At 40.6% G+C, this 115,343-nt stretch carries 107 protein-coding genes, 4 tRNA genes and 1 riboswitch (2 of these 112 running past the window's edge); of the genes, 56 read left to right on the plus strand and 55 right to left on the minus strand.

Translation table 11 applies throughout. From position 1 onward, the window contains the following. Both IAE20_RS02040 and IAE20_RS02045 read left to right on the plus strand, forming a co-directional pair. Positions 1-64, plus strand: the 3' end of a protein-coding gene (locus IAE20_RS02040; protein ID WP_200481553.1) for a cation diffusion facilitator family transporter. It extends 881 nt beyond the left edge of the window; the window shows 64 of its 945 coding nt (coding positions 882-945); the start codon falls outside the window, past its left edge; the stop codon is at positions 62-64. Between the two features lie 85 nt (positions 65-149). Further along, a complete protein-coding gene (locus tag IAE20_RS02045; RefSeq protein WP_200481552.1) occupies positions 150-1,205 on the plus strand; it encodes an MBL fold metallo-hydrolase in 1,056 nt (351 codons plus the stop codon). 361 nt (positions 1,206-1,566) lie between these two features. Here IAE20_RS02045 and IAE20_RS02050 read toward each other — a convergent pair whose 3' ends face one another. After that, positions 1,567-3,087, minus strand: a complete 1,521-nt coding sequence (locus IAE20_RS02050) for a catalase (RefSeq protein ID WP_200459258.1) — start codon at positions 3,085-3,087, stop codon at positions 1,567-1,569. A gap of 297 nt (positions 3,088-3,384) precedes the next feature. Next, positions 3,385-4,011, minus strand: coding sequence for a TetR/AcrR family transcriptional regulator (locus tag IAE20_RS02055; RefSeq protein ID WP_200481551.1), 627 nt, complete (start codon positions 4,009-4,011; stop codon positions 3,385-3,387). 69 nt (positions 4,012-4,080) lie between these two features. On the opposite strand from IAE20_RS02055, the gene IAE20_RS02060 reads away from it, so the two are divergent. After that, positions 4,081-5,745, plus strand: coding sequence for an acyl-CoA dehydrogenase family protein (locus tag IAE20_RS02060; protein WP_200481550.1), 1,665 nt, complete (start codon positions 4,081-4,083; stop codon positions 5,743-5,745). 67 nt (positions 5,746-5,812) lie between these two features. On the opposite strand, the gene ptsP is transcribed toward IAE20_RS02060, so the two are convergent. Both ptsP and IAE20_RS02070 read right to left on the minus strand, forming a co-directional pair. Then, complete coding sequence (gene ptsP, locus IAE20_RS02065) at positions 5,813-8,104, minus strand: phosphoenolpyruvate--protein phosphotransferase (RefSeq protein ID WP_200459261.1); 2,292 nt, start codon at positions 8,102-8,104, stop codon at positions 5,813-5,815. Between the two features lie 69 nt (positions 8,105-8,173). Next, complete coding sequence (locus IAE20_RS02070; protein WP_200459262.1) at positions 8,174-8,674, minus strand: RNA pyrophosphohydrolase; 501 nt, start codon at positions 8,672-8,674, stop codon at positions 8,174-8,176. A gap of 183 nt (positions 8,675-8,857) precedes the next feature. On the opposite strand from IAE20_RS02070, the gene IAE20_RS02075 reads away from it, so the two are divergent. Next, positions 8,858-9,508: an HAD family hydrolase gene (locus IAE20_RS02075; RefSeq protein ID WP_200481549.1), complete on the plus strand. Its 651-nt coding sequence runs from the start codon at positions 8,858-8,860 to the stop codon at positions 9,506-9,508. A 235-nt stretch (positions 9,509-9,743) separates the two neighbouring features. Here IAE20_RS02075 and ovoA read toward each other — a convergent pair whose 3' ends face one another. Both ovoA and IAE20_RS02085 read right to left on the minus strand, forming a co-directional pair. Next, on the minus strand, positions 9,744-11,885 hold the full coding sequence (gene ovoA / locus IAE20_RS02080) for a 5-histidylcysteine sulfoxide synthase (RefSeq protein ID WP_227610833.1): 2,142 nt from the start codon (positions 11,883-11,885) through the stop codon (positions 9,744-9,746). 235 nt (positions 11,886-12,120) lie between these two features. Then, a complete protein-coding gene (locus IAE20_RS02085; protein WP_200481547.1) occupies positions 12,121-12,996 on the minus strand; it encodes a LysR family transcriptional regulator in 876 nt (291 codons plus the stop codon). Between the two features lie 229 nt (positions 12,997-13,225). Between IAE20_RS02085 and leuC the strand changes: the two genes are divergently transcribed. The 4 genes from leuC to leuB all read left to right on the plus strand — a co-directional run bounded on the left by leuC (position 13,226) and on the right by leuB (position 17,135). Then, positions 13,226-14,659, plus strand: a complete 1,434-nt coding sequence (gene leuC, locus IAE20_RS02090; protein WP_200481546.1) for a 3-isopropylmalate dehydratase large subunit — start codon at positions 13,226-13,228, stop codon at positions 14,657-14,659. A 12-nt stretch (positions 14,660-14,671) separates the two neighbouring features. After that, positions 14,672-15,322: a 3-isopropylmalate dehydratase small subunit gene (gene leuD / locus IAE20_RS02095; protein WP_200481545.1), complete on the plus strand. Its 651-nt coding sequence runs from the start codon at positions 14,672-14,674 to the stop codon at positions 15,320-15,322. 110 nt (positions 15,323-15,432) lie between these two features. Next, positions 15,433-16,008: a hypothetical protein gene (locus IAE20_RS02100; RefSeq protein ID WP_200481544.1), complete on the plus strand. Its 576-nt coding sequence runs from the start codon at positions 15,433-15,435 to the stop codon at positions 16,006-16,008. A gap of 47 nt (positions 16,009-16,055) precedes the next feature. Continuing rightward, positions 16,056-17,135, plus strand: coding sequence for a 3-isopropylmalate dehydrogenase (gene leuB, locus IAE20_RS02105; RefSeq protein WP_200481543.1), 1,080 nt, complete (start codon positions 16,056-16,058; stop codon positions 17,133-17,135). Between the two features lie 89 nt (positions 17,136-17,224). Here leuB and IAE20_RS02110 read toward each other — a convergent pair whose 3' ends face one another. Both IAE20_RS02110 and infA read right to left on the minus strand, forming a co-directional pair. Continuing rightward, positions 17,225-17,623, minus strand: a complete 399-nt coding sequence (locus IAE20_RS02110; RefSeq protein ID WP_200481542.1) for a hypothetical protein — start codon at positions 17,621-17,623, stop codon at positions 17,225-17,227. A gap of 183 nt (positions 17,624-17,806) precedes the next feature. Further along, a complete protein-coding gene (gene infA, locus IAE20_RS02115) occupies positions 17,807-18,028 on the minus strand; it encodes a translation initiation factor IF-1 (protein ID WP_004718087.1) in 222 nt (73 codons plus the stop codon). Positions 18,029-18,255: 227 nt separating this feature from the next. On the opposite strand from infA, the gene IAE20_RS02120 reads away from it, so the two are divergent. After that, positions 18,256-19,269, plus strand: coding sequence for an AraC family transcriptional regulator (locus tag IAE20_RS02120; RefSeq protein WP_200459271.1), 1,014 nt, complete (start codon positions 18,256-18,258; stop codon positions 19,267-19,269). A 140-nt stretch (positions 19,270-19,409) separates the two neighbouring features. Here the strand turns inward: IAE20_RS02120 and truA are convergent, their stop codons facing one another. The 5 genes from truA to asd all read right to left on the minus strand — a co-directional run bounded on the left by truA (position 19,410) and on the right by asd (position 25,342). After that, on the minus strand, positions 19,410-20,216 hold the full coding sequence (gene truA / locus IAE20_RS02125) for a tRNA pseudouridine(38-40) synthase TruA (protein WP_200481541.1): 807 nt from the start codon (positions 20,214-20,216) through the stop codon (positions 19,410-19,412). A gap of 16 nt (positions 20,217-20,232) precedes the next feature. Next, positions 20,233-21,198 (minus strand): asparaginase domain-containing protein, encoded by a 966-nt coding sequence (locus IAE20_RS02130; RefSeq protein ID WP_200481540.1) that lies wholly within the window; start codon positions 21,196-21,198, stop codon positions 20,233-20,235. Between the two features lie 47 nt (positions 21,199-21,245). After that, positions 21,246-22,571: a hypothetical protein gene (locus IAE20_RS02135; RefSeq protein WP_200481539.1), complete on the minus strand. Its 1,326-nt coding sequence runs from the start codon at positions 22,569-22,571 to the stop codon at positions 21,246-21,248. 62 nt (positions 22,572-22,633) lie between these two features. Beyond that, the gene (locus tag IAE20_RS02140) at positions 22,634-24,091 is read right to left on the minus strand and encodes a FimV family protein (RefSeq protein WP_200481538.1); all 1,458 of its coding nucleotides are present in this window, start codon (positions 24,089-24,091) and stop codon (positions 22,634-22,636) included. Positions 24,092-24,223: 132 nt separating this feature from the next. Continuing rightward, positions 24,224-25,342, minus strand: coding sequence for an aspartate-semialdehyde dehydrogenase (gene asd, locus IAE20_RS02145; protein ID WP_200481537.1), 1,119 nt, complete (start codon positions 25,340-25,342; stop codon positions 24,224-24,226). A 180-nt stretch (positions 25,343-25,522) separates the two neighbouring features. Between asd and IAE20_RS02150 the strand changes: the two genes are divergently transcribed. After that, complete coding sequence (locus IAE20_RS02150) at positions 25,523-26,635, plus strand: endonuclease/exonuclease/phosphatase family protein (protein ID WP_200481667.1); 1,113 nt, start codon at positions 25,523-25,525, stop codon at positions 26,633-26,635. 844 nt (positions 26,636-27,479) lie between these two features. Beyond that, entirely contained in the window at positions 27,480-28,781 is a 1,302-nt protein-coding gene (gene gltP, locus IAE20_RS02155) for a glutamate/aspartate:proton symporter GltP (protein WP_200481536.1), read from the plus strand. A gap of 48 nt (positions 28,782-28,829) precedes the next feature. Here the strand turns inward: gltP and IAE20_RS02160 are convergent, their stop codons facing one another. From IAE20_RS02160 to IAE20_RS02175, 4 genes are all read right to left on the minus strand, one after another. Further along, positions 28,830-29,945 carry a glycosyltransferase family 4 protein gene (locus IAE20_RS02160; RefSeq protein WP_200481535.1) on the minus strand — a complete coding sequence of 372 codons (1,116 nt, stop codon included), beginning with the start codon at positions 29,943-29,945 and terminating at the stop codon, positions 28,830-28,832. Between the two features lie 32 nt (positions 29,946-29,977). Further along, a complete protein-coding gene (locus IAE20_RS02165; protein WP_200481534.1) occupies positions 29,978-30,913 on the minus strand; it encodes a lauroyl acyltransferase in 936 nt (311 codons plus the stop codon). Positions 30,914-31,019: 106 nt separating this feature from the next. Next, a complete protein-coding gene (locus tag IAE20_RS02170) occupies positions 31,020-31,652 on the minus strand; it encodes a LysE family translocator (RefSeq protein WP_200481533.1) in 633 nt (210 codons plus the stop codon). A 138-nt stretch (positions 31,653-31,790) separates the two neighbouring features. Next, entirely contained in the window at positions 31,791-33,695 is a 1,905-nt protein-coding gene (locus IAE20_RS02175; protein ID WP_200481532.1) for an ATP-binding cassette domain-containing protein, read from the minus strand. Between the two features lie 34 nt (positions 33,696-33,729). On the opposite strand from IAE20_RS02175, the gene IAE20_RS02180 reads away from it, so the two are divergent. The 11 genes from IAE20_RS02180 (at position 33,730) to IAE20_RS02230 (ending at position 44,321) form a co-directional block, all read left to right on the plus strand. Further along, positions 33,730-33,975 (plus strand): SlyX family protein, encoded by a 246-nt coding sequence (locus IAE20_RS02180; RefSeq protein WP_200481531.1) that lies wholly within the window; start codon positions 33,730-33,732, stop codon positions 33,973-33,975. 46 nt (positions 33,976-34,021) lie between these two features. Next, positions 34,022-35,041 carry a hypothetical protein gene (locus tag IAE20_RS02185; protein WP_200481530.1) on the plus strand — a complete coding sequence of 340 codons (1,020 nt, stop codon included), beginning with the start codon at positions 34,022-34,024 and terminating at the stop codon, positions 35,039-35,041. A 92-nt stretch (positions 35,042-35,133) separates the two neighbouring features. Continuing rightward, on the plus strand, positions 35,134-35,583 hold the full coding sequence (locus IAE20_RS02190; RefSeq protein WP_200459284.1) for an ammonium transporter: 450 nt from the start codon (positions 35,134-35,136) through the stop codon (positions 35,581-35,583). 33 nt (positions 35,584-35,616) lie between these two features. Beyond that, a complete protein-coding gene (topA, locus tag IAE20_RS02195; protein ID WP_200481529.1) occupies positions 35,617-38,262 on the plus strand; it encodes a type I DNA topoisomerase in 2,646 nt (881 codons plus the stop codon). A 66-nt stretch (positions 38,263-38,328) separates the two neighbouring features. Next, positions 38,329-39,084 (plus strand): hypothetical protein, encoded by a 756-nt coding sequence (locus tag IAE20_RS02200; protein WP_200481528.1) that lies wholly within the window; start codon positions 38,329-38,331, stop codon positions 39,082-39,084. 217 nt (positions 39,085-39,301) lie between these two features. Next, positions 39,302-40,228 (plus strand): sensor domain-containing diguanylate cyclase, encoded by a 927-nt coding sequence (locus IAE20_RS02205; RefSeq protein WP_200459286.1) that lies wholly within the window; start codon positions 39,302-39,304, stop codon positions 40,226-40,228. Between the two features lie 147 nt (positions 40,229-40,375). Beyond that, on the plus strand, positions 40,376-40,948 hold the full coding sequence (locus tag IAE20_RS02210; RefSeq protein WP_200459287.1) for an HdeD family acid-resistance protein: 573 nt from the start codon (positions 40,376-40,378) through the stop codon (positions 40,946-40,948). 89 nt (positions 40,949-41,037) lie between these two features. Continuing rightward, positions 41,038-43,008, plus strand: coding sequence for an ATP-dependent helicase (locus tag IAE20_RS02215; protein ID WP_200481527.1), 1,971 nt, complete (start codon positions 41,038-41,040; stop codon positions 43,006-43,008). Positions 43,009-43,066: 58 nt separating this feature from the next. Next, positions 43,067-43,306 (plus strand): RNA recognition motif domain-containing protein, encoded by a 240-nt coding sequence (locus IAE20_RS02220; RefSeq protein WP_200459289.1) that lies wholly within the window; start codon positions 43,067-43,069, stop codon positions 43,304-43,306. Positions 43,307-43,428: 122 nt separating this feature from the next. Next, positions 43,429-43,932 carry a DUF6586 family protein gene (locus IAE20_RS02225; protein ID WP_200459290.1) on the plus strand — a complete coding sequence of 168 codons (504 nt, stop codon included), beginning with the start codon at positions 43,429-43,431 and terminating at the stop codon, positions 43,930-43,932. Between the two features lie 110 nt (positions 43,933-44,042). Beyond that, positions 44,043-44,321 carry a hypothetical protein gene (locus IAE20_RS02230; protein ID WP_200459291.1) on the plus strand — a complete coding sequence of 93 codons (279 nt, stop codon included), beginning with the start codon at positions 44,043-44,045 and terminating at the stop codon, positions 44,319-44,321. 49 nt (positions 44,322-44,370) lie between these two features. Here the strand turns inward: IAE20_RS02230 and IAE20_RS02235 are convergent, their stop codons facing one another. The 4 genes from IAE20_RS02235 to IAE20_RS02250 all read right to left on the minus strand — a co-directional run bounded on the left by IAE20_RS02235 (position 44,371) and on the right by IAE20_RS02250 (position 48,254). Next, positions 44,371-46,092 (minus strand): cation:proton antiporter, encoded by a 1,722-nt coding sequence (locus tag IAE20_RS02235; RefSeq protein ID WP_200481526.1) that lies wholly within the window; start codon positions 46,090-46,092, stop codon positions 44,371-44,373. 142 nt (positions 46,093-46,234) lie between these two features. Next, positions 46,235-46,390 carry a 50S ribosomal protein L33 gene (gene rpmG, locus IAE20_RS02240; protein WP_001205031.1) on the minus strand — a complete coding sequence of 52 codons (156 nt, stop codon included), beginning with the start codon at positions 46,388-46,390 and terminating at the stop codon, positions 46,235-46,237. 12 nt (positions 46,391-46,402) lie between these two features. Then, complete coding sequence (gene rpmB / locus IAE20_RS02245) at positions 46,403-46,639, minus strand: 50S ribosomal protein L28 (RefSeq protein WP_000048256.1); 237 nt, start codon at positions 46,637-46,639, stop codon at positions 46,403-46,405. 166 nt (positions 46,640-46,805) lie between these two features. Next, positions 46,806-48,254 (minus strand): coniferyl aldehyde dehydrogenase, encoded by a 1,449-nt coding sequence (locus IAE20_RS02250; RefSeq protein WP_200481525.1) that lies wholly within the window; start codon positions 48,252-48,254, stop codon positions 46,806-46,808. 122 nt (positions 48,255-48,376) lie between these two features. Here IAE20_RS02250 and IAE20_RS02255 point away from each other — a divergent pair, with 122 nt between their 5' ends. The 5 genes from IAE20_RS02255 (at position 48,377) to IAE20_RS02275 (ending at position 52,196) form a co-directional block, all read left to right on the plus strand. Continuing rightward, positions 48,377-49,066, plus strand: a complete 690-nt coding sequence (locus IAE20_RS02255; protein ID WP_200459294.1) for a TetR/AcrR family transcriptional regulator — start codon at positions 48,377-48,379, stop codon at positions 49,064-49,066. A gap of 118 nt (positions 49,067-49,184) precedes the next feature. Beyond that, entirely contained in the window at positions 49,185-50,051 is an 867-nt protein-coding gene (purU, locus tag IAE20_RS02260; protein ID WP_200459295.1) for a formyltetrahydrofolate deformylase, read from the plus strand. A gap of 318 nt (positions 50,052-50,369) precedes the next feature. Continuing rightward, positions 50,370-51,149, plus strand: a complete 780-nt coding sequence (locus IAE20_RS02265) for an energy transducer TonB (protein ID WP_200481524.1) — start codon at positions 50,370-50,372, stop codon at positions 51,147-51,149. 19 nt (positions 51,150-51,168) lie between these two features. Then, positions 51,169-51,792: a MotA/TolQ/ExbB proton channel family protein gene (locus IAE20_RS02270; RefSeq protein ID WP_200481523.1), complete on the plus strand. Its 624-nt coding sequence runs from the start codon at positions 51,169-51,171 to the stop codon at positions 51,790-51,792. Then, positions 51,792-52,196 (plus strand): ExbD/TolR family protein, encoded by a 405-nt coding sequence (locus IAE20_RS02275; protein ID WP_200459298.1) that lies wholly within the window; start codon positions 51,792-51,794, stop codon positions 52,194-52,196. The genes IAE20_RS02270 and IAE20_RS02275 overlap by 1 nt, the downstream gene beginning before the upstream one ends. Positions 52,197-52,263: 67 nt before the next feature. Here IAE20_RS02275 and msrA read toward each other — a convergent pair whose 3' ends face one another. The 8 genes from msrA to lgt form a co-directional block, all read right to left on the minus strand. Next, on the minus strand, positions 52,264-52,788 hold the full coding sequence (gene msrA, locus IAE20_RS02280) for a peptide-methionine (S)-S-oxide reductase MsrA (protein ID WP_200481522.1): 525 nt from the start codon (positions 52,786-52,788) through the stop codon (positions 52,264-52,266). Positions 52,789-52,881: 93 nt separating this feature from the next. Beyond that, positions 52,882-53,295: an META domain-containing protein gene (locus tag IAE20_RS02285; RefSeq protein WP_227610810.1), complete on the minus strand. Its 414-nt coding sequence runs from the start codon at positions 53,293-53,295 to the stop codon at positions 52,882-52,884. A gap of 197 nt (positions 53,296-53,492) precedes the next feature. Next, positions 53,493-54,557 (minus strand): DUF4105 domain-containing protein, encoded by a 1,065-nt coding sequence (locus IAE20_RS02290; RefSeq protein WP_200481520.1) that lies wholly within the window; start codon positions 54,555-54,557, stop codon positions 53,493-53,495. 21 nt (positions 54,558-54,578) lie between these two features. Beyond that, on the minus strand, positions 54,579-55,088 hold the full coding sequence (locus tag IAE20_RS02295) for a dihydrofolate reductase (RefSeq protein ID WP_200481519.1): 510 nt from the start codon (positions 55,086-55,088) through the stop codon (positions 54,579-54,581). A 17-nt stretch (positions 55,089-55,105) separates the two neighbouring features. Then, the gene (gene thyA / locus IAE20_RS02300; protein WP_200459303.1) at positions 55,106-55,948 is read right to left on the minus strand and encodes a thymidylate synthase; all 843 of its coding nucleotides are present in this window, start codon (positions 55,946-55,948) and stop codon (positions 55,106-55,108) included. A gap of 119 nt (positions 55,949-56,067) precedes the next feature. After that, complete coding sequence (locus IAE20_RS02305; RefSeq protein WP_200481518.1) at positions 56,068-56,433, minus strand: hypothetical protein; 366 nt, start codon at positions 56,431-56,433, stop codon at positions 56,068-56,070. Between the two features lies 1 nt (position 56,434). After that, on the minus strand, positions 56,435-56,821 hold the full coding sequence (locus tag IAE20_RS02310) for a hypothetical protein (protein ID WP_200481666.1): 387 nt from the start codon (positions 56,819-56,821) through the stop codon (positions 56,435-56,437). Between the two features lie 158 nt (positions 56,822-56,979). Continuing rightward, a complete protein-coding gene (lgt, locus tag IAE20_RS02315) occupies positions 56,980-57,798 on the minus strand; it encodes a prolipoprotein diacylglyceryl transferase (protein WP_200481517.1) in 819 nt (272 codons plus the stop codon). Positions 57,799-57,892: 94 nt separating this feature from the next. Here lgt and IAE20_RS02320 point away from each other — a divergent pair, with 94 nt between their 5' ends. Continuing rightward, the gene (locus IAE20_RS02320) at positions 57,893-58,678 is read left to right on the plus strand and encodes an NRDE family protein (RefSeq protein WP_200459306.1); all 786 of its coding nucleotides are present in this window, start codon (positions 57,893-57,895) and stop codon (positions 58,676-58,678) included. A 31-nt stretch (positions 58,679-58,709) separates the two neighbouring features. Here IAE20_RS02320 and IAE20_RS02325 read toward each other — a convergent pair whose 3' ends face one another. The 4 genes from IAE20_RS02325 to tatA form a co-directional block, all read right to left on the minus strand. After that, positions 58,710-60,683, minus strand: coding sequence for a PhoX family protein (locus IAE20_RS02325; protein WP_200459307.1), 1,974 nt, complete (start codon positions 60,681-60,683; stop codon positions 58,710-58,712). 190 nt (positions 60,684-60,873) lie between these two features. Then, complete coding sequence (gene tatC, locus IAE20_RS02330; protein WP_200481516.1) at positions 60,874-61,635, minus strand: twin-arginine translocase subunit TatC; 762 nt, start codon at positions 61,633-61,635, stop codon at positions 60,874-60,876. Then, positions 61,632-62,081 carry a Sec-independent protein translocase protein TatB gene (tatB, locus tag IAE20_RS02335; protein WP_200481515.1) on the minus strand — a complete coding sequence of 150 codons (450 nt, stop codon included), beginning with the start codon at positions 62,079-62,081 and terminating at the stop codon, positions 61,632-61,634. Before tatB ends, tatC begins: the two co-directional genes overlap by 4 nt. Before the next feature lie 12 nt (positions 62,082-62,093). Next, positions 62,094-62,315, minus strand: a complete 222-nt coding sequence (gene tatA, locus IAE20_RS02340; RefSeq protein WP_200459310.1) for a Sec-independent protein translocase subunit TatA — start codon at positions 62,313-62,315, stop codon at positions 62,094-62,096. 152 nt (positions 62,316-62,467) lie between these two features. On the opposite strand from tatA, the gene IAE20_RS02345 reads away from it, so the two are divergent. Together IAE20_RS02345 and IAE20_RS02350 are read left to right on the plus strand one after the other, a co-directional pair. Then, positions 62,468-63,346: a permease gene (locus IAE20_RS02345; protein WP_200481514.1), complete on the plus strand. Its 879-nt coding sequence runs from the start codon at positions 62,468-62,470 to the stop codon at positions 63,344-63,346. A gap of 107 nt (positions 63,347-63,453) precedes the next feature. After that, the gene (locus IAE20_RS02350) at positions 63,454-63,786 is read left to right on the plus strand and encodes a ribonuclease E inhibitor RraB (RefSeq protein ID WP_265092575.1); all 333 of its coding nucleotides are present in this window, start codon (positions 63,454-63,456) and stop codon (positions 63,784-63,786) included. A gap of 161 nt (positions 63,787-63,947) precedes the next feature. On the opposite strand, the gene rdgB is transcribed toward IAE20_RS02350, so the two are convergent. The 7 genes from rdgB to IAE20_RS02385 form a co-directional block, all read right to left on the minus strand. After that, complete coding sequence (rdgB, locus tag IAE20_RS02355) at positions 63,948-64,577, minus strand: RdgB/HAM1 family non-canonical purine NTP pyrophosphatase (RefSeq protein WP_200481512.1); 630 nt, start codon at positions 64,575-64,577, stop codon at positions 63,948-63,950. A gap of 72 nt (positions 64,578-64,649) precedes the next feature. Further along, a complete protein-coding gene (locus IAE20_RS02360; RefSeq protein ID WP_200459312.1) occupies positions 64,650-65,237 on the minus strand; it encodes a tetratricopeptide repeat protein in 588 nt (195 codons plus the stop codon). After that, the gene (gene metW, locus IAE20_RS02365) at positions 65,234-65,827 is read right to left on the minus strand and encodes a methionine biosynthesis protein MetW (protein WP_200459313.1); all 594 of its coding nucleotides are present in this window, start codon (positions 65,825-65,827) and stop codon (positions 65,234-65,236) included. The genes IAE20_RS02360 and metW overlap by 4 nt, the downstream gene beginning before the upstream one ends. After that, complete coding sequence (gene metX, locus IAE20_RS02370; protein WP_200481511.1) at positions 65,827-66,990, minus strand: homoserine O-succinyltransferase MetX; 1,164 nt, start codon at positions 66,988-66,990, stop codon at positions 65,827-65,829. The genes metW and metX overlap by 1 nt, the downstream gene beginning before the upstream one ends. An 84-nt stretch (positions 66,991-67,074) precedes the next feature. Next, positions 67,075-68,772 carry a 2-isopropylmalate synthase gene (leuA, locus tag IAE20_RS02375; protein WP_200481510.1) on the minus strand — a complete coding sequence of 566 codons (1,698 nt, stop codon included), beginning with the start codon at positions 68,770-68,772 and terminating at the stop codon, positions 67,075-67,077. A gap of 447 nt (positions 68,773-69,219) precedes the next feature. Further along, positions 69,220-69,903, minus strand: a complete 684-nt coding sequence (locus IAE20_RS02380; RefSeq protein WP_200459316.1) for a Fe2+-dependent dioxygenase — start codon at positions 69,901-69,903, stop codon at positions 69,220-69,222. 100 nt (positions 69,904-70,003) lie between these two features. Then, the gene (locus IAE20_RS02385) at positions 70,004-72,214 is read right to left on the minus strand and encodes a TonB-dependent receptor (protein ID WP_200459317.1); all 2,211 of its coding nucleotides are present in this window, start codon (positions 72,212-72,214) and stop codon (positions 70,004-70,006) included. A gap of 357 nt (positions 72,215-72,571) precedes the next feature. Between IAE20_RS02385 and tig the strand changes: the two genes are divergently transcribed. From tig to IAE20_RS02405, 4 genes are all read left to right on the plus strand, one after another. After that, a complete protein-coding gene (tig, locus tag IAE20_RS02390) occupies positions 72,572-73,906 on the plus strand; it encodes a trigger factor (protein ID WP_200459318.1) in 1,335 nt (444 codons plus the stop codon). Positions 73,907-74,102: 196 nt separating this feature from the next. Then, a complete protein-coding gene (gene clpP, locus IAE20_RS02395; protein ID WP_004991313.1) occupies positions 74,103-74,708 on the plus strand; it encodes an ATP-dependent Clp endopeptidase proteolytic subunit ClpP in 606 nt (201 codons plus the stop codon). A gap of 27 nt (positions 74,709-74,735) precedes the next feature. Next, positions 74,736-76,046, plus strand: coding sequence for an ATP-dependent Clp protease ATP-binding subunit ClpX (gene clpX / locus IAE20_RS02400; RefSeq protein ID WP_200459319.1), 1,311 nt, complete (start codon positions 74,736-74,738; stop codon positions 76,044-76,046). 157 nt (positions 76,047-76,203) lie between these two features. After that, positions 76,204-76,917 carry a DUF2846 domain-containing protein gene (locus IAE20_RS02405; protein ID WP_200459320.1) on the plus strand — a complete coding sequence of 238 codons (714 nt, stop codon included), beginning with the start codon at positions 76,204-76,206 and terminating at the stop codon, positions 76,915-76,917. Between the two features lie 74 nt (positions 76,918-76,991). Here the strand turns inward: IAE20_RS02405 and IAE20_RS02410 are convergent, their stop codons facing one another. The 6 genes from IAE20_RS02410 to IAE20_RS02435 all read right to left on the minus strand — a co-directional run bounded on the left by IAE20_RS02410 (position 76,992) and on the right by IAE20_RS02435 (position 83,632). Further along, positions 76,992-77,558, minus strand: a complete 567-nt coding sequence (locus IAE20_RS02410) for a DUF2059 domain-containing protein (RefSeq protein WP_200481509.1) — start codon at positions 77,556-77,558, stop codon at positions 76,992-76,994. Between the two features lie 202 nt (positions 77,559-77,760). Then, positions 77,761-78,162, minus strand: a complete 402-nt coding sequence (gene rsfS / locus IAE20_RS02415; RefSeq protein ID WP_200459322.1) for a ribosome silencing factor — start codon at positions 78,160-78,162, stop codon at positions 77,761-77,763. Between the two features lie 81 nt (positions 78,163-78,243). Continuing rightward, positions 78,244-79,038: a hydroxypyruvate isomerase family protein gene (locus IAE20_RS02420; RefSeq protein ID WP_200481508.1), complete on the minus strand. Its 795-nt coding sequence runs from the start codon at positions 79,036-79,038 to the stop codon at positions 78,244-78,246. Between the two features lie 12 nt (positions 79,039-79,050). After that, positions 79,051-79,923, minus strand: coding sequence for an NAD(P)-dependent oxidoreductase (locus IAE20_RS02425; protein WP_200481507.1), 873 nt, complete (start codon positions 79,921-79,923; stop codon positions 79,051-79,053). 30 nt (positions 79,924-79,953) lie between these two features. Then, positions 79,954-80,742, minus strand: coding sequence for a crotonase/enoyl-CoA hydratase family protein (locus IAE20_RS02430; protein WP_200481506.1), 789 nt, complete (start codon positions 80,740-80,742; stop codon positions 79,954-79,956). 91 nt (positions 80,743-80,833) lie between these two features. Further along, complete coding sequence (locus tag IAE20_RS02435; RefSeq protein ID WP_200481505.1) at positions 80,834-83,632, minus strand: ATP-binding protein; 2,799 nt, start codon at positions 83,630-83,632, stop codon at positions 80,834-80,836. A 153-nt stretch (positions 83,633-83,785) separates the two neighbouring features. Between IAE20_RS02435 and cysM the strand changes: the two genes are divergently transcribed. The 4 genes from cysM to IAE20_RS02455 are packed head-to-tail and all read left to right on the plus strand — an operon-like array spanning position 83,786 to position 89,291. Next, the gene (cysM, locus tag IAE20_RS02440) at positions 83,786-84,706 is read left to right on the plus strand and encodes a cysteine synthase CysM (protein WP_200481504.1); all 921 of its coding nucleotides are present in this window, start codon (positions 83,786-83,788) and stop codon (positions 84,704-84,706) included. Positions 84,707-84,723: 17 nt separating this feature from the next. After that, on the plus strand, positions 84,724-85,557 hold the full coding sequence (locus tag IAE20_RS02445; RefSeq protein WP_200481503.1) for a 3'-5' exonuclease: 834 nt from the start codon (positions 84,724-84,726) through the stop codon (positions 85,555-85,557). 8 nt (positions 85,558-85,565) lie between these two features. Continuing rightward, positions 85,566-86,957, plus strand: a complete 1,392-nt coding sequence (gene rlmD / locus IAE20_RS02450; protein ID WP_200481502.1) for a 23S rRNA (uracil(1939)-C(5))-methyltransferase RlmD — start codon at positions 85,566-85,568, stop codon at positions 86,955-86,957. Between the two features lie 27 nt (positions 86,958-86,984). Further along, complete coding sequence (locus IAE20_RS02455; RefSeq protein WP_200459330.1) at positions 86,985-89,291, plus strand: RelA/SpoT family protein; 2,307 nt, start codon at positions 86,985-86,987, stop codon at positions 89,289-89,291. Positions 89,292-89,403: 112 nt separating this feature from the next. Here the strand turns inward: IAE20_RS02455 and IAE20_RS02460 are convergent, their stop codons facing one another. Beyond that, the gene (locus tag IAE20_RS02460; RefSeq protein WP_200481501.1) at positions 89,404-90,573 is read right to left on the minus strand and encodes an acyl-CoA desaturase; all 1,170 of its coding nucleotides are present in this window, start codon (positions 90,571-90,573) and stop codon (positions 89,404-89,406) included. Between the two features lie 250 nt (positions 90,574-90,823). Here IAE20_RS02460 and IAE20_RS02465 point away from each other — a divergent pair, with 250 nt between their 5' ends. Beyond that, positions 90,824-91,321, plus strand: coding sequence for an META domain-containing protein (locus tag IAE20_RS02465; RefSeq protein ID WP_200481500.1), 498 nt, complete (start codon positions 90,824-90,826; stop codon positions 91,319-91,321). Between the two features lie 47 nt (positions 91,322-91,368). On the opposite strand, the gene IAE20_RS02470 is transcribed toward IAE20_RS02465, so the two are convergent. The 3 genes from IAE20_RS02470 to IAE20_RS02480 form a co-directional block, all read right to left on the minus strand. After that, positions 91,369-92,079, minus strand: a complete 711-nt coding sequence (locus IAE20_RS02470; RefSeq protein ID WP_200481499.1) for a glycerophosphodiester phosphodiesterase — start codon at positions 92,077-92,079, stop codon at positions 91,369-91,371. A gap of 40 nt (positions 92,080-92,119) precedes the next feature. Then, positions 92,120-92,698, minus strand: a complete 579-nt coding sequence (locus tag IAE20_RS02475; protein WP_200459334.1) for a cob(I)yrinic acid a,c-diamide adenosyltransferase — start codon at positions 92,696-92,698, stop codon at positions 92,120-92,122. A gap of 96 nt (positions 92,699-92,794) precedes the next feature. Further along, the gene (locus tag IAE20_RS02480) at positions 92,795-94,621 is read right to left on the minus strand and encodes a TonB-dependent receptor plug domain-containing protein (protein ID WP_200481498.1); all 1,827 of its coding nucleotides are present in this window, start codon (positions 94,619-94,621) and stop codon (positions 92,795-92,797) included. Between the two features lie 35 nt (positions 94,622-94,656). Beyond that, positions 94,657-94,865, minus strand: a riboswitch (cobalamin riboswitch). Positions 94,866-95,009: 144 nt separating this feature from the next. Between IAE20_RS02480 and IAE20_RS02485 the strand changes: the two genes are divergently transcribed. From IAE20_RS02485 to IAE20_RS02500, 4 genes are all read left to right on the plus strand, one after another. Beyond that, positions 95,010-95,654 (plus strand): phosphoribosylanthranilate isomerase, encoded by a 645-nt coding sequence (locus IAE20_RS02485; RefSeq protein ID WP_200459336.1) that lies wholly within the window; start codon positions 95,010-95,012, stop codon positions 95,652-95,654. Next, entirely contained in the window at positions 95,635-96,879 is a 1,245-nt protein-coding gene (gene trpB, locus IAE20_RS02490; protein WP_200481497.1) for a tryptophan synthase subunit beta, read from the plus strand. The genes IAE20_RS02485 and trpB overlap by 20 nt, the downstream gene beginning before the upstream one ends. A gap of 73 nt (positions 96,880-96,952) precedes the next feature. Continuing rightward, positions 96,953-97,465 (plus strand): DUF1543 domain-containing protein, encoded by a 513-nt coding sequence (locus IAE20_RS02495; RefSeq protein WP_200481496.1) that lies wholly within the window; start codon positions 96,953-96,955, stop codon positions 97,463-97,465. Between the two features lie 108 nt (positions 97,466-97,573). Beyond that, positions 97,574-98,569 carry a DUF2804 domain-containing protein gene (locus IAE20_RS02500; protein WP_200481495.1) on the plus strand — a complete coding sequence of 332 codons (996 nt, stop codon included), beginning with the start codon at positions 97,574-97,576 and terminating at the stop codon, positions 98,567-98,569. Between the two features lie 41 nt (positions 98,570-98,610). Here IAE20_RS02500 and IAE20_RS02505 read toward each other — a convergent pair whose 3' ends face one another. Together IAE20_RS02505 and IAE20_RS02510 are read right to left on the minus strand one after the other, a co-directional pair. After that, the gene (locus IAE20_RS02505; protein ID WP_200481494.1) at positions 98,611-99,645 is read right to left on the minus strand and encodes a DUF6670 family protein; all 1,035 of its coding nucleotides are present in this window, start codon (positions 99,643-99,645) and stop codon (positions 98,611-98,613) included. Between the two features lie 211 nt (positions 99,646-99,856). After that, positions 99,857-100,732 carry a metal-dependent hydrolase gene (locus IAE20_RS02510; protein WP_200481493.1) on the minus strand — a complete coding sequence of 292 codons (876 nt, stop codon included), beginning with the start codon at positions 100,730-100,732 and terminating at the stop codon, positions 99,857-99,859. A 117-nt stretch (positions 100,733-100,849) separates the two neighbouring features. On the opposite strand from IAE20_RS02510, the gene IAE20_RS02515 reads away from it, so the two are divergent. The 5 genes from IAE20_RS02515 to IAE20_RS02535 all read left to right on the plus strand — a co-directional run bounded on the left by IAE20_RS02515 (position 100,850) and on the right by IAE20_RS02535 (position 106,350). Further along, on the plus strand, positions 100,850-101,878 hold the full coding sequence (locus IAE20_RS02515; RefSeq protein WP_200481492.1) for an AraC family transcriptional regulator: 1,029 nt from the start codon (positions 100,850-100,852) through the stop codon (positions 101,876-101,878). Between the two features lie 437 nt (positions 101,879-102,315). After that, a complete protein-coding gene (gene trpA / locus IAE20_RS02520; protein WP_200481491.1) occupies positions 102,316-103,119 on the plus strand; it encodes a tryptophan synthase subunit alpha in 804 nt (267 codons plus the stop codon). Further along, positions 103,116-104,012, plus strand: coding sequence for an acetyl-CoA carboxylase, carboxyltransferase subunit beta (gene accD, locus IAE20_RS02525; RefSeq protein ID WP_200481490.1), 897 nt, complete (start codon positions 103,116-103,118; stop codon positions 104,010-104,012). The genes trpA and accD overlap by 4 nt, the downstream gene beginning before the upstream one ends. Further along, the gene (gene folC / locus IAE20_RS02530) at positions 104,009-105,295 is read left to right on the plus strand and encodes a bifunctional tetrahydrofolate synthase/dihydrofolate synthase (RefSeq protein WP_200481489.1); all 1,287 of its coding nucleotides are present in this window, start codon (positions 104,009-104,011) and stop codon (positions 105,293-105,295) included. The genes accD and folC overlap by 4 nt, the downstream gene beginning before the upstream one ends. Then, positions 105,286-106,350 carry an SPOR domain-containing protein gene (locus tag IAE20_RS02535; RefSeq protein WP_200481488.1) on the plus strand — a complete coding sequence of 355 codons (1,065 nt, stop codon included), beginning with the start codon at positions 105,286-105,288 and terminating at the stop codon, positions 106,348-106,350. Before folC ends, IAE20_RS02535 begins: the two co-directional genes overlap by 10 nt. A gap of 6 nt (positions 106,351-106,356) precedes the next feature. Here the strand turns inward: IAE20_RS02535 and IAE20_RS02540 are convergent, their stop codons facing one another. The 3 genes from IAE20_RS02540 to IAE20_RS02550 form a co-directional block, all read right to left on the minus strand. Continuing rightward, entirely contained in the window at positions 106,357-106,950 is a 594-nt protein-coding gene (locus IAE20_RS02540) for a dual specificity protein phosphatase family protein (protein WP_200481487.1), read from the minus strand. Next, positions 106,947-107,765: an MBL fold metallo-hydrolase gene (locus IAE20_RS02545; RefSeq protein ID WP_200481486.1), complete on the minus strand. Its 819-nt coding sequence runs from the start codon at positions 107,763-107,765 to the stop codon at positions 106,947-106,949. Before IAE20_RS02545 ends, IAE20_RS02540 begins: the two co-directional genes overlap by 4 nt. Before the next feature lie 255 nt (positions 107,766-108,020). Next, positions 108,021-108,656 (minus strand): peroxiredoxin, encoded by a 636-nt coding sequence (locus IAE20_RS02550; RefSeq protein ID WP_200459349.1) that lies wholly within the window; start codon positions 108,654-108,656, stop codon positions 108,021-108,023. A 361-nt stretch (positions 108,657-109,017) separates the two neighbouring features. On the opposite strand from IAE20_RS02550, the gene secA reads away from it, so the two are divergent. The 8 genes from secA to IAE20_RS02590 all read left to right on the plus strand — a co-directional run. After that, a complete protein-coding gene (gene secA, locus IAE20_RS02555; protein ID WP_200459350.1) occupies positions 109,018-111,732 on the plus strand; it encodes a preprotein translocase subunit SecA in 2,715 nt (904 codons plus the stop codon). Between the two features lie 147 nt (positions 111,733-111,879). Then, complete coding sequence (locus tag IAE20_RS02560; RefSeq protein WP_200481485.1) at positions 111,880-112,251, plus strand: hypothetical protein; 372 nt, start codon at positions 111,880-111,882, stop codon at positions 112,249-112,251. A gap of 133 nt (positions 112,252-112,384) precedes the next feature. Beyond that, positions 112,385-113,617 (plus strand): bifunctional glutamate N-acetyltransferase/amino-acid acetyltransferase ArgJ, encoded by a 1,233-nt coding sequence (gene argJ, locus IAE20_RS02565; RefSeq protein WP_200481484.1) that lies wholly within the window; start codon positions 112,385-112,387, stop codon positions 113,615-113,617. A gap of 152 nt (positions 113,618-113,769) precedes the next feature. Then, on the plus strand, positions 113,770-114,834 hold the full coding sequence (gene nadA / locus IAE20_RS02570) for a quinolinate synthase NadA (RefSeq protein ID WP_200481483.1): 1,065 nt from the start codon (positions 113,770-113,772) through the stop codon (positions 114,832-114,834). Positions 114,835-114,966: 132 nt separating this feature from the next. Then, positions 114,967-115,043 (plus strand) — tRNA-Pro (locus IAE20_RS02575). Between the two features lie 68 nt (positions 115,044-115,111). Continuing rightward, positions 115,112-115,188, plus strand: a tRNA-Arg gene (locus IAE20_RS02580). Positions 115,189-115,223: 35 nt separating this feature from the next. Next, a tRNA-His gene (locus IAE20_RS02585) sits at positions 115,224-115,299 on the plus strand. Between the two features lie 3 nt (positions 115,300-115,302). Continuing rightward, positions 115,303-115,343, plus strand: a tRNA-Pro gene (locus IAE20_RS02590) (it continues 36 nt past the right edge of the window).

Consider the following 115,343-nt stretch of genomic DNA (forward strand, 5'->3'; position numbering starts at 1 on the left):
TATTAAGCCTCAATCCAGACAGGTCTGGTTGCAACGAATGAAAGGTCGGTTACAAGAGAAATAAATTGAGGAGTAGCATAATTTGATTTAATCGTTAAGATGGATAAACACCCTGCCCCTAAACTATTGCTGCATAACCGAATTGCCCTATGAAAGAGAAGCCGACATTAACATATCAATTGCCGACTCAATCCTGCTGGACACACACATGGAGTAAACCGCCATTTCGTTATGCAGATTCCGAACATGCCAGTGCGAGTCGCTTTCAAAATCAGATCAAACGTTCTGGTACAAATGGATCAAAAGAACTATTACGATGGTTAGCCACTCGTGAGTCGTTTACATGGCAAGTCGATATTCAGCAGGAATATGAAAACCGAATCAATACTCCGATCGCATTGCCTAAAAATCGCCCAGATGCAGATATGGATGATTGGCAAGTCTGGTTTGTTGGACATGCAACAGTACTCATTCAAATCGGGCCATTTAATTTTTTGACCGATCCAGTCTGGTGTGAATATGCGAGTCCACAGCAGGGACGTGGCCCACGGCGTGTTTGTCCAGCGGGTATTGCGCTGGAACAGTTACCCACGATTCATGGCGTATTACTCAGTCATAATCATTATGACCATATGGATCTGGCAACATTACACTGGTTACACCAAAAATTTGAGATGCCTATTTATACGGGTTTAGGCAATAGCTACTATCTTCATAAAGACTTTCATGTGATTGAAATGGATTGGTGGCAGATGATTCCATTCCATGATGAAGTCACAATTGCTTATACACCTGCACAACATCGTTCTGGACGTGGCTTGCGTGATCAAAATAAAGCGCTTTGGGGTGGTTTTTCACTGGTTACCCGTAATGGTCATTGTTTTTTTGCCGGTGATACAGGCTATTCGCCACATTTCAAAGAAATTCATGAACGATTTGGCGATGCAAGAATCGCATTATTACCTATCGGTGCTTATGAGCCGCGTAATTTGATGCAGTATGCGCACATGAATCCGCAAGATGCTTTACATGCGCATTTAGATTTGCAGGCACATCGTTCTATGGCGATTCATTATCGAACCTTTCAATTGACAGATGAAAGTCGTGATGAGCCAGAACACGAGTTGAGCCACTTGCTTAAAACGTCATCCAAGTTTGTCAATCCGTTTTATTGCATTAAAGAAGGGCATAAGTTAACTGTTTAATCTGCTGCTATTAAGAGATAAAAACTATTATCGCAGTCTGTTCCTCCGAAAATGGAGAGATAAACGCAGTTGAATTAAAAAAGCCACACTCTGGATTGTTATGCGAACATTCTAAATATTTATATAGTAGAAATTTGAATATTTTCGCATGAGCAATTTCCACTTTTATACTCAAATAACGTAAGCACAAAGATCTGTAGAAAGCGTGCGCCCATACTGAATGATTCTTATTGATACTGAGTTTTTTTGAAAATAGCAAAAGACAAAATTAAACAGGGCGACATTCCTGTCGCCCTTAAACTCATGATCAGTGAAGTTCATGAATAACAAACTTTTAAAATTTGGGTTTGCAACTCAAATTCTATAATAATCCTGGATTGCCTTGTGCAGGATCAGTTGCACGTGCAGCCTGTGCATCCGCAACGGTTTTGCCCAATGCTTTTGCTACACCTTCGCCATAAGCAGGATCACAGGCATAACAGTTACGAATATGACGATATTGAATAAAGTCTAATGCGCCACCCACATTTCGTGCAGTATTATCAAATAAAGCCTGTTTTTGTTCAACGTTCATTAAATTGAACAAGGCTCGTGGTTGGCTGAAATAATCGCTATCATCTTTACGATAATCCCAGAAATCCGCATCGCCATTAATCTTTAATGGAGGTTCGCGGTATTGAGGTTGTTCTTGCCATTGATGGAAACTGTTTGGTTCATAGTGTGGAAGACCGCCATAGTTTCCATCCATACGGCCCTGACCATCACGACGGTTACTGTGAACTGGGCAACGTGGTGCGTTGACTGGAACCTGAATATGGTTGACCCCAACACGATAACGATGAGCATCTGCATAGTTCACTAAACGTGCCTGCAACATACGGTCAGGTGAATAGCTAATACCTGGTACTAGATTGCTAGGAGCAAAAGTTGCTTGTTCTACATCCTGGAAATAATTTTCAGGATTACGATTGAGCTCAAATTCACCCACATCAATGAGTGGATAGTCGCCATGCGGCCAGACTTTGGTGAGGTCAAACGGATGGTATGGAACTTTTTCTGCATCAGTTTCAGGCATGATTTGAATGCATAATTTCCATTTTGGGAAATCACCACGTTCAATAGCATTAAACAAATCTGATTGACTGCTTTCACGATCTTTACCAATTAACGCCTCCGCTTCAGCATCCGTTAGATTTTTAATGCCTTGTTGGGTGCGGAAGTGGAATTTGACCCAGAAACGTTCATTATTGGCGTTAATAAAGCTATAAGTGTGGCTTCCAAAACCATGCATATGACGATAACCATCGGGGATACCGCGGTCAGACATCACAATCGTGACCTGATGTAAAGCTTCTGGCAATAATGTCCAGAAATCCCAGTTATAGGTTGGGTTACGTAAGTTAGTTTTTGGATCACGTTTAACGGCTTTGTTTAGATCTGGGAATTGACGCGGATCACGGAAGAAGAACACAGGCGTATTGTTCCCGACCATATCCCAGTTGCCTTCTTCGGTATAAAACTTCAGCGCAAAACCACGAATATCGCGTTCTGCATCGGCTGCACCACGCTCACCTGCAACAGTTGAGAAACGTGCAAACATTTCCGTTTTCTTGCCAATTTCGCTAAAGATCTTAGCGCGAGTATATTGAGTAATATCATGAGTTACGGTAAATGTACCAAATGCGCCAGAACCTTTGGCATGCATACGGCGTTCTGGAATAACTTCACGGGCAAAATTAGCTAGTTTTTCATTGAGCCATAAATCTTGGGTTAAAAGAGGGCCTCGAGCACCTGCCGTCATACTATTCTGATTATCTACAACAGGTGCCCCTGCATCAGTAGTAAGGTGGGTGACTGGACACTTTAATTTATCGTCACTCATTTTAATTCTCCGTCGAACACAGTTTAGTGATTAAAATTGTAGTAATGTCATGGGTATAGCAACACTATATAACTAACATCCCTGACCCTGAATGACATTGGATATTTTGTAAAAAATAGTCGAATCAGAGACTCCTATTGTCTATGTTTTTCAACATATAATGACGGTATTGCAATCTCATGAACCGACGCAAAGCAAACTTTTCAGATCGGAAAAATTGATCTATGGCTTCAACATACGCAAAATTTATTAAAATGTAAAAACGATTAAATTTGTTTTTGTAATAGATATAAGCGATTAATGTCTAATGTTTTGTATATACCCCGAAATTCCCATTTGGATATCCCGCTCGAGTTGCTCCCAATTTGGACGATGAGAAGAAATCATCAGTGTTTGGGAAATAAAACCATAACTTATACGGTGAATATTCAGTGCAAGCCATTCAATATCTATAAGCATATGATCGGGATAGTGTTTTAAGACATCAGCCCAAGATTGCACATGCTGTAAATAATGTTTTTGATAAATGTCCACATTTGAAATTTGTCGTTCTAATAAAAACAATTTCTGCCAAAGACGGCTTTGTTCAATAATGGGAGCAATCTGTAAATGGATAAGAGTATAAATATAAGTTTTAAGATCTGTACTTTGTTTAAGGGCAGTTTCCGCAGCTTGTTGTAAGGAGTGCGCATTGCGTTGTACGTAATGGTGGATAGTTAATGCGAGTAAATCTTCTTTTTGACTGAAATATTCATAAAAAGTACCTAAACCAACACCAGCAAGATCTGTAATTTCCCGAATGGTAATCTCTGTGGCTTCTTTTTCCAATAAAAGCTGAACAAAGCTATCCATTAGAGCATCCTGAGTAAATCTAGCCCTTGATTGCTTGGGTTTTCTACGCACTTTAATACTGGTTATTTTCATAAATTAAACCCGAACACCTTGCGGCTGATTTTTTCTTATACTGGTATAAACATGAGAAAGGATAAAGCGATGAACGCATGGATCACGCATCAGATTGAAAACCAGTTTGATGAACTACACAATTATAATTTATATCGAACAGATCCAATTTTACAAGAAATCTTAACGCGCTATGGGAGTCAGGATCAGGCGCTACTTTCAGATTTTGGCGAACAGCTTGGTACGTCAGAGGCCTATACACTTGCCGATCAGGCCAATCGACATACCCCAGAATTACATGTTTTTGATGCACGTGGCCGTCGAATCGATTATCTAGAGTTTCATCCTGCATGGCATACATGGATGAAGTTAAATCGTCAAAATAGCGTACATGCTCATCCATTTATCGCCACCACGTCGAAAACCTCATGGGTCGATTGGGCAGCACGATTTTATCTGAGCGGGCAAGTTGAATGTGGAAATCTATGTCCAAATGCGATGACTTTAGGGAGCATTCCTTTATTACAGCGTGAACCTAAATTATGGAAACAGTTGGGAGAAAAGCTGTTATCTACGCACTATGATGAACGTGATGTGCCAATTTCACAAAAATTATCCATGTGGATGGGAATGGGCATGACCGAGAAACAGGGAGGATCAGATGTTCGTGCCAATCAAACCTTAGCAAGGCCGATTACAACATCAGGTCGGGGACAGGAATACTTACTTACAGGGCACAAATGGTTTTTTTCAGCCCCCATGTCGGATGCACATTTGGTGGTGGCACAAACACCTGAAGATGGAATAGGGTGTTTCTATGTTCCCCGCTGGTTAGACGATGGCACCAAGAACAGAGTAAATGTTCAGCGTCTTAAAGACAAAGTGGGAAACCGAAGTAATTCAAGTAGTGAAGTTGAATTCCATGATGCTTGGGGCATTATGATCGGTGAGGAGGGGCGTGGTATTCCTACCATCATTGAAATGGCGGCTTATACCCGTTTAACCTGTGTTGTGGGAAGTTCTGCTATTTTACGGCAGGCTCTAGTGCAATGTATTTCTTATACGCGTCAACGTAGGGCATTTGGTAAGGTATTAGCTGATCAGCCTTTAATGCAGGCGGTTTTGACTGATCTGGCACTTGAAAGCGAAGCAGCATTACAATTGAGCATGTATTTGGCTGCGTCTTATCAACAACAGAATGAGTTATCTCAGGCTTGGACGCGAATTATGACTCCAGCGGCAAAATTCTGGATTTGTAAACGCGCCGTTGAGTTGACGGGCGAGACAATGGAAGTGTTTGGCGGCAATGGTTATGTCGAAACCGGGATTATGGCAAGATTATTTAAGGAAGCACCTGTTAATTCAATTTGGGAAGGTTCTGGTAATGTTATGTGTCTGGATGTATTGCGGGCGATTCAACGTCATCCAGAATCGGTTCAGCGTTTATTTGAATCTTTTTATGCAGTGACATCACAGGAGCAAAAACTCCAAAACGAAGTCAATGAATTATGGGGTTACTTAAAACAGCCACCCGAACAATTACAATTTATGGCACGTAGTTTTGTCAGTCGTTTAGTGATTTTAGCTCAAGCCGTGTTATTGAAACTTTATGCACCCCATACGGTTGCAGAAACTTTTATCGAGTCACGTTACAGTGCGTTTCATGGACGTGTGACAGGATTAATTTACGTGCCAGAGACAGGCTCAGAAGTCGGGATAGTACAGCAAATTTTGGAGCGAAGTTTACCTATTTAAGCTAGCCAAGGATCAAGAAAAAGGAGATCAGGCTCTTTTTCTTGATCCTATAATAGTCGGAGAATGACTACACCGATAATCGGTTGGATTTGACCATATCACCCAAGCCATGCGTTTTAAAATAATATTCCATCCAGCTTTTGACGATAAGAGGATTATTCATTTTAACAACTTCGCTTAGTAATTTTTCTGCATCACTCATTGGCACGTGACAAATTGCTTTACGTACCCGCAAAATATTACTTGAACTCATGGATAATGTGTTGAAACCCATTGCCATCAATAAAATTGCTGAAAAAGGATCCCCAGCCATTTCACCGCAAATACTGACAGGCTTTTCATATTTATGGCATTCCTTGACCAGACGTTGCAAGGCGCGTAATACCGATGGGTGAAAATGTGAATAAACGCTAGAAACACGGGGATTATTACGGTCAACTGCCAGTAGATATTGAATTAGGTCATTTGAACCGACTGAGAAAAAGTCGACCAATTCTGAAAACTCATCAATTTGTAATAGCACGCTTGGGACTTCAACCATAATGCCAATTTTGGGTTTGGTGATTTTAACCTGTTCTTCTTCCTGTACTGCGATCCAGTCACGTTCCAATAAATATAGAACTTCTTCAACTTCGCTTACGCTAGTGACCATGGGTAGTAAAATATGTAGATTATTTAGACCAATGCTCGCTTTTAGCATCGCGCGAACCTGAGTCGAAAAAATTTCTGGGTGATCCAGAGTAAAGCGTAAACCACGCCACCCAAGTGCAGAGTTTTCTTCTTCAATACTAAAGTAAGGTAAATCTTTATCTGCACCAATATCCAGTGTTCGCATGGTAACAGGCTTATTTGCAAAGTGACTTAACTGCTGACGATACATGGCACGTTGCTCTTCTTCACCCGGGAAGCGATCACGTAACATAAACGGAATTTCACTGCGGTATAAGCCCACCCCTTTTGCGCCACGTTGTACGCCACGCACGACATCAATCATTAAGCCTGTATTGACATATAAACGTACCGCTACGCCATCTGGTGTAATGGCATCACGGGTTTCATACTGTTTTAAATCTTTGGCAATCTGCTCTTCTTCTTTTTGAATCTCTTTATAACGCTGACGCATGCGGCGTGGGGGATTAATGAAAACACGACCTTGATACGCATCGACAATCATCTCAGCATCATCAAGCGTGTTAATAGGTAATTCGGTAACACCAACGACAGTAGGAATCCCCAATGCACGTGCAACAATCACCATATGGGAATTGGCGGCACCTTCTGTGGTGACAATAGCCGCAATATTGTCAACAGGTAATTCAACCAGAGCCGCAGTGCTGATTTCTTCACCAATAATAATACTGTCTGGACTGATTTCACGATGACTGGAATCGGCTTCTTGTAAAGAAGCCAGAATACGGCGCCCCAAATCTTTTAAATCTGAAACACGTTCACGTAAATAATCGTCTTCCATTTGAGCGAATAAATTAATGTGTTTGTCAATAACACGACGTACAGCACCTTGCGCCCAGTTACCTGCACGAATCAGTTCCTTGATCTCGGCTGGTAAAGCATTTTCATCCAACATCCGTAAAAATACGCTAAACAATGCGCGTTCTTCCGACATTAGCGAGTCTTGCATTTTTTCATCGAGTGACTGAATTTCAGTGCGTACGGAAACAATGGCTTGATCAAGTAGTTGCAATTCATCACTGATGTCGTCTGCTTCACGGTCAGGAACTGCTGCTAAATCTGCAGGAGGATACAGCACAATGGCACGACCTAATGCAATCCCTCCAGCGCCAGAAACGCCCTGAAAGGTTTTATACACAGCCCCTGAGCTTGGCTTGCGAAATACATCAATATTGCCTACAGCATGGGCATGGGCAATCACGCCTGAAAGCTGGGCGCACAACGTGACCAAAAAGGATTCAGCAGCTTCACTAAAATCCTGTGGTTCTTTATTCTGAACGACCAATACGCCCATTACTTTACGGCGATACATGACAGGTACGCCCAAAAAGGAATGGTAAATTTCTTCCCCTGTTTCTGGTAAATAGGCAAAACGTTCATGCTTAGAGGCATTTTCAAGGTTAACGATTTCTTCGCGCTGTCCCACCAGACCGACTAGACCTTCACCAACATGAAGAGATACATTGCCCACCGAATCGGGATTTAACCCTTTAGAGGCCATAAGTAGATAACGCTGATTCCGTTCATCCAGTAAGTAGATAGAACAGACATCAACTTTCATCGCATCGGCGACCTGATTAACCATAATATCCAATGAATCATGCAAACTCACCGACGCATTGATCTCCTGAACAATCCGTCTTAAGGTGTCGAGTTGCATGTTTGACATGAATGTATGCTCCAAAAAGTGAATCGCGCTTAGTGATGTTATAACAGCACTCAGTCAAAAAATCACTTGCTAAAGAAGTGATTTTTCAACCAATGGTTGTTGTGGCAATAGCATGCATAATTCCATCATGGCTCGGCGATAAACATCACGTTTGAAGTTCACTACCTGACCCAGTGGATACCAATAGCTGACCCATTGCCATTCATCAAATTCGGCAGGGTCAGACAGGTTTAACTGAATGTTACCCGCCGGTGCGGTCAACTTCAGTAAAAACCATTTTTGTTTTTGTCCGATACATACGGGATCTGAGTCCGGGCGAATGTATCGATGCGGCAAACGATAACGCAACCAGCCTTTGGTTTGCGCAATAATCTGGACATGTTCGGGCAATAAGCCGACCTCTTCTCTCAGCTCACGGTAAAGTGCCTGTTCAGGGGTTTCTCCAAACTGGATTCCTCCTTGTGGAAATTGCCATGCATTGTGACCAATGCGTTTTGCCCATAAAACTTGTCCGTCATCATTTGCCAAAATGATCCCGACGTTGGGTCGGAAACCTTCAGAGTCGATCATTTGGCTACCTAAATTTTATCAATATCGTTGACTTTGAAATCGGGGGCGGTCACTCTTGAGGCCCAGCTCGAAAAGATCAAAGTAAAATGCATTAAAATTGCTATGATCTTAACGAATTTCTATCGACTAGCGGAGATAGATTTACATTTTTTTTCTTAAATTTCAGTTTTAACGAGAATTTTCATGAAATTGGCTTTGTTTGATCTTGATCACACCTTACTAAATACAGATTCTGACCATTCTTGGGGAGAGTTTTTGGTCAACGAAGGTTTGGTCGATCCCGTACATCATCGCCAGATGAATGATAAATTTTATGAAGATTATAAAGCTGGGCAACTTGATCCCTATGCTTACAACGAATTTGTTTTTGAGTTTTTGACTCAGCATGATCATGCTTATTTAATCGAACTACATCAGCTATTTATGAAAAACGTGATTCGTCCGCAAATGCGTCCCCAAGGTTTTGCCGCCATTGAATATCATAAAAAACTGGGTCATGAAATTGTGGGGATTACTGCTACCAGTGATTTTATTACCGCCCCGATTTTTCGTGAATTTGGTATTACTGAAATCATTGCGACCAATGCTGAAGTGGTAGAGGGGGCTTATACCGGAAAAGTCGCAGGACTGGCTTGTTATCAGCAGGGAAAATTAGTCCGTTTGGAGCAATGGTTGGATGGCCGTCAAGTTAATGAATCTTGGGCTTATTCAGATTCAATCAATGATCGTTTCTTACTGGAATATGCAAGCCATGCGATTGCAGTGAATCCAGATGACCGTTTAGAAAAACTGGCACAAGAGAAAGGTTGGGAAATTCAGGACTGGTCGATTTAAGTTTTTAAAGCTTGAGATGGGTTTAATTTAGAGTTTGAAAAACCAAAATATCTCCAAAATAATTAGATTTGAAAGAATCGCTTTATGTGCTTATGGTCTGTTTACTTTTTAAAGATGAAAAGTCACAAAAGTCTGTTGTTGGATTGGAGGTGCATCCCTGTAACCCCAATCCAACGAGACGACATCTATGTCGCCTGTTAGGTTGGCATCTATTGATTGGGCATTTTGTTTCTGATTAATTTATACGTTTCCAAAATGTAACTTCCGATAACGTATGCTGGAATTTATGTCCAGTTTCCCGAATCACGAAAGGTACTTTCTGCGGAGGTGTAATTAATCGAAAATGCTTTTCTAGCAAGGCATGTAAACCATCCAGTGTAGTGAAGTTTTCACCATCTTTTTTAAAGCCTCCAATCCATTCTTCACGTGGTGTATGTTCTTCTAGCCATGTATAAGGTGAAGCCAGCATCAGAACCCCTCCCATATTTAACCGTTCATGAATCTGGTTTAAAAACTGGCTGGGGCTATATAAACGGTCAATGAGGTTGGATGCGAAAATAAAATCATAGTCTGTAAAATGACTTTTGAGATTACAGGCATCACCTTGATAAAACTCAACTTTATTGTCGATGACTTCTAAACCTAGATCCCGTAAGGCACAGGATTTATAATCAACTAATTCACCTTCTGTGGTTAGGGTGTAACGTAACGTTTCACCTTGAGCTAACTGTACGCCGTGTTGAATGAAACGTGCTGAAAAATCGATACCTGTTACGTGTTCAAAATGTTGAGCGAGTTCAAATGTCGCCCGACCTAAGGCACAGCCAATATCGAGTGCTTTGGTTTTCGGTTGATTACCCAAAGTTTGTAAAGCTAGCTCAACCAGTGCTTTGGAAAAATTTTTGACTCCAAAATATTCATCGCCGTAATGAAATTCGGCGTATTGTGAGAGAAGTTGATCTGTCTCGTAATGAGAGCTTGGAATGTTGGCTGGTTGCTCAGAGACCACGTAGCGAAATCCTGCATGTTGAAAAAAATGGCGACGAAACGCATATCGGGAAGAGTACAGGCTTTCATTGCCAGCAGATATCCATGAACCTCCCTTAATTAGATTGTGTCGTCCATCAAAGGTTGGTGTAGTAAAATCATCGTAAATTGGGTGGACATCAAAACCCTCAAAAGGATAAATAGGGGTTTCTGTCCATTGCCAGACATTACCACGCACGTCATAAAAATCACCTTGTTGAAATTGGTGAACTGGGCAGGAGGATGCGCCATAATCCAGATGCAGATTGGCATCCGCAGGAAAATCGTTGAGTTCTTTTAACCCTGCGACCTCATATAAACGATACCATTCATCTTCAGTCGGTAAACGAACACTTAAACCCGTCTGTGTCGCTTTCCACATACAAAATGCTTTAGCTTCATGGTAATTGACCTCAACGGGCCAGTCCCAGCGCATAGGAACTTCTTCGGTCATCAATCGTAAAAACCAGCCTTCTTTTTTCTTGATCCAGAAAGTTGGATGGGAAGCTTTGGTAAATTCTAACCATGCTTGGCCTTCTTCCAGCCAATATTCAGATGTTTTATAGCCACCAGCTTCTACAAAAGTCAAAAACTCCTGATTACTGACCAGATACTGCGATGCCTCAAACGTATGAATTGTAGTTTCATGAGTGCCATATTCATTGTCCCAGCCATAATAGGGATGATTTTTTTGTTTATTCAGCAACACCTGACCAGTTGGTACTTTAATTAACGCATTTTCGGGGGCATTGTGGCTTTGAGTATGGGGTTGCCAAAGTGGATGTGGTTTTACCAAATTCAGATCATGCTGGCGAATGAGTACAGACGATGTTTCTAAATGAATACGTTCATGTTCAATCCCCATGATAATGGCCCACCACGGATTGTCCCAGTCTATCGGCATGTTAAGAGGTGCATGTTCAATTAAATCTAAAATAAGGATACGAACTTTATCTCGATAAGCTTTAACTTGCTGCGATGTTGGCCATTCGTAATGAGTGTCATCCAGATCATCCCAACTCATTTCATCGACACCGACCGCAAACATGGATTCCATTTTTTGGTCTACACGTTGTTCAATCATTCGGGTCAACAATAATTTATTAATAAAAAAAGTTGCAGTATGACCGTAATAAAAAATCAATGGATGACGTAAGGAAATCGGTTTTTTATAAAAGGCCTCCTCACTGGCCAAACATTCAAATAAGCTTTCATATGTGTCAAACGTATTTAAGAAATAGTCACGCAAAATACGTCGCATACTGGTGCTATCATGATCACGCAAATTAGGTGTCCGAAGCAGTTTTGCAGTATTTAAAGTAGGATGGGTTTGATCGGCATGAGAGGGCATAATGTCCTCATTATTCTTTTGTTCGTGGCTTATTTTTGAAGTTTCAGTGAGCATGCTTACACTCCATGTGGGACGAAATTTATAAAAAAGCCATGAGTCAGCCTTTGCATGAATGCTGATTTATTATTCTTCATTTGGAATAAATCATGGGGTGTTTACCAACTTACTCCTATTTGTGCTTTGGTTTTTTATATTTAGGTAAAAAGGAGTAGCAACTTATTTACAAAATGATAGCTCACAGGATGTCAGTTTGATGCTGCATTAGCTCGATCAAAGCTTGCGCTGCTTTGGACTGACTACGCGACGGATGCCAGACCATGCCCAATTGACGATGCAATTCCATATTAAGATCAAGTTGCTGTAAATCCTGATTTAACAGCGTTTTAGGTAAAACTGACCAACCCAGCCCGATTGAAACCAGCATTCGAATTGATTCAAGTGGATTATTACTCATGGTTGTTTTGGGCTTAAGCCCCTTTTTTTCAAATTCTGCCAACGTGATTTGACTAGTATACGTTTGAGCAGCAGGCAATAAGCTTGGATAATTAAGCAGACTTTCCAGCGATAAATGCTGCTGTTGTGCCAAAGGATGAAAAGGCGCTGCAACAAATACCAATGGATCTGTCCAGACATTCATATATCTAAGTCTTTCATCGCCCTGTGGTGGAAGCGTTAGAAAAGCCAGTTCCAGATCACCAGCCAACACTTGTTCATGAGCTTGCTCAGAGTCAACAAAATGGACATCCAGTTTTACCTGAGGAAATTGCTGCACATATTGCTTTAAATAATGGGGCAAATGATGTAATCCAATATGATGACTGGTACCAATTTTTAAACGTCCTTGTACCTGATCATGTTCATGACTGAGAGTATAATGAATGTCACCGAGCTCATTGAGCCAGTTCTTAACCCTGGGTAACAGAGAATGTGCTGCATGAGTGGGTTGTACGCCGCGGCCTGCAGATTCAAAAAGTTTGACTCCGAAATATTCTTCCAGACTATGAATGCGTTTAGTAACAGCGGGCTGCGTAATAAATAATTGCTCAGCAGCCAGAGAAATTGAACCTGTTTCCATCACTTTTACAAAGGCTTCAAAGGCGGCAAGATTCATGTAGTGCTACTCATAACTGTTTTTTATATCAAATCTATTATTCAAAAGAATGGTGAATAAATCAAAGTTTATTCATGGATCACGGGCAGAGAGGAGAATAAAATAAAATATTCCAAAAAGTTTTTTAATTTATAAAAATGATAAATTAGTTTTATGTAAAACATTCGCTATAATCAGGATAAGTTTAGAATTACCCAGTCCAATGGCAAGCACGGTGGAGAGCGACGACATGGCAGGCAATACCCAAGGCGCAAAAACTTTATATGACAAATTGTGGGATGACCATTTGGTCTCACAGCGTGATGATGGTTCAAGCTTAATTTATATTGACCGTCATTTATTACATGAAGTAACCAGTCCGCAAGCTTTTGAAGGTCTACAACTTGCAGGTCGCAAGCCTTGGCGTTTAAGTGCAAATATTGCAACACCTGACCATAATGTTCCAACCTCAAAAAAAGAACGTGAACAAGGGATTGCGGGTATTGAAGATGATACTTCACGTATTCAGGTACAAACGCTTGATGATAACTGTAAAACCTTTGATATCGTTGAATTTGGTATTAATGATATTCGTCAGGGTATTGCACATGTCGTGGGGCCTGAGCAGGGTTTAACTTTACCGGGAATGACGGTAGTTTGCGGTGACTCGCATACTGCAACACATGGTGCATTTGGTTGCTTGGCGCACGGGATTGGAACATCAGAAGTTGAACATGTATTGGCAACCCAGTGCCTTGTTCAAAAGAAAATGAAAAACATGTTAGTTCGTGTTGATGGTACTTTAGGTAAAGGCGTAACCTCTAAAGATGTCGTCTTGGCGATTATTGGAAAAATTGGGACAGCGGGTGGTACAGGCCACGCCATCGAATTCGGTGGTCAGGTATTCCGTGATATGTCGATCGAAGGCCGTATGACTGTCTGCAATATGGCCATTGAAGCGGGCGCGCGCGTGGGCATGGTTGCTGTGGATGACAAAACCATTGAATATGTGAAAAACCGTCCGTATGCGCCTAACGGTGAACAATGGGATCAAGCTGTTGCTTACTGGAAGACTTTACATTCTGATGAAAATGCACAGTTTGATACTGTCGTGGTATTGCAGGGTGAAGAGATCGAACCGCAAGTGTCTTGGGGAACTTCACCTGAAATGGTGATTCCAGTGTCTCAGGCAGTACCCACTTTGGAACAAGCTAAAGATGACGTACAGCGTAATGACTGGACACGTGCTTATCAATACATGGGTTTAACTGCGGGTCAAGCATTGGAAGATATCCAGTTAGATCGAGTATTTATTGGTTCATGCACCAACTCGCGAATTGAAGATATCCGTGCTGCTGCTGAGGTGGTAAAGGGCCGTAAAGTTGCTTCAAGCATTAAGCAGGCGATGATTGTACCGGGTTCAGGTTTAGTGAAACAACAAGCAGAGCAAGAAGGTTTAGACCAAGTCTTCCTAGAAGCAGGTTTTGAATGGCGTGAGCCGGGTTGTTCCATGTGTTTGGCTATGAATGCAGATAAATTACAGCCGGGTGAACATTGTGCCTCCACTTCAAACCGTAACTTTGAAGGCCGTCAGGGCAATGGTGGGCGTACTCACTTAGTCAGTCCTGCAATGGCAGCAGCTGCAGCGATAGCGGGTCATTTTGTTGATGTTCGTTCATTCTAAGGGAGCCGGATCATGAAAAAATACACTGTAGAACAAGGTATTGTTGCACCTTTAGATCGTGCCAATGTCGATACCGACTTAATCATTCCTAAACAGTTTTTAAAATCGATTAAACGTACAGGTTTTGGCGATAACTTATTTGATGAGTTACGTTATTTGGATGAAGGTTATTTGGGGCAGGATATTAGTAAACGTCCTAAAAATCCTGATTTCGTTTTGAATCAACCCCGTTATCAGAGTTCAACCATTTTATTGGCGCGGACTAATTTCGGTTGTGGTTCAAGCCGGGAACATGCACCGTGGGCATTAAATGAATATGGTTTCCGTACGGTGATTGCACCAAGCTACGCGGATATCTTTTTTAACAACTCGTTTAAAAATGGCATGTTGCCTGTAATTTTGCCAGAAGACATCGTCGATCAGTTATTTAAAGAATGTGTGGCAACGGAAGGTTATCAACTTACAGTTGATCTAGATGCGCAAGAAGTCCGTACTCCATCAGGGCAAGCATTTAAGTTTGAAATTGATTCATTCCGTAAACATTGTTTATTGAATGGTTTGGATGATATTGGTTTAACTTTGCAAAATGCCGATGCGATACGTGAATTTGAGGCGCAAGCCAAGCAGTCACGTCCTTGGGTATTTCAGGAATTAAAGCAATAAATACAGGCGGTAGATTTTAAAGATAGCAATAGCATAGATGCTCAACTCTTGTTACCATGCAGGCTTAAAGACGTTGAAAACTTTACTGTAAATAAGGTTGGGCTCTGACAATGAAGAGGACATTTCGCCATAGTGTAATGCTTGGAATATGCTCAGTCGTACTGAGTGCATGTCAAAGCACTCACACCGTTGTCGATACTTTGCGTATTAAACAGGCGGAGACAGGAACGACTCGAGCCAATGCCTCTATCTATTGCGCCGGAGTAAAACATTGCGAGTTTGAACGTATAAATACAACGCCGATTATGGATGCAAATACCCATCGAGTAAGCTCAGATAGCCTTAAACAGGGAATTGTGCGTTTACAGGGTTCTGTTTTTAGCCAACATAATGCCATGTATTTGTCTGTACCAGCCGATCAATATGAATTGGTGATTCGTTTTTATCCCATTTCGCCAGATCGCGCTGAAACTTTCCATGTGATTCACCAATTTAAACCGAATCAGCACTATACCTTTAAAATGTACCGTGATCGCTCCAAACATACGGGTGGAAGCTTGCTTAATGTTTCTGCACCAGAGCCTTTATGTGTCGCGATGCAAGAAGGACAGCGTATCATTCGCCGTTTTTGTCGTCCTTTTGACGCAGCGACAGGTTTGGGTGAGTTTGTAGAACAAAAGGTTTAATGAACCATCAGCGCATTGGCTGATACAGTGAGAAATGGAAAACAGAGATGTCTAAACAAATTTTAGTTTTAGCGGGAGATGGCATTGGCCCAGAAATCGTGGCTGCCGCTGAAAAAGTATTAACCTCAGTCAATCAAAAGTTTAATTTGGGTTTAAGCTGGGAACATGGCTTACTTGGTGGTGCTGCGATTGATGCGCATGGCGAACCATACCCGGCGGTCACGTCTGAACAAGCTAAAAAAGCGGATGCTATTTTACTAGGCGCTGTGGGTGGCCCAAAATGGGATACTATCGAACGTGCCATTCGTCCAGAACGCGGCTTACTTAAAATTCGTAGTGAATTGAATTTGTTTGCCAATCTTCGCCCCGCTATTCTTTACCCTCAACTTGCGGATGCTTCAAGTTTAAAACCGGAAATTGTTGCAGGTTTGGATATCTTGATTGTTCGTGAATTAACAGGCGGTATTTATTTTGGTCAGCCGCGTGGTATTCGTGAACTGGAGAATGGCGAAAAACAAGGCTATAACACTGACGTTTATAGCGAATCTGAAATTAAACGTATCGCCAAAGTCGCTTTTGAAATGGCAGGACTACGTGGTGGCAAAGTTTGTTCAGTCGATAAAGCCAATGTTCTGGAAGTGACTGAGTTATGGAAGCAAACCGTGACTGACTTACAACAGGCGAATTATCCAGACATTCAGCTTTCACATATGTACGTGGATAACGCAGCTATGCAATTGGTACGTGCGCCGAAGCAATTTGATGTAATTGTCACGGGGAACTTGTTTGGTGATATTTTATCAGATGAAGCTGCAATGTTGACAGGTTCAATCGGGATGTTGCCATCTGCCTCACTGGATGAAAATGGCAAAGGTATGTATGAACCTTGCCACGGTTCTGCACCAGATATTGCTGGAAAAAATATTGCCAATCCATTGGCGACCATTCTTTCTGTTGCGATGATGTTACGTTATACCTTCCGTGAAGAAGCTGCGGCAAAAGCGATTGAAGATGCTGTTGGTAATGTGTTAGATCAAGGATTACGTACTGCGGATATCTTGTCTGACGGCATGACCAAAGTCGGAACTTCAGAAATGGGTGACGCTGTGGTTAAGGCACTCGCTTAATTTTTAAATTCGGTGATTTAGATTTAAAAAACGCAGCTTGACTGCGTTTTTTTATGATCTTTGGTTTAAATTTGAATTAAGAATCTGCCTTAACAGGCTTTCCCTTGATATTGAATAGATTCAGCAATTTGATGATTTAAATTAAAGATAATTTTGCAATTAAAATTAACATCGTAAGAATTGGCTGAATAATTACCCAATTGTAGAGGTATAGCATTTCCACCAATGTCGACATTACTGACAATAGGGGTGGGAATATTCATAGGGCGCAAAATAGTATAAGTAAGTTGCTTCTCGGTGATGCTAGGCTGATCTAGTACCTGATAACCTAATGATTTGAGATCGAGGTTTTGTTGAATTTGCTGTGCCGACTGGCCAATAAACTGTTGTAAATAATCCTGTAAATTTACTTTGGATGAGGTTGACGTAACACATCCCTGAATGGCCAATAGAACACACGATAAGATATAAAATTTGTAATTCATCATTAAAGTCCTTTTTTTATTTATAGCATGATTAAAAGTCAAAATTTTATCGGAGTCGAGAGGATTGCTGTAAAGTTAATGTCGAGAGGATTGCTGTAAAGTTAATAAAGTATGTGTTATTTGCAATGTTTGAATATAAAAAAAGCCACATATAAAAAGTGGCTTTTTGGCATGCGCTAAATGAAATTAGCGTGCGCGATAAGTAATACGACCTTTGGTTAAATCGTAAGGGGTCATTTCAACTTTAACGTTGTCGCCCGTTAAAATACGAATATAGTGTTTACGCATTTTACCAGAAATATGTGCAATTACTTCGTGACCGTTTTCTAAACGTACACGGAACATCGTATTAGGAAGCGTTTCGGTGACAACGCCTTCGAACTCGATGAGTTCCTCTTTATTGGCCATAGCCTACCTGATGATCAAATTGGAAAGGCGCAAATTGTAGTCAATTTTTTACCAAAAAACAAGACCAATGCCCCAATTTATGGAGTTTGTCAAAGTGGCAGATGGGTCAAATTCAACAAAAAAAATGTGTAAAAATGACCTGAATTGAGTTGTCACTTTGGTCAATCAGCGGTAATCTAAATTACGTTTTTAAGTATAAATGAAGAACATACAAGGAAGGATGCCACGTGGGTCAGCTAACAGATGCATCGGTTGTATTACGATTTGGCTATCAAGCGATTCGTCGTGCGGGATTGCCAACCGAAGAAATTTTAACAAAAGCAGGTGTGGCCTTAAATCAGGTCGATAATAATACCCGTACCCCTTTGAATGCCCAATATGCGTTCTGGATTGCAGCAGAAGAGGTGAGTAAAGACCCCGACATTGGTTTACATCTGGGCGAGCACTTACCCTTGTATCGTGGTCAGGTGATTGAGCATTTATTTATTAGTAGTGAAACATTTGGCGAAGGGCTAAAACGTGCTTTGGCTTATCAGCGGCTCATTAGCGATGCTTTACATGCGCGTTTAGTGGTTGATGAAAATGGTTGTTATCTTACCAATGGTGAACAAGCTTTTTCTGACAATATAGTCAATCGTCATTTTTCAGAATGTGCATTGTCTGGGATTTTACGTTTTTTTAAATTTATTACAGAAGGTGCATTTAAACCTATATTTATTGATTTTGATTTTAATAATGGTGCACCAGAGGACGAATATCTACGCGTTTATGGTTGTCCAGTGAGTTTAGGTCAAAAAGAAACACGCTTATATTTTGATGCGGATATTCTAGATTACCCACTTTGGCAAGCAGAACCAGAACTATTACAACTACATGAGCAGCTGGCGATTGAAAAGCTTCAAGAACTAGCACGTTATGACCTAGTCGGTGAAGTACGCCGCGCGATTGGTTCAACACTGGAAAGTGGTGAAACCACGCTTGAAACTGTCGCAGCACAATTACATATTACTCCGCGGCGTTTAAGAACGCAGTTGAGTGAAGCTAATACCAGTTTTCAGCAAATTTTGTCTGATTATCGCTGCCGTCTGGCTAAAAAATTATTGGCCAATACCAGTGAAAGCGTTGAACGCATTGTTTATCTGACTGGATTTTCTGAGCCTAGTACTTTTTATCGAGCATTTAAGCGCTGGACCAATGAAACTCCAGTAGAATATAGAAAGCGTAAACAACGTTCTTCCTAAACAAAAGCATCCTTTAAGGATGCTTTTTAAATTTTGGTTTGATGAAATAATGCTAAGAAGCTTTGAATGGATAATCAAATTGAACCGAGCAAAGTGTAGAACTTTTAGAGTGAATGTTAATCTTTTCTTGGCTTAACACATTAAGCAAATGCGTCAGACAGATTGAGCCAATGTGGTCCAAGCGGAGGCTGGGGCAGTTCAAATTGGTCAGGATAATAGGCCTGAACAAAATATAAGCCGTGTGCAGGTGCTGTAATACCTGCGGCCTTACGATCTTGTGCTGCAAACATGGTATCAATATGATCTATGCCATAAAGTCCCTGTCCAATCTCAAGCAGACAACCCATGATATTACGCACCATATGGTGTAAAAAACCATCAGCTTGAATATCAAGTACCAAATAACGACCATGTTCAATTAATTGGCAATGACTGACATGACGTACGGGCTGATTCGATTGGCATGCGGCCGCCCTAAAACTTTCAAAATTGTGCGTACCCTCAAATTTGGCTGCTGCCAACTTCATTTTTTCGATGTCCAGCGGCTGATAAATATGCGTTACCTGTTTATAAAGTAATGCTGGACGATATGCGGTGTTATAGACCACGTAACGATAGCGACGCGCAATCGCTTTAAAACGCGCATGAAAATCAGTATCCATTTCCTTGATCCACTGGATCGAAATGTCTTTGGGAAGCTGGCTATTTGCACCCATCATCCAGCCACGTTCGGGACGTATAGCACGAGTATCAAAATGTGCAACCATATTGGTGGCATGTACACCAGCATCAGTACGTCCGGCACCGTGCAAAATAATAGGCTCATCGGCAATAGTACTCAGTACACGTTCTAGTGCCTCTTGTACACTTGGAACGCCCGCTTGCTGCGTTTGCCAGCCCCGATAACGAATACCGCAAAATTCAATACCGATTGCAAAACGCTGCATATTTAGACCTCAAGGATTAAGACAGTGCCCAGTGTTGCTCACGCAATTCTGGTGAGTCGAATTGTAAATAAAGTTGTAATGCTTTGGCATATAAATCAGCATGACTATGCGTATTATTGATCAATATTTTAGCTGTGTGTATCCATTCGCTGACTGCATAACGTTGATCGATCTGACCAAAACAGACCTGTGTTGTTAAAATAGTTAAGCAACCTACCTGTCTAAGCTGTTGTAAGAGCGCAATTATATCTTCATCAACTGCCAGGTTACCGGTTCCAAAACCTTGGAGAATTAAAAAATGAGGGGGGAGCGGTAGTAAATTTTGTAATTGTTGCTTGAAGGCATCTAAACCGATTGGCTGTGCCATCACATTTAAAATAGATAAATCCTCACTACGTAATAAATCTTCATCATTTATCAAATAAGATGGCACTACAGTCCTACAATCGTGATTTGCCAAGATTCCTGTAAATGCATCCAGCTCAGTTGTATGTGTTTTTAAAACAGTTTGTGCATGAAAGATCTGGTGATGAAAAGCAAGATAACTACCAGCAGGTAATTTTACGACTTGATCAAGCGCATAATACAAGTTGTCCAGTGCATCAGTAAATTCACGTGTATCTGTACCTGTTTTATTGAGAAGGGGATACTGGCTTCCTGTAACGACCAAATGACCAGATTGACCTAAAAAACGTGCCAAGGTTGCGGCAGCATAACTGAGCGTGTCAGTTCCGTGAATCACGACGAAATGAATATAGCCTTGTAACTGTAAAGCTTGTATTTGTTGGATTAAAACCAGCCAATCTGCAGCACTACAGGCACTACTGTCTTTAATAACAGGCGCAGAGAAACAATCTACATTGAATTCTAAAGGGATAGTCCGTTGTAATTGAGTTTTGAATTGGGCATAAGGCATGGGTGCGAGAGGTTCACCTACACAACCAAATGTGCCGCCCATATATATTAATGCTATTTTGTTCATAATAAAAAAGCAGTCTAAACAGACTGCTTATGGTAGAACGATCTTTTTTAAGATGCTATTCGATTTAGTAAGTTTTTTGAAAGCTCACGTTGTTCGGCGTTAAAGACTGCTTCATTTTTAGCCAATAATATTCGTGCTGAATCATAAGCACCTAATTCAATATATTGGTTCGCCAGATTTAGATCTAATTGAGCTTCGTTGATCTGTGCAAGTTCAGGAAAGGACTGAACCAGTGGATCATTTAAATCAAATGAAGACGATGTTGTAGAGAGTTGTGAGTTTGCTTCTGTGAGTGGTTCACTTGCTTGATCAAAAGATAAAGTAGGTGTTACGGTTGTTTCTAACTGTGCTGGAGTGGATTCTAGCCCTAACTGGTCAAATTTAAATTCAGGTAAACCGTCTGCTGTATCTTTTGTTTGGCTTTCAGTAAGTTCATTTGCAGGTTCTAATGACGGTTGTGTAACAAAATCCAGATTGGAGAAATCTAGGCTTACTTCAGTCGATTCAGTTTCAGCTGGAGATGTCTGAGGAGGAGTAATCTCAATATTTTGTATAGTTTCAATATGACTATTTGAAACTTCTCTAGGCTCCAGAGTTAAAGAAAACTCCGTATGAGGGCTTTGACTTTCAGAAAGTGGTTCTGGAGAAGCTGGTGTTTGTTCTACTACTTTTGCTGTTTGATCAAAAGCAAAATTAAATTCTAATGCTTCAATTTCAGCAGGATGGTCTTTTTTGATTTCAGTAGAATCAGCGACTAAAGTAGTTGTTTCACTATTTTGTTCTGAAGGCTGAACCAATGCATCAAAATCCGCATCACTGACCACTTTGCGAGCAGTAAGTGTTTCCTGAGCTGATTGAGATGCATTAAAGTCAAAACTATTTGAAGAAAACTCAATCGAATCTGGTTGTTTTTGTTGTTCATACTCGCGTTTTTTTGCTTCTGCCTGCATGACAATATCTTGTAAATCAAGTGCGCGCAGATGGGTGATCAGTTGATCAATCGCAAACTCATCTTTTTGTAGAATATGAATATCGAGAAGATGTAAGTAGAGACCGTGTTGTGAATTATCCCGATTTAAAGCCTGATTAATTTGTGCTTCTGCGGTGGAATAATTACCAGTTTGTATTAAAGAGACAATTTTTTTATGCAAATCCTCAGCGACAGGAGTAGTCTTTGTCTGCTCAGCAATAATGGTTGGCGTAACTTCACGAGACTCGCTACGAGGGCGACTTGCCGTTTTTCCAGCAGTTTTTTTGCCCTTTTTCTTTGCACTGACTTTATTTGCCGGTTTTTGCTCTTCTTTACTGGCTTCCCGTTTTTTTAAAACAACCGCAATCACTAATAAAATAATAAACGGAATCACATACAACATGCTTCTACCCCTTCAAGCATAAGTCTTTTTTGACTCAATCAAATATCTATATGCGAATAACTTTAATGTAGTGGCTTTTTAGCATTTTCTCGCTCTTTTAACTGTTGCTGTAATTGTGCCAGACGAGCATTTAAAAGCTGGATTCTTTGATCCTTTTGATTGAGAGCCAGTTCCATTTCAGTGACGCTTTGCTGTAATTTAACGGTTTTTTCTCGTGCTGTCATAACTTTTAATGACAACTCAGCAGTGCTTTGATCCTGTTTTGTGCTGTGTTTCGCGCTTCCTTGAGTAGAATCTTGTTCATTGTCTGCAACTAAGCTCATTTCTGCCTGATTGAGTCGATACTTTGCACGTCCTGATGCTTGTGTTGAGCTGGATGGAGCTTTGATTTCAGCTGTTTTTTGTGAATTTTGATGCACGGCTGCAGAAAGGTTGAGGGCAACACCTTGTCTTAAACGATTGACGTCACCCTGAATAAACGCATGGCTGTTTTGTGCTTTAATTTGCTGCATAACTTGTGAAATAGGTTGATTTGTTTGCGTCGCAATTCGATTCGCGATACTCCATAACGACTCATTACGTTGCACGATATGCTGTTTTTCAGCAGAAGCTTTTACGTCTTCAGTCGTTTTGTCATTTATTTTGGAAGCATTATTCTTTGCTAGCGCTTTTTCTGGACGAGACTCTGGTACTTTCTTGGGTAAAGGAGCGTTTGTTTTTTCTTTGGCTATTTCAGTATCCTGTTTTACAGGCTGAGTAGAGAGAGGCGGAGCTTGTACACTACTTTGTGGAGCGACATTAGATACGCTTGCGCCATTGGGTTGCAAAGTTTCTTTTATTTTTAAATGTGCGGGTGGAGAAAGCTCAGTGGCTTGTGCTTTTACTTGTTTTTCTGGTGCACTAACTATCGCTGTTTGTAATGTTGGTGGTGGAGTTGTATTAATGGCTAGTGCTTGAGAACGATCTGCGACTAACCCAGTATTCGAAGTGGAAGTCGTTTTAGGTGTTTCAACGGCTGGAGTCGTATTTACACCAGAATAACGCGTACTCTCAGGTAAATTGAGAGCAATATCTTTTTCACTCACAATGAATTTGGGAGTGAGTGGTTTTTCATTTGCCGTTTGTAGTGCAGGGACCGCTTTGCGATTAATTGATTGTTTAATATGCTGTAATCGCGCGCCATTGCCTTCCTGAATTTTAAGTACAATATCGAGTTCAGGTTGGGTAAAGGGTCGAGAAGAAGTAATGACAATAACACCTGTACCTTGCCCATTGCGCCGTGCAAAAAAATTCAATTGAGCGGGTGGCTGATGAGCAATTCCTAAACCCATCAAATCCTCAGGTGTTGCCAGACTGACCTGTAAATTTGAGGACACATCGGCCTGACTGAAATTCATTTCAGCATACAGCAAATCTCCAGGAGCGGACATGATTTGTAGGGGCTCAAGCGTTATCGCATGTAAAGTCTGCGTCGCAAGAATGGTCAGAATCGCAATTTTTAATTTGTTATAGACAGTCATCTCGTTCCATGAAGCAAGAGTAAAGCGGTCAGGTAATACAATACCCAGATGTTATCCGAATGTAAAACTTTTACAGAAGAAGTACATAAAAAAGCCGATCATGCGATCGGCTTTTTCACTTAAATAGTGATCTTAAGCATTTTTATATTCAATCAAAATACGTAGCATGCGACGTAGCGGTTCTGCTGCGCCCCAAAGAAGCTGATCACCGACAGTGAATGCGCCTAAATATTCTTTACCCATATTAAGCTTGCGCAGACGACCTACAGGAACAGAAAGAGTACCCGTAACTGCCACAGGGGTTAAATCAGTCATGGAGGCTTCGCGTGTGTTTGGTACAACTTTTGCCCATTCGTTGGACTGACGAATCATATCTTCGATTTCATCCAGTGGAGCGTCTTTTCTGAGCTTGATAGTGAGTGCTTGTGAGTGACAACGCATTGCACCAATACGCACACAGTGACCATCAATAGGAACAATTTGCGAATTACCTAAAATTTTGTTGGTTTCCGCCTGACCTTTCCATTCTTCTTTGGACTGACCATTTTCAAGCTGTTTGTCGATATACGGAATTAAAGAACCTGCAAGCGGTACACCGAAGTTTGCTTTAGGAAAGCCTTCACCGCGCTGTAAATCTGCAACACGACTATCAATATCTAGAATGGCTGACTTAGGATCATCTAACAATTCTTTAGTATTGTTATATAAATAACCCATACCTGTGAGTAGTTCACGCATATTTTGTGCGCCTGCACCTGATGCAGCTTGATAGGTCATGGCGCTCATCCATTCCACCAAATTGTTTTGGAAGAGTGAACCTAAGCCCATTAGCATCAGGGAAACTGTACAGTTACCGCCTACAAAAGTTTTAGTGCCTTTAACTAAACCTTCTTTGATGACTTGAGCATTGACTGGATCAAGTACAATGATGGCATCATCTGCCATACGCAATGTCGATGCAGCGTCAATCCAGTAGCCATTCCAGCCTTCAGCTTTGAGCTTTGGAAATACCTCTGACGTATAATCACCACCTTGACAGGTAATAATGACATCCATTTGCTTCAGACTCTTAATGTCTGTCGCATCCATAAGTGCTGGGGCAGTTTTACCACCAAATGAAGGGGCTTCACCACCTGCATTACTGGTAGAGAAGTAAAATGGCTCAAAATGAGCAAAATCATTTTCTTCAACCATACGTTGCATAAGGACGGAACCAACCATCCCGCGCCAACCGACCAGACCTACTTTCATGTCACTTTGCCTCGGTGCGTTAAAAAATGTAAAAGGGGGCTTGAGTGTATCAAAAGCGACCGCAACTGCAAGTATTATCCAATTAAAACATTCTGTTTATTGTGAGTAAATTTATGAATGTGCTACATAAGAACAATAAAATTGAAAAATTGGTAAAACCCATGCTGGAGTCAGTCCTTGATACTATTTATTGAAGTGTGCGCCGTACTCGTCATTTGGCTGACTTTCTGGTCGCTCATTCCACGTGATGAATGGTGGATTCGGGGTGCTGATTTTCCTCGCTTGCAAATATTAGCTGTGGGAGTGATCGCACTGCTGTTTTTATTATTTTGGGATGCTCCGTGGAATCTTATACGAGAGCTGATTGTATTAGGTTTGATTGCAGCGCTTGCTTATCAGTTAAAAATGGTATTGCCTTATACCTTTATCTGGAAAAAGCAAGTTAAGCAGATTAAGCCTGAACAATTCAATCCAGATCAGCAAATCTCTTTATTAGTTTCCAATGTTTTGACTCCAAATGATCAATATCATTTATTGATTGAGCAGATTCAACAGCTAAAACCCGATCTGGTATTGACTCTGGAAACTGATCAAACATGGCAAAATGAGTTAACGATTATAGAGGCAGATTATCCTTATCGGGTTCCGGTTCCATTAGATAATTTGTATGGCATGCATTTATATAGTCGATTGAAACTGCAAGATACTGAAGTTAAATTTATCTTAAGTGATGAGATTCCATCGATTCATACCACGGTGATTTTACCAAGCGGTTTAGCCGTTCAGCTTTATTGCTTGCATCCAAAACCACCAAGTCCAACTGAAGCAAAAGATTCGACCTTGCGTGATGCTGAACTCTTGTTGGTGGGCGATCAAATCAAGGATTTGGATCAGAGCTGTATTGTAATGGGGGATCTCAATGATGTTGCCTGGTCACGCACCACACGCTTATTTCAAAGAATTAGCGGTTTGCTTGATCCTCGAGTAGGGCGTCATTTTATCAATACTTTTCATGCTGATTATCCTTTATTACGTTGGTCACTGGATCATATCTTTCATAGTACCGATTTTGCCTTAGTCAAAATGAAGCGTTTACCGAATGTGGGGTCTGATCATTTTCCCGTTTATGTGGTATTACAAACGGGGCGGATTTTTGAACAGATACAAGAGGAGTTGACAGAGACTCAAGACGACCATGAAGAAGCTCAGGAGGCGATTAAGGAAGGGATTAGTAAGGCGGAGAAAGAGGAAAAAATCGTGACGGATGACATTGCGCAGGCTTATAAAACCTAAATACTGTTGTAAGCAATTGCTTACATTAAATGCGGTCTTGAGCGAATAGCCAGTCAAGTTCCCAGAAGGTATTCTATCTTCATCGGCACAGGAATTGGGAATGGAATATCCCCACTATGGAAGACTAAGCCGAAGGATGAACATCAAGGATTTGATGACGCTAGGGAAGCAACTTTTAAAATAACAAAAATTACTGAAAGCACAACCTCATTTGCCCGAGTTTTGCAGGATGCAGAACTCGGGTTATGATTTTTTAAGATCGACAATGAACAATTTTCTCCCTTTATATATCATTCAAAAATTTAAGATTTATAGGGTCAATTTGACTATTTAGCACGAAATGCTTTGCATAATTTTGGCCTTATATACTGAAATTGAGTGCGAAATTCAGAATTTTAACCTAATAAAATGGTATGAATTTTAGGGCTTAATGTCTGTTATTTATTCATTTATTCGTTTTTTTATTACAGTAATGGTTTCTAAATAAGCAAGTTTTGATTAATAAAACTACAGAGTTGCTCTTTTTTTCATATTACCAATTCAGCCTTGTTTTATTTTTGAACAGTTAAAAATTTTTAAATATATAAAAAATATAAATATATTTTTAATAGGAGGCGCTTTGTTTGACTTTCTACTGGTTTAGTATTGTTAAATAATAAAATCTCTCTAGAATGTGCCGATCATTTATCGCTCGTTGTCCGTAGAACCTGAAAATTGAGCTGATGGGTTAAGGGTTAGAGCTCATCTCGGATCAAAAAGGAATTTTACGAACTCATTGTTTGTTATAGAGCGCATCTACTCTCCTGTTCTTATATCGTGCTTTTTGAGCACAAAGGATTGTCTTATGAAGAACTTTAAAATTAGCCTTGCATGGCAAATTTTAATTGCTTTGATCCTTGGTGTGGTTGTCGGGGCTATTTTACACAACCAACCAGAAATAAAAGACGCTGCGGTTAATAATATTTTAAAACCTTTGGGTCAGATTTTTATTAGCTTGATTAAAATGATTGTAATTCCAATCGTTTTTTCTACGCTTATTTTGGGTATTGCTGGTGTTGGTACAACCAAAAGTCTGGGAAGACTTGGTTTTAAAACAATTCTATATTTTGAAATCATTACCACAATTGCGATTATTGTCGGTTTAGTTGCAGCAAATATCTTCCAACCAGGTGCTGGCGTAGATATGTCCGCTTTGGTGAAAACAGATATTTCGCAATATCAGCATACCACTCAAGAAGTTGAATCGCATTCACATGGCATTATCCAAACCATTTTATCGTTGATTCCAACGAATATTATTAGTTCAATGGCACATGGTGAAATGTTGCCTGTGATTTTCTTTGCGGTATTGTTCGGTATTGGTTTGTCATCACTACCAACGACGACCAAAGAGCCACTGTTGCATGTATTTCATGCGGTGTCTGAAACGATGTTCCGTGTCACGCATATTATTATGAAATATGCACCAATCGGGGTATTTGGTTTAATCGCAGTGACCGTCGCGAATTTTGGTTTTACCTCGTTGATCCCACTCGGTAAGTTGGTTGTTCTGGTGTATGCCACTATCTTTTTCTTTGCTTTTGTTGTGTTAGGGATTACTGCAAAATTATGCGGTATTAATATCTTAACGTTGATGAAAATTCTCAAAGATGAATTGATTCTGGCTTATTCAACTGCCAGTTCAGAAACGGTTCTACCGCGTATTATGCAAAAAATGGAAGCCTATGGTGCGCCCAAAGCCATTACTAGCTTTGTGATTCCAACAGGTTATTCATTTAATCTGGACGGTTCAACCCTTTACCAAAGTATTGCTGCGATCTTTATCGCACAGCTGTATGGGATTGATCTTTCATTATATCAACAGGTAATTTTAGTCATTACCTTGATGATTACCTCTAAGGGAATTGCAGGTGTGCCAGGCGTTTCTTTTGTCGTGTTATTGGCGACTTTGGGCAGCGTAGGCATTCCACTTGAAGGTTTGGCCTTTATTGCGGGTGTTGACCGGATTCTGGATATGGCACGTACGGCGCTCAATGTGGTAGGTAATGCATTGGCTGTATTGGTGATTAGTAAATGGGAAAAAGTCTACGATGTAGATAAAGCCAAAGCCTATGAAGCCAGTTTAAATCAGCCCGAAGCCGGTTAGGCATCTGTGCACGGATATAAAAAAAGGAAGCATAAGTGCTTCCTTTTTTTATTTGAGTTTGTTCTGATCCAATACGAACTGATACAGTTTAATCGTCTCATGACACATCTCATCCAGACTAAACTTAGTTACAGGTTCAACATGTTGTGGATGATTAATATGCTGTTTAACGGCATCAAATAAGGCTTCACGATCATCTACCCCGATCAAACCTTGCGGATAGAGGTTTGATAAAATTTCAGCAACACCGCCTCTATTCCAGCCAATGACAGGCGTTCCAACTGATAATGCTTCAAGTGCAGTCCGCCCAAATGTTTCAGCCTGATTGGATAGAGACAGCACAATATGACTTAATGCTAGCCATTCACGAATTTCTGATGTATGCCCCACAAAGGTAATTTTATTGCGTAGCCCACGATTTTGAATCGTTGCTTCAAGTTCATCTAGATAGGCTTTCTTTTTGGGATCTGCGCCACCCACCACAATGGCGTGTACATCTGGATAATCTGCTTGTAATCGTTCAATCAACTCAATCAGGGTTTCATGTCCTTTGAGCCGTGTAATTCGTCCTGGTAAGCAAATCAAGAACTTATTTTCCAGTTGTGGAAATAACGTATATTGATGATTGATCCATTGACCAGAAGGCTGATAACCATGCGGAAAGGCTTTGGGATCAATGCCACGATAGATGCGAACAATATCTTTTGGGGGACAGTTTTTATAGTGGTCGGTAATATATTTCACGACACTGTCTGAGACTGCAATCACTTTTTCGGCTTGGGTCATAATCGCACTATAGCGGTTGACCGAATAAAAACCATGTACGGTGCTAATGAGATGTGGGCGCTTCTGTACTGGAATGCCGCGTAATGCAAAGTGTGTCAACCACGCGGGTACGCGTGAACGTACATGTACAATATCTGGCTGATATTGCTCAATTATTTTACGTAATGGCCGAATTTGCCAAAGACTGGATATTGATTTTTTATGAATTGCCAATTGTCGGTGAGTAGAGCCTTCAGCTTCTAACTGTGCAACTAGGCGTCCACCATTGGATATCACCAGAGATTGATGACCTCCTGCAACCAGAGCACGTGCAATTTCAAGTGTGCCACGTTCAACGCCACCACTGTTCAGTTCGGGAAGAAGCTGCATCACTTTCATGCTCAGATCTCAACTGTTTTCATTCTGGAATATTAATAAATGTTCTCGTAACCATCTGGACGAGTTTTAAAGCGGCGATGAAACCACATATATTGAGTTGGCGCAATACGCAGTTGATTTTCAATAATTTTATTTACTCGCGTTGCATCATCAATTTCATCATCACTCGGCATATTTTCAACTGCTGGTTCAATTAAAACATGATATTGGGGATTACGAATATCGCCGTGACGATAAAAATACAAAGGGACTGCTGCTGCTTTCGAAATTTTTAGCAAACGCCGATGTGCGGTTACTGTTGCAGCGGGGATGCCAAAAAAAGGTGCCATCACTCCCTGTTTGAGCCCAAAATCCTGATCGGGGCTGTACCAAATGGCATCGGTATCTTTTAGTTTACGAATCAGTCCACGCATATCATCATGATCAATCTGATGCTTATAAATCGTGGCACGACAACGGTAAATCAACATATCAAGTAGGGGGTTATTTTGTGGTCGATAAACCACATCGGGTTCAAAATATTGGGAGCAGATATACCCCCCAGCATCTAGCAAGGTGCTATGAGTGCCGAGCAATAAAATCCCCTGACCGTTGGCTTTTGCATGGGTGATATGTTCAAGACCTTCAATACTAGAACGGCCTTTAAACCACTGCGGTGAGTACCAAGCATTGAGTGTTTCAAACACGCCGACCATCATGTCGACAAACACTTGTCTGGCGTGCTGTTCAACTTCTTGTTGAGACCATTCTGGAAAACAGACTTCCAGATTTCGAAGCGTAGTCTTGCGTCTGGATTTTAAGTATTTCCATGCCAGATTTCCCATAGCATGTGCCAGACGCCATTGAATCGCCCAAGGCAAAATCGCCAATATCATTAAAAAAACAATTGTAACCCAGATGCCCCAATACTTGGGCAATAGAAAAGACCACTGAAATTCACCGGGCGTATAAGTGTGTTGCTGACTCATGCTTCTTTAGGAGTGAAAAAAGTAATTTAATATGACAGCAGTGTAACATGAACTTATTTTTTAACTTATAAGGTATTGGAGAAAATATCGTAGAGTGAGTTTCCTATTAACGCCGGTGCTCTAGAAGGATACGCACAGCAAGCGAGGCTAGAACTGTTCCCATTAACCACCTTTGTAACTGTGCCCAAAGCGGTTTCCTTTGTAAGAAAAGCGCAATGGTCCCTGCTGAAAAAACGATGAGAGCATTCACAGTAACACTGACAAAAATCTGGATCATCCCGAGCTGAATAGACTGAAACAGAATACTGCCTTGGTGTGGATGAATAAACTGCGGCAATAATGATAAATACATGATGGCAATTTTAGGATTCAGTAAGTTGGTGACGAAACCCATTACAAATAATTTGACTGGAGAATCAATTGATAAATCTTTGATGTCAAAAATCGGTGCAGCTTTGGGTTTCAACGCTTTCCATGCTAACCAGAACAAATAAAGTGCGCCAGCGATGCGAATCGTGTCATAAGCATAAGGCACAGCAACAATCAGCGCCGTGATGCCGAGTGAAGCGCATAACATATAAAATACAAAACCAAGTGCAACACCAGCAAGCGAAATAAAGCCCGCAGTTTTTCCCTGACAAATTGAACGTGAGATTAAATAAATCATATTAGGGCCAGGCGTTAGTACCATAGCCAGACTGATCAAGGCAAAAGCGATCGCTTGAGAAAGGGTTAGCATGTTTATTTTACTCACGCTTTATACTTGTAAATAATTTGGTAGTTATAGATTGAAGAGAACAAGCCTGCAAATATTATTTTTAAAATAAATGAGCAAAACCTCCCGATGTTAAGGCATGGGAGGTTTCCAAGGGAAAGATTAAATTCCTTTACTTAAATTTTCTAGCTCGTCCCAACGTTCCAGTTTTTCAAGTAAAAGTTCTTCAATTTCAGCCAGACGCTGACTGGCTTGAGTCGCCGCCGCAGCATCTTTGATGAACCATGAACCATCGGCCAGTTTGTTTGAAAGATCTGCTTGTTCTGTTTCCAGTTTTTCCATTTCAGCAGGCAGTTGTTCAAGTTCACGCTGGTCTTTGTAGCTGAGTTTTACTTTTTTTGCAGGAGCAACTGAGTTTGCAGCTTCGGCTTTTGCTTGAGCCTTTTTCACCTCAGATTTTTGATCAACCACAGTCTGATTTGGGCGCTGGAGTAGGTAGTCCTGATAACCACCGACATATTCTTCAATGCCACCTTTGCCATCGAATACCCACGTTGAGGTCACGACATTGTCCATGAAAGCACGGTCATGGCTAATTAAGAGTAAGGTGCCTTTATAGTCAGCCAGCATTTCTTCGAGTAATTCTAAAGTGACCATATCCAGATCGTTGGTGGGTTCATCCATTACGATCAGGTTCGATGGTTTGAGCAAGAGTTTAGCAAGTAATACACGATTGCGTTCACCGCCAGAAAGTGCTTTAACTGGAGTACGTGAGCGCTCAGGTGAAAACAGGAAATCTTGCAAATAACTATAAATATGACGGCGCTGACCATTTACATCGACAAAGTCTGAACCTTCGGAAACATTGGCCATCACTGATTTTTCCAGATCCAATTGATTGCGCAATTGGTCGAAATACGCCACTTCTAGCTGAGTTCCTGTTTTGACCGTTCCTTCATGGGCAATGTCACCTAAAATGGCTTTAATGAGCGTGGTTTTACCGACACCATTATCGCCGACCAAACCAATACGGTCACCGCGTAATACCACCGCAGAAAAGTCATGGATTAAAGGCTGAGCATCATAGCTCACACTTAAATGTTCAATATCAAAGACCAGTTTGCCAGAGCGTTGCGCATCTTGCACACCCATATTAACTTTGCCTTGCTGAAAGCGACGTGCTTTAGATTCTTCACGTAAGGTTTTTAAAGCACGAACTCGTCCTTCATTACGAGTACGGCGTGCTTTGATGCCCTGACGAATCCAGGCTTCTTCTTCAGCCAGTTTTTTCTCAAACAAAGCATTTTGCTTTTCTTCTGCTTCAAGCTGTTGCGCTTTTAAATCAAGATAACGTGAATAATTACCTTCATAACTACGCAAGATGCCTCGATCCAGTTCTACGATACGAGTTGCAAGACGATCAACAAATGAACGGTCATGCGAGATAAATAATAACGTTAAATTATTTTGTTCAAGTAAGAATTTCTCTAACCATTCGATACTTTCAACATCCAAATGGTTAGTTGGTTCATCAAGAAGTAAAATATCTGGTTGGGTTAACAGGGCACGTGCTAGCAATACACGGCGTTTACGTCCGCCAGACAAATCTGCAAGGTCTGCATTGGGATCCAGTCCCATTTTTCCTAAGATGGTATTGACCTTGTTTTCCAATGCCCAGCCATCAAGTTGATCAAGTTTATGCTGTAAATGGCCCATACGGTCACAGGCTTCCATATTGCCGAGTACACATGCATCACTGGCTTCATGGTATTCTTTAAGCACTGTTGCAGCTTCACCTGCGCCATCGGCGACGATATCGGCAACTTTACCCGAATCCATTGGAACATCCTGCGCGAGCATGGATACGGTTAAGCCATTTTGAATAGAAACTTCGCCACGATCGGGCAATAAACTTCCCTCAATCAACTTAAGTAAAGTAGACTTGCCTTCACCATTACGGCCGATCAAACACACTCGTTCGCCACGCTCCAATACAAAGTTCGCGCCGTCGAGGAGGGCGGGTCCACCAAATGCCAGTTGGACATCCCTTAAAGTAATATAGGCCATAATGTTTTCCAAAATCCCAAATGAGGAGAGTTAAATGACTAAACCAACAGATTATGATGATCATGCGTCATTTTCCGCACCCATTGAAGATTTGCAAGTCCGAATTGCATTTTTAGATGATTTAGTTGAACAATTAAATACTCAGTTGGCGCTTCAATCTAAGGAAATTGTTGATTTAAAAAAACAAATGCAATTATTGTATCAACGGGTTGAGGCAACTGATTTGTCAGAGGGTATTGCACCGTTTGACCCTTTAAGTAACAAACCACCCCATTACTAATTTGTATTTCGTTCTCATTAAATGTTGAACCAAAGTGATTTGCACCATGAAAAATGTTGTTTTAATTGATCTTGAAAGAAATCCACTGCACGCTAAAACGCTACGCACTTATGTTGAAAATGATCAGTTGGTTTACCTATTTAATTTAACTGGTCAATTTGATTATGCTCTAGAAGATATGACTGAGCTTGCGGGCTGGATCACTTCAGGCGTGGTCATGATTCTGGATGTACCCGTGATTTCCAGAAAAGAATTTGAATATGCCATGATTGCTGGACAATTGTTGGCACTTACAGAAGAAAATATTGAAATTGAATTAATTTCAAAAAATAAAGAGATTCAGTTGTTTATTGAAATATTGCAAAATTCAGGTCGTCAAGTTCATCTGCATCGCGTGAACAAGCACAACAAAATTGAATCCGAATATTGTTTACCGACATTCGCAAGTTTTCAGACTCAGCCCATATTGCAACAGATCAAAAAATATTGTGATGCTCTAGCAACCATGAAAGGTTTGCCAGCAACCCTTGACGGCTTACAAAACTCTATTGGCAATATTTTGAAAATTTCAGGCGAACAAGTTTCACAGATGGTTGCCATGTTGATCAATTTAAAAATTATTAGACGTGATACTTCACAATTGAGTTTCCGTAAGAAAATTTTAAAACAATGGATCAAGCTTGATTTAAATCAGCATGAAAAGCATGAGCCGAGGTCTTCTAATGAAATCTCTCAAACAGCCACAATAGGGAAAAAATCTGCTGTAGCAATGCCACAAGTTGTAGTGGGCGATGTCGATACCATCATGCAATTTTTACAACAACAGCAACCTGTTACAGATGGCCCATTTCCCCCTGAACTGGATGAATTGCAATGGCAGGTGTTACAAAAACTTGATGAACTTCAACACAATCGGCCCAAAGATATTTTTAGTTTAAGGGATTGCTTACACGATTGGTTTCCTAAAGCTGATATTCAAATGCTCATGAAATCATTACTGGATAAAGGCTATATTCAACTCGATGACGACCAGTTACATTATACGGCGCAAATGGTGATTCATTGATTTTAGAGAATAAAAGCACCATTAATAATGAAAAACTTGCGTTTTATGTTGTGCTTATGCAAATCTAATAATAGAACACGACAGGGTTAGGTATGGAACATTTAGGTTTATGGGTGGCGATCATTATCGTCGTTTTTGTTTTAGGCTCAATTTTTGGCTTGCGTATCAGTCCACGCGAAAAAGCTTTGGGATTGATGCGAGACAAAGCACGTAAAATGGGTTTGCATCCTCGCTTGGTCGTTGCACCTGAATGGACAAAAATCCCAAAAGCAACCGAAAATCGTGCCAGTATGGTCGCCTATTATAGTGTATTGATTCCAGAGGCACGACTTCCTTTAATGCGAGCTCGTGTGGCAGATGGTCAATTGAATGTTATTGAGGGTAATCAGAAATTTAATGATTCTCCCATTGCATTAAAAGGGATTTATGCTATTGATATGCAGGCAAACTGTGTGGGTTTGTATTGGGATGAAGAAATGGATCTCAAAGCAACACAACTTGAAGACATGAAAGCATATTTACTAAAGCTTGCTACTGTCTAACTCTTTATTTATCAACAGGAATAACGGTTTATTATGGCGAATGCCCCTCGATCCACAAACAAAAAAAGCACTTCAGCAACTTCAGAGTCTGCTGCAAACAAACGTGCCTTAGTGATTGTGGAGTCGCCTGCAAAAGCGAAAACCATCAACAAATATTTAGGCTCACAATATATTGTAAAGTCTTCAGTAGGTCACGTGCGTGATTTACCAACAGGTGGTTCAGCTAAATCTAGTGAAAAGAAACCAGCAACCCGTGCCAAATTGACTGCCGAAGAAAAAGAGCAAAAAGCGCAAACGGCGCTCATTAACCGTATGGGTGTAGATCCTGAACATGACTGGAAAGCACATTATGAAGTGTTGCCAGGCAAGGAACATGTCGTTGCAGAGCTTAAAAAACTGGCTTCTCAGGTGGATGAAGTTTATCTCGCAACGGACTTGGACCGCGAAGGAGAAGCAATTGCTTGGCATTTAAAAGAAGTGATTGGCGGGGACGAGAGTCGCTATCAACGTGTGGTATTTAATGAAATTACCAAAAATGCAATTCAGGAGGCTTTTAAGCATCCTGCGCGTTTAGATACGAATAAGGTTAATGCACAACAGGCACGTCGTTTTCTGGATCGTGTTGTGGGCTTTATGATTTCGCCTCTACTTTGGGAAAAAATTGCGCGTGGTTTATCCGCAGGACGAGTTCAATCGGTAGCTGTTAAGCTAGTTGTTGAGCGTGAACGTGAGATTCGTGCTTTTATTCCAGAAGAATATTGGCAGATTTTTGCAGATACCCGCTCTAAAAAAGAAGACATTCGTCTGGAAGCATTTAAGCAAGCGGGTAAAACCTTAAAGCTGAGTAATAAAGACGAAACTGATGCGGTCCTGAATATTCTTAAAGATGCAGAATATAAAGTCGCACAACGTGAGGATAAGCCTACCAAGGTCAATCCAAGTGCGCCGTACATTACTTCGACTTTACAACAGGCGGCAAGTACACGTCTTGGTTTTTCTGTGAAAAAAACCATGATGTTGGCACAGCGTTTATATGAAGGCGGTTTTATTACCTATATGCGTACCGACTCCACTTTTTTAAGTGATGATGCGGTCAATATGGTTCGTGATCATATTCAGCAAAATTATGGTCATAAATATGTGCCTGCCAAACCAAATCGTTATGGAAATAAAGCAGGTGCGCAAGAAGCGCATGAAGCGATTCGTCCGTCGAATGTAGCACTGACTGGTGATCAGCTTGCGGGCATGGAACGTGATGCACAGCGCTTATACGATTTAATTTGGCGTCAGTTTGTTGCGTGTCAAATGACGCCTGCGGAATATTTATCCTCTACGCTTACTGTTGAAGCCAATAATGTGGAGTTACGTGCTAAAGGCCGTACCTTGGTATTTGATGGTTTCACCAAAGTGCGTGGTGCTAACAAATCAGATGATGATGTCTTATTACCTGCTGTGAAAGTAGGTGAGCTCCTTAAACTAGAAAAACTTGACCCAAGTCAACATTTTACCAAACCTCCTGCACGTTTTACTGAAGCCTCATTAGTTAAAGAACTGGAAAAACGTGGGATTGGTCGTCCGTCTACCTATGCCGCTATTATTTCTACGATTCAAGATCGCGGTTACGTGAAACTGGAAAATCGGCGTTTATTTGCAGAGAAGATGGGAGAAATTGTTACCGATCGTCTGGATGAAAGTTTTAATAACCTGATGAATTATGCTTTTACGGCTGATTTGGAAGGTCAATTAGACCGAGTGGCCACAGGTGATCGTAACTGGAAAGAGTTGCTGGATAGTTTCTATGGTGATTTTAAAAATCGTTTGAATACTGCCGCCAGTGCTGAGGGCATGCGTCGAAATCAACCTATTGAAGTGCCAGATGTGGCATGTCAGTTGTGTGGCCGTCCAATGCAGATTCGTACAGGTACTACAGGTGTATTTTTAGGTTGTTCTGGGTATAACTTGCCACCGAAAGAGCGTTGCAAAGGAACATTAAACCTTACTCCAGTCGAATCTTTGGCGGCTTTTTCTGATGATGATTCAGCAGAAACAGCAGATTTGATGGCGAAACATCGTTGTTCAAAATGTGGTACTGCAATGGACAGCTATGTGATTGATGGTGGTCGCAAATTACATGTCTGTGGTAATAACCCTGACTGTGATGGCTATGAGGTCGAAGAAGGCGAGTTTAAGATCAAGGGTTACGATGGCCCTACTATCCCATGTGACAAATGCGATGGTGAAATGCAATTGAAAACGGGTCGTTTTGGGCCTTACTTTGCTTGTACCAGTTGTGACAATACCCGTAAAGTTCTGAAAAATGGACAACCTGCGCCACCGCGTGTTGATCCAATTAAAATGGAACACTTACGTTCTACCAAACATGACGACTATTTTGTATTACGTGATGGTGCAGCGGGTTTATTTTTGGCCGCCAGTAAGTTTCCGAAAATTCGCGAAACTCGTGCGCCGAAAGTCGCAGAACTTCGTACTGTCGCAGATCAACTCGATCCAAAGTATCAGTATTTGCTTCAGGCCCCTGATGTTGATCCAGAGGGCAATCCGACTCTGATCAAGTTTAGCCGTAAAAATCAGTCACAGTATATTGGGTCTGAAACAGCTGAAGGTAAACAAACAAAATGGAGTTTGGTTTATCAAAATGACAAGTGGGCTGAAGTTTAATAGAGTAAAAATGCGAGCATAGCTCGCATTTTTCATTCTATGGCAACTATCGAGAGGAACGGCAAAATGTGGAAAAAGATTCGTATCTCTATCTTATTGCTGATTCTATTGGTGGTACTTGTCAACAATTGGCGTGACCAAAATCAAAACTGGAATCGACCTATTGTGGTGCTGTTACATCCGATTAATGCAGATGGCCAACTCTCCACAGGGCAGTATATTCAACATTTACAACCTTCACAGTTTGAGGAAGTAAAAACATATTTAGAACAACAGTCTGCGGCTTATAGGCAACCGATAGCGGTCATTATCAAACTTGGACGGTCGTTAGATAAACAACCCCCCAAAGTCCCTACTGATCCTTCCATTTTAAAAGTCATGTGGTGGAGTCTTAAATTTCGGTTTTATGCCTGGCAACAGAGTCAATCAGAAGATCATTCAGCGTCTGTGACTTTATATTTAAATTATTATGATCCTCACTATGTAAATGAGCTTAAACATTCCACTGCTTTAGAAAAGGGTCGAATTGGATCGGTAAATTTATTTGCCTCAAACAAGCAAAATTCACAGAATAATATTGTGCTGACGCATGAATTATTGCATGCTTTTGGTGCTACAGATAAATATGACTTACACACAGGTCAGCCGCTCTATCCGATTGGTTATGCCAGTCCTGAGCAACAACCCCGTTATCCACAAAAACAGGCGGAATTGATGGCAGGGAAAATTCCTGTTTCAGATCATGAAAATAAAATGCCAGAATACTTAAACCAAACCATAATAAATACCTTAACCGCGCAGGAAATAGGTTGGGCAAAATAAATTAAAGTCTTCGCTGAATTAAAAGATTAAAAACATTATTTTTCATTTTATTTGTATATAAATTGATGTTTTTAAATAGATATTGACTTTTTCGAGTGAAGACTGCTAATTTAAACATATAAGTTAAACGTGATTTAAATCACATTTAAAAACAATATAAACCTCCATACGACTTCATCAATTATTCATAGTATTAAAACAGACATCGGGGGCAGATATGATCGATTGTCAAGATTATCAATTTTATAAAACGCTACTGGAATCTACACGCGCTATTCCGTGGAAAATTGACTGGCGAACCAAAGAGTTTAGTTATATTGGCCCTCAAATTGAATCAGTGTTGGGATGGCCACAGGAAAGTTGGAAAACAGCACAAGACTGGATTGATCGTATTCATGAAGAAGACCGCGAAAAAACGGTGTCTTATTGTGTAAATTTATCCAATTTAGGTACTGACCATGAGGCTGATTATCGGGCCTTACGACCAAATGGTGATTACATCTGGATTCGTGATGTGGTCTATGCACAAATAGAACAAGGAGAAACGGTCGCCATTACAGGTTTTATGTTCGATATTTCAGAACGCAAAAAACTGGAATTAGAGTTGGAATCACTTAATCAAAAAAATCAGGAATTATTATTACTGGATTCATTGACAGGTGTTGCAAATCATAAAGCTTTGAGTGAACGCATTGAATATGAATTTAATCGCTCATTGCGTTATCAACGTCCCTTATCAGTATTGTTTATCGATGTCGATTTTTTTAAAGATTACAATGATCGCTATGGCCATTTGCAGGGAGATGTATGTTTGATGACCATTGCTGCGCAGTTGAGAGATATGTTCAGCCGTGCCTCTGATTTTGTAGCACGTTTTGGCGGAGAAGAATTTGTGGTGCTTTTGCCTGAAACCGGTTTACAGGATGCTATTCAAATGGCAGAAAAATGTCGCTGTCTGATTTTTGAACTCAATATTCCAAGTAAAGCAGAAAATATTTTCTCCAAAGTGACGGTGAGTATTGGCGTCAACACACTGGATACGGGGCAGTCTTATTTGGATGCAATGACATTTTTAAAATCGGCAGATGAATTACTGTATGTTGCGAAATCTCAGGGTCGTAATCAGGTTCAGTATCTGCATTAAACCCTGATCGAAAGCACATGTTGGAGTGTCTGTGGATAAGTTCAGCCATATCCACAAAATAAAAGGTTATTCGGACGCAGTTTTTATACAGACATATGCACATAATCTGCTCAATATAAACCAGTGTTCATTATAACGAGACTAATTATGAAAACAGTGGGCAATGACTTAATAAGAAATGAGCTACATCAACAGCGAAAATGGTATCTGTTATTTGGCATTTTATTGGTCATTTTTGGCATTATTTTGCTGGGTTCTCTCTCTATCGCCACCTATTCAGTGATTTTAGTTTTTGGTGCCTTGATGATGGTGGGAGGCGTATTGCATCTTATTGCTGCTTTTAAATTTTTTGAGGGAGGCAGTCGCTGGCTATGGGCGTTGTTTGGGATACTCTATTTATTGGCAGGCTATTATGCATTTAAAACTCCGATTACTACGGCGATCGTGCTGACCAATCTTTTGGCCATTTTTCTGGTTATTGCAGGCATTTTTCGTACTGTAAATGCCTTTATTTTAAAGCCGATTCCGGGCTGGGGCTGGACATTATTTTCAGGAATTCTGACTTTTATCACGGGTATACTAATTTTGATGTCTCCCGATGCGCCATTTTGGGTGCTTGGTTTATTTTTGGCAGTGGATATCCTATTTCAGGGGGTGAATTATTTGACTCTAGCCTCTGCTATCAAGCATTTACCAAATAGTTCCTCAACGGCATCTTAAATTTTATCAGAACAAGGTAAAATTCAGATTTAACTGTAAGGGAATAGACTCTGCTACACTAACGTCTATTCCCTTATATATTTGGCCTTATGAGTTTTGAGCAGTTAATTGGTGAATTAAACCCACAGCAACATCATGCTGCTACGACGGATGCACAGCATTGTCTGGTATTGGCAGGCGCTGGCTGTGGTAAAACTAAAACCATCGTTGCACGTGCTGCTCATTTAATTCATACAGGGACTTTAGCTGATCAGATTCAGATTTTGACATTTACGCGTCGTGCTGCCAGTGAAATCGTGACTCGGGTTGAGCAACATTTGGGAGCCCCTGCAAAAGGTTTGCGCGCTTCAACATTTCACACTTTCTGCATGTATTTATTGCGTCGCAATCCTCAAGCCTTTGGTCTTGGACAGTTCACGATTATTGATCGGGATGATCAAATGTTGATGTTCCGATTATTGCGCGGTAAAGATAAAGACAATGTTTTGCCCAAAGCTGCCCAGCTTTGTGATGTGTATTCTTATGCGCGTAATACGCAGTCAAAATTATCCGATGCCTTGATCAAACAATTGCCCGATGCAATGCAATATAAAGCTCAGATTGCTGAACTTATGCAAACCTATGAAGCTCGGAAACAGGAACGCCATTTTCTGGATTATGACGATATTTTGGCCATTGTTGCTGTCAATTTGCAAAATTCGCCTGAGCTGGTGCATTGGGTGACTAAATTTTGTAAAGTGCTTTTGGTGGATGAAATGCAGGATACAAACCCACTGCAATGGGCAATTTTGCAGCCTTTAATTGAGCATGTTAGCCTGTTCTGTGTCGGAGATGATGCCCAATCAATTTATGGATTTCGGGGCGCCGATTTTGAGAATATTCATCATTTCAAGGAACGAATTCCAGATGCCAAAGTGCTGACTCTTGAAGAGAATTATCGTTCTACACAGGAAATTCTGGATATTTCTAACTGGCTTTTGGCCCATAGTCCTATTCAATATAATAAGCAGCTTAAAGCTCATCGGGGACAAGGTTTAAAACCTCAATTGCATATTTTTAATAATGAATTTGAAGAAGCCAATTGGATTGCTCAGGATTTGATGGCACGTCAGCAACAGGGGGCGAACTGGAGTGAGCACATGCTATTGGTTCGCTCTGGATTTTCGGCACGTTATCTAGAGGGTGCTTTTATCTCAAGCAATATTCCCTATCGTTTTATTGGGGGGGTGAAGTTACTCGAATCTGCCCATGTGAAAGATGTACTGAGTATGTTGCGAGTGGTCATTAACCCACAGGATGATATTGCATGGATGCGATTCTTAACTCTCTGGAATGGAGTGGGCGATGTAGGCGCAAGTAAACTGGCACACGAGTTGATTGCTTTACCAGATATCGAGGCGCGTTGTGAACGTCTCGAGCGCCACGGTAAAGTAGCAACCCAAGCGATTTTAATTTTAAAACAGCTTGATGTATTGCAGCAGCATGTTGAAGCTTCAATTGCTTTAGCACTAGAAGCTTTGTCGGAACAATTAGAGCAAAATTATAAAACACAGGACTGGTCACGACGGGTCAAGGATTTTGATCTGGTCAAGCAATTGGGTCGTAAACATGGTGCATTATCCGAGTTTTTAGAAGAGTATGTGCTTGAACCAATTTCTGTTTCGGAAATTGAGCGATCAGGTGATCAGGATCTAGTCACGCTAATCACGATTCACTCTGCCAAAGGTGCTGAACAAAAAGTTTGTTATGTGCCACATGTTTCCCCTAATTCTTATCCACACGCCCGCGCGCAGGGCGATTTTGATGAAGTAGAAGAGGAGCGACGTGTACTCTATGTTGCATTGACTCGTGCTGAAAATGAGTTGATTATCACCAAGCAAAATTACAATACTTGGGCGCAGGATCAATATGATGAACAGGGCCGTAAAATCGAAAGCTATTTTCTCAATGATTTGCCGCAAGCATTAGTAGAGACAGAAATTCATCAAATGGTGCCCAGATTTCCACAAAAAACACAAGTTCGACAGAAACGATTTAGTTTTGGAATCGATCTCGATTAAACTGTGTCTGATATTTAAATGTTAAATGCGTATTTCACGCTGTATAAAAGGTTAAATCATGAAAATCCTAGTCCGAAATCTCGAACGTTCCATTACTGAACAGGACTTACTCGAGTTGTTTCAGCCTTTTGGACAGGTGGAGTCCTGTGTATTGGTTATGGATACAGCTACAGGTAAATCCAAGGGCTTTGGCTTCGTAGAAATGCCACATGCACGTGAGGCAATTAAAGCGATCAAAGGTTTAAATACATTTAAAATGAAAGGCTACGGTATTCGGGTGAAAGCGGCTGAAAATTGATTATATTGCAACGATTATTGTTGTTTAAAATGAGGGGGATAAATTTGAAAAAGTTGTTTAGTCACCCCATATCCAGTTAAGCTAATGTCATAGTATTCTTTGAGTTCATTTAAGGAAAAATCATGTCCCGTGTTGCTCGTTATCATGCCGATCGTACTAATCAAAAGTTGTATTTTGCGCGTTTGGCGTGCCAACAGGCGGAGCAAATTGAACATGTACAGCAGGTACAGGCTTATCGGGAAACCGCAGTATTTCATTTGCATGGTGCGGTTCTGGCTTTTTTACAGGAATTGGTACGTTATTACCGCTTAACAGATCTGCAACCGACACTTAAATCGATTGAAGATAAAATGGCTGAGAAAGGGCAAGTTTCACCTGAGGTGATTGTTTTACAACAATTAGCTAAAGATGGTTTTATTGCTGAACTTAAACGTGCCTATCGTATGTGTCAATATGCACCAGAACCTACTGAGCCAACGCCTGAAGAAGAAACGTCTTCTCATCTTATTATTAAGGTTACACAAGGCCCCCAGTCGTGGTTACCCGATGTCAAGATCCTACGTGAATGGCATCGTGAATTAAGCCATTTGATTGATGGCTTTCGTAACGAAATGGTCGAATTTTAACTCCAATTCCTATAGAGAACTTGAAATCTGCTACAAGAGTTCCTATATATAAATCTCATACAGTGCAAAGTGCAGTTGCTCTTTGCCACCATGTTGAACATGGAGGATTTATGTCTATTCAACAGTTGAAAGAATTATTTGGTAGCCAGGAAGCCATTCTGGAACTGGTTCAACTTGAAGGTGGTGAGTTGGCACTGCGAAATGCTGATTCAGAACAAGAACCTTTGGTAAAAATCCAGTTTAATGATGAAGTCAAAGCACTTCTTGGAGATCAAACCCCAATGGTCGCCCAACATATGATTCAAGCTGCATTATTTGGTTTGCTGGAAAAGCAGATGAATCAATGGCAGGCTGAAGTGTTAGATGAGCAACCACAACATCTAAGCTAAAAAAAGCGTACCCTGAGTACGCTTTTTTTATTGTTTTCTTGATTAGATTTTAATGGCCATTTGTTATTGGATGATGCGCCACTTCAATCTGATGCAAAATATGTTGACTCATATTCTTCGCCATTTCCTCTTTAGCATAAAACACTAAACCGACATTATCCTGACGAATGACTTCAGCTTCTTCATGACTTTCAGCACAGCAAAGTACTTCGATGCGTGGATTAAGCTGTTTGGCAATATCAACAATACGATGAATATCAATAATATCCATCGGTGACAACACCAATAACCGCGCATGCATGATATGTGCCTGAATCAGTACACTTGGCTCGGTGGCTTCACCACTAACAGCTGGAATGCCTTTCTTACGCAGATTTTCGACAATCTCACGATTTTCTTCTGCAATAACCACACGGATATCTTGTTCCATCAAGGTCTTGGCAATTCGTCGTCCAACCTCACCATAACCCACCATGACCACTTGATCACGTAAGTAGTCTTGGTCGACTTCATCTGGCAACATTGCCAATGGATCACCACTACGTTCCAGCAAACGTGCTAAATGTGAACGTTCACGGATCCAACGCTGAAGAGGTTCAATTGCTGAAAAGACAAATGAATTGAGGGTAATGGAAAATAACGCACCTGCTAAAATTAGATTTTGTGCATCTAAGGTCAATAGTCCTAGGGACACACCTAGTGTTGCTAAGATAAAAGAAAACTCGCCAATTTGTGCCAAACTGGCACCTACAGTGAGAACCGTATTAATGGGATAACGGAAGAATAAAACTAGTGCCATGGCAGCCAAGGTTTTTCCGATCATAATAATCGCGATCACTGCCAAAATATGTAAAGGCTGCTCAACCAGAATACGCGGGTCAAATAGCATGCCGACTGAAACGAAAAACAAAATCGAAAAAATTTCACGTAACGGCAGAGTTTCTTCTTCTGCACGATGGCTAAAGTCCGATTCCTTCACGACCATGCCTGCAAAGAAAGCACCTAGTGCCATGGAAACACCAAAAATGGCATATGAACCATAGGCAATTGAAACAGCAGCAGCAACGACAGTAAGAGTAAATAATTCACGTGATCCTAGACGTGCTACGAATTGCATGATCATTGGTACAAGACGTTTACCAATAATCAGCATAAAGGCAATAAAACCCGCAACCTTTAGTAGGGTAATGCCTAAGGTAATCCAGATATTATGATCAGTTGTGGTATGTGCTAATGCTTTTCCACCAAGTAATACTGCGGTAGCAGGAAGCAAAACCAGCACCAATACCATGACCAGATCTTCGACCAACAACCAGCCTACTGCAATTTTACCATTGACTGAATCTAATAAACCACGATCACCTAAAGCTTTGAGTAAGACCACAGTACTGGCACAGGAAAGGCTTAAACCAAAGACCAGTGCTGAACCGAAACTCCAGCCCCACCACATTGAAACTCCAACTCCAAGCAAGGTCGCCACAGCGATCTGTAAAATTGCACCTGGCAGGGCAATGCGGCGTACTTGAAGTAAATCACTCAGGGAAAAATGCATTCCCACGCCAAACATCAGGAACATGACACCAAGTTCAGCAAGCTGATTGGCCAATTGCATATCTGCAACTACACCCGGTGTATTGGGGCTAATAATAATGCCCGCAATAAGATAACCGATTAGCGGAGGTAGGCGTAGACGTGCGGCAATATAGCCAAATATGAGGGCTATACCGAACCCAACTGCCAGTAAAATAATCAAATCTACGTCATGTGGCACTCAACACTCCTTTAAGTGATTGGGTTTAATCGTTAAGCATAAAAAATGCCAATATTAAAATTATGAAAAGTTTAACAAGCTGAGTAAAAAAAATGCAAAAAAAAACGACTTCAACTGAAGCCGTTTTTTTAAGAATCTAAAATTATTTGATTTTAGCTTCTTTGAAAATGACGTGTTGACGGATTTTTGGATCAAATTTTTTGATTTCCATTTTTTCCGGCATAGTACGTTTGTTCTTCGTGGTAGTGTAGAAATAACCAGTACCAGCAGAAGAAACTAGGCGAATCTTGTCACGCATTGCAAGGACTCCTTAGATCTTTTGACCTTGAGCACGAAGATCAGCAACAACCTTTTCAATGCCCAATTTGTCGATAATACGCATACCTTTAGTGGTTAAACGAAGACGTACAAAACGTTTTTCGCTTTCTAACCAAAAACGGTGGTGATGCAGGTTCGGCTCGAACCGGCGCTTGGTTTTGTTGTTGGCGTGTGAGACGTTGTTACCAACGACTGGACGCTTGCCGGTAACTTGGCAAACCTTAGACATGGTGGAACTCCATTGATTTAGCCAACAGCAAATCTGTGGCCAGTCATACAAATAAACGGATTGAATTTATTCAAGGGGCGTTTTATACCAAAAATACGATTAAAAGACAAGCGAATTTGGTAAAAACACGGCATGATTCGGTGTGATAGATCATGCCTTGATCACCCTAGCGTAGAAGTGTTTTATAAAGCAATCGATGAATCGGCTTATTAAATGGTGGCAGGATGTATTTTAAGCTATATAGCTTAGGATTTGACATCATGGAACGTTCATGCGATAGATTGAAAAAACCTTCAGGCCCGTGATATTTACCCATTCCTGAAGCACCAACGCCCCCAAATGGAAGGTCATCCTGTGCAACATGGGTTAATACAGTATTTTGACCAAAATGTCCCGAATGTGTGCGTTCAGCAAGATACTCGGCACGTGCTTGATCAAAGTCGAAGTAGTATAACGCAAGTGGACGTGGACGGCGATTAATAAACTCAATGACATCTTCAATTTGATCATATTCAAAGATTGGAAGAATTGGACCGAAGATCTCATTCTTCATAATTTCCATTTCTGTGGTCACACCTGTTAGTAATGTCGGTGCAATTTTACGGATATCATCCAACTGTTCTTGAGCTGGATTGAGTTCAATAATACGGGCGCCTTGTGAGCGGGCATCTTCTAAATAACCTTGTAAACGATTGTATTGTTTATCATTGATAATAGAGGTGTAATCTTGATTATCACGGAAAGCTGGATACATACCTTTCACAATGATTTTAAAGTTTTCAATAAACTCAGCAGTACGACCTTTAGGTAAGAATAAATAATCCGGGGCTACACAAGTTTGACCTGCATTCCAAAGCTTACCTACCGCTAAGCGCTGTGCAGCATCTTTCATATCAATAGACGGATGTACAACCGCAGGGGATTTACCACCGAGCTCTAAGATGACAGGAACCAAATTTTCAGCCGCAGCAGCCATTACGGTTTTACCGACGTTGGTTGAGCCAGTAAAAATCATTTTGTCGAAAGGTAAATGACTAAATGCATCTGAAATCGCACCACCGCCATTTACAACAGTCACGAGTTCTTGTGGGAAGGCTTCTGAAAGGGCATTTTCTAGCACTTGACCAAAGTATGCCGAAGCGCTTGAAATTTTGATCATGGCATGATTGCCAGCAGCCAGCGCACAAATCAGTGGCCCAACAGATAGTAACAATGGATAGTTCCACGGTGTAATAATTCCCACCACGCCCAATGGCTGATATTGAACCCAAGCTTTGGCGGGTTGATGAATCAAACTGACATGACGCTTGGATGGCTTCATCCATTCGGTTAAATGCTTGCTATAATAACCAATCTGTTCAATACAGGTGAGCAACTCGCCAATTTTGGTTTCACCGATAGAACGGTTACCATAATCACGATTAATTGCATCTGCAATTTGATCCTGATATTTGACTAAAACACGTTTAAGCCGAGCTAAACGATCAATACGATCTTTTGCGGTTGGCACAGGGTAGCGTTGATATGCTAACTTTTGATGTTCCAGTAAGTCCTTTAACTGTTGGGTATCGAATGAATGAGGAGTCATCGACATTGTTTTTGTTTGACTGTTCATGACACGCTTCCATAACTAAAATTTGCTCTATATGATATTTTTTAGAGTAAATACTCTAAATAGTCAAGCTGGTTTATGTGTCAGCGTTTTAACTCTTTGAATTTACATACGGTTATTAAATAATGTCTCTCAGTAAAACAGTCAAAACCAAAGATCGTATTTTGCAAATCAGCTTGCAATTGTTTAATGAGCGTGGAGAGCGTTCAGTCACAACGAATCATATTGCGGCTGAACTGGGCATTAGTCCTGGTAATTTGTATTATCACTTTCGCAATAAACAGGAAATTATTAAAGAGCTGGCGGAGCAATACCAACATGAAACACTAGAGATGCTGGCATTACCAGATGACCGTCTAGTCAATGCCAATGATAAAATTCGTTATTTTCAGGTACTCAGTAATCAGCTTTGGGCTTATCGTTTTTTGCATCGCGATGTCTATCATTTAATTGAAAGTAATGATGACTTTAAAAAGATTTACCCTCGTTTTGCCGGGAAGGTGATGCAACAGGGGCAAAAAATTTATCAGGCTTTTGTTGACGCTGGTCTTATGAAAATGACCAATTCAGAAATTGAGGCTTTGGTCATCAACTTATGGATTGTATTAACGAACTGGACTAATTTCCTGTACATGTCTGGGCATATCAGTGATTGCAGTCATCTTGAAGAGAAATGGATTTGGCAGGCTTTGCGTCAGATGGTTTTTCTGGAAGGGCCATATTTGATGGGTGAAAGCCGTCAAACTTATGAAAGTTTGTTGGAAAGTTTTGGAAGCTCGGAACTTTTTGCTAGCTTGTCTTCAAAAGTAGAGTGATTTTTAGTCAGTTTGGTTTCTGCGATTGATCCATTTAAGGAAACTATTCTGTCTCTGCGGAAAAAGCGCTAGAATACTTGGCTTGTTTTTAAATTGACCTATAAGTGATATTAATCAAATGAACACGACCACCGCCAATACAGCACGTTTACTCATCACTTGTGAAGACAAGCCGGGCATCGTGCAAGCTGTATCGAGCTTTTTGTATCATCAGGGAGCAAATATTACCGCACTTGATCAATACGCGACAGAAGCTCAGGGTGGGCGCTATTTTATGCGTGTTGAGTTTGAGTTAGAGCATTTACAAAGCCGTAAAGATACTTTGATCCAGACTTTTGCGGCAAATGTTGCTGAACGTTATAACATGCAGTGGCGACTGGCTTTTGTAAATGAACTGAAAAAAGTGGGTATTTTGGTTTCTAAAGTGGATCATGCACTTTTAGAGCTATTATGGCGTCATGCACGTGGCGGCTTGCCGTGTGAGATTACTAAAGTTGTGTCAAATCACGAAGATTTACGTGAAGCCGTTGAAAACTTTGGTATTCCTTTTGAAGTAGTACCTGTTAATAAAGAAAACAAACGTGAAGCCTATGCCAAAATTGACGACCTTATGCAGGGAAATGATTTGTTGGTATTAGCCCGTTATATGCAAATTCTGGATGAGGAATTTGTACGACATTGGGAAATGAAAGTGATTAATATCCATCATTCATTTTTACCCGCTTTTGTGGGGGCCAATCCTTATAAACAAGCCTATGAAAAAGGCGTGAAATTGATTGGGGCAACTGCACATTATGTGACAGCTGATCTGGATCAGGGACCAATCATTGAGCAGGATGTAGAGCGTGTCAACCATGACTTTACGGTCGAACAGTTAAGAGAATTGGGTCAAGATGTGGAACGTAATGTATTGGCCCGGGCTGTAAAATGGCATCTTGAAGATCGTATTATCGTCGATGGGAACAAGACGGTCGTTTTCCAGTAACAGCCGAACCGCAATCGAAAAAAGTATGCCTTAGCGCATGCTTTTTTTTTGCGCGTCTACTGTTATGATATAACATAATTAATGTTTCCGATAATAGAACACTTATTTTAAGGAATTTTCTATATCTAAACTTTGATTTTATCATATTGAAATATATAAAAATTTATTTATATCAGTTACAGATTGATAAAATAATGGTTGCAAATGAAAACACTTCTCATTTATTATTGCGTTACTTTAATTGTTTGAACCGATGAACTAAATCGTTCCGATACATAGTTACGGACATTTGGTTTTCAACAAGGTAATTAGATTCACATGAGTCAATCTCCTGCAATAACTTTGAATTCTACTCCTCCGAATTCTCCTCATCCGATGAAAAAGAAGATCATCACTGCACTTATTGCGGTTGTGGTTGGTCATGTGGGAGTGTTATGGGCGGTAAGTCACATTAAAAGCCCTGAGCTCAGACCTATTGATAAACAACCATTAAACGTTCGTTTCGTAAAAATTCAGGCTCCACCACCTCTTCCACCGAAGCCTAAGGCAGAACCGAAGAAAGAAGAGCCTAAACCTAAAAAAGAGGTAAAAGAGGTTAAGGTTGTAGAAAAAGTTGCACCACCGCCAAAGAAAGTGGAAAAAGTGCAGCAGGTGAAAAAGGCGGAAACACCAAAAGAGGTGGTCAAAGCGGAACCTCAGGTGGATATGAAGCCTTTGACGACCACTACAACCACTGAAAAAGTGGTTGAAAAAGCGAAACCTGCTCCACAACCTGCAGCAGAACCACAACGCGATCCATCTCCTAAAAACGTATCTATCGGTGGTTCAGGTGTGCAGTGGAGTCGTTCTCCACGTCCATCTTATACCAATCGCGATCTACAGGGTGAAACTCGTACTGTCGTGGTGATGATTGAGGCGGATGAGAGTGGCAAGATTACTAATGCACGTGTCACACGTAGTAGTGGCGTTGCTGCATTGGATGACAAGATTTTACGCGCTGTGCGTAGTGCAAAATTCAAACCGTATAAAGAAAATGGTGTGGCTTACCCGATTCGGGCTGAACAACCATTTGAATTAACATTGAATCCTAACGGCTAACATTTTCAGGAGTTCGAGTATGAACTTTTCAGTTTATTGGCAACATGCCGATGCAGTCAGCAAAACACTGTATTTTGTGCTTTTGGTCATGTCGATTGCAACTTGGACGATTTTCATCCTCCGTTTGATGGGAACACGCCAATTAAAACAACAAGCTTATGCTCAACTGTCTAAAGCATTATCCAGCTTAAAAGCAAAGTTTGTACATCTTCCATTTGATCAACGTAAAGCTGTAGCTGAACAAGCTTTGCTTCGTCAGATTTCTGCCGAAAAATCCCATGCTGAAAAAGGCGTTGCAGTATTAGGTACCATTGCATCAATTGCACCTTTTGTGGGTTTATTTGGGACAGTGTGGGGTATTTTCCATGCCTTGGTGGCCGTTGGCAAAAGTGGTCAGGCAGGTCTGGCTCAGGTTGCAACGCCAGTGGGTGAAGCACTGATCATGACAGGTTTGGGTTTGGCTGTTGCTATTCCAGCGGTATTGGCCTACAACATTTGTGTACGCTTTAATCGTGGTTTAGCGCATGATTTACAAGATCAAGCCCATAGCTTATTGATTGACACGATGTTGTTGCAAGACTCTGTAGAAGCAAAAGTAGATGTGAAAGCTACTTCACAAAGTTATGTTGGAGGTCAGGCTTAATGGCTTTTCAATTGGGTGAAGACCACGACAGTGGCATGAATGAGATGAACCTCATTCCGTTAATTGACATTATGTTGGTATTGATGATCATCTTCCTTGTCACAGCGACGGTCGCCAACCCATCAGTGCCATTAACTTTGCCAAAAACAACTGCTGAAATTCAGCCGCCACCCGATAAGCCAATTACGATTAGTATCAATGCTAATGGTGATATTGCTTGGGGTCAGGAAAATATTACACTGGATGAACTTCAGAAACGTTTTCAAGAAGCGGGTCAATCAGCTCAGAAGCCAACTGTACAATTACGTGCAGATAAAGAATCACGTTATGATACAGTGGCTCAAGTGATGTCACGTGCGAGTGAAGCCGGACTCAGTGATATTGCTTTCGTGAGTGAAAACTAAATACTCCGCGATGAGCTAAATAAAAAGCAACTCAAATGAGTTGCTTTTTTTTATATCAAAATTTGGATTAATCTATTTTCACTAAATCCTGAAATTTCCCTCTTAGCTTGGATAATTTAGGTGGAATCGCAAAGTTACAATAACCTTGTGAAGGGTTCTTGGCATAAAAATTTTGATGATAATCTTCTGCTGGATAAAAGGTTGGTACAGGACTGAGCTCAGTAACGATGTTTAAACCTTCCTGTTTTAATTCTGAAATCAACTGTTCGGCTTGCTGTTTCTGGGTTTCGTCATAAGAATAAATGACTGAACGATATTGTGTCCCGACATCATTACCTTGGCGGTTGAGTGTGGTCGGATCATGTGTCGCAAAGAAAACATTAAGCAATTGTATATAACTAACTTGTTGTTCATCAAAGTCAATTAAAATCACTTCTGCATGCTTGGTTTGACCTGTACATACAGCTTCATAGGTGGGGTTGGGAATATCTCCACCAGCGTAACCGCTGACTACCTTGGTTACACCCTGAATCTGTAGGAAGACGGCTTCTGTGCACCAGAAACAACCTCCACCAAATAGTGCCTGTTGCATATGTTTATCCCTCCATTTCATTGCTTAATTTTAACGCTATAGTGTTACCACAATTTATTTATAAGGTTAAAGTTTCTAGTCAGAATAACGCATTTATTGGTCTGTTTTTTTAAATGCGATAAGTGTCTGGCCATTTTGGTCAAATAACACCAGTAATTGTGAGCTGGCACGATAACGAGCAACTTTTTCAAGTGCTTGTTGATATTGTGTTGCAGTCAGGCTATTGGCATCCGTACACATCATTTTTGTGCTGGCTATTTGGCCTAGGCTTAAGTTTTCATCTGTCGTGTTAAAACTGCCCATAATTTGATTGCAGCCATCTGAACCGCTAAACCGTTTAGAAGAAGGATCAAATTGGATTTGAGGCATTTTTTCAGAAGATTGAACCTGAAAACCATTAATCTCAGTGGCTACCCAACGTTGCGTATATAAAAGGTTAGGACTTTCTGGTTGAGATGGCGTAGTGGGTTTCGACTTTGGTTGAGATTGAACAGGCGCTGATGCCATGTTTGCGCAGCCTGTGATAGAAAGACAAGAAATAAGACCTGTTGAAATCATCCACTGCTTTAACATGAAAATAACCCTTAAATAAAACTGATTCAAATTGTTAGATATAAGAGCAAAAAAAAGCAGTGCAGGTGGTGAAAAAGCGTGAAATTGTGTAGTTAATTTTTAGTATAGTCCCACATTATCTTCATAATCTACTAAGGTTGCTGGTTTGGTTGTGGCAGACCTTCGCGGATTACAGCAGAAAAATTGGCGCTGGTTTTATGTTTGAATGTTTCATACTCGGCTGCGCGTTCATTGATATAGGCCATTTGATACCATTCAGGCACAGTATAATGATGGCTCAGCACCTTCAAATCATAGAGATAGTTAGGTAAATAACCTGAGGCAATTAAACGATAATCTTTGGGTAATTCATCTGGATTGATCGCTTGCACCATATCAAAAACCAGCGTTGTACAATTACTCGTCAAAGTGTTATACCAACGCGGTTCTTGTTGAAGTTCATCAACGGTTTTTAAATATTCATTAAACAGGGCTTTTGCCTGAATATTGGGCATTTTAATAGGGAAAAGATAAACTTGTTCTTTACGGACGTTACTGCGCGTATAAATAATATCTTTTTCATCTGCTGCGACTAGACTTAATTCAAACTGTCGGAAAAAACCTCCAATTGCAGAAAAACTTTCATTCTTTTCTTTGCGGATTTCAATAGAAAAAGTCAGAGGTTGCTGATCGCTGAAATTAAAACTCACTAATGTATGTGCAATTTGAGGCCCCATCCAATAGGAGGTCACAATATGTACACCTTCAATTTTATTTAAATCCAGACGACGAGTTTCCCAGCGCGGGGTATAGCTGCCATCAGGTTTCCAGTCAAAATTTCGGATGTTGTGAAGTGTGATCACGTCACCGTCGCGCTCATAGGAAAGGATCTTTTCGACTTCGGGATCCCACTCGCGATTTTGTAGCGGTGTGATATTAAAATACCAGATCAATACGCCAATAAAGCCCACAATATAAATCAGCATATCAATACGCCGACTGATCAAATGCTGGGTGATGTAAATACCTAAAATACTTAAGGCAAAAACGATCCATATACCAATCAACATTCTGCTCATCAGCCATCCAAATGGCTGTTGAATCCAGAGTGCCAGACAAACCCAAAGACTAGAAAAAATCACAAATATTGAAAAAGCGGTCAGAGCAATTCCTTTGCCCAGTGCAGTTAAAAATTCTTTTTTTCCAATATTCTGCATAATTTATTTAATCGATTGGTTTTATTTTTGATAGCTTGCAAACTCAAAGACAATGCCAGTTTGGTCATCGGTATGTTGTTCACTGCTTACTTTGTTAAATGTATCGGGAATATCAGGATAAAAAGTGTCTCCCTGAACATCCAATTCGACGTGTGTGAGTTCTAAACGGTCAGCGATATCAAGCGTTTGCTTAAAGATTTCTCCACCACCAATAATAAACAACGTTTTTTTATCAGTATGTTGAACATCCTTCGCGGCTCCCTGCAAGGCAGCTTCTATAGTGGGTGCAACTTTAGTATCTTCAAAACTCCAAGCTGGATCACGGGTAATCACCCAGTTAATGCGATTGGGCAAAGTGCGTCCCATCGATTCCAGAGTCTTACGTCCCATAATCACCACACCAGCTTGGGTGAGTTGCTTAAAATGTTTTAGATCCGCTGAAATATGCCACGGTAACGCATTCGCTTTACCAATGCATTGCTTTTGGTCCATTGCCACCACATGTACTACTTCGAGGTCTTGAAATGCCATTTTGATGTTCCTTAACCTTAAACTGCAACAGGGGCTTTAATTGCGGGGTGGGATTGATAATCTACAATTTCAATATCTTCAAATTTAAAATCAAAAATATCGTCAATCTCTGGATTTAATTTTAATTGGCACAACGGAAGAGGTTCGCGAGTAAGTTGTAATTGTGCTTGTTCAAAATGATTGGCATATAAATGAGTATCTCCGCCTGTCCAGACAAAATCACCAACATCCAAGCCACAAACTTGCGCAATCATATGAGTGAGTAGGGCATAACTGGCAATATTAAATGGTACACCTAGAAATACATCAGCACTACGCTGGTAAAGCTGACAGGAAAGTTTGCCATCCTGAACAAAAAACTGGAACAAGGTGTGGCAAGGCGGTAATGCAACTTGTCCTGCTTCATTTGGATTCCAGCCCGACACGATCAAACGACGTGAATTTGGGTTCGTCTTTATTTCATTGATCAGCCACTGAATTTGATCAAAACCATCTGTGTTGTAACTGCCACCAGTTTTTTTAGAGGCGCCAAAATTACGCCATTGGTGGCCATAAACGGGGCCAAGCTCTCCTTCAGGACGACCAAAACGGGCAGTTTGCTCGGCAGTTGCCCATTCATCCCAGATGGTGACTTTATTGTCTTTGAGATATTGAACATTGGTATCACCTTTTAAAAACCACAACAGTTCAATCACAATCGAGCGAAAATGAACTTTTTTAGTGGTTAGTAAAGGAAAACCTTTGGATAAATCAAAACGCATTTGATGACCGAATACCGAACGTGTTCCTGTTCCTGTACGGTCACCTTTGTCGCCGCCGTTGTCGAGGATATGTTGTAAAAGGTCTAAATACGCGCGCATGATTCTCTCTAATCTGGATGGATATTGGTCAATTAAAAAACCAATAAAACATTAAAAATCGATATCAAATCTTAACTGCTTTTACTCAGAATGAACAGCGTAGTAGATGTAATACAAACCTAACGTTGTGCACGATTTTGATAAATGCTAACGACAAATAAACCCAATGCACTAAAGCTGAGGGCTTGTAGAGCTAATACTATTTTTTGCGTTTTCGGTAATAATAAAATGATTAAGATTAGCCCCATGACTGGGAATACGGTTTCCAAAATCTTAAAGCCGTTACGATAAGGATTGTTCGGATCAATGCGTTGAAAAGAATATTGAATGAAATGTGTGATTACGCCTATGCCTAAACAACTTATGGTAAATCCTGGGGTTAATTTCTGAATCTGGGATAAAAAATAAATGATGGCACATATGGCGATACAGCTACCAAGTTTCATACCACGGGTGCAGCGCTCAGAGTACCAAAAATCTAACATATTAATGGTCTTTAGGTGGCATGATGGCGTTTGATTTAAACAGAAATTGGGGTGAAAAAATAAAAACCGCCAATGCCATAAAAGCAATACCTTGAATACCCCATCCCATCAGATTGTTTAGGGTTTTCATAAAAAGCAAAGTGAGTAACAACGCAATCGGAATCCATGTCAATAAGCGATACAGTAGTCCTGTTGGATTACGTTGAGCAAAATGTTGTTTTAAATAACGACAGATTAAAAAAATGACGCCTGTTCCAGCAAACATTAAAATCACGTCTAAAGGCAGTGGGTGATAGCGATATAAACCCAGTGCGATGAGCAAAGTAACGATCAAAATCAGAAATTTTTGTGTACGTGACGTGTCAGAGTTAAACCAGAATTCAAGCATGTTGATTGGATCATTATGGAAACCCTGAAAATGTAACATACAAATTGGGAATCAAGATATTGAATCAAATACATCGTTTAAAACAAAGAGATTATTTTTACAGATTGTTTTCGGTCTGAGATGTGTCAAACCGAAAACATGAAGAGGAAGAATAAGGGTTAGCGATTTTTTAATGGACCCCAATCGTAGATTTTACGTTGATACGCGTACCAAAACATCCATAGGCCAATCAAAATCATAGGAACAGTTAATATCTGACCTTTGGTCATCCAGCCTAATAAAATGAAGCCTTGGTCTGCATCGGGTTCACGGAAAAACTCCATGCTAAAACGTGCAATTCCGTAACCAATTAGAAATAATGCAGAAACTGCCATACGTGGACGAGGTTTACGACTAAACCACCATAATACTAAAAATAGAATAAGCCCTTCGCAAACGGCCTGATAAATCTGTGAGGGGTGACGTACTAAATGCAAAGGATCTGTTGGAAAGATCATCCCAAATGGATAGTTAGGGTTTTGAACCGCGCGACCATAAAGCTCCCCACCGATAAAATTACCAATACGACCAAACATCAGGCCAGTAGGAACACAAGGGGCAATAAAATCGAGAGTTTCAAACCATGTTTTTTGATATTTTCGGCACCAGAGAATCATGGCAAGCATAACCCCGATAAATCCACCATGAAAACTCATGCCACCTGTCCAGACTTGAAATAACCAGAGTGGATCAGCTAAAAACTTGCCTAATTCATAAAAAAGCACATAACCAATACGTCCACCCAGTACTACACCCATTGCTCCATAGAACACGAGGTCTGAAACCATATCGGCTGTCCAGCCATCACGTTGCTTGGCTCGATACGAGGCAAGTCCCCAAGCGCATAGAAAAGCCAAAAGGTACATCAGCCCATACCAATGAACTTTCAGTGGCCCAAGTGACAGTGCAACAGGATCAATATTGGGGTAGGTCAGCATTCCTATTCCTTGATTTTTATCATTGGCACAGATTTTAACGGAATGAGCGAAAAATGTTGTACATTCAATGTTTAAAGATAACGAGAAAAATTTCATGTGTATTGTAGCATTGGCTTGGCAAGTTCTAGAACAGACACCGATCTGCTTATTGTCGAATCGTGATGAATTTTATGCACGTCCCACCTCTCAATTACATGTATGGTCAAATAGTTCGATTATTGCAGGGCAGGACTTACAATCAGGTGGAACATGGATGGGCGTAACGGCTTCAGGACGTTGGGCAATTGTGACCAATTTCCGTGATGGTCAAGATAAAAAGACATACCACACTTCCAGAGGTACATTAATTGAAGATTTTTTGTTGTCTGAGCAAACACCTATTCGGTTTGCGCAACAGCTTGAACGTGTCCAACAACAATATGCTGGATTTAATCTGTTTCTAGGTGACCAGACTCAGGCGGTTTATATGAGTAATCGTGGTGAAGCACCTCAAGTATTGGCTAAAGGTGTATACGTGGTTTCCAATGGTTTAATGTCAGAACATTGGGAGAAAACTAAACATTTGCGTATCCGTTTCACTCAGGAATTTTTACCGATGCTGCAAATGGGGATTAAAGAAGATGAGCTTGAGTATGCCGCATGGGATATTCTGGAGGATGAGCGCAAAGTTATCCCTGATTTATTGCCTAGAACTGGTATAAGCCCAGAAATGGAAGAACTTCTCTCTTCTACTTTTATTCAAAGCCCTATATACGGCACACGTTGTTCTAATTTTTTAACCATGAAAAATCAACAATGGACGTGGTTGGAAAAGACACAGTGGGGCGATTTAAAAGATCAAATTATGCATTTGAATATTGATTTAAAACAACAAAGCTGACCGAAGTCAGCTTTGTTTTATTTTGCTTATCTTATTTTTTAACAACAGACGGTGCAATTGGATCAGCAGTGATATAGCCTACACTAGCGCTAAAACCATCGCTATAGTTACTGTCGATATAACTTTGTAATTGGCCTTTCACCCCTGCATGAATGCTGCCCCAGTCACCCGGATGCTGGAAATTACTCATGATATAGGTCCAGCCATTGACCGAATCTACAGCATGTAAGCCAGTGGATTCCGCACCTGCTGGTGTGGATAAAAGACGGACCAACTCTTTGCTGTCGACATTATATGCCCACAAGAAGTTATTAACGTGGTTACCACTGTCCTCACCAATAAACAGAGTACGTAAGGTTTCAGAATATTTAAGATTATCAGGGCTGGCGATTTTTTCTGGATCTGCAGTATTACCCAGACTGTCTGCGCTAATATCAACACCAGATAACATGAGGTGCGAGTATAAAGGAACCCACTCACTATTAATCAGTGAACCATCCGTTGCAGGATAGGCTGTACCTAATTTATGCTCAAGAATACCACCCGCCGTGATTTTTTTGGAAAAGCTGACATTGTTGGAAGCTACCCAGCCAGAACCATTGGTAATCATGGAATCCTGAATATTGGCTAATGCTGAATATGCCACTTTGTCCTTGATATTAATAGTGGTTCCTTCCATTTTGGTAAAGGCCATACTGCCGCCTTTTAGGGCTGCATAGCGATGTGTTTCCAAAAAGGCAGCCGCTTTTTCCATACCTGGTTTAACTTTTACCCAAAGTTTTTTCTTGGCTAAGGTAATTTCCGTGTAACTGGCATCGTTTGGATTAACCGTTAAGCTTTCCATAATCTCGGTTGGTTGAATATTCTGCACATTTACCAGATTTTCAATTTCTTGACTTGTGGCATGACCAAGGTTGATCCATTGAATACGAGCCGTGCTAGATTCAGTTAAGACATCTAGATATTTTGCAACATAGAGAGTTCCAGCAGATAAGTCTTTTTCTTTATCTGCGACAAACATAAAGAAACCGCCATTGGTATAGTCATCGCCCATAATTACAGTACGATTGTCTGGCATAACATGTACGAGCTCGTGTGAGATACGACCCATACAAAAATGTTTTTTAATTGTGCCTGTCCCATCCAGATTAACGGTCACTTCTGGTAAATGCCCATAGTTATAGGCTTTGGCTTTGCTTGCATCCCCAAAGAAGTTTTTGCCTATGCCAGTTACTGCTGAACCGCCAATACCTTGTTCAAATGCATCAGGTTCATATTCTTCACTGGAGAGGTGAGTGTTCCATGGTGATAAACTCGCGCCACAAGTAATCCATAAACCATGAACTGGGGCTGTATCTACATTAAAATATTTTTTGAGTTCAAGATGACCGGTTTTTTGGTCTTGATCCAGTGTCAAAATGGCAATAGGTGATGGAAGTTCACCATATTCACTTGCTCCAGCCTGATTTTTTGAGGTGTATTCAAATTGCACCACATGGAATACAGGATTGCTAACCCCATCAACTTTGGCATTTTCTAAATGAATAAGTGAAGAACCATCTGGACAGTCAGAAAAGAACTGGCGCTCTTTACCGGCAACGGAGTTATCCATAATAGGATCGCCATTTACATTGAAATAACCGCCTGCCACAATTGTTCCGCCTTTGAGGTTAGGAACTTGTTCACCTGTTTTAAAGAAGTTTTTATACGCCAGTTGGTATTCGGTACTGGTTGAATTGTCCCAGTCAATTTTAAGTTTTGATTGAACTGACGTCGTTGCCATTTCTGCTGGATTCGCCAACGAAGGTGCAGACATCGCGGTAAATTTTGCATTTTTAAGATTGCTAGCTTCAACTGGTGGCGTCACGACAACACTGTCATTGTCGCTATCATTACATCCTGCCAACGTTGCTGCTGTTGCCATTGCCCCTAATGGTAAAAAAGGAATGCCGCCAAACCACTTTAGTAAATCACGACGGGTAGGTTGAGTGCTTGCCGATGTCATAATAAATCCATAACGTTTGTGGGTATATTTGTGGCACTGATTTTAGGCAATTTTGATGACATTTTTTTTACGGTTTAAAGTCAGTTTAAAGACAATATTATTTTTAAAAATCAAATAACTAATGTGAGAAAATACAAACCTGAATATATGAATATTCAAGCTTTAAAGGGGGGCTTGATGAAGCGTTGTTTTAGGATGCAGAGCGTCGTTCGAGGAATTTTCCAAAAAATAAACCCATCTCAAATAACAACCACATTGGCACCGCGAGCATGACCATTGAAATAGCATCTGGTGGTGTAATAAACATCGAGATAAAGAAACAACCGACAATAATAAAACGTCGTTTTTCGGCTAGACTCTGGGTACTGACCACACCAATTAAAATCAGAAGCAAAGTTACAATTGGAATTTCAAAGGTAAAACCAAAGACTAAGAACAGTTTAAGACAAAACTCAAGATAGCTATTAATATCAGTCATTGGTGCTACAGTTTCTGGAGATACACTAATGAAAAAATGCAAAATCGCGGGCAGGGTAATAAAGTAGGCAAAAGCGATGCCAGCAAAAAATAAAATAATACTGCCAACCAACAAAGGCAACGCCAAATAACGTTCTCTAGCATATAACGCTGGCTTAACAAATGACCATAATTGAAACAAAATAAAAGGCATAGCCAGTACAATTGCCACGAACAAATTGAGTTTAAATGGTGCCATAAATGTTGCAGTTACATCGGTTGCAATCATGGAGGATGAGGCGGGCAATTGCATGCGTAATGGTTCAGATAACCATTGATATGTATAGTTGCGAAAAGGCAATAAACAAAAAAATAAAAAAAGAGTCACCCCAACGATTTTAAACAAATGTTTACGTAACACCACCAGATGGTTCATCAGGGGCATCTGCTCCAGTGTTTCATCTGTACTTAATAGGTTTGAGGGAAGCTGGTTCATACGGCAATCTTCAGTTTAATAGGAGTTGTCTGTTGCAAAGTCATCTGAGGGCTATCGCCCGTATGTTCTTGCAGCCGCCATGTTTGAAAAGGAATATAAACTGCAGTGGAAATAAATGAATACACTCGAACAATATTTTGTTTTTCCTTATGATTTTGAGAAATATGTTCTAATTCGGAAAGTTTTCTCTTTTCTATTTCTTCCAGTTGAGATTGTACTTTGCGTTCGAGTGCTTCAATTCGATCAAGTTCATCCTGCATTTCTTTGCGAAATTCAGAAATTTTGAGTTCGCGGTCAATTTCATTTTGAATATTGCTGATATGACGCTTAATTCTGGCATACCAACGTCCCGCAAAACGTGCAGCTTCAGGCAGTTTATCAGGCCCTAAAACCAATATTGCGATGACGGCAAAACACAGAATTTCTGTCATTCCAACATTCAGCATGACTTGGGTTCCTTAACCTTTTACAGATGATGCAGGTTCAGCGGTTTTAACATCGGCATCAATGGTTTTTGGTTGATTAAGTGCAGCGGTTTCCTCTTCTTCACGAATGGATTTTTTAAAATCCTTAACAGCACCGCCCACGTCTTTACCCAGATTTTTTAGTTTTGATGTACCGAACAAAAGCACCACTACAATCAAGAAAATCACTACGTGCCAAATTGATAAGCCTGCCATTTCCCATATCCTCCAAAAGTTTGTGGATATTTCAACAGCCCGCAATGACAGGGAAGTGACAAAAATATTTCATTTTTAAGACAATTCAATTTTTTGGATAGAAAAATGCTACTATTCAATTCGATTGTTGAAACTGTATTTCAGAGTTTTCTGTGAATCTTATTCTCCCATTCATTGCGTTCATTGCTGGATTATTACTGGCTCAATCGAAATATTCCGAACGCCTGAAACCACTACTTGCAACCTTACTTGCTCGTGTTTTTATTCCGATTGTAATTATTTACAATATGGTGTTTTATCAGGCTGGTAGTTTAAGCTTGATGCTCTTTAGTTTCGTCTCCGCAGTTTTGCTCTATACGCTATTTATGCAACTCTTTAAGGATCGTTTAGGGGCATTATGTTTTAGCTACGTCAATATGGCATGGCTAGGCTTTCCATTCGCGATTGCTTTATTTGGACCTCAGATTAGCTCTGCTATGGTTGCCTTATATATTGGTGGTTCTATTTTTGGCAATATTTGGGCCGTGACCGCCGTCTCCTCAGCGCCTCAGTCTAAGTTAGTCATCCTGAAAAAAGTGATGCAATCTCCACCTTTTGTGGCTCTGGTTTTAGCAGGATTTGCTCGTCTGATGGGTGCACAAAATATTCAAAATACAGTCTGGTTTGATCACATTTATAGTGCCAGTAAGATCGGAATGACCTTTGCAGGAATGTGTGTTTTGGGCATGTGGTTACGTCACACCAAAGTGAATGTGAATGATTTAAAATGCAGTAGTGGCATTTTAGGTTTGAAAATTATTTGTGGTCTTGTGCTGTGTAGTATTGCCTATCTTTATTTGCCTATTCCACATATTCAGCAATATATTGGGGTGATGTTTTTGTTGTTCTGTTTACCACCTGCGGCAAATATTGTGGCACTGGAAACCCACTATCAGGGAACTGGAGTTTCAGCAAGATATATTGCGTCGGGTACAATTGTGAGTTGTGTCGTGATTGCGATTTACGGCGTGTTATTGCATTTGTTTAAGTAGTTTGGTTTCAACGGAGCATTTAAATAAGGGTTCTTAAGGGGCGATAAAAACTATGGACTTGATCATAATTAGTATATTGTGATTAGAGTTTATAATTGTTAAAAGATATGAAAATGGCTCAATTCCCTGATGATGAAACAGGTGATGCATTAAGACAATTTCAGGAAAATGGTTTTGATTTGTCACATATAATAAGAATAGATTTTTTTGTTGCGGTACCATCTGAAGAAGCCGGCGAGAAAGTAGCTAATAAGGCGCAACAGCTAGGTTATGAAGTTAGTGTTGAAAAAGATAGAGTCACAGGGGAGTGGACTTGCTATTGTGAAAAAAAGATGATTCCTACTTATGAAGAGCTTATCAAATCAGAAAATGAGCTTGATAAAATAGGGAAGCAATATGGCGGGTATAGTGATGGTTTTGGGTCATGTGGGAGTATCTGAGGTAAAGTTTTAATTTTAAAATAAAGATTAAGTTGATATTTTTTATAAGTGGAACTTGTTTTGAGTAAGAAAGAGAGAGGCTTTACTCTCTTTGAACAAATGTAATAAAGTCATATTTGGATAGTCTTTTATATATACAAATATAACTTTATCAGAGAGAGTTATCTTTGTAGCAAACTCTCACGAAAGCGTTGCATCGCCTGTCCTCGATGGCTAATCTTATTCTTTTCTTCTTTGCTCATTTCAGCACTACTGATGCCAAGTTCAGGTAGCCAGAATAAAGGATCATAACCAAAACCATGTTCGCCGCGCGCTACTTCTAAAATTTCGCCGTGCCAAAAGCCCTGAAAGATTTGCGGAAGCGGATCTTCTGAATGTTCGACCAGCGCTAGTACGCAGACAAACATGCCTTCAATGGCTTGTCCTGAGCGACGGAAAGGTTTCAAATCATCAAGTAATTTTTCATTATTGGCGGCGTCATTGCCGTGATCACCTGCATAACGTGCTGAATAAATTCCGGGTGCACCATCTAATATCGGAATACAAATTCCGGAATCATCCGCAATCGCAGGTTTTCCTGAAATTTTAGAAGCATGTCGCGCTTTAATGATGGCATTTTCAACGAAGCTCAGCCCATCTTCAATTGCATCTGAAATATTGAGTTGGCCTTGGGGAATGACATCAACTGGAAGTTTTAACTCTGCAAAGAGTCTTTCAAATTCGGTAATTTTACCTTTGTTGTTACTGGCTAAAACTAATGTACCTTGAGAGAGCCAATGTGGAGCAGACATAATCAAAACCTGAATTAAAAAAGAAAATTAAAAAAGAAAAAGCACCCGAAGGTGCTTTAAAATTTAAAAAAGTTACTGCGCTTGAATCCATTTATCCGCACGGTCAACTGCCTGACGAATCTGGTCTTGGGTTAAGTTGGCAGCCAAAGCCGTTTTCTTGCTTTGTGACATATTGATCACCTTGTTGTCCAGCATACCGTCACGAGTGGATAACTCATACCATTGGTACGCGCCCTGATAATTTTTCTTTTGTTCTTCCATCATCGCAAGGTTGTAGCTAGCACGGTTATCACCATTACTTGCTGCTTTCTCGAAATATTTACGTGCCATGGCTTCATTTTTAGAAACGCCTACACCATCTGCATACATACGGCCAACATTTAACTGAGCAGGAGAAAGCCCCTGATCTGCGGCTGCTTTAAACCATGCAAAAGCTTGTTTTTCGTCTTTGGCAACATCTTTACCATATTGGTAATGCGAACCTAAATAAAATTGTGCACCAGCCTGTCCAGCTTTAGCAGCTTTCATCAGATCATTCACACCCATGGTTGAAAAGTGTGCAGCCTGTGCTGCAATAGACTGTGGCTGGGCAACGTAATCAGCATGTGCGTGAATACTCAAAAGTCCAACTACTAGTGTGCTGAATAATGTTTTTTTCATAGAGCGCTCACTCGATATATTGCGACTTCACCAAACAAATTAGGGACATGCTTACTTAAAAAGCTCCCTTGCTGATTCCCATTGACGGCAAGTCGATTAATTATCCGAATCTGATTTTCTGCACATAGTGCTTCAAAATCTCGGAAAGTACATAAATGAATATTGGGCGTGTTATACCACATATAAGGTAATGCATCTGAAACAGGCATCATTCCTTTCAAAGCCAAAAACGAGCGCGTCTTCCAATGCGCAAAGTTTGGAAAAGTAATGATGGCTTGTTTGCCCACTCGCACCATATCACGTAATAAAACATCTGGTGCATCTACAGCTTGCAAAGCTTGTGCCATAACAACATTATCAAAAGATTGATTTGCGAAACGGCTCAAGCCAAGATTCAAGTCTTGCTGAATAATATTTAACCCGCGACTGACAGCAATTGCAATCTTTTCTTGATCAATTTCTAGTCCATAAGCACGAATTTGGTGTTTTTTACTCATATGAGCCAATAATTCGCCATCTCCACACCCTAAATCCAGCACACTCGAGCCTGGTTTAATCCATTTTTCCGCAAGTTGTTGGTCTATACGCATTAGATCGCCTCCACTTGTGGGGTAGATTTTAAAAGCACTTCACCCCCTAAAAAAGCCCGTAGCGTTTTGACATAAAGTGGAATGGGAAATAAAAACGAATCATGACCCTGTTCAGCATCAATATCCAGATAAGTTACAGGTTTATGATTGGTAATGAGTGCATCGACGATTTCCTGAGAGCGTTCTGGGGCAAAGCGCCAGTCCGTAGTAAATGAAACCACTAAAAAGCGACACTGCGTTTGTGCCATGGCTTTAGTCAAGGATTGCTCGTACTCACGTGATGGATCGAAATAATCCAGAGCTTTGGTCATAATCAAATACGTATTGGCATCAAAGTTTCGACTAAATTGCTCACCTTGATAGCGCAAATAGCTTTCCACCTGAAATTCAACATCAAAGCCATACATAAATTTGCCTGATTTTAAGTCACGGCCAAATTTCTGTTTCATTGCCTCTTCAGATAGATAGGTAATATGACCGACCATACGTGCCAAAATCAGCCCACGTTTTGGATAGCTATCATTTTCAAGATAACGTCCATGATAAAAATCAGGATCAGATAGAATCGACTGTCGCGCGACTTCGTTAAAGGCAATATTCTGTGCAGACAGTTTTGGTGCACTCGCAATAATCACACAATTTTTTAAACGATCAGGATAATCCACAGACCATTGCAATGCCTGCATTCCACCCAAAGACCCTCCAATAATGGCATACCAAATATCAACTCCTAACCGGTCTGATAACATGGTTTGAGTTTTAACCCAGTCACGCACCGTGACCAATGGGAAATCAGGGCCATAAGGACGATTTTCATTTTCAGGATTTGGAGAAGTGGGGCCAGTAGAACCATTACATCCGCCAATATTATTCAAGGCCACCACAAAAAAATCATTAGTATCAATGGCTTTACCTGGTCCAATACAAGCATCCCACCAACCGGCTTTTTTATCATCTTCATGATGATAACCTGCCGCATGATGATGTCCAGAAAGGGCATGACAAATTAGAATTGCGTTGGATTTATCTGCGTTCAACGTACCATAAGTTTCAACCATCAGCTCGAAACGCGGTAGACTGCGGCCACATTCTAAATGCAGAGGTTGTTCAAATTGAAACTTTTGTGGAGTGACCAAACCCACGGAGTCAGATGGAAAAGACACGGGAGCAATTCGCCTTCTATCTTTAAATCAATAATAAAGAAAGGATACCATAGGTATCCTTTCAAAAAGAGTGTTTTACTTAGTTTATACAGCAGCAGCAGCCACTTGTTCAGTGCTTAATACGCCTTGTTCAATTAAGCGGTTGGTCGAGGCCAAAATCGCTTCAATCGATGAAGTAACGGTATTGTCATGTACGCCAGCACCAAAGGCACTTTTACCTGTACCTTTAACCTGAATTTCGATCAGGGTTAAGGCTTTGGCATTGGCACCCGAGCTAATGCTACGCTCTTCGTAATTTAAAACGTCAATTGGCAATTGAAGCGCATTTAGAAAGGCTGAAATAGGACCATTACCTTCACCGCGTAATTGTTGAATTTCACCATCAATTTCCACGTCTAATTCAATAATTTGTGTGCCATTAATATCAGAAAGACGATAGTTTTTCGCGGTATAATGCCGTTCTTTGGCATTGACATAGGTATCTTGGAACAAGTTCCAGATGTCCGTTGCACTAATTTCTGTGCCATTACTATCTGTATGCTGTTGCACAATTTGCGAAAATTCAATCTGTAAACGACGCGGCAATACGACGTTATAGTTGGCTTCTAACAAGTAGGCAATTCCGCCTTTACCCGACTGACTATTGACACGAATCACCGCATCATAGTCACGCCCCAAGTCTTTGGGATCGATCGGTAAATAAGGCATGTCCCAGATTTCTTCATTTTTCTGGAATTCAAAACCTTTTTTGATTGCATCTTGATGTGAACCAGAGAATGCGGTGAACACCAAGTCGCCGGCATATGGATGGCGCGGATGTACAGGTAAACCCGTACATTCTTCAATCGTAGCAATTACTTCATTAATATTGGAGAAATCCAATTCAGGCGCAACGCCCTGAGTGTACATATTCAAGGCAATTGCCGCGACATCAACATTACCCGTACGTTCGCCATTGCCAAAGACGCAACCTTCAACACGATCCGCACCCGCCATAATCGCGAGTTCAGAAGCTGCAATACCACAACCACGATCATTATGACAATGAACCGAAATAATCACGCCATCACGGCGAGCAATATTGCGGTGCATCCATTCGATCTGGTCAGCATAGACGTTCGGCGTTGAAACTTCGACTGTTGCCGGTAAATTTAAGATCACTTTATTTTCAGGAGATGCTTCCCAAATTTCAGTGACCGCATCACAGACATCTCTGGCAACTTCTAATTCTGTTGCAGAAAAACATTCTGGGCTGTATTGGAAAATCCAGTCTGTTTCAGGATATTGTGCTGCAATTTCCTTGATTTTTTTAGCGGCATTGACTGCTAATGATTTTGCACCGTCCACACCGACATTTAAAACTTTTTTACGGAAAGTGGGTGAGTTCGCGTTGTAAATATGCACAATTGCACGTTTTGCACCGACTAAAGATTCAAAAGTGCGTTCAATCAAATGATCACGTGCTTGTACCAAGACTTCAATATATACATCGTCTGGAATGTGATTTTCTTCAATCAATTTACGGGTAAAGTCAAAGTCCACTTGTGATGCAGATGGAAAACCAATTTCAATGTGTTTAAAACCAATTTTGACCAACATCTGGAACATTTTAAACTTTTGATCGATGTCCATTGGTTCAAAAATCGCTTGATTACCGTCACGTAAGTCGGTACTCATCCAAATCGGTGCTTTGGTAATTTCGTTATTTGGCCATTGGCGGTCAGGTAAATCGACACGCTGGTACATACGACGGTATTTTTTGCTTGGGTCTGCCAACATCATGAGATAACTCCTTGTCGTAGCGCGCTTGCTCAATATTTTTAGGCAGCTTACTACTTTATATATGGTGTCTAAATAAGATGATTTAAAGAAAAGAGCTTAAAAATTTCGAGGCCAGTTTAGAGGCAAAAAGAGAGTATGCGCGCTTGGCGCAGCATCAGGAGCATGGTCAAATCAGTTGTAGACTTGGAAAAAGCAAAAATGTATTTCATTTCCATATACCATTCAATAAGCGGAGTGGTTTCACCTGAGTAAAGGATTTTACGACTCGTTTGAGTGTAGGTGAAAAACATCGCATATGCAAAATCATAGTGTAGATTTTAATTTGAATTAATGGAAAATATTTCCCTGTTTTTTGCGTAATATGCAATTTATAAGGAAATATTTTTCATTAAATGTTTTTATTTTGGTGGTATTTTTTGTTTATGGAGTTAAAAGTGATGATTTGTTTTAAAGCTCCGACCACATTCGCATCAGGTTATGATAAATATTGGTTAACTTCATTACTTCTGGATAGCGATCTCCATGTTGCATGCGTAAGTTGCGAACGGATTCATCTAAAGTAAATAGCAAATGTCGTTTATTATCATCGCGAATTAAACTTTGTACCCAAAAAAAAGAAGCAAAACGTGTACCACGCGTAATACTACTAACTTCATGCAAACTTGTGGCAGGATAAAGTACGACATCGCCTGCAGGAAGTTTAACCTCGTGGTAGCCGTAAGTATCTTCAATAACCAGTTCACCACCTTCATATTCTTCGGGTTCACTTAAAAATAACGTGCAGGATAGGTCGGTACGAATTTGTTCGGTGGTGCCACGAATCAGTCGAATAGAATTGTCGACATGGAAACCAAAACTTTCATGCTCATCATAACGATTAAATAAGGGTGGAATGACCTGGTGGGGAAGGGCAGCTGTCTGAAATATGGGATTATTCCAAATGGCCTTAATCACGAGATCACTTAAATGGTGGGTCAAGGGATCTTGTTCAGATAATTGCTGATTATGTTTGACAGATGCAGACAAAGTTCCAGCTGTGACTTTTCCTCCAACCCAATGGGCTGACTCCATCAATGTTCTAAATTCTGCAACCTGTTCTTTGCTAAGTACATTGGGAATATGATGAATCATGTCGAATACCTTTGCCAAGAAAACGTCAGTTGTAAAAATAGCCTCAAAGATGAGGCTATTTTATATGAGTTTTAAATAAAGCCATAAATAAACGATGGTTTTAATATTTAAAATTAATTGCTAATACTGCATTACGACCATCACCTTCGTATGCATAGTGTGCTGCATGCGCGCTAGTGAAATAGCGTTTATCCGAAATGTTATTAACATTTAACTGTAAATTCACATTAGGATTAATTTCATATTTAGCCATGGCATTATAAATGGTGTAAGCAGGCATATATTTTTCGGCAGTAGTACTCGAGTTTACATAGACATTGTCTTTGTATTGAGCACCTGCTCCTAGAGTCAACTGTGGTAAGACTTTATAAGTTGACCATAATGTTGCACTGTTTTTTGCCACATAAGGAATTGGGCCACCCGCTGGAATTGCTGTTCCACGTGAATAGCCGCCATCAGTTAACTCGCTGTCTAAATAACTATAACCTGCCGAAATTTCCCATTTATTGGTGATATGACCATTAATACCCAGTTCAAAACCATCAACTTTGCTTTCACCTACATTTGAGTAAAAACCTGCGGCATCCTGAATACGAGTATTTTCTTTCTCTGTACGGAAAACAGCAGCCGTTAAATTGGCACGTTTATTTAGGATATCCCATTTAGTACCCACTTCATAAGTACGTGCTTTTTCAGGTTTCAAATCATTAATGGTGATGGCAACTGCTGATTCACTGCTGTCCCCTTGTCCAACACCAACGGGGTTCGCAGAAGTCGCATAACTTGCGTAGATGCTGCCATTTTCAGTTGGTTTAAAGATTAGACCCGCCTGATAACTAAAGAAATCGCTATCACTTTCAATACTTGTTCCAGCAGGAGTTGTGCCTGATACTTTATTATATTTAGCTTCAGTATCAAATTTATCCCAACGTAAACCAAGATTCATTAACCATTGCGGACTAAATTCAATACTATCAAGTGCATATAGGCCAACAGTGCGGCTTCGAGTCGTGGTGACCGCAGTATCAGCATTTCGTGTGCCAATAATCGCTGGATTATCTGGATTGGTCACACTGGTACACCAATAAGTCACAGCACTACATTGCGCATCTGCATTGGTTGCAGTTTTGCTATAAGTGTATGACCCCATATCGGTGTCCTGCAAACTCCATTCAACGCCCGTATTAAACGAGTGTTTAATTGATCCAGTATTGAATTTTCCAGTTAAAGCAAGTTGATCTGAGTAGGCGTCAGTATCAGAAATACGGCTTAAGGCATGACCGCGATAGATATAACCATTTAAAACATTATTTAGGCCATTTGTGCCTGTTTTGGAGTCATTCGAGTTGGTATAGACATAATCTGTTTTTGATTTTGTGTAATTCATAACATTAGATAATGTCAGATTATCATTAAAATCATGTTCTAGTTTAAAAGTACCAATCTGGTTTTCGCGTTTATCAAAGTCGCGATTTTTCCAGCCATAGTAAATTCCCTGTTTCGCTTGGTACGGTTTTCCACCTGTAGATAAAAATGGAATACCAGCATCAGGTTCATCATAACTTTGTAAATAATAATAGCTCAGTGACCCGCGAGTTGCGGTACCTAAGCCCCATGCAATACTTGGCGCAATACCAACGCGATTGTATTCGGCACCATTACTTTGACCTGGCTTATCATTTTGATGTCCCATCACGACAACACGGCCAGCAACCCCATTACCAAAGTCTTTGTTGGCATCAAGTTGTATATGGCGATAATCATCAGTTCCTGCTGCAACAGTTCCTTGATAAACATCACCCTGATGAGCTTGTTTAGTAATCAGGTTGATGCTACCGCCAACGCCGCCGCCGCCAGATAAGGTCGAGCTTGAGCCTTTAGTGACTTCTACTTGCTCAATCGCAAACATATCTCGATTTTGTAAAGTCGCATTGCGTACGCCATCTACATAAATTGAAGACTGAGAGCTATAACCACGAATATAAGGAGTGTCACCAAATGGTGTTCCACCTTCACCGGCTGCAAACGTAATTCCTGGTACGTTTTGTAAGGCTTGTGTCAAAGAGTTGGAACCAGTGTCTTGTAACAGTTTTTGCGAAACAACGGCAACAGATTTTGGTGTATCTAAAAGAGGAGCAACATATTTTTTATTAGCCGAGTTATCTACTTTCAGGCTGTCTGTACTTGCTTCAGCATGAATAGTAGGTAAATGGGAAACGTCATCTTGTGCGATTGCTGAAACAGCAATAACGGATAAAGAAGAAGCGATTGCGGATGAGACAATCTTCTTGCGCGTTTTGATAAAAGCCATAGTTACAGATATCAATAATAAAAAGTATGTGAATAATAATGATTATTATTTTTATAAATAGTTTTTGTTGATTGAATTTCTTGTTAAAAAAAGGAGATATTATGGATTTTAAGAAACATTATTTTACAATTTTAGAATTAAGTTTTTGAAAAATATGTAAAATTTTTGAAGTGTAAGAAAATGGGCTGAGATAAAAAAATTTTTATTAAGTTTTTTTTAAGTTTTATATTTTCTCTAATGTGGAATTTTTTTCTATTAAAATCTAGCTTTTTCATCATCCGTTTTGTATATCGGCAAAGTTGTCATATAATATGGCACTTTTAAAAATTGTTACTCTAACTAATTATCGAGGAAGCCATGCAAGTAACGACTGAAGCGGTTTCGGGCGTTGCCCGTCGTTTAAATGTTTCTGTACCGACGAGCCGTATTAATGAGCAATTTGAAGCTCGTTTAAAACGCACTGCCAAAACTGTGAAGATCAACGGCTTCCGTCCGGGTAAAGTGCCTATGTCACGTGTACGTTCTGACTTCGGTCCTGGTATTTATCAGGAAGTGGTGAATGACGTTATTCGTGATACTGTTTTTGAAGCGATTCAACAAGAAAAAATCAATGCTGTAGGCATGCCAAATATTGACAAAGTGGAACACAAAGATGACGCTTTGGTCTATGAAGCGACTGTCGAAATATATCCAGAAGTTGAGGTAAAAGCGTTTAACGATCTTGAAGTTGAACGTAAATCTACTGAAATCAACGACAAAGACGTCGATCAAATGATCGAAAACTTGCAAAAACAACGTCAAACTTGGGCAGTAACCAAAGGTATGGCGAAAAAAGACATGCAAGTGACGTTCGACTTTGAAGGTTCAATTGACGGTGAAAAGTTTGAAGGTGGTTCTTCTGAAGACTTTAAACTGGTACTTGGTTCAGGTCGTATGATTCCAGGTTTTGAAGATGGCATCATTGGCATGAAAGCAGGTGAAGAGAAAGTAATAGATGTAACTTTCCCTGAAGACTACCAAGCTGAAAATCTTGCAGGTAAACAAGCTCAATTCAAAATTACTGTGAAGCAAGTTGAAAAAGCGAAACTTCCTGAAATTGATGCTGAATTCCTTAAAATCTTTGGTTTGACTGAAGAAGAAGGCGTTGAGAAGTTAAAAGCCGATGTTCGTAAGAATATGGAGCGTGAAGTTCGTAATGGTTTACGTAACCAAGTTAAACAAGCAGCATTTGATGCCCTTGTTGCTGCAAATGAAATCGAAGTCCCTGCTGCAATGGTAGCTCAGGAAATTGATCGTCAGCGCGAACAAATGGTTCAACAATTCACTCAACAATTTGGTGGTGCTGGTGCACAATCATTTGACAAGAGTATGCTTCCAGATGAACTATTTAAAGAACAAGCTGAACGCTCTGTAAAACTAGGCGTACTTGTAAGTAAAGTTCTTGCTGATGCTAAACTTGAAGTAGATCAAACTCGTGTAGACGCATATATCGAAGATATGGCCTCTTCTTATGAAGATCCAACTGAAGTTATTGAATACTTCAAAAATGACCAGCAACAACGTGCTCAAATCGAAGCAGTTGTATTAGAAGATCAAGTGGTTGATCACATTCTTGCTAATGCAAAAGTGACTGATACAGGCGTAACTTACGAAGAGCTGTTGAAAGAACAACAAGCGCGTCAAGCTCGTTAATCTTTAAATAGATTGAGAAAAGGCGCGAAAGCGCCTTTTTTTATGAATCTATTCTTTTTCAGATATTCCGACAAAAATGCGTGTTTTATACAGAAATAAAACGATATTTTGAAAGGAATGCTTTTGCAATTTCAGTCATTATCCCTCATATTGTGGGAATGAGTTAAGTTACAAAAATTTAGGAATAAATAATCGTATGTATGTTCCAACAATTGAAAATGCTTTAGTTCCTGTTGTCGTTGAACAGTCTTCACGTGGTGAGCGTTCTTTTGATATTTTTTCACGACTGTTGCGCGAACGTGTAATTTTCCTGACAGGTGAAGTTGAAGACAACATGGCGAACTTAATTGTAGCCCAGATGTTGTTTTTGGAAGCAGAGAACCCAGATAAAGATATACACCTTTATATTAATTCACCTGGCGGTTCAGTAACAGCAGGTATGGCAATTTACGATACCATGCAGTTTATCAAGCCAGATGTTGTGACTTACTGTATGGGACAGGCCGCGTCTATGGGTGCCTTTTTGCTGAATGCAGGGGCGAAGGGTAAGCGCTATTGCCTTGAAAATGCACGTGTTATGATTCATCAGCCTCTGGGTGGTTTCCGTGGTCAGGCATCTGATATTGAGATTCATGCACGAGAAATTTTATTTATCAAAGAGCGTCTGAATCGTTTAATGGCAGAGCATAGTGGTCAAGACTATGAAACTGTGGCACGTGATACCGATCGTGATAACTTCATGACGGCACAAGCGGCGAAAGAATATGGTTTAGTGGATCAAGTTTTATCTAAACGTCCCTAAAAGTTAAGATTTTAAGTTGGAGTAATTATGTCCGAACATCCTCAAGGACAAAAGCATTGTTCATTTTGCGGTAAAACGCAGTCTGAAGTCGGGAAACTGATTGCAGGTGAGGACGCATATATCTGTAATGAATGTGTGGACGTGTGTTTAGATCTTGTTCAGACCAGCCAGCAAGTGGAGGCAGGTGATTGGGCAAGTCGAGAACTACCAAAACCGCAAGAAATTCGTAAAGCTCTGGATCAATATGTGATTGGTCAGGATATTGCGAAAAAAACGTTATCTGTGGCGGTTTATAACCATTACAAACGCCTGAAAGTGGGGCAGTCTGGACATAAGACTAATCAAGATATTGAAATTGCTAAAAGTAATATCTTGCTAATTGGGCCAACTGGTTCAGGTAAAACCTTACTTGCACAGACATTGGCCCGATTACTGGATGTTCCGTTTGCTATGGCAGATGCAACCACCCTAACTGAAGCGGGTTATGTGGGTGAAGATGTTGAAAACATTGTGCAAAAATTGCTGCAAAAAGCGGATTACGATGTAGAAAAAGCGCAGAAAGGCATTATCTATATCGATGAAATCGACAAGATTACCCGTAAGTCTGAAAACCCCTCTATTACCCGCGATGTATCAGGGGAAGGGGTACAACAGGCATTACTGAAAATGATCGAAGGTACAGTGGCTTCGATTCCACCGCAAGGTGGGCGCAAGCATCCACAACAAGAATTTATTCAGATTGATACCTCTAATATTCTGTTTATTTGTGGTGGTGCATTTGCTGGTTTAGAAAAAATTGTACAGCAACGCCAGGAAAAAGGCGGAATCGGTTTTAATGCAGAAGTCAAAAATAAAGACCAAAGCAAAAAACTAGCAGAATTGTTCCGTCAGGTTGAGCCAACTGATCTGGTGAAATTTGGTTTAATTCCAGAGTTTATTGGTCGTTTGCCTGTGATTGCAACACTTGAGGAGTTGGATGAAGCGGCCCTCATGCAGATTTTGACTGAACCTAAAAATGCATTGACTCGTCAGTATCAATATCTCTTTAACATGGAAGATGTTGATCTGGTGTTTGAAGATGCAGCATTGCGTGCAGTTGCGAAAAAAGCACTAGAACGCAATACGGGTGCTCGTGGCTTGCGTTCAATTTTGGAAAATGTTTTGCTTGAAACTATGTATGACCTGCCAAGTCGTGATGATGTGGGTACAGTGATTATCAATGAAGCGGTGATTACACAAGGGGCGCAGCCAATTTATCAAAAGGAGCGCTTACCGCCACAAAATCATGATGTGGTTGATCATGTTGATTTAAAAGTGGTGGATTCTAAGTCGGCATAAATTCAGTATTCTGACATTTATCTGAAAAAGCATGATCTGCTCAGGCATTTCATGCTTTTTTATTTGCAAATATGAAGCGAGGTGTTAATCTTGAGGCGAAATACGCATAGTTTTGCGCCATAGAAAATAAATGAAATAAAACGCCTTGAGGGATATCATGCGTTATTTATTATTATCACTGTGTTGTGTCGGGGTGTTAACAGGTTGCCATAGTGCATCTCATTTAAAAACTGAGCCTGAAGCTTTAACATCGACCTTGCCAAAAGTAGATACCAACAAAGAACCGGGCATATTAGATCAATATCATGTGGGTGGATTTTCAGTTGGTGGGTGGGTTAACCAAAAATTGGGACAATACTTTCAGCCGATTCAACCACAAAATCCGCAAGCTGCCGTCGTGTATTTGTATCGTCCAGACTCACGCTGGAATCAACAGGAAATTGCTGCTGCTAATATCTTTATTAATGGTAAGCGGATTCCGAGTCTATTAAATAATCATTACTATTGGCTCGAGCTGCCTGCGGGTACTTATCGTGTTTCAACCAGTCGTCCTTTGACTGTATTTCATTTTCAAGAGCCTAAATATATCGATATGACGGTGGATGCGGGGCAGACCTATTACTTGAAATATGATGAAGAAAATCCTGCCCGTAAAGAGCGTTCAGGTCCTTTTCTGATGATGCAGGAGAAAATAGGACGAAATGAAATTGCATTTACCCGGTTGAAATCTTCTAGCTATAACTTTGTAGCACAGGACACTTCAGGCAAAATCCGCCATAAGCCCCAAGAGCTAAAACCAGCTAAATATGATGAAAAATCAGATGTATTGTTGGTGAAACCCTTTAAGATCTGGAATCCAATGACGTGGTAAACCTGTTCGGCTGAAGAAATTATTTATCTGCAGCCGAACTTTATCTGAGAAGCTACTCAAAACCGAGTGGTAAATTATGGTTGATCTAGATTTTTATTCTTTTCTGCAATAAGTGGAGCAATTATTGCCATCATGTTTTCCTGAAAATTTTCTCGTGTTTTAGCATCATTAAACATCTCTTGGCCTAGTTGCATCATATAAGTAGAAAGTTCACCCATCATTTTGGCATTTTTTCGGGTAATGGATTGGCCTTCTGGAGTCTTAAGGAATTTAATACTTGCTTGCAGTTCTTCTTCGCTATAAGTTTTCAAGTAAATATCTTGAATCACCTGTTGGGTTTTAGGATTTGCAATAATTTGATTACTTGATTCTTTTAAAAGCTGACTCAATTGGGTTGCGGCTTGTTTTTCTTTACTATTGAGGCTTTGCGAACCCGTCGTATTGAGAATAATTTGCTCTGCCTGTTTGTCATAATAAGGTCCTAACTCAGTTAGCGATTGACGTAATAAATATTCAATCTGGCTGACCTGCATGAGTTCCTTGACCGTACTTAGTTTTGCAGGAGAAGCAAATAGGCCTGTACTGATACAGGTGAGACATAAACTGATCGAAAGGCGTTTAATAAGTTGTTGAACAGCCATAAGAATGCCTTTGGTGTAAATTATAAATTAATTTGAAAATAAACAATAGAAGTGGATTTAGTTTAATCTATATGTTGGTTTTTTTATTATTATTTTGTAGTTCTTTTTAAATCCTGATCAAAAAATCTAAAATATTTGATTAAAAGATTGCTCCCTAAAATGAAAAAGCGACCATTCAGGTCGCTTTTTTGCTCTTATAGTTTTAGGCAATCGCCTCTGGAGCATTACGCCATAAGCTTTCTAGGTCGTAAAACTTACGTGCAGTAGGTAACATCACATGAACAACTACGAAGCCTAGATCGATCAGGATCCATTCGGCATCACGTTCACCTTCAATACCAATCGGACGAAACCCAGCTTTACGTGCTTCGTCGGCAACGTTATCAGCAAGGGCTTTGACATGGCGCGTTGAAGTGCCGCTGGCAATAATAATCGCATCAGCAACATTACTAATGCTGCTAACATCAAGTTCTAAAATATCTTTTGCTTTTACATCGGTAAGTGCGTCATGTACAACTTTTAGACAAGTCTCTACATTATGCGGCGTTGAATTCATTGCGAGATCGTGAGAATTAGAAGCGCTGGGCGATGGTTCTAAATTCATAAAGGGTATATTTTCCTGACAATTACTCATGATCTAATATAGCGAAGTTCTGACTAAATTTCAAACCTTCGCTGTAACACATTATGTATTCACATCATCGGAAAAGTATTTTTTTTTCCACTCAAATGATTGGGTAGAGCTTTGCTGAGGTTTATATTCCGCTGCAATATACCCCGTATAGTGACTTTGCTGGAGCCAATGAAAAATTTGTGCAAAGTTTATTTGGGCGGTATCTGGTTCATGGCGACCCGGGCAGTCTGCAAACTGGATATGTCCAATTTGATCAATATTTTCTTTTAAACCTTCAAGTACGTCTTCGCCCATCATTGCCATATGGTAAAAGTCATATTGCATTTTCAAAGCAGGATGATGAACTGCTTCAAGCATTTCTTGAGCCTGAGCAATATTTTGAACTAAAAAACGAGGCATATCGGTGCCATTAATCATTTCAAATACAGGTTCAATTCCGTGTTCAGTCATGAGGTGACACGCCAATTTTAAATTGCTGGCCAATGTGTTTAAACACGGCAATAAGTCTGCATCTAAAGGTTGTTTGCCTGCTAAAATGTTAATTCGAGGTACATCAAGTGCACTCGCATATTGGATGGCTTGTTCAAGGGCCTGATGGAACTCAATTTCTTTTCCAGGAACACCTGCCAGACCATTACCACCCTGCATAAGGTCGCCAGTCGGGACATTAATGAGACAAAGAGTCAGATGATGCTGTTCGAGTTGTTCACGAATCTGGTGAATACCCAACTCATAAGGAAACTGAATTTCCACATGTGCAAAGCCATACTGACGTGCCAGTGCAAAACGTTCAATTAAAGGAACTTCAGTAAAAATAAGGGAAAGATTCACTGCTAACTGACTCATGATCTTCGTCCTTTAAGATTTATTTTCTATCTGTTTGATCATAGTCGCTAAATCTTGCTCGGCAAAGCCTTTTTGTTGGTGTGCTTGTAACTGATGAAGGGCTTTTGCTGCAACTGGAATATCCAAATCAAAACACTTTGCTAACTTAACAGCATTGTTTAAATCTTTAGATAGGGTTTGCACTTTCCATTGCACGGGTTCAAAAGTATGAGTCGCCATTCGGGGAGCTAATATCTGAAAAGGTTTTGAGTCTGCAAAACCTCCGGCCAATGCAGGAGCGAGTAAAGTGGTATCTACACCAGCACGATCAGCTAACGCCATAGCTTCTGCGATTAAGGTGCTATTTGCAGCCACAATCAATTGATTGCAAATTTTGGTGGCTTGTCCTGTCCCATTTTCGCCCATACGGGTAACACGCTGCGAGAGGACTTGATAAATTGGTGCGATTTTTTCAATAACTTGTGTATCACCGCCTGCAAAAATCACCAGTGTTCCTTGTTCGGCGCCCACCGTTCCCCCAGAAACAGGTGAATCGATCCAGTTGCCTTGCAGTAGTTTGATTTGATTAGATAGGTCTTGTGTGGTTTCGACAGATAAACTAGAAAAATCAACCATAATCTGCTGGGGTTTTAAATAAGGTTTAATTTGCTCGAACACCTGACTCACTGCATGATCATCGGCTAGACAAATCAAGATGACAGGATAGTCGCCAATATCTTTAAGCTGTAATGACTTAGCACCCATTGCAAGTAACGGTTCACACGCCGTTTGAGTACGGTTCCAGACAGCAACGTTAAACCCTGCTTGAACTAAACGGCTTACCATACGGCTTCCCATTAAACCCATACCCAAAAATGCAATCGGAGTCGTGACATCAAAACTCATATTGGCTTCCTTTGCTATGTTCGTGTCAATCTATTTGTACTGGCGTGGTAAAAATTCAGTTTCAGGATATTTGTCTTTTTTACGTGCCAGACGACTATTTTTACCAAGAATGAGTTTTAACTGCCATAGTTTTTCTAAGCGTAATGCCTGTGTTGGTTTATGCTCCATGGCATCTAGAACTCGTTTTGCCGCTGTCAGTGCATCAGGAGAACGTTGTATTAGTTCTAAGGCTAACTGATTTGCTCGTTCGATTGGGTTCTCGGAAAGATGGGTGACCAAACCGATTTCTTTGGCGTAGTTTGCATCAAAAATACGTGCTGTCAGTGTCAGTTCTTTAGCAAGATCGACCCCAACTACGCCTTTAATCGTACGGGTTAAACCCATATCAGGTACAAGTCCCCAGCGGCTTTCCATAATGGACATCTTCGTTTCTGGCTGTGCGATACGAATATCTGCGGCTAGAGCTAATTGCATCCCTGCACCGAAACAGTAGCCTTCAATTGCAGCAATGACAGGAACAGGCAAGCTTTGCCAGACCAGAAATGCTTTTTGAAATAGACTTTGTCCAGGTTTTATTAATTCCCATGCTGCGTACAGACTGTTTTTAGGTGCATTTAAGTCAGCGAGATCAATACCAGCACTAAATACTTGTGCTTCCCCTGTTAAAATAACGCAACGTACACGACGGTCTTTTTCAATTTTTTTTGCAGTTTGCACCAATTCGCGTAGTAAGGCAAAGCTCATGGCATTACGTTTTTCTGGGCGGTTTAGACGGACTGTAACGATACCATTTTGGTTGCTGACATTGAGAAGTGACATTTGTATTCCTTTGATTTTTATTGATGAGCGCAGCATAACATGAGCCAATCATGGAAAAATGACAGCCCAGTCACGTGAGAATATCCTTGTGTTAAGAAGGTGTATTCAGTATTTGCTGGGCTGCACTTTCGACTTCACGAATACTAAGTTGAAGTTCTTCAAAACGATTTATAACTTCCTGAATAAAAGCCTCATCGGCGCGACGGCGTTCTTTCCTGAGCATAGAGACGAATTGTTCAAAATCACCCGTCACATGTTGCAATTTAGGAGTGCCCACATATCGAGTAGCACCATATAACCGATGTAGCACATGTTCGAGTTGTGGGAAGTCTTCAAGTTCAATAAGTTGTTGCATTTCATTGAGTTCATTATCGAAGCTATCCACCAACATTCTAAGTAAATCCTGTGCCAGATCCTCCTTATTGGCTGCTAGCTGTAAACTTTGTTGCCAATCCAGAATTGTGGGATCAAGTGCATCCATTAAAATAATGTTTTCAGGTTTGGTATTACTGGTAAAATTATTCTTGGTCCATTCATTCAGAATTTGAATAATCTGTTCTATTTGAATTGGTTTGGTGACGTAATCATCCATCCCTACTTTTAATAATTTCTGTTTTTCATCGGACAAAGCATGCGCAGTTAAAGCAATGATGGGGAGACGCATTTTCCCGTCTAATGTGGATTCTAGTGACCGAATGGCGCGCGTGGTATCAATTCCTGACATAACAGGCATTTGAATATCCATAAATACAATATCAAAGGGTTTTTCATCGCGTTCCAAACGGTTTTCAATAATATTGAGTGCTTCCTGACCACTGAGTGCCTTGGTGGTTTTAACATTAAGTTCACCTAGCAAGGCTTCAAGTACAATTAAGTTGGGTAAATGGTCATCCACGGCTAAAACATGCAAGCCCTGACCATTAAACTGCTCATGCTGAGGCTCAAATATAGGCTGATTACTTAGAAGCTGAATCAGAGCAGCACGGCTTAGAGGTTGGTACAGCGGTCTAGCACGATATTCATGCAGCATGTTGGGTTCAAGTGCCATTTGATAGCCATATACCGCCAGATTTCCTGTATAACGGCTACGAATTTCTTTGAGTAAGGCCTCAGTATCTCCGCTGTGGTCGACGATTAGCCAGGTATTCTCTGCAAATTTAAGACTATTTAGACGACTGAATAAGTCCAGAATCGATTGTGCTTCAGTATGTTGGACCTGATAGTTTTCAAGATAGTGACGTAAAATATTCGCGGTCGCGGGGTGGGCGAGAAAAGACACGACATGTAGATGTTTAAATTGAGGATGCGTAATTTGATGATCTTCATCCACCTGAAATGAGGCGGTAAACCAAAAGGTTGACCCTTTTTCAGTTGGTGCACGTTCTTGATTGTCTTCAAACCCAATCTGTCCATGCATCAGATGGACAAGCTGTTTAGAAATTGCTAGTCCCAACCCCGTGCCACCAAATTGACGAGTCACTGACGCATCGCCTTGAGAGAAAGATTCAAATAGTTTCTTACGATCCGTTCCGCTTAAACCGATACCACTGTCCTGAACGCTAAAATGAATGAGGCATTGCCCAATATCATCGTGCTCCAACCGTACGCGGACAATAATTTCGCCGTCAGGTGTAAACTTAATGGCATTGGAAATCAGATTAGTGAGAATTTGTTTAAAACGTAATACGTCGCCAATGACATGCGGTGGAATTTGATCATCGAAATAAAATGCCATATCGATATGCTTCTGCGAGGCCAATGGCGACAACATATCCATCACATCAAAAATCGCTTCTTCCAGATCAAATGAAGCCGTTTCTAATTCTAGTTTGCCGGCATCAATTTTAGAAAAGTCCAGCACATCATTAATCAAAGCCAATAAATGTGCAGATGATTTACGGATGGTCTGTAAGTAAAGACTTTGTTCATTACTCAGGTTTTGCTGTCTTAGCATCAAATGAATAAAGCCATCGATACTGTTTAGTGGAGTTCGCAATTCATGACTAATATTGGCAAGGAAAACAGATTTGGCCTGATTGGCTGAAATCGCTTGGTCACGTGCTTGACGATAGGTAATATTTTGGACTTCAAGTGTATCTAGTGTGCGTCTTAAATCGTCTTCTGTTTGCTCGGTATGTTCTTTGAGCTCAAGAAAGCTAAAATGCAAACGCTTAACCATATTGGCAATATCACGCTGTAACAGACGCAATTCGCCTGTACTGTTGATAATCATGTGTTGATCAAGGGTATCCGCGTTTAAACGTTGCAGTTGCATCCGAATTTCATACATCGGAGCAATCCAGCGTCGTGAGTAAAAATTTAGACACAACAATAACAATAGCAAGGTGATCAGGCCAGTAATCACCAGAACTGTAAACACCCGATAACGTGCCAATTGTAGGGGTTGATTATCCATTTCAACCACGAGCCATGTAGGTGTATTGTGACTACTTTGCAAATGGAGGCCATAAATACTATTGTGATTGTGTGAGATGGGGCCAAAAAATACTGAATCTGGAATGCTTGGCCAAAAGCGGGTATCACGATAACCAATACTTAAATAGACCTGACCCTGATTATCTAGAATGGCGGCACGTTGTAAATTGCGTTCGGTAAACATGCTTTGCATAATCGACTGTGCATGATCGTATTGATCGGGGCGCAGTTCGACCACTTTTAATAAATTTTCAGAAGTATGCTGATAGCGTGTCAGCAATGCTGTGGCTGCATGTCGTTGTTGTGACTTGGCGGCCATATTGGTTTCATTGAGTACCAACACCGTGCCGACGCTTGTTAAGACCATGATCGGAACAAAGATCAATGCAATCAACTGACCATAGGCGTGATTGAGGTGTAAGCGTTTGGTGAGTTTTTTATTAAAATTTGACATAGCCCGATCAGATCTATCTCGTTGAACGGCATATTAACACGCTTTGTAACAAACTGATGAGGCTTTAAGCATTTTCAAGAAAAAGCCTGTGAAATGGGTGCAGGGAAGGTCATTTTTTCATACAATAGCCGCACCTCGATTTGGGTGTAGATCATGAGTAGTACTGAACCTAATTTTTTTGCCGATGAATTTTTACTGGATCACTATGTAGGTAAAACGCCTATGGTTCGTTTACAGCGTCTAACCAAAAATAGTCGAACGACAGTATTGGCAAAACTAGAAGGCAATAATCCCGCAGGTTCTGTCAAAGACCGTCCCGCTTATAACATGATTATGCAGGCAGAAAAACGGGGGCAGATTAAACCGGGTGATACCTTAATTGAAGCCACTAGTGGCAATACAGGCATTGCATTAGCAATGGTGGCAGCCATGCGCGGCTATAAAATGAAATTGATTATGCCTGCAAACTCAAGTCAGGAGCGTAAAGATGCCATGTATGCTTACGGCGCTGAACTGATTGAGTCCGAAAACATGGAAGAGGCGCGCGATCTTGCTTTGCAAATGGAAAAAGACGGTCAAGGTTTAGTCCTGAATCAGTTTGGGAATCCTGATAATGTCGAAGCACATTATTTAACGACTGGGCCAGAAATTTGGCAACAAACAGGTGGAAAAATTACCCATTTTGTCAGTTCAATGGGCACGACGGGTACTATTATGGGCGTATCCAAATACTTAAAAGAGCAAAACCCAGAGATTCAAATCGTAGGCTTACAGCCGTCTGAAGGTTCCAGTATTGCAGGGATTCGTCGCTGGCCGAAGGAATATTTACCTACTATTTTTGATGCTTCACGTGTTGACCGGATTATTGATATTCCTCAGATTGAAGCAGAAAAAACCATGCGCCGTCTGGCACGTGAGGAAGGTATCAGCGCAGGAACATCTTCAGGTGGTGCAGTTTGGGCATCTTTAAAAATTGCCGAAGAACAACCTGATGCAGTGATTGTCTGCATTATCTGTGACCGCGGTGACCGTTATTTATCAACAGGTCTATTTTCTGTGCAAGATCCTGACTAAACATTTTAGAGAATATTATGCGCTTTCCAACGCTGGTTTTTGATATCGAAACCTTGACTGATTTAAAGGCGGGGGCGCATTTGTATCATCTGGACTTGCCGGATGAAGATTTGGAACAAGCACTTACCAAAATCCGCCGTCAGGAATCGGGCATGGATTTTCAGCGGTTGCCTTTGCATGAAATTGTTTGTATCTCAGGTTTATGGATTGATGAGCACGGTTTAAGATTATTCTCTTTTAGTCAGGAACAGTATTCTGAAGCTGAAATCTTAGTCAGGTTTTTATCAATTTTTGATAAGCGTCATCCAACCCTAGTCAGTTGGAATGGTTCACAGTTCGATTTGCCTGTAATTTTATTTCGCGCTATGTATCACGGTTTATCCGCACCAAGTTTATTTGATCAGGGTGAGTTAGATACGCAAAAGCGTTATAATAACTACCAGAACCGTTACCATCATCGGCACATTGATGTCATGGATGTCATGGCAATGTTCAACGGGCGAAATTTTCAAAAGCTGGATGATATCGCTTGCTTGTTCGGGTTCCCAGGAAAGCGAGGAGAATCTGGTTATCAGATTCCGACCTATGTACAAAATGAAAAATGGTTAAAACTCACCAGTTATTGTGAAGGGGATGTGCTGAATACGTGGCTGATTTATTTACGCTGGTTATTGCTTAAAGGCCAATTACAGCCTCAGGAGCACGAGCAGTGGATTCAGTCGACAATTCATTACTTACAGCAAAACCCTTCACATACTGAGTTTTTACAGGTTTGGCAACAGACCAGTCAACACACTCCATTCACTCAACATTATTTTTCACCAAAATTTCACGATACATCACACGATTAGGTTCTCTCTTGAAACACGCCGCCAAACCTTTTGTTCAGCCCCCTGTTTATACTTTTCAGGTGGAATCCCTATCGCATGAGGGGCGTGGTATTGCACATTTTGGAACTGCTGCTGAACATCCTCAGGTCAAAACTGGCAAGAAAGTCTTCATTCGTTATGCCTTACCGGGTGAAACAGTCCGAGCTAAAATTACCCATGAGACCAAGCGACTGGAAGAAGGGGAGCTGGTTGAGTTACTGAGTGAACCTTCTTCATTACGTGTCCCACCGATTTGCCCGCATTATGGCCGTTGTGGGGGATGTAGCATGCAACATATGCATCCTGACGAACAAATTCAGTTAAAACAGACTGTATTGAAGTCGCATTTGCAACATTTTGCTGGTTTAGATGCGACTGAGTGGCTGCTACCTTTACGTTCAACACGACAGGATTATCGGCATCGTGCCCGTATAGGGGTGCGTTATCTGCCTGCAAAAAAACAGTTGATAATGGGTTTTCGTGAACATCAGAGTAATCGTTTAACCCCTATTACGACTTGTCCAATCCTTGAAATGCAGCTAGCAGATGCCTTACCTGAATTAAAGCAATTACTCCAAAGTCTAAAAGGCAAAGCCAATATCGGTCATATAGAATTGGCCAAGGGCGACACTGATATTGCATTGTTGGTTCGTCATATTGAGCCTTTGGTAGGTAAGGATAAGGGTTTACTACTTGATTTTGTTAAACAGAAAGGCTGGCAGCTTTATTTGCAGCCAAAAAGTTTTGCGGGAAGTTTAGAACGAATTGATCCTCCACAAGCTGAGATGCGTCTGCATTATAGTTTGCCTAAATTTGATTTAAATTTTGCGTTTTCGCCACTTGATTTTACGCAAGTTAACCCAAGTGTAAACCAGCAGATGGTACAATTGGCATGTGAATTGCTACAACTAAAACAGGGTGAGCAGGTGCTCGATTTATTCTGTGGCTTGGGCAACTTTACCTTGCCGCTGGCGCGTTGTGTAGGAGCAACGGGTCGTGTCGTGGGCGTAGAGGGTAGTGAGGAAATGGTTCAGCGCGGAACAGAGAATGCGAGACGTAATCATATTTCGCATGTCGAGTTCTATTCACAAGATTTAACAAAAGATTTTTCGCATCATTCTTGGGCAAACCTCGGATTTGATGCATTATTGATAGACCCTCCACGTGCGGGTGCATATGAAGTTATGCAATATATCCCGAACTTTGGAGCAAAAAGAATCGTTTATGTATCATGTAATCCAGCAACACTGGCAAGGGATGCAAGTGTATTGGCAGAGCATGGTTATCAATTAAAAAAAGCAGGGGTGATGGACATGTTTACACATACGGGACATGTCGAATCGATTGCTTTATTTGAAAAAATTAAAGAGATAAACGATTAAAAATGAGTATCACCATAGGAGAATGGTATGGTCACAGTACGTGAACAGTTACCTGAACGGCTTACAGAGCTGTCAGAGGAAACGACTGGAGAACATGCCGAAGAAGCACAACGTGAATTAGCTACATGGCTAGATCGCGTTCGTGAAATTTTAGACGGTGCAGAGCTGAAAAAGCTTGAAAATATTGCCTATCTTATTTTACAAAAAGAGCTGGCTTTAAATGTTAATCATTCTTCCAATACCTTCTCAACGGGGATTGGAATGGCGGATATTCTGGCACATTTACATGTCGATGAAGATACCTTATGTGCAGCTATGCTATATCGTTGTGTCCGTGAAAATGTCATTACACTGGAAGAAATCCAGAAGAAATTTGGAGATCAAGTTTATAATCTCGTCAAAGGCACTTTGGCGATGGGTAAACTGTCTGAACTAATTGAGAAGAACAAACGACTCGAAGATCACTTTAATAATAATCAGCGCGAACATTTAAGTGGCATTTATAAAATGCTGATTTCAGTAACAGAAGATGTTCGAGTTGTGCTGATTAAACTTGCCGAACGTACTTTGGCATTACGAGAGCTTGCGACGTCATCGCGGGAGCGTCAGGAACGTGTCGCGCGCGAGATTCTGACTATTTATTCTCCTTTGGCGCATCGTCTTGGAATTGCCCAGCTTAAATGGGAACTTGAAGATTTAGCTTTCCGTTATTTGGCTCCAGATCGTTATAAAGAAATTGCTTCTTTGCTGAATGAGAAACGACTTGAGCGTGAGCAATATATTCAATTTGTGATTGATCAACTCAAGACTGAGTTAAGTGAACATGGCATTGAGTCGGAAATTACAGGTCGGGTAAAACATATTTATTCAATTTATCGAAAAATGAAGAGTAAAAATCTGAGTTTCGATCAATTGTATGATATTCGTGCTTTACGTGTTTTAGTTAAAACTATTCCTGAATGTTATCATTCCTTAGGCATTGTTCATCAAATCTGGCGACATATTCCTCATCAGTTTGATGATTATATTACCAATCCTAAAGCCAATGGTTATCGGTCTTTGCATACCGCCGTGATTGCTGAAAATAAATCACTGGAAGTACAAATTCGTACTTATGAGATGCATCAAGAGGCAGAGCTTGGCGTTTGTTCGCACTTTAACTACAAAGAGGGTTCTAAAACAACAGACCACTCTTTCAATCATCGTCTACATTCTCTAAGAGCAGTTCTTGAACATTATCAAGAGCGTAATGAAAGTAATGTCCATAAAAATGAAGATGAATCAGAGAATTTAGAAGATCTTCAGAACTTTGAAGATTTTGAAAAAATTTATGTTTTTAGCCGTGATGGTGATATTAAAGAATTACCACGTGGTTCTACCGTGCTGGACTTTGCTTATCATGTGCATACCGAAGTCGGGAACAAATGCTATGCAGCACGTGTCAATCAACGTTATGTGCCCCTTACTTATGCATTAAAAACGGGTGAGCAAGTTGAAATTTTAACCAAAAAAGATCGTGAGCCGAATCGTGACTGGTTGGTGAACTCTCTGGGTTATATCAAAACTGCTCGTGCTCGCGATAAGTTACGCCATTGGTTTAGACAACAGGATCGTAGTAAAAATCTGGAAGTTGGCCGTGAAATTCTAAATAAAGAATTGTCACGTCTGGCGATTCACCCAAAAAGTATTGATCTCAATGATTATTCATCACATTTTAATCTGAAAACAGGTGATGACATATTGGTTGCATTGGTCAGCGGTGATATCAGTCTGCATGCGCTAATTAATCAGGTTAATCGTCAAATGCATCTGGATAATGACGAACCTGAACTGGTACTTAAACCGACCTTGAATCCTCGCGCCAGTCATACTCTGTCTGCACATGGTATTTTGATTGATGGTTTGGATAATGTTGAATTGCATATCGCTCAGTGCTGTCAGCCTGTACATGGTGAGTCGATTGGAGGCTATATTACGCTGAATCGCGGGGTAAGTATTCATAAGATTGGTTGCCCAGATTATCAACGTATGATCAAAAATGAACCAGAGCGAGCTGTTGAAGCCGATTGGGAAATGCAACCTACACGTGGTCAGAGTGTTCAGATCGTGATTGATGCTTATGATCGTCGTGGTCTGCTTAAAGATCTGACACAAGTGATTTTTTCAGATCAGATTAACATTCGTCAGGTTAATACCATTTCAGAAGCTGATGGCATCGCCAATATGAAATTGTTGATTGAAGTCAAAGGGTTGGCTCAATTGTCACGGTTATTGGCGCGTTTGGAACAACAACCAGGAATTATCAGTGCGCGCCGCTTGGTACAAGGGAATTAAATTTAGGGCGGATTGAAACTATTAAAAACAAAGAAGCCCATCTCAAATAGATGGGCTTCTTTATGACTGTAGAAAAGATGCTGTAATTTGGTTCAGCATCTAAGCCTAGTGATTATTCAGAAACAGGATTGCGTTTTTTTACATTACGCATTAATGTTTCCAGACATTCACGGTGGTGGCTTAAACGATGTTCAAGCAACTGAAAATCGACTTTGAGCTTATGATCAATCTGATGAATCTTTTCTGCCATCGCTGCTTTTTTGGCGTGTAATTCCTGTTCCTTGAGTTTGGCCCAGTCATTCAAGGTATGAGTAAATGCTTCATATTCTTGAGCAATACGCTGTTTCATTTGGGCAAGATCGGTATTAACATCATGACCATAAATGGCTAAGTCCTGCTCCGCATATTTGAAACGCATTGCCAATTCAGCCTTTTGAATATTAAAGCTTGGAATACGGCGTAGATTTTTTGCTAAGCCCAGTTTTGAACATGACCAGATTAGCCATTTGGTTGGATCATATTGCCACCATTTCACGCCATTACGATAATCGTACTGGAAGATGTGATGATAGTTATGATAGCCCTCACCCCAAGTAGCAATTGCCAGCCAGAAATTATCCCGTGCCGTGTTTTCGTCAGTATAAGGACGTTTGCCCCACATATGACAGAGTGAGTTAATGAAGAATGTCACGTGATGGCTTAAAATTAAGCGAACTAATCCACCCAGTAACATTACGCCCCAAATATCACCCACAGCCCAGCCTACAGCGCCTAGAATTACAACATGAACAGCAATGACCAGCGCAATGTAATATTTATGCTGGAACATGACCAATTTGTCATTGAGCAAATCGGGTGCATTTTTAAAATCAGGTTCCGCTGCCGGATAGTCGCGTAACATCCAGCCCAGATGTGCGTACCAAAAGCCTTTTTTGATGGAGTAGGGATCTTTTTCGATATCATCGACATGACGATGATGGGTACGGTGTCCTGACGCCCAGAAAAGGATACTATTTTGAACCGCAAAGGTTCCCATAATCATCAGGATAATTTTTAAAGGTAATGTTGCCTCATAAGCACGATGTGCCCATAGGCGATGATAACCAGCGGTAATACCTAGACTGCTCATACCTAATAGCACAAACATGCTAATCCATGATGCTAAACTAAAATCATGGTGATAAGCATAAAGTGGGATCGCAATGATCGCGACAATAGGTAAAAAAACTAAAGCAAAAATTGCAATCCAGTTGATTGGGGCTTGAGTTGCGGGAGTATTCATCTCCATCAGCGCTCCTGGAAACCTTTGTATAAAAGGTTAAGAATAATACAATCTGGCCCTGAAACTATAACGAACATGACGGGCTACGAATTCAACATATTAACATGAGCGAACACATGTTCACTAGCAATATTGTACAAGTGTATTGATCAAAACAGTAACAGAATTCAACAATGTATTTATTGATTTTATCGCAAGATCCATCATGTTTATGAAAGATAAACGATGCAATAAATAGGGTAGGCATTTTGTGAGAAAATCTTTACAGCATTTACTGTTTTTAAGTCTGCTTTTGAGTTTAGCAGCATGTCAAAGTGCAACAGCACCCGTACAAAAAACGAACGCTAAACAGGCGGTCAATATGCAATCTCCTAAACAAGCTTTGCCACAGCCTATGCGTAAAAGCAATGATGGCATACAGGATGTGGTTTGGCAGATTACGACAGTTCAGCAGAAACGTGCTAAATTTTTTAATCAAATGCCTTTTTTAACTCTCAATTCGGCCATACAAACTGTGCAAGGAAATACAGGATGTAACGCTATTTTTGGTCATTATACTTACAACCTCAGCTTACAGCAGTTAGATTTGGATGTACGAGCGGGGCATCAAAGTTGTGATGGTGCGCTGGCACAGGAAGCTGAATTGATTGATGCTTTGCAACGAGTCAAACGGTTTAGACTACAAGGCAATGCGATGGTATTTCTGGATCAAAGTGGGCAGATTTTATTGCAAGCACAAAAAAAGTAAAATAATCAGTCTGTATCGAGGGTTATGTTTGAGTTGCTTTGACTAGGTTAAAGCTGCTCCAACATTAATGTCGGATAATCGGTAATTAAGCCTTGTACGCCTTCATCTCTTAGTTGTTTGGCACGTTCTACATGATTTACCGTCCATACACTAATATTTAATTTTGCCTGATGCGAAAGTTGAAGCATGTCTGGGGTTGCTAATTGATCCATCCAGCCAATATGACAGCATCCTAGTTGTTGCGCTATTTCAATCGTCTTCGCTTTTATATCTTCTTCAATCAATAATCCACGTTTGAAGACACTTTTTTGCTGTTGTAGGGAATGTAAAATTTTTGTATCAAAACTGGTGATGGTGACTTGTGTCTCAAGACCGTTTAGGTGCTCAGCTAAGGCATGAGTCAGTTTGTCTGCATCTGCCTGATCATTTACTGCTTTTACTTCTAGTTCGATATGATTAAAGTCATTTAAAAGGTTTAAAACCTGTGCAAGCGTGGGAGTATATTCAGCTTGGGTCCAGTTTTGCCAGTTTTCACGATGATCATAGTGTTGTAGGTCAAGGTTTTCTTCATACACAGAGCCAGAAGTACCAGTAGTACGTAAAAAATTATCATCATGGATCACCACAAGCTGACCGTTATGTCGTTGACGGATATCAAACTCGACAGCACGAACGCCTAAATCCCTTAAGTATTGAAAACCTCCAAGTGTATTTTCAGGTGCTTCGCCACGTGCGCCACGATGACCAATGATTTGCATAGTTGAACCTACCTGCAAGATTGAGTTTTGATCTTAAGCCTTAAATCGTATCATTAATATTACGTTGCCAAAGTACTTCCGAACCACCACTTTCGTATTGTAAGGTGCGAGAGGCTACAAATAGCCAATCCGATAAGCGATTCAGTAATTGTAATGACGTCGCTTGGATATTTTGGTCGCGCTGTTGGACAGTAATCAAACTGCGTTCTGCGCGACGACAAACAGCCCGGGCTTGATGTGCATAACTACACGCCAGACTACCGGATGGTAAGATAAACTCTTTAAGCATTGGAAGTTGTTCATTCATCTGGTCAATACTTTTTTCCAGATATTCGATGCTGGCATCTTCTAATAGCGTATAGTTGGGAATGCAAACTTCACCGCCTAAATCAAATAGCCAATGTTGAATAAGACTTAAATGTTTTTCCCACTTTGCTTTTTCAGTGCATTTAGAGTCTGCAATTTGCGCCCGCAGTACACCTAAAATAGCATTGAGTTCATCAACATCGCCTAATGCTGCAATGCGTAAATCATCTTTAGAAACGCGAGAACCGTCACCTAAGCCTGTAGTGCCTGCATCGCCAGTGCGGGTATAAATTTTACTTAAACGGTGTCCCATAATATTTCCTTATCTTGGCCTTTAAAAAAGGATAATGTCGGTCAAGAACATTATCCTTAAAACTACATAATTTGAAATATCTTTATAAACTTTTGTTTAGTAAGATAAGGTTACACCTGCTGATGCAAGACGACCACCATTGATGTAGTAACTACCGCTACCATAGGCTGTGCGATAGTTTGTATCTCCAATATTTTGAATATTGGCGAATACTTGAACATTCTGGTTAATGTTGTAATGACCGTGCATATCAATGCGTAAGTGACCTGGAACTTTTACATCATCATAGGCGCTATTGTCATAAGAACCATTTGCCATCAAAGTCGTCGAGAAACCATAATGTTCATCTTGCCAGCCAGTAGTTAGACTAACATTCTGACGTGGACGACGGCTCAAGTCTTCATGAGTGTTATCATCTTTGGCGCGAACATAGTTATAACCTAGATTTGCATAAAGATGTTCGCCTTGCCATTTGATATAGGCTTCACCACCTTCCATTTTAGCTTTGTCTACGTTCTCCATTTGACTTCCACTATAGTTAATTAAATCATCGACTTGAGTGGTATAGAGTGATAGGCCTGTAGAAATATTGTAGGCTAGTTTTTGGTCAACCCCAATTTCATAAGAAATACTTTCCTCTGGTTTTAACTCAGGATTACCGCCGTAGGCATACATGTCATTTAAAGTCGGTGCTTTAAAGGCTGAACCAATATTTGCATACACGCTAGTAAGCGGAAATAGTTGATAGCGAATCGCACCTTGAGCAACTGTGTGGGTTCCAAATTTTTCATTATCTTCAACCCGTAAACCCACTTGGGTATTTAAACCAGCTTGATTATATTGGTGTTGGATATAATACCCTGTTGAATCAATATCTTCGCTATATGGTGTCCCATAAGAGAGCACATCACCATCAATATTGCGATGGGTTACTCCTAATAGGATATTTTGATGGGCGGTAAAGTCCCATTTCCCATAAAGTTCTGCTTCTTGAGTTTTACTATGAACAAAGTCATAACTGTTGAGATAGTTAGGATCTTTTTGGTTAATATCATCCTTAAACTGAGATAAACGTGCATTTAACTCGATATTCTCGAGCAATTTTACTTTACCTTTTAAATTAATGACTTCATTTTTAAAATCTTGATTGACCAAGCTGCCATAGTTGTCATAAGCACTGTTACCTTCATTTTGGCTATAATCAACAGAAGCAGCATAGTTCTCTTTGTCTACACCAATTTTGGTACTAAAACCTTTTTGGTCATAAGAAGCATCCGCTGCATTGGCGCTGTCTTTAACAGGCGTTCCGTCAGTTTCAAGACGTTGACCGCGTACTTGCGTATAAAAACCATTTTCTGCTAAATCTGCCCCGATGACAGATTTATAAGTTTTATTTTCACCTATTTCTGCGGTTACAAATCCTGCATTTTTTTCTGGAGTTTTTGAAATAAGCTGAACAACACCTGAGATTGCATCAGAACCATAGAGTACAGAAGCAGGTCCTTTTAAGACTTCAATTTGCTTAATATCTGTCGTATCGATAAAAGGCAAAGATGCCGTTCCCGAAGTAGCAGAGTTTAAGCGAACTCCATCTCGTAAAATAAGAGTTTGGTTTGAATTCCCGCCACGTAAAAAAATTGATGCAGTTTGTCCATAACCGCCACTTTGCACCATATTAATGGCAGCTTCGCTCATCAATAGATCTGGTAAAGATGCAATCGGAGATTGTTCGAGTATTTGAGGTTCAATGATAGAAATACGTGCAGGTACTTCACTGACCTTCTCTTCACTTTTAGAAGCAGTTACGACAATTGGATCAAGTTTTGTGGCGTTTGTTGTTTCATCGGCAAATGCAATAGATGAAAACCCCATCGCAATAGCGATTGCACCTACTAAACGCGTAGGCTGTAAAGAAATAGACATGATTTGCTCCATACATTCACCCCTCGTGAATGATTGAGTTAGCGGATGCAACAAGCAGGTCTCCGGACTTCAATGTTATACATAAGTATTCACATATTCACCTTCCCACATAACATCATGCAGTGGTGTTAAGCTCAAATCAGCTTAAAAAATATGCTTTACATCGTTACCGTTGCGGGGGCAGTGCTGGAGTTTCACCAACTTCCCTATAGCGATTGCTTTGACTTGTTGCCATTTGGGCGAAGTATAAAGTCTGGCTGTGAATTAAACAATCTGAATACGATCTATTCATGCTAAGTTTTCACGCAACGAGTCTAAATTGCATTACAATAGTTTATTTATGATTTATAGATGGCTATAGATCAGGCAAACAAAGAGCCTTATCCCTATGCGGACGCGCGCAAAAATTTGCGGTATTACCCGTTCCCAAGATGTTTTATCGGTGGTTCAAGCTGGTGCTGATGCCATAGGCTTTGTATTTTTTCCACCTAGTCCACGTTATGTAAGTCCAGAGCAAGCCCAGCAACTTATTGAAAATATTCCACCCTATATTCAAGTGGTGGGTTTATTTGTCAATGCCAGTGCGGAGGATATTCAGGCTATACTTGATCGTGTGGCATTAGATGTCATACAACTACATGGTGATGAAACACCTGAGCAATGTCAGCACATTGCACGAGTATGCAAGCGTCGCTGGTATAAAGCTATTCAGGTCAAGCCTGATCTGGATGTCGTGGTCGAAATTCAGCGTTATCAGGCTGCAGGTGCAAGTGCAATTTTGTTGGATGCATGGCATCCTGAACTTAAGGGTGGAACGGGTCATCAATTTGATTGGTCGAAGTTTCCCCAAATGGATATTCCTCTGATTTTAGCAGGGGGATTAACCTCTGAAAATGTCGTTGAGGCAATTGAAACAACGCATGCTTATGCTGTAGATGTTAGTGGTGGTGTAGAATCTGCCAAAGGTGTAAAAGACCAACAACTTATAGAACGATTTATGCAAGGAGTCCAACGTGGATCAGCAAAACGCTAGTCAAAACGGTCACATAGTTGACTATACGCAATATCCAGATGCTCGTGGGCATTTTGGTATTCATGGCGGACGTTTTGTGTCAGAAACGCTCATGGCGGCTTTGGAAGATTTAGAAAGCCTGTATAACCGCATGAAAAATGACGAGCAATTTCTGGCAGAATTCGACCGTGATCTGGCTTTTTATGTCGGACGTCCTAGTCCGCTATATCATGCTGAGCGATGGTCTAATCACTTGGGCGGTGCACAAATCTATTTAAAACGTGAGGACTTAAATCATACAGGTTCTCATAAAGTGAACAATACTATTGGGCAGGCTTTACTGGCTAAACTGTCTGGTAAAAAACGTATTATCGCGGAAACTGGCGCAGGTCAGCATGGTGTAGCGACAGCAACAATTGCAGCACGTTTGGGTATGGAATGTGTAGTTTACATGGGCGCTGAAGATGTAAAACGTCAGGCCATGAATGTATACCGCATGCGTTTGTTAGGGGCAACCGTAGTACCAGTGCAAAGCGGTTCAAAAACTCTGAAAGATGCCATGAACGAAGCGATGCGTGACTGGGTGACCAATGTTGACAGTACCTATTATGTTATTGGAACCGTGGCTGGGCCGCATCCATATCCACAATTGGTACGTGACTTTCAGTCCATTATTGGTCGAGAAGCACGTCAGCAGATTCAGGAACAGGCTGGTCGTTTACCCGATGCTTTAGTTGCTTGTGTCGGTGGTGGTTCCAACGCAATGGGCTTATTTTATCCATTCCTGAATGACCAAAATGTCAAAATGTATGGCGTTGAAGCAGCGGGTTATGGGGTTGAAACGGGTAAACATTCAGCGCCATTGAATGCGGGTCATGTGGGTGTATTACATGGTAACCGTACTTATCTGATGAGTGATGCACAGGGTCAGATTATAGAAACTCATAGTATTTCTGCCGGTCTGGACTATCCCGGTGTTGGACCTGAACATAGTTTCTTAAAAGATATGAATCGTGTGCAATATGTGCCAATCAACGATGATGAAGCATTGCAAGGTTTTCGCGATTTGACTCAGATTGAAGGAATTATTCCTGCGTTAGAAAGTTCACATGCAATGGCCTATGTCACAAAACTTGCACCTACTCTGTCTAAAGATCAAATTATTATTGCGACAGTGTCGGGTCGTGGCGATAAAGACTTGATGACGGTTGCACGCGTAGATGGTGTTGAAATGGTTGAAATGTAATATTCACCCTATTCATTTTAAAGATTTAGGCTGCCCATCAGGTGGCCTTTTTCTTAAATAAAAGAGGATAAAAATGTCAAATTTATTTGTTGTCATGTTGGGTGGTCGTCATGTCCGAGCAAATACAGAAGTCCATGATGTGGTATTTGCCATCGGATCATCACTGGATGAAATCACTCCTCAACTAAAACAAGCATGGTTTGGTGAATTAAAAGGGCTGCATATCGATGCGTGGATGAAAGTACGAGGAATAGAATCAGGCGATGTATGTTATCAAGTTCATTTATCTCATGCCGCACCATCTACGCATGAGCAAAAGCTATATTTAATTAATCTTGGTGGCTACGATGCACGTGAATTTGGTGAATTACATCGATATGTTTTGGTCGTTGCGCCAGATTCGACCATTGCCAAACAACGTGGTAAAGCCTATATAGACAAGAAATGGCAAAAAGCACATACCGATCGGATTATTGATGTCGATGATTGTCTCGCAATTGATTGTATTCATGGGCGTTATATTCATTTAGTAGAAGGTAACTTTGCTGCAAATGAGTGGGAAAATACCTATATTACGCTGGCTTGAATCCTCTAATTTAAAAAAATGAAATCAAATTCACGATATGTTTTTCATCTATAAGTAAAAATTGTGTAAAATTTGCACGTGCATCCTGATTTAAAATGGATTGGTTAAATGGATTTAATACAAGAAAGTGGTCAACCACGTTATGGTCGTTTTAAGGAAATACCCAGTGCGATTAGTCTGAATCGTTATGTCTATCAGTCGCCTTTTGGCAAGATAGAAAAAGGCTGGCGGCGTAAACTGAAATATAAAAAATTTAAATTTTGTAGTATTCAGCATGAACATTATTCTATTGGTTTAGCGATTGCGGATATTGGTTGGGCAGGGCATGGTTTTGTCTATATCTATGACCATGTTAACCAGCAAGTACTAGAATGGAATGCTATTCAACCTTTGGCACGTAAAACCCATGTGGATGAACAGCCACAGTTTAATCAAAGCTATTTTTATAAATCACCATTTGAAATTGAAATGCAACATGCCAATGGCGTGCGCTATGTACGTGTCACGAAATACGGTGAAATTAAACTGAGTGCGCGAATTTTTTGTGCAGGAACAGAGCCTTTAAGTTTATGCTCACCCAATGGTATTAATGGTTGGACTTACACCCAAAAGAAAACCACCTTGGCGGTTGAAGGGTATTTTATCAATAAACAAAATCAACTTATGGAGTTTAATGATAAAACCTTTGCTGCTTTGGATGATACTTGTGGTTTTTTACGACCAGAGACAGCGTGGTTCTGGTTATCCTGTAATTTCTGGGATGTGCAGGGACGTCGTATCGGCATTAATTTGGCATCTGGTGTTAATGAAAGTTTTGGTAATGAAAACTGTCTATGGGTCAATGGCCGCCTTTATCCACTAGCAGATGTCTTGTTTGAACGTGTACAGGAAAATCACTGGCAGATTCGCTCTCTGGATGAAAAATTGCAGCTAAAAGTAGAAACTGGCTGGCGACGTTATGAGAATATTAATCTCAGAATGGTCGGTAGCCAGTTTAGTCAATGGCAAGCCAAGCTAACTGGACAGATTCAGTTAGAACAAGATGAAGTCATTTACCTAAATCATGAGTATGCTTTACTGGAGCAGCATTACGCCAAATGGTAAAGTTGAAAAGACCTTGCTCACAGGAGTAAGGTCTAAAATATTTAGGATTCACGAATATCTAACCATTCAATATAACCTGTGCCTTCTATGGCTTTCCCTTTGAATGTACCTTGGTATTGATAACTGCCTGCATAACCACCCGCCATGCCATATTGAAAATCCTGATTGGATCGACCTTCAATAGTGATGAGCGGGACGCCATGATTATCATTGACTGTCCATGAAAACTGCTGGGGCAATCTCATACTTAAACCATTGGGTGTGGTTAAACGATTCGGCTCAAATTCTTGTACAGTAAGGTTAAAACCCTCCTCATAGATATCGCCGTAGTCATCGAGCGAACGTAGATAAACTCGCTTTTGAATTACGCTATTCAATGAACCGAGCACTTCGACCAAAAGGACTTGTGTATTTTCATCAATGTTAATAATTTGATAGGTAAAAAACTGCATGGGCAAATTAACATTTATGCCTCTAGCATATTCATACGTGCAGAGTCCCTGAACTTTAGTTTTTTTGCCTTTATAATCAAGAAAACCTTCGTATTGACATAATAAAGACCAGTGCTGATACATGCCCCCAACCAACTCAACAAAATTGGCAACTTTATCTGTAGCTTCAATTTTTAGATCAAAATTAAAATCATGACCTTCACGTTTTGCATGAAACAAGGGATATTTGCCTTCAATTAGGAGGTCATTTGCAAAGCGTAATGAGGAGCCATTACTTATGAGCTCACAATCATGTTGCACACTATAGCCATTAAAATGATCCGGTGTGCCTACAGCTGTACCGACTAAAACATTTGCTGTGTTGATGGCTGAAGTCTTAATCAAATGGGTATTTTTAAATAATTTAATTTTTGGTTGTCCTACCACAATCAGAAAATTTAAAAAATTAAATGGTGCTGATAAATTTGGAAACATCATTCCATAATGAACACAGGTATATTTGCCTCGTGGTGTGTGAACTTCAGTGTCAGGGTCGAAAGGTTGGCTGTGGTTGAGTCGCGAGTGGTCAATCAAATTCATCAACTTATGGGGAAGTTGGATTTGACCAGAAAAAGGAAAAGCCATGGCGATTAGCCCTAAGTTCTAATTTATGAAAGATGAATAAAGCATAGATTAAGTGGTTTAATTAATATCATTTAAGGAAAATGTTATGTCCTTAGAAACTAGAGTGAATCTATAGATGTTTAATATTTTGGTGTTTTTTGATGCTGATTTATAGATAAGTCAATGATATAAAATTTATTATATTATTTTATATCAATGACTTGAAGGTGATTTAGTGGCCTGCTTCCCAGAATGCCTGACCAGCTAAAATAGGATCTTTAGTTTCCTGATAGGTTTTGACCCATACATCGTATTGGTGAATAACCGGATGCTGACTTGGATGGAAGTCAGATTTATACCAGTCTAGATATTCCTTTTTCATAGCGGTTAAAATTCCCTTAGGTCCCAGAAACCACGGCAAGCCTTTACGAAATAGTTGCAAACGTTGACGGCCATCAAAACCGTCACAGCGTAACATCACATTGGCACGATACAAGGTAAAACCAAGCATTAAAGCAGTTGTGATTGCTAACGCAAATTTACGTGTGGCTTCGGGAACTTCACCGACTTGTTGCATTACATCAAAAGCCACGTCGCGATGTTCCATTTCTTCAATAGAATGCCATGCCAGTAAAGCACGAACATAAGGATGAACGTCTTTCAACGTTTCTTTTTTGCTATAAAAAGTTTCTGCCATTAGCGCAGTTAAATGTTCCGCTGCCGCAGTCATGGCGATATTGTATTGAGGAGAACGTTTGGTGAGTTCAAAGCGAAAAATCTTTTTAAGCATGGTGGTGAATTGTTCGACAGGCATGCCTTGCTCTTTCATGAGTTGGTTCATCTTGTCATGCGCAATCCCATGCTGGGCTTCCTGTTTAATAAAGTCGGCTACACGTGCTTGTAACTCAGGCTCCTGAATCTTATCCCGAAATAGACGAACACACTCGATAAAATAACGTTCGCCATCAGGAAACGTTAGACTGAGGGCATCAAAAACGCGAGTACGAAAAGGATCACCTGCAAACCAAAAGCGAGGAATTTCTTCCAGTTTAAAATCCAGTTGGGTACGCACCACAGGATCAACCTGATATTGGACATGTGCATTCATTTGTTTTAATTCTCGGTTGAAAGAATGATTTTAGTATGGCGACAGCCATCCGTTTTGTTTTGACAGTTGTTGCCATATTTTATACAAATAGCGACATCAGTCTAAAAAGGTGTATCTATGTCGGTGAAAATCATTGTGGGATATGTGCGCCTTCTACATCGCGTCTTGCAACACTATCAACTGGAATCCCTGCTAAGTGGCTCAGAACAACTGACTCAGTGGAAGCAATTTACTGAGGCTTTACATCGTGATTCTGAACAAGGTTTCGACTTAAATGTTTATGTGCAGCTACTCAAACAGCTCCAGCTGTATTTTAAACGGCCTGTTAGCCTAGTGATGGCTGAACATGCCAGCTTACAAGATGTAGGCATGATGGGTTATCTGGCATCCACCAGTTTAAATCTACAACAAGCTTTGTATCTGCTTGAGCAATATTATCCTTTGTTATTTAAACAAACCAATCTGGAACGATTAAAAATCGTGGAGCAAGATCAACTGATTCAGATTCTATGGAGTGCAAATTATGAGGATTATCGTGAAATTTATGAGCTAAACTTAGCGATGATTTTTAAAATCGCCAAACTGATTGTGCAGGAACAGTTAATCCCTCCTAGTTTTATTCAACTGGGACTGACGCCACATTTGTCATTAAGCCATTATGAACAATTTTTTGGCTGTAAAATTCAGGTGTATGTGGGGCAATACAAAATCTGTTTTGATCACCATGTATTATTGGCCAGAAGCTTTGCTGCTGATCAGCAATTGAATCAAGTGTTATCAAACCAAGCCAAACAATCCTTACAACAGACTGATACTTTTGAACATCGCCAGCAGATATTAAAACAAAAAGTACGGGGATTTATTGAACAAGGCTTAAAACAACAAAATGAGATTGTTCAGGAATATGTGGCCAGACAAATGCATTATTCTGAGCGAACCTTACAACGACAATTAAAATTATATCAGCTTAATTTTCAGGATATTCTGGATGAATATCGTTTGCAGCTCAGTCAATATTATTTACAGCAAGGGCGTTCTCTGGTCGAAATCGCGACATTATTAGGTTATGCCGATCAAAGTGCTTTCGGACGTGCTTTTAAACGCTGGACGGGGCAAACGCCAAAACAGTATTTAAAACATGTTTAAATAGGTCAGATTATCGACTGAAAAGGGTGCAAATTTTATAAGTACATCCTCAAGATTGTGGTTTTCCATAAACTAGTTTTACCGTTGTGTATATGAAAGTGCCATATTTTTCATAAATCAGTAGACGTATTTAGTTTAGCTATAAAGCACATTATATTTTTGTTTTTATATCATTTTTTTTATAAATTTTCTTTTGTTTTGGTTTTTCATTTCCCGAAATTACGTCGAAAAATAGGAAGCTTTGATCATTGAGAAAAAAAGTAAAATATTGATAAATGTACAGTCTGGGTTGTAGGGAATCACAACAATAGCGTATATGCGAATGCGAAGACTGTTCAATGAGCAAAAAATAGCGTTACAATGCGATGTTCTGTATTTCTACAAACAACTCCCTTTTTTAAAATCAGGTTTTAAATAATCAAGGAAAGCACAACCCTATGTCACGTCTCGCCACTCGTTTTGAACAGCTTAAATCCCAACAACGTAAAGCGTTGGTTTCTTATGTGATGGCGGGTGATCCAGAACCACATGTCACTGTACCGTTACTACATAAAATGGTGGATGCTGGTGTAGATGTGATTGAACTGGGTTTACCATTTTCTGATCCGATGGCAGATGGCCCAGTGATTGCACTTGCGGCCGAACGCGCCTTGGCAGGTGGAACCAATACACTAGATGCATTGAATATGGTCAAGGAATTTCGTAAAAATGATACAGAAACGCCTGTGGTTTTAATGGGATATCTAAATCCTGTTGAAGTCATTGGTTATGAAAAATTTGTATCGACTGCGAAAGAGTCTGGCGTAGATGGCATTCTTTTGGTGGATATGCCACCTGAAGAAGCCAAAGATTTGGATGCCGTGCTGAAACAGCATGACATGGATCAAATCTTTTTACTTGCACCGACCTCGACTGATGAGCGTATTCAGCATGTGGTGAAACAGGCTAGTGGTTTTATCTACTATGTGTCACTCAAAGGCGTAACGGGTGCTGCCACATTGGATACAGCTGAAGCAGCGGCGCGTATTGCCAAAATCAAAGCGCATACGAACGTACCAGTAGGTGTGGGTTTTGGGATTAGTGATGCCTCTTCTGCCAAAGCAATGGGACAGGTCGCCGATGCGGTGATCGTGGGAAGTGCTTTAGTTAAACCTTTTGCTACATTGGCAATCGACCAAGCGGTTGAAAAAACGGTCAATAAAATCAAGGAGCTTCGAGCTGCGCTCGACGAGTTAGTATGAATCAAGAAGTGAAATCAGGGAAAATTCTTAGCCCATCAACACCGTGGACTGAACGCCATGTTCCTGGCATCCACATGCCTGATGAGCAACAAGTTCTTAAGGCAACATTTACTGAGCCAACGATTGAATGCCCTGAATGTCATGCATTGGTGACTCGTACTGCAATTGCATTCAATGCCTATGTTTGTCCACAATGCGATGAACATTTACGCATGAAGGCACGTGATCGTCTTACATGGTTCTTTGATCAGGTTCAGGCTGAGCTGGGTCAGGAATTTGCAGCCAAAGATCCGCTTAAATTTGTTGATAGTAAACCTTATCCTGAACGTATGCGTGAAGCACAAAGCAAAACTGGCGAAACAGAAGCTTTAGTTGTGATGCAGGGCAGTTTAAATAATATCCCAATGATTGCCTGTGCTTTTGAGTTCGATTTTATGGGTGGCTCAATGGGAACAGTTGTGGGTGATCGCTTTGTTCAAGCGGCTGAACGTGCGATTGAACTCAAGCAGCCTTTAATTTGTTTTGCTGCTTCTGGCGGTGCGCGTATGCAGGAAGGCATGTTATCACTTATGCAAATGGCACGTACCTCTGCTGCGATTCAGAGAATGAAAGATGCACATTTACCATACATCGTAGTTTTGACCCATCCAGTATACGGTGGTGTAACGGCATCTTTGGCAATGCTCGGCGATGTCCATATTGCTGAACCGAAAGCCATGATTGGTTTTGCGGGTAAACGAGTAATCGAACAAACTGTTCGTGAAAAACTGGATGAACCGTTCCAGCGCGCTGAATATTTGCTTGATCATGGTGTAATCGATCAAATTGTTCATCGCCATGCATTACGTGATACTGTATCGCGTATCGTGGCGAAATTGATGAACTTACCTTGAAACATGATGCTCCAAAAATAACAGATAATTTAGAAACATGGCTCGATTATTGGAGCCATGTTCACGTTACAGGCATTGATTTAGGTCTAGAGCGTGTGATTCCAGTTGCTGATGTGCTTGGGGTGATGCAACCTCAAGCCAAGGTGTTTACAGTGGCTGGAACCAATGGTAAAGGTTCAACTACAACCACGTTAGCCTCTATTTTAAATGAACAAGGCTATCAGGTCGGGCTTTATCAATCTCCCCACATTTATCGTTTTAATGAACGTGTTAAATTGAACGGTCAGGAAGTCGATGACCAAACTCTCATTCATGCTTTTGTACAAGTCGATCAAGCACGTCGTCAATGTGAATTAAGCCTCTCCTTTTTTGAAGCCACCACTTTGGCAGCTTTCCTCATTTTCAAACAAAAACAATGTGATGTCTGGGTGCTTGAAGTCGGTTTAGGCGGGCGTCTGGATGTAGTAAATGTGATTGATCCCGATGTTGCCGTGATTACTAATATTGGTCTGGATCATACCGATTGGCTCGGTGATACGATTGAAAAAATTGCATTTGAAAAAGCGGGTATTATGCGCTCTGAGATTCCTGTGATCTTTGCGGGACTACAGGATTTACCCTTAGCCATTCAAACTAAAGCTGCGCAAGTCAATGCTGACTTATATGTAGCGCAAAGAGATTATTTTTATCAAGATGCAGGGGATGGTTACAGCTGGAATTTTGCATCCTCAGGAACCACACTAAAACTTCCTCTTGGCTCTTTGGCTCTTGAGAATATTTCTACTGCGGTTGCTGCGGTACTTTTAAGTGGTTTAAACATTTCTCAGGCTGCATTGGCCAAAGGAATCGAAAAAGCACAACTTGCTGGTCGTTTTGAACAACGAGTCATCGCAAATAAAACCATTATTTTTGATGCTGGGCATAATGCACATGGTGTAGAATTTTTGTTAAAGCAATTGCGAAATTTCTTGGAATACAATAAACAGTACACAGAAGTTGTTGCTGTATTTTCGATGCTGGCAGATAAAGATATAAAATCAGTGGTAGAGCTATTAAAACCGACTGTTTTAAATTGGAAAGTTGCACCGTTACATGTACCTCGAGCTGCATCATTATCTCAATTGATGGATGCATTACAGGGAGAGACTGTACACAGCTTCGATAATGTCCAAGAGGCGTTTAAATTAGCACTTGAGCAAACCAACAATAATCAGCTAATTTTAGTCTGTGGTTCGTTTCATACATTAGAAGCGGTGTGGGAGTATCTGGAACAATGTCAATGAATAACAAACAGCGCTGGATGGGTGGTGTTGTTTTATTAGGTGGTGGTGTTTTATTGGCAGCATTACTCCTGAAAGGAAAAGAAGAAATACATCAAACTCAAGTTCAAACTCAACAGAAGGTAGAGCAACCTGCCAAGAACAATAATCGTTCAGATCAGGCAGGCGAAATGGTTCAGTTGCAACCACTTGCTGTAGATGTAGAAACTGAAAAACGCTTGCTTGAAGAACAACGACGTGCTCGTGAAAAAGCAGTTGCAGAACAAGAAGCTCGTGCTGCTGACTTTTTAGCACAACAGCAACAAGCAGAAGCTGCAGCAGCACGTAAAGCTGCGGAAGAGTACGCAGCAATTAATGCGCGGCGCAATGCAGCTCAGGAAAGTTCAGATAATATTCCACCAGAAATGAGTGATCAGGCAAAAACCACTGCTCAAAATATTACGCAAAAGTTGGCTGATCAGAAAAAAATGGATCAGCAAAAGCTAGATGCTGAGAAAAAACTTGCTGAACAGAAAAAGCAGGCTGAAGTTCAAAAGGCCGCAGAACAGCAGAAAGCTGAACAACTGAAAAAGCAAAAAGAGACTGAAGCAAAACGTAAAGCTGAACAGGAGCGTCAAGCGGCTGAAAAGAAAGCTACAGAAGAAAAACAGCGCCAATTAGAAGCTGAAAAAGCTGAAAAGAAAGCCGCTGAAGATAAGCGTAAAGCTGAAACCGAGAAAAAAGTGGCAGATGAGAAAAAACGCAAAGCTGAAGAAGATGCCAAGAAAAAAGCAGATGCAGATAAAGCACGTGATTTACTAGAAAATGGTGATAAAAACTGGATGGTGCAAGTGGCGTTGGCAGCCAATCAGGCAAATGCAGATGCAGTTGTTTCTAAGCTGCGCGCCAAAGGTTATAAGGTGACGACAAGCCCAACATCTAAAGGCATACGAATTATGGTTGGGCCATCTAAAAGCCGAGACACAGCAGATGCTGCACGTAAAAAAATTGTCTCTGACAGTAGTTTGAATATGAAATCAGCTTGGGTTATAGATTGGGTTCCCTTAGATCAGCGTTAAGCGTTTCTAGCTATTTTCAGATGGATTCGAGAGTTGTTCACGAATCCATTTAACATTTTCAGGGGTAAATATGTGTTCAATATTTACCCAGATCGGGTGATAGCCATAATGACCGTATTTCATTTCCTGAACAGCATTTTCAATCGACCAATTTTCAAAAACAATACGATACATGGCAATACTAGCGCCAGTTCGATCTGAACCATGATAACAATGTAACAAGACTTTTTGTCGATTTTGCTTGGCGTTTTGAATATGCTGCATCACTTTTAGCAAATCTGTTCGATTGATGGCCCACGTATGAATGGGGACATGGATTAAATTGAATTCATGTTGATCCAGCACTTTAAGATCGTCATTGCGGCTGCGCAGATTAATCACAGTCTGAATCTGTTGTTGTCGTAATTCAGCTATTAATGCTGGCGAAGGTTGTTCACTTCGATACACATCTGGACTAATTTTATAAAAGTTATGTTCTGCTTTAATCAAATTGCCCCAATGTGTCGGTCGTTGCTCAAGCGGAAGCGAAGGATGGGTTATACAACCAGATAGATTTAAAGTGACACACACTCCGAGAGAGCATAAAAATAAAGTTTTCATGAAAGTGGGCGATAACGTAAAAATTCTTGAATATCATGGGCACAAATCAGTTCAATTTTTGGCTCCTGTTGGGCTAAGTATTGAAGTTGTTTGAGATTGTTTAAACGCATTTTATTATCATGAGCCAGCATACTTTCAAATACATGCAGACCTTTGAGTTTTTGTTTAGGATCAAGCTCTAAATGTGAAAAGTAAGCATCTCCACAAAATAAGATCCAGCCTTGTTCCTGTTTAATCGCGATACCTGAATGACCAGCAGAATGCCCTAGTAATGGAATCATTAAGATTTCATCCTGAAACAAGGGTAAACTTGAAACTTTTTCCAGATTAAACCAGCTTTCGCCTTGCATATGTTCTATAAAATTCCAGAATCGGTGGTTTTTGAATTGAGCTGTTTTATAACGAATACGATTGCTGAAAGATAATGATTGTGTCGCATTAAATTCTGATGCCAGCACATGTACGGTAGCTTGAGGAAAATCAGAAATCCCTCCAGCATGATCAAAATCTAAATGACTCACAAAAATATGCTGTACATCTTTGGGATTTAGGCCAAGCTCTTGAATTTGATGAATAGCACTGAGTTTTGGATTATTCTCGATTTTTCCAAATTTATGAAGCAATGTGCCAAGTCGCTGCTGCGGATGTAAATAATCTTGTAAGCCTAGACCTGTATCAATGAGAACCAACCCACGATCAGTTTCAAGAAGTAAACAGTGACAGATAATATGTGCTTTTAAGCCTTTTTGACTGACCAAAGGTGCACAGGCAGGACACATTGTGCCGCAATGTAAATGATGAATTTTATAAATCATAAGTTTATTGTTTTCAGTGTATTGACTCCTTTATAACCCAGTCTGCATATTTTACCAAATCTGTTGAGTATAAAAAAATACCCACTATGAGGTGGGTATTGAGTGGAGAAAGAGCTTTATTTGTTATTATTTTATTTTCCTTATTCTTTTTGTCTTCAGTTCTATAATTCGCTTGTCTTTTATTTTTGTTAGAGCATTACATTTTAGACTAAGCACTTCGCTTGTCTTGCGTTCGATTAAAGCGTTGCTTTAATCTCACTCAGGCTGTGGGGTGAGGCGTAGATAAGGTTTAACTGCTTTATAACCTTTAGGAAAGCGCTGTTTAATTTCTTCTTCATCTTTAAGAGAAGGCACAATGACCACCTCTTCACCTTGCTGCCAGTTAGCAGGGGTTGCAACTTTATGTTTATCTGTCAGTTGTAATGAATCCAATACACGTAAAATTTCATTAAAATTACGACCTGTTGAGGCTGGGTAGGTGATAATCAAACGAACTTTTTTGTTTGGATCGATAATGACTAATGAGCGTACAGTTGTTGTTTCACTGGCATTGGGATGAATAAATCCGTATAGCTCTGAAACCTTACGATCTTTATCAGCAATGATTGGGAAGTTCACCGTAGTGTTCTGGGTTTCATTAATATCATTGATCCAGCCATGATGCGATTCAACATCATCCACAGAAAGAGCAATCGCTTTGACCCCACGTTTTTCAAATTCGTCTTTGAGTTTGGCTGTATAGCCGAGTTCAGTGGTACATACAGGCGTATAGTCAGCGGGATGTGAGAATAAGATGGCCCAGTGATTTCCTAAAAAATCATAAAAATTAATTTCACCCTCACTGGATTGTTGTTCAAAGTTGGGTGCGGTATCACCTAAACGTAAGCTCATTTTAAACCCTCGTATCATCGTTATTGGTTGTATGACATTTAATATGCAACGTTTTTATTGCATTTAAAATTATTGTTTTCGCATGTCGTTATGAGCTTTTACGATAAAGAAGAGGGATGCTGTTAAAAAATAGATCAGAAAATCGCATGTAAATCGGTGTAACTTAAATGCAAATTTGCTACATTAACGCTCTTTGGTTGTGTAATGTCAGAGTTGTCTAGCAGATTTTTTCGCTGTTTGGATGCAAAACCCTTGTAGTTCTTATTTCTGACTCCATAATAACAGCTAAGAAAAAATTAACCGACCTAGGGTTTGTTGATATTAACAGACCTTATAACAAACAGGATTAGAGAGTTTATTCATGTTGGCAAGTCTGATCGGAGGTATCTTCGGTACAAAAAATGAGCGCGAACTTAAACGCATGCGTAAAATTGTCGATCAAATCAATGCGCTCGAGCCGACGATATCAGCACTAAGCGATGCAGACCTATCTGCAAAAACTCCTGAATTCAAAGAACGTTATAAAAATGCTGAAAGTCTGGATAAATTATTGCCAGAAGCATTTGCTGTCTGTCGTGAAGCAGCAAAACGTGTCATGGGAATGCGCCATTATGATGTACAGCTGATTGGTGGTATTACCCTACACGAAGGTAAAATTGCTGAAATGCGTACAGGTGAGGGTAAAACCTTAATGGGTACGCTGGCGTGTTATTTAAATGCTTTAAGTGGACAAGGCGTTCATGTCATTACTGTCAATGATTATCTGGCACAGCGTGATGCTGAATTAAACCGTCCTTTATTTGAATTTTTGGGATTGAGCATTGGTACGATTTACTCAATGCAATCTCCAGTTGAAAAAGCACATGCTTATCAAGCTGATATCACTTACGGTACGAATAACGAGTTCGGTTTTGATTATCTGCGCGACAACATGGTGTTTTCACTACCAGAGAAAAAACAGCGTGGTCTAAATTATGCGATTATCGATGAGGTCGATTCGATCCTGATTGATGAAGCGCGGACTCCCTTAATTATTTCGGGTCAAAGTGAAGATTCTTCTCAGCTTTACGCTGCAATTAATAATATTCCACCAAAACTGCATGCTCAGAAAGAAGAAAAAGTAGCCGATGGTGGTCATTTCTGGATTGATGAGAAACAGCGTTCAGTTGAAATGACTGAAGTAGGCTTTGAAAAAGTCGAGCAAGAACTGATTGCAATGGGCTTGTTGGCAGAAGGCGAGAGTCTTTATTCTGCAAGTAACTTGAGTCTGGTACATCATGTAACCGCCGCGATTCGTGCACATTTTCTGTATCACCGAGATGTTCATTATATTATCCATGATGGTGAAGTGATTATTGTCGATGAACATACTGGGCGTACTATGCCAGGTCGTCGTTGGTCAGAAGGTTTACATCAGGCGGTTGAGGCCAAAGAAGGGCTTGAAATTCAGCCAGAAAACCAGACGCTTGCAACAACAACTTTCCAGAATTATTTCCGTTTATACAAAAAACTTTCAGGCATGACAGGTACAGCTGATACTGAAGCGGCGGAAATGAAAGAAATTTATGGTCTGGATGTCGTGATTATCCCTACCCATCGCCCAATGGTTCGTCAGGATCTAAACGATTTAATTTATCTGAATCGTAACGGAAAATATGATGCGATTGTGCAGGAAATCAAACGCATCCAGTCGACGCGTGCGCCAATTCTAGTGGGTACAGCAACGATTGAAGCCAGTGAAGTTTTATCGCATAAATTAACTCAAGCAGGCATTAGGCATGAAGTGCTGAATGCCAAACAGCATGAGCGTGAGGCGGATATTATTGCTCAGGCTGGTAGTCCAGATTCGGTGACGATTGCGACTAACATGGCGGGTCGTGGTACAGATATTATTTTGGGTGGTAACTGGAAAGCCAAATTAGCTAAAATTGAACATCCAACGCCTGAAGATGAAGCACGTTTAAAAGTTGAATGGGAACATGATCATGAAACCGTGCTGAATGCAGGTGGTTTACATATCGTAGGTTCAGAACGTCACGAATCACGTCGTATTGATAACCAGTTACGTGGTCGTGCGGGTCGTCAGGGTGATCCAGGTGTATCGCGTTTCTATTTATCGCTTGAAGATGATTTGATGCGTATCTTCGCAGGTGACCGTGTGGTTGCCATGATGCGTGCAATGGGTCTAAAAGAAGATGAAGCCATTGAGCATAAAATGGTGAGTCGTTCTATTGAAAATGCACAGCGTAAGGTTGAAGCGCGTAACTTTGATATTCGTAAAAACTTATTGAAATATGACGATGTCAATAATGAGCAGCGTAAGATCATTTATTCACAACGCGATGAAGTTTTAGCTGAAAGTACGTTACAAGACTATATCGAAGAAATGCATCGTGATGTCATGAAAGGCATGATTGCGAACTTTATTCCACCTGAATCTATCCACGATCAGTGGGATGTTGAAGGTTTGGAAAATGCCTTGCGTGTAGATTTGGGAATGGAGTTGCCCATCCAGCAATGGCTTAGCGAAGATCGCCGCCTTGACGAAGAAGGCTTGGTCCAACGGATTACTGACGAAGTGATTGATCGTTATCGCGCACGCCGTACCCAAATGGGGACTGAAACCGCCGTAACGCTTGAACGCCACTTCATGTTGAATTCACTGGATCGCCATTGGAAGGATCATTTGGCCGCTATGGACTATCTGCGTCAAGGTATTCATTTACGTGGCTATGCTCAAAAGAATCCAGAGCAGGAATATAAAAAAGAAGCCTTTAACTTATTTATTAATATGTTAGGCATCATTAAATCCGACGTGGTCACAGATTTATCACGTGTTCATATTCCTACCCCAGAAGAATTGGCTGAACTTGAAGCACAACAGCAGCAGCAAGCTGAAGCGATGCGTCTGTCTTTTGAACATGATGAAGTTGATGGTTTAACAGGAACGGTCACACATCATGAAATTGATGAACAGGTACCGTCATCACAGCAAATTACTCCACCTGCGAGCCGCAATGCGCCATGTCCATGTGGATCTGGTCTGAAATATAAACAATGTCATGGTCGAATCTAATTTTTAGATCACCTCTTTGATTTTAAAAAGCAGAACATTTATGTTCTGCTTTTTTTACGAGATGTTGCAAGCCGTGAATAGTATTTGCAGTTTGTCGGATTAAATGGTATTTACTTGCACATCTTGACGTGAAAACTGGTAAAGACAATGAAAAAAGTATTACAAACATTAGCGATGACTGCTTTAACCATTCCAGCATTTGCATTCGCTGCAACAGAAAATGTACAACCGACACCAACTACCACAGCAGATAAAGTTATGGCAGCACAAGGCAATACCACTGCTGAGGCAAGCGTTCAGAATCAGACGACCACGATTGTAAGCCCAAGAACTGGTATTCGTTATACATTAGGCAATACTGGTAACCGTCCAATTATCTTAAAAACAGCGGCGATTAGCGCGGCAAACTCAGCAAATATTAATCGTATAGTGGCAAGTAACCCTGCATTATCTGTCGCAAGTCAAGAAAAAGCCAAACAGGCTTTATTAGGTACATCTGCTCAATTGGCAGCCAACTAAAAAACTAAAATAAAAAAACCAGCAATATTGCTGGTTTTTTTTATTGCTTTAAATTCTATCCCAGTGCTCGATTTTTATGTCATTTTGAACTAAGCTTTTCTTTTTTCTATAACGTATTTATCGGATATTAAAAATGGCTGTTGGTGACGTAACAATGCCACATATGCATGTGGTAAAAGGTGTGAAAATTGGTTCAACTCAGGCTTATGTACGTTACCCAAATCGACGAGATTTAGTTGTTTTTGAATTTGCTGAAGGTTCTCAGGTTGCAGGTGTATTTACTCAAAGCGCTTTTGCAGCGGCACCTGTCTTACTGAGTAAAAAACATCTAAATGAACGTTCTTCAGAACAGCAACCCCGTTATCTTATTATCAATACTGGAAATGCTAATGCTGCAACAGGAAAAGTGGGGCTGGAAAACGCTGAAAAAACCTGTGCCAAATTAGCTGAACTGGCTCAAGTGCAAGTTCAACAAGTGTTGCCTTTTTCAACGGGTGTTATTGGTGAACAGCTTCCGATCGAGCGTTTATTGAATGGAATTCAGCCTGCGTTGGATACTCTGGATGAAGCTAGCTGGACAGATGCTGCCTTGGGAATTATGACCACCGACACAGTGCCTAAAGGTGCTTCTGAACAGTTTGAACTGGATGGTATCACTTATACTATGACAGGCATTAGCAAGGGCGCAGGGATGATCCGTCCCAATATGGCAACCATGCTGAGTTTTGTGGCGACTGATGCACCCCTTAGTCAGGCCGTCGTTCAAAAGCTATTGCAAACGACTGTGGAACATTCATTCAACCGTATTACCATTGATGGTGATACTTCAACCAATGACTCTTGTATTTTTGTAGCAACCGCACAGGCGGGTGGTCAGCAAATCCAGTCTAGTGATGATTTACGTTATACAGTGGTACTTGAGGTACTAACTCGTATTATGAATCGTTTGGCGCAGCTCATCGTAAGGGATGGTGAGGGTGCGACTAAATTCATTACTGTGACTGTTGAAGGTGGAGCCAATACGCAAGAATGTTGTGACGTAGCCTATAGCATTTCAGATTCACCTCTAATCAAAACGGCTTTGTTTGCATCCGATCCAAATTGGGGGCGTATTGTGATGGCTATTGGTAAAGCGGGTATTGAACACTTGGATAGCAATAAAGTTCAGGTGTGGTTGGGCGATGTGCAAATCTGTCTGGATGGTGGTGCGAATCCTGATTACACGGAAGAGATGGGTGCTGCGGTGATGGTCGAGAAAGAAATTACCATTCTTGTCGATCTGGGGCGTGGTCAGGCTAAAGATACGGTTTATACCTGCGATTTGTCTTATGATTATGTGAAAATTAATGCAGATTACCGATCTTAAATATTCAGTTATAATGTAAACAACAAAAGGCCTCCTTCGTGAGGCTTTTTAACAGCCTCTTGAGGTAATAAGTTATAGCATCATCGCCAATAACTTGTGATGCAACGTTACAAGCATGCCAGCCAGTATGCGTAAAGGATGAGAAGACGTTTATGAGCAGTGCGAATTTAATTGCCAATGAAGCAAAAAACATTGTGCAGGCGCATTTAGATCGCTTAGGTGAGCCGAAAGACCAACACTTAAGTCCCGATGTAAAGCAGGCAAAATTTGCTGAAATCGCAGCAGAACTCAAAGAACGTAATGCCGTACTAGTAGCGCACTATTATTGTGATCCCGATGTACAAGAACTCGCTGAATTAACTGGTGGTTGTGTATCTGATTCACTAGAAATGGCGCGATTCGGACGAGATCATTCTGCAATTACCTTGGTTGTCGCAGGTGTGAAGTTCATGGGGGAAACCGCCAAAATTTTATCTCCAGAAAAAACCATTTTGATGCCTACCCTTGAAGCAACTTGTTCGCTGGATTTGGGATGTCCAGTTGATGAGTTCACTGCATTTTGTGATCAGCATCCTGATCATACAGTTGTAGTTTATGCGAATACTTCGGCTGCAGTTAAAGCACGTGCAGATTGGGTGGTCACTTCAAGCTGTGCAGTAGAGATTATTGAACATCTCGATGGTTTGGGTGAAAAAATTATCTGGGCACCGGATCAACACTTAGGTCGCTATATCCAAAAGAAAACTGGCGCAGACATGTTACTTTGGGATGGTGCCTGCATTGTGCATGAAGAGTTTCGTGCCCGTGGTATTGCCAATATGAAAGCGTTGTATCCAGATGCTGCTGTTTTGGTACATCCTGAATCACCAGAATCAGTGGTGGAAATTGCAGATGCTGTTGGTAGTACTTCACAACTGATCAAAGCTGCTCAAACATTGCCACATCAGCGTTTAATTGTAGCAACCGATCGTGGTATTTTTTATAAGATGCAGCAAGCGGTTCCAGATAAAATTTTGGTTGAAGCCCCAACCGCGGGTGAGGGTGCAACCTGTCGGTCCTGTGCACATTGCCCATGGATGGCAATGAATGAGCTAGATGGAATTTTGCATGTATTGCAGCATGCAGATCAGGAAATACATGTGGATCCTGTGCTTGCAGAACGTGCTAAAGTTCCTCTGGATCGGATGTTGGCTTTCAGTGCTTCATTAAAACGCTAAAATGCTGCTTAAATATACATTCGATAAGGATTTTTAATTTTTTTTAATTCTAGGTGTTGACGTAATCACACGTCGCGCCTAGAATGCACACCGTACCGCACGATGTGCGATATAGCAAAAGCTGAGATAGATCGGAGCATAGCACAGCCTGGTAGTGCACCTGGTTTGGGACCAGGGGGTCGTAGGTTCGAATCCTACTGCTCCGACCACTTAAAATAAGCTGTTTTGTTATTTTAAGATCGGCGAAATATCGCATGATAGTTATATCATCGGTTACGCGCCTGTAGCTCAGTTGGATAGAGCATCCGCCTTCTAAGCGGATGGTCACAGGTTCGAATCCTGTCAGGCGCGCCATTTGGTAGCTTGGTATTGTAGAATCAAATGTTATGGTGGATGTAGCTCAGTTGGTAGAGCCCCGGATTGTGATTCCGGTTGTCGTGGGTTCGAGCCCCATCATTCACCCCAATTCGGAGCATAGCACAGCCTGGTAGTGCACCTGGTTTGGGACC

Source organism: Acinetobacter sp. S54, from assembly GCF_016624945.1.
In the GTDB taxonomy this organism is placed as follows: domain Bacteria; phylum Pseudomonadota; class Gammaproteobacteria; order Pseudomonadales; family Moraxellaceae; genus Acinetobacter.

Coding starts and splice junctions, on each gene's coding strand:
- accD (WP_200481490.1), top strand. CDS start 103,116: ATGAATCAAGAAGTGAAATCAGGGAAAATTCTTAGCCCATCAACACCG.
- topA (WP_200481529.1), top strand. CDS start 35,617: ATGGCGAATGCCCCTCGATCCACAAACAAAAAAAGCACTTCAGCAACT.
- IAE20_RS02075 (WP_200481549.1), top strand. CDS start 8,858: ATGAAATTGGCTTTGTTTGATCTTGATCACACCTTACTAAATACAGAT.
- IAE20_RS02540 (WP_200481487.1), bottom strand. CDS start 106,950: ATGAAAACTTTATTTTTATGCTCTCTCGGAGTGTGTGTCACTTTAAAT.
- IAE20_RS02350 (WP_265092575.1), top strand. CDS start 63,454: ATGAAAATGGCTCAATTCCCTGATGATGAAACAGGTGATGCATTAAGA.
- IAE20_RS02275 (WP_200459298.1), top strand. CDS start 51,792: ATGGCTTTTCAATTGGGTGAAGACCACGACAGTGGCATGAATGAGATG.
- secA (WP_200459350.1), top strand. CDS start 109,018: ATGTTGGCAAGTCTGATCGGAGGTATCTTCGGTACAAAAAATGAGCGC.
- leuC (WP_200481546.1), top strand. CDS start 13,226: ATGGCAGGCAATACCCAAGGCGCAAAAACTTTATATGACAAATTGTGG.
- IAE20_RS02435 (WP_200481505.1), bottom strand. CDS start 83,632: ATGTCAAATTTTAATAAAAAACTCACCAAACGCTTACACCTCAATCAC.
- IAE20_RS02470 (WP_200481499.1), bottom strand. CDS start 92,079: ATGCAAATCATTGGTCATCGTGGCGCACGTGGCGAAGCACCTGAAAAT.
- IAE20_RS02110 (WP_200481542.1), bottom strand. CDS start 17,623: ATGATGAATTACAAATTTTATATCTTATCGTGTGTTCTATTGGCCATT.
- IAE20_RS02100 (WP_200481544.1), top strand. CDS start 15,433: ATGAAGAGGACATTTCGCCATAGTGTAATGCTTGGAATATGCTCAGTC.
- leuB (WP_200481543.1), top strand. CDS start 16,056: ATGTCTAAACAAATTTTAGTTTTAGCGGGAGATGGCATTGGCCCAGAA.
- thyA (WP_200459303.1), bottom strand. CDS start 55,948: ATGCGCGCGTATTTAGACCTTTTACAACATATCCTCGACAACGGCGGC.
- IAE20_RS02160 (WP_200481535.1), bottom strand. CDS start 29,945: ATGAAAGTGATGCAGCTTCTTCCCGAACTGAACAGTGGTGGCGTTGAA.
- metW (WP_200459313.1), bottom strand. CDS start 65,827: ATGCGTATAGACCAACAACTTGCGGAAAAATGGATTAAACCAGGCTCG.
- IAE20_RS02220 (WP_200459289.1), top strand. CDS start 43,067: ATGAAAATCCTAGTCCGAAATCTCGAACGTTCCATTACTGAACAGGAC.
- IAE20_RS02070 (WP_200459262.1), bottom strand. CDS start 8,674: ATGATCGACTCTGAAGGTTTCCGACCCAACGTCGGGATCATTTTGGCA.
- IAE20_RS02200 (WP_200481528.1), top strand. CDS start 38,329: ATGTGGAAAAAGATTCGTATCTCTATCTTATTGCTGATTCTATTGGTG.
- tig (WP_200459318.1), top strand. CDS start 72,572: ATGCAAGTAACGACTGAAGCGGTTTCGGGCGTTGCCCGTCGTTTAAAT.
- IAE20_RS02500 (WP_200481495.1), top strand. CDS start 97,574: ATGGATTTAATACAAGAAAGTGGTCAACCACGTTATGGTCGTTTTAAG.
- IAE20_RS02460 (WP_200481501.1), bottom strand. CDS start 90,573: ATGAATACTCCCGCAACTCAAGCCCCAATCAACTGGATTGCAATTTTT.
- trpA (WP_200481491.1), top strand. CDS start 102,316: ATGTCACGTCTCGCCACTCGTTTTGAACAGCTTAAATCCCAACAACGT.
- IAE20_RS02475 (WP_200459334.1), bottom strand. CDS start 92,698: ATGGGACACCGTTTAAGTAAAATTTATACCCGCACTGGCGATGCAGGC.
- IAE20_RS02170 (WP_200481533.1), bottom strand. CDS start 31,652: ATGCTAACCCTTTCTCAAGCGATCGCTTTTGCCTTGATCAGTCTGGCT.
- lgt (WP_200481517.1), bottom strand. CDS start 57,798: ATGCTGACCTACCCCAATATTGATCCTGTTGCACTGTCACTTGGGCCA.
- IAE20_RS02060 (WP_200481550.1), top strand. CDS start 4,081: ATGAACGCATGGATCACGCATCAGATTGAAAACCAGTTTGATGAACTA.
- IAE20_RS02205 (WP_200459286.1), top strand. CDS start 39,302: ATGATCGATTGTCAAGATTATCAATTTTATAAAACGCTACTGGAATCT.
- leuA (WP_200481510.1), bottom strand. CDS start 68,772: ATGATGTTGGCAGACCCAAGCAAAAAATACCGTCGTATGTACCAGCGT.
- IAE20_RS02255 (WP_200459294.1), top strand. CDS start 48,377: ATGTCTCTCAGTAAAACAGTCAAAACCAAAGATCGTATTTTGCAAATC.
- rpmB (WP_000048256.1), bottom strand. CDS start 46,639: ATGTCTAAGGTTTGCCAAGTTACCGGCAAGCGTCCAGTCGTTGGTAAC.
- infA (WP_004718087.1), bottom strand. CDS start 18,028: ATGGCCAATAAAGAGGAACTCATCGAGTTCGAAGGCGTTGTCACCGAA.
- IAE20_RS02250 (WP_200481525.1), bottom strand. CDS start 48,254: ATGAACAGTCAAACAAAAACAATGTCGATGACTCCTCATTCATTCGAT.
- IAE20_RS02535 (WP_200481488.1), top strand. CDS start 105,286: ATGTCAATGAATAACAAACAGCGCTGGATGGGTGGTGTTGTTTTATTA.
- IAE20_RS02560 (WP_200481485.1), top strand. CDS start 111,880: ATGAAAAAAGTATTACAAACATTAGCGATGACTGCTTTAACCATTCCA.
- tatB (WP_200481515.1), bottom strand. CDS start 62,081: ATGCTGAATGTTGGAATGACAGAAATTCTGTGTTTTGCCGTCATCGCA.
- IAE20_RS02385 (WP_200459317.1), bottom strand. CDS start 72,214: ATGGCTTTTATCAAAACGCGCAAGAAGATTGTCTCATCCGCAATCGCT.
- IAE20_RS02425 (WP_200481507.1), bottom strand. CDS start 79,923: ATGAGTTTTGATGTCACGACTCCGATTGCATTTTTGGGTATGGGTTTA.
- IAE20_RS02430 (WP_200481506.1), bottom strand. CDS start 80,742: ATGTCACTTCTCAATGTCAGCAACCAAAATGGTATCGTTACAGTCCGT.
- gltP (WP_200481536.1), top strand. CDS start 27,480: ATGAAGAACTTTAAAATTAGCCTTGCATGGCAAATTTTAATTGCTTTG.
- IAE20_RS02230 (WP_200459291.1), top strand. CDS start 44,043: ATGTCTATTCAACAGTTGAAAGAATTATTTGGTAGCCAGGAAGCCATT.
- IAE20_RS02445 (WP_200481503.1), top strand. CDS start 84,724: ATGCGCTTTCCAACGCTGGTTTTTGATATCGAAACCTTGACTGATTTA.
- ovoA (WP_227610833.1), bottom strand. CDS start 11,885: ATGCCCTCTCATGCCGATCAAACCCATCCTACTTTAAATACTGCAAAA.
- IAE20_RS02360 (WP_200459312.1), bottom strand. CDS start 65,237: ATGAAAAAAACATTATTCAGCACACTAGTAGTTGGACTTTTGAGTATT.
- leuD (WP_200481545.1), top strand. CDS start 14,672: ATGAAAAAATACACTGTAGAACAAGGTATTGTTGCACCTTTAGATCGT.
- IAE20_RS02210 (WP_200459287.1), top strand. CDS start 40,376: ATGAAAACAGTGGGCAATGACTTAATAAGAAATGAGCTACATCAACAG.
- IAE20_RS02380 (WP_200459316.1), bottom strand. CDS start 69,903: ATGATTCATCATATTCCCAATGTACTTAGCAAAGAACAGGTTGCAGAA.
- IAE20_RS02185 (WP_200481530.1), top strand. CDS start 34,022: ATGAAAAATGTTGTTTTAATTGATCTTGAAAGAAATCCACTGCACGCT.
- IAE20_RS02225 (WP_200459290.1), top strand. CDS start 43,429: ATGTCCCGTGTTGCTCGTTATCATGCCGATCGTACTAATCAAAAGTTG.
- IAE20_RS02180 (WP_200481531.1), top strand. CDS start 33,730: ATGACTAAACCAACAGATTATGATGATCATGCGTCATTTTCCGCACCC.
- clpP (WP_004991313.1), top strand. CDS start 74,103: ATGTATGTTCCAACAATTGAAAATGCTTTAGTTCCTGTTGTCGTTGAA.
- IAE20_RS02515 (WP_200481492.1), top strand. CDS start 100,850: ATGTCGGTGAAAATCATTGTGGGATATGTGCGCCTTCTACATCGCGTC.
- IAE20_RS02085 (WP_200481547.1), bottom strand. CDS start 12,996: ATGAATCTTGCCGCCTTTGAAGCCTTTGTAAAAGTGATGGAAACAGGT.
- IAE20_RS02130 (WP_200481540.1), bottom strand. CDS start 21,198: ATGAACAAAATAGCATTAATATATATGGGCGGCACATTTGGTTGTGTA.
- IAE20_RS02055 (WP_200481551.1), bottom strand. CDS start 4,011: ATGAAAATAACCAGTATTAAAGTGCGTAGAAAACCCAAGCAATCAAGG.
- IAE20_RS02165 (WP_200481534.1), bottom strand. CDS start 30,913: ATGAGTCAGCAACACACTTATACGCCCGGTGAATTTCAGTGGTCTTTT.
- IAE20_RS02495 (WP_200481496.1), top strand. CDS start 96,953: ATGTCAAATTTATTTGTTGTCATGTTGGGTGGTCGTCATGTCCGAGCA.
- asd (WP_200481537.1), bottom strand. CDS start 25,342: ATGAAAGTAGGTCTGGTCGGTTGGCGCGGGATGGTTGGTTCCGTCCTT.
- IAE20_RS02045 (WP_200481552.1), top strand. CDS start 150: ATGAAAGAGAAGCCGACATTAACATATCAATTGCCGACTCAATCCTGC.
- IAE20_RS02270 (WP_200481523.1), top strand. CDS start 51,169: ATGAACTTTTCAGTTTATTGGCAACATGCCGATGCAGTCAGCAAAACA.
- IAE20_RS02420 (WP_200481508.1), bottom strand. CDS start 79,038: ATGAGTCAGTTAGCAGTGAATCTTTCCCTTATTTTTACTGAAGTTCCT.
- IAE20_RS02140 (WP_200481538.1), bottom strand. CDS start 24,091: ATGACTGTCTATAACAAATTAAAAATTGCGATTCTGACCATTCTTGCG.
- IAE20_RS02485 (WP_200459336.1), top strand. CDS start 95,010: ATGCGGACGCGCGCAAAAATTTGCGGTATTACCCGTTCCCAAGATGTT.
- IAE20_RS02480 (WP_200481498.1), bottom strand. CDS start 94,621: ATGTCTATTTCTTTACAGCCTACGCGTTTAGTAGGTGCAATCGCTATT.
- IAE20_RS02320 (WP_200459306.1), top strand. CDS start 57,893: ATGTGTATTGTAGCATTGGCTTGGCAAGTTCTAGAACAGACACCGATC.
- IAE20_RS02135 (WP_200481539.1), bottom strand. CDS start 22,571: ATGTTGTATGTGATTCCGTTTATTATTTTATTAGTGATTGCGGTTGTT.
- IAE20_RS02550 (WP_200459349.1), bottom strand. CDS start 108,656: ATGAGCTTACGTTTAGGTGATACCGCACCCAACTTTGAACAACAATCC.
- IAE20_RS02405 (WP_200459320.1), top strand. CDS start 76,204: ATGCGTTATTTATTATTATCACTGTGTTGTGTCGGGGTGTTAACAGGT.
- truA (WP_200481541.1), bottom strand. CDS start 20,216: ATGCAGCGTTTTGCAATCGGTATTGAATTTTGCGGTATTCGTTATCGG.
- tatA (WP_200459310.1), bottom strand. CDS start 62,315: ATGGCAGGCTTATCAATTTGGCACGTAGTGATTTTCTTGATTGTAGTG.
- rsfS (WP_200459322.1), bottom strand. CDS start 78,162: ATGAATTTAGAACCATCGCCCAGCGCTTCTAATTCTCACGATCTCGCA.
- IAE20_RS02290 (WP_200481520.1), bottom strand. CDS start 54,557: ATGCAGAATATTGGAAAAAAAGAATTTTTAACTGCACTGGGCAAAGGA.
- argJ (WP_200481484.1), top strand. CDS start 112,385: ATGGCTGTTGGTGACGTAACAATGCCACATATGCATGTGGTAAAAGGT.
- tatC (WP_200481516.1), bottom strand. CDS start 61,635: ATGAACCAGCTTCCCTCAAACCTATTAAGTACAGATGAAACACTGGAG.
- IAE20_RS02175 (WP_200481532.1), bottom strand. CDS start 33,695: ATGGCCTATATTACTTTAAGGGATGTCCAACTGGCATTTGGTGGACCC.
- ptsP (WP_200459261.1), bottom strand. CDS start 8,104: ATGTCAAACATGCAACTCGACACCTTAAGACGGATTGTTCAGGAGATC.
- IAE20_RS02285 (WP_227610810.1), bottom strand. CDS start 53,295: ATGGCATCAGCGCCTGTTCAATCTCAACCAAAGTCGAAACCCACTACG.
- IAE20_RS02190 (WP_200459284.1), top strand. CDS start 35,134: ATGGAACATTTAGGTTTATGGGTGGCGATCATTATCGTCGTTTTTGTT.
- IAE20_RS02410 (WP_200481509.1), bottom strand. CDS start 77,558: ATGGCTGTTCAACAACTTATTAAACGCCTTTCGATCAGTTTATGTCTC.
- IAE20_RS02215 (WP_200481527.1), top strand. CDS start 41,038: ATGAGTTTTGAGCAGTTAATTGGTGAATTAAACCCACAGCAACATCAT.
- rpmG (WP_001205031.1), bottom strand. CDS start 46,390: ATGCGTGACAAGATTCGCCTAGTTTCTTCTGCTGGTACTGGTTATTTC.
- IAE20_RS02505 (WP_200481494.1), bottom strand. CDS start 99,645: ATGGCTTTTCCTTTTTCTGGTCAAATCCAACTTCCCCATAAGTTGATG.
- nadA (WP_200481483.1), top strand. CDS start 113,770: ATGAGCAGTGCGAATTTAATTGCCAATGAAGCAAAAAACATTGTGCAG.
- IAE20_RS02510 (WP_200481493.1), bottom strand. CDS start 100,732: ATGAATGCACATGTCCAATATCAGGTTGATCCTGTGGTGCGTACCCAA.
- clpX (WP_200459319.1), top strand. CDS start 74,736: ATGTCCGAACATCCTCAAGGACAAAAGCATTGTTCATTTTGCGGTAAA.
- rdgB (WP_200481512.1), bottom strand. CDS start 64,577: ATGTCTGCTCCACATTGGCTCTCTCAAGGTACATTAGTTTTAGCCAGT.
- cysM (WP_200481504.1), top strand. CDS start 83,786: ATGAGTAGTACTGAACCTAATTTTTTTGCCGATGAATTTTTACTGGAT.
- IAE20_RS02310 (WP_200481666.1), bottom strand. CDS start 56,821: ATGCTTGAATTCTGGTTTAACTCTGACACGTCACGTACACAAAAATTT.
- IAE20_RS02295 (WP_200481519.1), bottom strand. CDS start 55,088: ATGGCATTTCAAGACCTCGAAGTAGTACATGTGGTGGCAATGGACCAA.
- purU (WP_200459295.1), top strand. CDS start 49,185: ATGAACACGACCACCGCCAATACAGCACGTTTACTCATCACTTGTGAA.
- IAE20_RS02305 (WP_200481518.1), bottom strand. CDS start 56,433: ATGTTAGATTTTTGGTACTCTGAGCGCTGCACCCGTGGTATGAAACTT.
- IAE20_RS02545 (WP_200481486.1), bottom strand. CDS start 107,765: ATGATTTATAAAATTCATCATTTACATTGCGGCACAATGTGTCCTGCC.
- IAE20_RS02050 (WP_200459258.1), bottom strand. CDS start 3,087: ATGAGTGACGATAAATTAAAGTGTCCAGTCACCCACCTTACTACTGAT.
- IAE20_RS02455 (WP_200459330.1), top strand. CDS start 86,985: ATGGTCACAGTACGTGAACAGTTACCTGAACGGCTTACAGAGCTGTCA.
- IAE20_RS02325 (WP_200459307.1), bottom strand. CDS start 60,683: ATGACATCGGCAAGCACTCAACCTACCCGTCGTGATTTACTAAAGTGG.
- IAE20_RS02265 (WP_200481524.1), top strand. CDS start 50,370: ATGAGTCAATCTCCTGCAATAACTTTGAATTCTACTCCTCCGAATTCT.
- msrA (WP_200481522.1), bottom strand. CDS start 52,788: ATGCAACAGGCACTATTTGGTGGAGGTTGTTTCTGGTGCACAGAAGCC.